Origin of the sequence: Isoptericola sp. b408, assembly GCF_030588085.1 — a bacterium.
In the GTDB taxonomy this organism is placed as follows: domain Bacteria; phylum Actinomycetota; class Actinomycetes; order Actinomycetales; family Cellulomonadaceae; genus Isoptericola; species Isoptericola sediminis.
This window is the reverse complement of sequence record NZ_JAUQYQ010000001.1, coordinates 1-115,343: the sequence shown is the minus strand read 5'-3', so window position 1 is coordinate 115,343 and position 115,343 is coordinate 1. Positions and strand designations below refer to the sequence as shown.

The window sequence follows — 115,343 nt, the reverse complement described above, 5'->3', positions numbered from 1 at the left end:
CCGCTACCTGGGCGACCTCTCGGGCGGGCAGATCGTGCAGCGGATGATGCAGCGCCACTACGGCATGGGGGCCGACGGCCTGGAGTTCTACGACTTCCCCGCGATCCCGCGGCTCAAGCCGTTCAAGGACCTGTACCGGGCCCGGCTCGACGACCTCGCACTGACCCCTGACGAGACGGCGACGGCCGTCGCGGAGGCCCAGGAGGCGTTCCGCCTCAACCGCGCCGTGTTCGTCGAGCTCGGCGACGCGCACCCGGCGCCCTGACGTCGCCCGTCCGCACCGTTAGGGTGCCCGGCATGACCGCCGTCCTCGCCCGCTACAGCGCTGCCGTGCTCGTGTGCGGGGCAGCCGTGCTCCTGTTCGCCGTCCACGTGCGCCCGCTCGGCTACGTGCCGCTACTGGCCGGGGTCGTCCTCGGGTTCGTGGTCGACCGCCTCCTCGGGCGGGACCTGGCGCTCATCGCGCTCGGCATGACGATCGTCTCGTCGATCTCGTTGCAGGCGGACCTGTCCGACGCCGGCATGGCCCGGTTCACGGTCGCGCTGTCGCTGGCGGTCCTGGTGCCCTGGGCGCTGTCCCGCTACGTGTTTCGCGACGACGACGGCAAGGGTGCGGTGCAGTTCCCCGTCCTCACCGGGCGCCGGTGGACCCGCGGGCAGTGGCTCTACCTGGTGGTCGTGGTCGTCGTCGGCTACCTCGTGCTGCCCTGGTACTTCCTGTCCTCCGGGGCGTACCTGAACTGGCCGCCGCTCGAGGAGGACGGTGCGATCGGGAGGCTGTTCGTCGGCGTCAACGCGGTCGGCATCTGGGACGAGCTGTTCTTCATCTGCACGGTGTTCGCGCTGCTGCGCCGCCACTTCCCGCTGCAGGCGGCCAACCTGCTCCAGGCCACGGTGTTCGTGTCGTTCCTGTGGGAGCTCGGCTACCGCGAGTGGGGGCCGCTGCTGACGATCCCGTTCGCGCTGGTGCAGGGCTGGATCTTCGCCCGGTACAAGTCGTTGCCGTACGTGGTCACCGTGCACCTGCTCTTCGACGCGGTCGTCTTCGCGGTGCTGGTCCACGGCCACCACCCGGAGCTGTTCGACATCTTCGTGACGGCTCCCTGACCCGCCACGAACCCGACGGAGATCGCCTGGTTCGACCGGGGCCCGCTGTCCGCCGAGCGGTTGATCCTCGGCGGGTCGTGGTCGGCGCACTACGACAACGGGTACGCCTTCTCGAACGACATCCCGCAGGGCTTCGACGGCCTGGAGATCGACGACGCGGCCGGTGTCGGCAAGCAGCAGCCGAACACCTACCGTGAGCTCAACCCGCAGGGTCAGGTCCGCTTCCACGGCTGACCCCCGGACGACGCGACCGAGCGCCCGGCGCTCGGTCGCGTCGTCGCCCGGGGTCAGCGTCGGTGCCGGAGCCGCGACTCGACGAGCGGGACGGCGACCGCCACCAGGGTCAAGGCGGCGCCGACGTACATGGCCGCACCGGGAGCCGCGGCCCCGGGGACGAGGACGTCGAGCAGGAGCGCGCCGACGACCTGCCCGGCGATGAGCCCCAGACCGAGCAGCAGCACGCCGATGCGGTGTACCACGGCTGCCTGGATCGCGATGAACACGATGCCGAGTAGCCCGCCGGAGTACAGCACGAGGTCCAGGGGCCAGCGCGTCGGCAGCGCGCCCTCCGGCCACCCGCCCACCAGCACCGACACGGCGAAGGCGACCACCAGCGCCGTCGTGCCGACGAGGAAGTTCATGAACGTCGCCGCCGCCACCCCGGGGAACGTGGACGACGGCGGTGCCCCCGGTGCGGCCGCCGGGACGGCCGCACCCCGCACCCGCCCGTTCATCGCCTGCTGCCAGGCCTGGAAGATCCCGGCGAGCAGCGGGATCACGGCCAGCCACACATCCTCGACGCGGTCCACCGACCCGGACACGGCGACCGCGACGGCGACCACGGTCAGCGCCGGGCCGACGGCGCGGCCCACGGTGACCAGCCGGACCCCGCCCGGGGCGAGCCCGAGCCGGTCCACGACCAGCGAGCTCACGGACTGCCCGGCCACGATCGCCACCATGAACAGCGCGACGCCGAGGGAGGAGACGGTCAGGCCCTGGGCCGCGACGTAGAACCCGCCGCCGAGTCCGCCCAGCACCTCCCAGGGGCGGAGCCCCCCGGTGCGCAGGGCGGTGCGGACGTGACCGAGGGCGGTGCGCGCCGCGGGCCAGCACAGCACCGCGACCGTCAGCCAGAGCAGCCCCGAGCCGAACGAGACGACGGCCGCCCCGAAACCGCTGCCGACCTCGGTGGCCAGGGTCCCGTTGACCCGGGACTGCGTGGCGGCCGCCAGACCGCCCAGCACGGCGGCCGCGACGCCGGCGACGGTGCCGACGTTGCGCACCGGGGCAGGGGTGGTCACCCGCGGAGTGTACGGCGCGGGGTGCGGAACGCCCGAGCGCGGCGTGGCAGGATGCCGGGCGTGACGACCGACATCGGCGCCCGGCACGCCCGGACCGCCGAGCTGACCACCGTGACCGGCGGTGGGCACGGGCACGGTCACGGAGGCCCGGCCCCGCCCGCCCCGCTGCGGACACGGGTCGTGCTCGCGCTCCTGGTCCTTCCGGCCCTCGTCGCCACCGCCCTGGGGCTGTGGCAGCTGTGGCCCTCGGCCGCCGACGTGCCCGACCGGGTGCCCGTGGTCGTCGAGGGCAGCGAGCTGGTGTCCGCGACCGTGGTCGGCCCGCTCGAGGGCGAGGCCGCCGGCGACGCCTCCTGGCCGACCACGGAGGACTCGACCACCGGCAACGTCGCGATCCGGCTGCCCGACGGGAGCACCTCCGGGATGCAGGCGGAACCACGGTTCGCGCTCGAACCCGGCGACGCCGTCGTGGCGCTGTACATCGGCGACTTCGCCGAGACCCCCGTCCCCTACGTCTTCATGGACTACGAGCGGGAGGTCCCGTTCGCGCTCCTGGCGGCCGCGTACGTGCTGGTCGTGCTGCTCGTGGCCCGGTGGCGGGGCCTGGCGGCGCTCGCGGGGCTCGCGGTGGCCTTCGGCGTCTTCGTGACCTTCACCTTCCCCGCGCTGCTCTCCGGGGAGAACGCGCTGGGCGTGGCGCTGGTGACCTCGTCGGCGGTGATGCTGGCCGTGCTCTACCTGGCCCACGGCCTGACGGCGCGCACCACCGTCGCGCTGCTCGGGACCCTGGCAGGTCTGGCCCTGACCGCCGGGATCGGAGCGTGGGCCACCGGCGCCGCACAGATCACGGGGGCCTCGGAGGAGGTCGCGCAGAACCTGCCCGTCATCGCCCCCGGGGTGGACCTGCGCGGCATCGCGCTCTGCGGTCTCGTGCTGGCGGGCATGGGTGTGCTCAACGACGTGACGATCACGCAGGCGTCGGCCGTCTGGGAGCTGCGGGCGCTGGCCCCGTCGGCCCCGCGACGGGCCCTGTTCGCCCGGGCGATGCGGATCGGGCGCGACCACATCGCCTCGACCGTCTACACGATCGCGTTCGCCTACGTCGGTGCCGCCCTGCCCATGCTGCTGACGGTGTGGCTGCTGGACCAGACGCCGTTGACGACGCTGACCTCGGGGGAGATCGCCGAGGAGGTCGTGCGCACCCTGGTGGGGTCGATCGGCCTGGTGCTGGCGATCCCGATCACGACGGCGATCGCCGCCGTCACGGTCCCGACCGGCCGTGCCCTGGCGACGGGTGGCGAGGTCGGCCACGATGGGTCGCACCCGACATCGGAGGGCGCCGTGCCGAGCCGACCAGATCCCGGGGCTGAGCAGCCGTGACCGGCGACGTCGACCCCGACGCGCCGCACGAGGGCTTCTTCCCGCGCCGGCCGCAGCCCGTGGCGCCCGACGACCCCCGGTTCGACCCGCACTCCCGCTGGGTCGACCGGTTCGGCCTGCTCCTCGCCCTGAGCGCCCTGACGGTCGTGCTGCTGTCGCTCGTGGACATCCGGTCGGCCCCGGGAGGCGAGCTGGGACCGGCCCTGGCGGGGCTCGCGACGACGGTGACGGTGGGAGCGACCTTCGTGCTGGCCCTGCGTGCGGCCGGCCTGCGTGCGCGGCCGCGGCGGTGGCTCTACCTGGTGCTCGGCCTGCTGTTCGTGCTGTCCCTGACGATCGTGCTGGTGCTGAACACCCCCGACACCCTGACGTCGGTGCCTCCGCTGCTGGCGATCATCGCCGCGATGGCCCCGGTGCTGGTCGTGCGTCGCCTGCTCTACCACCGGGTCGTCTCCCTGGCCACGGTGCTCGGGGCCGTCTCGGCGTACGTGCTGATCGCCGTCGCGTACTACTACGCGTTCATCACCGCCGACGCGGTCTCCTCGACGCCGTTCTTCGGGCAGGAGGAGCCGAGCACGGCGTTCATGTACTTCTCGCTGACGACGATCACGACGCTCGGGTACGGGGACCTCGCCGCGGAGAACGCGGCGGGCCGGCTGCTGGCCACCAGCGAGGCCGTCATCGGTCAGGTCTACCTGGTGGTCTTCGTGGCCATGATCGTCAGCCTCGCCGCCAACCGCGTGCAGCACCGACGCGGCTGAGGTCGCCTCGGCGGCCGGGGCCCCGCTGCCCGGCGTGCCTCCGTCGCGCGGGGGAGGCGCCCGGTCGGCGCTCCTCCGTACGCTGGACGGATGCCGCGCCTGCGCCCCGCCGAGCTGATCGCCGAGTGGTTCGGTCTCGACGCCGACTTCGAACGCACCCCGACCGACCCGGTCCTGTCGCGCCGGCACGACGTGTGGCTCGGTCTCGCCCTCGTCGTCCTGGCCGTGGGCGGCTCCGAGCTGGCGCGCTCGGCCGGGATCATCGAGGCGGGGACGCCCGCGTGGCTCGTGGCCGTGCTGTCGGCGGCCGGGGCGCTGCCCCTCGTCGTGCGCCGGCGGTACCCGCTGACGGTCCTCGTGGTCGTCTACGCGCACTTCCTGGTGGTGGGCCTCACGGTCCCGACGATCCCGATGACGGTGGTGCTCCAGGCGGTCTACTTCGTCGCGCTGTACTCGGCCGTCGCCTGGGCGCGGGACCGCCAGGCGATGGTGGTCGTCGTCGGGGTCTGCCTGCTGGCGATGTTCACCTGGCTCCTGTGGGAGATCGCCGTGGGCTCGGGACTGCAGCAGGCCGCCGAGTCGCAGGGACTCCTCGACGAGCCGCCCGGCTCCGTCGACCCGATCGTCGCCATGGTCGCCAACGTGTGGCTGATCAACATCGCGTACTTCCTCGGTGCGATCGCGATCGGCCAGGTGTCCTGGAACGCCGCGCGGCGTCGCCGCCAGCTCGGCGAGCAGACCGCCACGATCGAACGGCAGTCCGCCGAGCTGCAGCGGCGCGCCGTCGTCTCGGACCGGCTGCGCATCGCCCGGGAGCTGCACGACGTCGTCGCCCACCACGTCTCCGTCATCGGCATCCAGGCCGCGGCGGCCCGCCGCCTGTTGGCGAAGGGAGACACCGCCGCGCAGGACCCCGGGGTGCCGCTGGCGGTGATCGAGTCCGCCTCCCGGGAGGCGGTGACCCAGATGCGGGGGCTCGTGGGGACCCTGCGGGACACCGGCACCGACGCGGCCGGTGCCGACGACACCGGCGGGCGCTCGCCCGGGCCGGGGCTGCCGGACATCCCCGCGCTGGCCGCCGCCGAGGACGGGCTGGACGTCGCCTACGCGCTGGTCGCGGAACCCTCCGGGGCGGAGGCCGACGTCCCCGCCCCGCTGGCGTTGAGTCTCTACCGGACGGTCCAGGAGGGACTGGCCAACGTGCGCAAGCACTCGACGGCCCGCAGGGCGTCCGTCACGGTCCGGGTGGACCGCCGGGACGGCGGCGGGCCCGGTGCCTCGGCGGGCTTCGCGGAGGTCGAGGTGCTCGACGACGGTCGCGCACGGCCGGGGTCGTCCGGCACGGGGCTGGGGCTCGTCGGGCTCCGGGAGCGCGTCGCCGCCCACCACGGAGTGGCCGAGATCGGCCCGCGGGTGACCGGCGGCTACCGGGTGCGCGTGCGGCTCCCCCTCCCGGAGGACGCGTCGTGACCTCGGTGCTGCTCGTGGACGACCAGCGGCTGGTGCGGTCGGGATTCCGGCTCATCCTGGCCCTCGAGGACGACCTGGACGTCGTCGGGGAGGCGGGGGACGGCGTCGACGCCGTGGCGGCGGCCCGCGAGCTGCGTCCCGACGTCGTGCTCATGGACGTCCAGATGCCGGTGATGGACGGGATCGAGGCGACCCGCCGGATCGTCGCGGAGGACCTGTCCCGCGTGCTGGTGCTCACGACGTTCGACGACGACGCCTACGTCTTCGACGCCCTGGCCGCCGGTGCGTCGGGGTTCCTGCTCAAGAACGCCGACGCCGACCACCTCGTGGAGGCCGTGCGCACCGTCGCCGACGGCCACGGGCTGCTGTCGCCGCAGGTGACACGGCGGGTCGTGGAGCGGATGGTGGCCCGGGTCACCGCCGGTCCGGTGCAGGCACCGGCCGTCCGGGACGCCGTCACGCCGCCGTCGGCCCCGGGTCTGGACCGGTTGACGGCCCGGGAGCACGAGGTGCTGGTGCAGGTGGGGCGCGGGCTGTCCAACGCGGAGATCGCCGCCGAGCTGTACCTGGGCGAGGCGACCGTCAAGACCCACGTGTCCAACGTGCTGTCCAAGCTCCACCTGCGCGACCGGGTCCAGGCGGTCGTCTACGTCCACCGGCACGGTCTGCAGGACGGGCCGGATCCGGCGTAGTGGACGGTCAGCCATCAGCCGGTGATGCCTGACCTTCCGCGTCGACGCCGAGGGCCGTGCGTGGGTGACGACGTGTCTGGTCAGTGATCCGGGCGCGATGGCTGACCAGGGCCGCCGTCGACCGGCAGCTGTCCCGTCACCTCGGCAGGACGAAGCGATGGTCCGTCGGGACCCGGTGCGGGTGCCAGCCCTCCGCGGCCAGGAGTCGGGCCACTTCCCGGGCGACGGTGCCGTTCCAGGCCTCACGCCCCGTGTACCGGCGGACCAGGGACCGCCGTCCGACGATCCGGTTCTGACGGATCCGGTCGGCGACGAGGGCCTCCGGCCCGGTGTGGGCATCACGCCCGTCGATCTCGACCAGCAGCGCGCTCCCGTCGGGAAGCAGCCACGCCAGGTCGACGCGGGCCACGACCCGCCCGGACTCCCCGACCAGCCGCAGCTGCAGGGCGTCCGGCGCGACGCCGGCGTCGGCGCAGCTCAGGCGTGCCCAGGTCTCGGCCGGCGACTCGGCGCGCGGGTCGCACTCGTCCCACCAGGGCCGGCGCGCGGCCGACCCGGCGAGGTCGCCGGACTTCTCCCGGGCGCGGTCCAGGAGAGCGCGTGAGACGAGACCTCGGTGGCCCGCCGAGTCCATCATCGCGACGGCGCGGTACCTCGGCAGCGTCGGGACCGCGTGGGCCAGGGCGTCCTCCGGCAGGGCGCAGGCGATGCCGTCGACCTCCGCCCAGCGACGGAGCCGCAGCCGACGGACACGGACGGGGCCGGGGCCGCGGCGTGCGGACCCGTCCGGGACCGTGACCTCCGACCGGACCTCGACCGGTGCCCCCTGGACGCCGTGCAGGACCAGCGCGGCGACACCGGTGGCCACGGTGCCGGGGCACGCCAGCGGACCGAGCAGGGCGGCCCGTCGACGCGCGCGGTCGAGGCGGTCCCGTCCCGGCTCCCCGGGGACTCCGGTGTCGTACACGCCCCGGACCGGGCGGCGCCAGCGCCCCTGGGCGACCAGGCGCGCCGCCTGCTGACGGGTGATGCCGGACGACCTGCACTGGTCGGTCGAGAGCAGTCCCTCCTGCCGGGCCGCGATCCGTCGAGCACGCTGCGGGACGACCAGCGGGGGTGACGGCATCGCCCCAGCAGACCAGGTGGAAGGAATCGCCGGGCACGTCGTCCACAGGATGTGACCACCCCGACGTGCTCGGTCACGCATCCATCGCCGATCGATGACCGCGGACGACGTCGCCGACGACGCGGCGATCTCGCCCGCACGACGGAGGCGCGCAGGTCCTCCTCACGGCGGATCCGCGACCGGCACCGCGCCCGTAGCGTGAGTCGCATGTCCACACTCGAGGTCAGGGACCTGACCAGAACCTTCGGCGACCTGCGCGCGGTCGACGGCGTCTCCTTCGCCGCCCGTGGCGGGATGCTCACGGGGTTCGTCGGTTCGAACGGCGCCGGCAAGACGTCCACGATGCGGATGATGATGGGGGTCCTCGCCACCACCTCCGGGGAGGTGCTGTTCGACGGCGACCCCGTCACCCGGGCCGACCGCCGCACCTTCGGCTACATGCCCGAGGAACGCGGCCTCTACCCGAAGCAGCCGGCGCTGGACCAGCTCGTCTACCTCGCGCGGCTGCGCGGCATCCCGGCCGCCACGGCGCGCGCCGAGGCCGTGGAGCACCTGGACCGCCTCGGCCTGGCAGACCGCGCCAAGGACCACGTGGAGAAGCTGAGCCTCGGCAACCAGCAGCGCGTCCAGATCACGGCGGCGCTCATGGGCCGGCCGCGGGCGCTGATCCTCGACGAGCCGTTCTCCGGGCTCGACCCCACCGCCGTGGACGACATGGTCGACCTGCTGCGCGGGCACACCGCACGGGGGGTGCCGGTGCTGTTCAGCTCCCACCAGCTCGACCTCGTCGAGCGGCTGTGCGAGCGGCTCGTCATCCTGCGCGGCGGCCGGGTCGTGGCGGACGGGACCCCCGCCGAGCTGCAGGAGACGGGCACCGTGCGGCACCGGCTGGTGCTCGGCGGCGACGCCGGCTGGGTCCGGGGCGTGCCGGGTGTGCACGCCGTCGACGTGGACGGCGCGACGGCGCTGCTGGAGCTCGCCGACGAGGAGGCGGCCCGGCGTCTGCTCGCCGCGGCGGTCGAGCGGGGCACCGTGCGCGAGCTCTCCCCGGTCCGCCCGTCCCTGGCCCAGATCTACCGCGAGGTGACCTCATGACCATGTCCACGCAGCAACCGACACGCCTCGCCGCGGACTCGTCGCCCGGACGGCCGGACGAGGGCACCCGGGGCGCCTGGCGACTGGTGATGCAGCGCGAGATCGTCACCCGCGCGATGAACCGGGCCTTCGTCGTCGGCCTCGTCGTCTCGCTCGTCGTCATCGTCGCTCTCGCGGCGTTCTTCGCCTGGCAGGCCAACCGGGTCGACACCACCACCGTCGCGGTGAGCAGCGACGACACCGCCGCCGTCACGGCGGTGACGTCCGCCGGCGAGCTGGCCGCCGGCGAGGGCGGGAACGACGAGATCGACGTCCTCGAGGTGGCCGACGCGGACGCGGCACGGAGGGCGCTCGCCGCCGGTGACGCCGACGCCTGGCTGCATCCGGGCGACGACGGCTGGGTGCTCGCCGGCCAGGGTGAGCCGGGCGGGTCCGTGGAGCGGTTCGTGGCCGCCGCCGTCGAGCAGCAGGTGGTGGCGGCGAACGCCGAGGCGGCCGGCACCTCGGTGACGGAGCTGTCGGCCGGCGCCGAGCTGACCACCGAGGCCCTGGAACCCGACGCCGTCGGTGAGCAGGCGCTCTTCTTCGCGACCCTCGCGCTGTCGTTCCTGTTCTTCGCGGGGGCGATCACCTCGGGCAACATGATCGCCAGCTCCGTGGTCGAGGAGAAGCAGTCCCGACTCGTGGAGATCATCGCCACCGCGATCCCGCTGCGTCAGCTGCTGGCCGGCAAGATCCTGGGCAGCTCGGTCATCGCCGTGGGTCAGAACCTGCTGTTCGCGGGGGTCGGCCTGGTCGCGGTCTCGGCGAGCCCCGTCTCGATGGCGCTGCCGGCGCTGTCGACGTCGCTGATCTGGTTCGTCGTGTTCTTCACGGTCGGGTTCCTGGCGCTGGCGGCCCTGTACGCGGTCGCCGGGGCCCTGGCCAGCCGCGCCGAGGACCTGCAGTACACGGCCACGCCGATGACCTTCCTGGTGATGGGCGTCTACTTCGTGACGTTCTCCGCCTCGGGCGCGTTCCTCACCGTGCTGTCGTACGTGCCGATCGCGTCGGTGGTGGCGATGCCGGCCCGGGTGCTGGCGCGGGACGCGGCGTGGTGGGAACCGGTGGTCTCGCTGGTGCTCCTGGCCGGGTTCGCCGCGGCGGCGTTGCTGGTCTCCGAGCGGGCGTTCCGCGGGTCGCTGCTGCAGACGGGTGGCCGGGTGTCCTGGCGGCAGGCGCTGCGCCCGCAGAACTAGTCAAGGGGTTCTCTTGAGGCGATCGTGACGGATAGATTGCCGGGTATGTCCCCACCGCCTGACCGCGTCCGGTTCGATCTCGTCGCCGACGACGACGGCGGTCCCGGGGACGGCGGAGCGACGGCCGACGCCGGACCGGACAGCGAGCACGCCGTGCCCGGCTGGTTCGGCCGGCACGTCGGCGGTCCGGTCCGCGCACGCTGGCGGGCGACACCTCGTCGGCTGCAGGTCGGGATCGTCGGCGTGACGACCGTCGCCGTCGTCGGGGCGGCGGCCGGGATCGCAGCGTTCGACGCCCGGGCCGACGCCGCGCACGCGGAGCACATGGCCGCAATGCCGGGCGGGGTCGCGGACCTCTCCGCGCCGCTGCACGAGACGTGGCGGGTGGAGACCGACGACGGTGTCCTGGCGGTGCTCCCGGACGGTGTCGTCGCCACCCGCGACGGGGCCGACGTCCTCGGGGTCGACGTCGCCACGGGCGACGAGGTGTGGCGCCACGAGCTGGGCGCGCTCGCCGAGTGCGGCTCGAGAACGACCGGAGCCGCGGTCACGCCGTCGGAGACCCTCGTGTGCGTGCACGGCGCGGGCGAACGCACCGCGACCGTCCTGGACGCCGCGGGCGTGGTGCTCGGGGAACGCGACCTGGGTTTCGCCAACTGGAGTCGCGAGATCTGGGACCGGGACGCACCGCAGATCCTCCCGGCGCAGGACGGGACGATCGCCGTGCTCGAACGCGCGACGCACGGTCTGGCGCTCGACCCGACCGACCCCGTCGCGGAGCTGGCGCGGGCGCGCTCCGAGGGGCACTGGCAGGACCCGACGGTCCGGGTCGAGGAAGCCCTGACCGGGCAGGTCCGGGGCGAGGCGACGCTCGAGCTCCGCACCGCCGAGGACCTGGCGGGCTGTGCCACGAGCGACGGCCCGGACGGCAGCTCGACGCTCCACGTAGCGCCCACCCTCTGGGTCTGGGGCGGGGAGGTCCACCTCTCGGTGTGTCGGGAGTCCGTCGCGCTGAGCCCCGACGGCGAGCGGTCCGAGCCCGTGCGGTATCCGTCGGTCGACGGAGGGTTCCTGCAGCCCGTCGAGGGCGGGACGCGTGTGGTGGACGCCTCGGGCGACGTCGAACGCACCATCCCCGGAGCCGTCCTCGAGACGGCCGTCGTGGACGGCACGACCGAGCCGCGACTCGTCCTGGTCGAGGAGGGACGTCTGGCGGGCGTCGGCGACGGCGACCGGCTGTGGACGGCCGACGCCGAGGAGGTCCGGGTCCACAGCTACCTGGCACGTGCCGACGGGGTCGCCGTGCTGCTGTTCGACGACGGCGCGGTGTCGGCCGTCGACCTCGGGACGGGTGACGTCCGGTGGACCCGCGACGACCTGTCGCCCGGTGACCACGGCGGGGTGCACGGCGCCGCCACCGACGGCTCGATCGCGCTGCTGACCGTCACCGGCGGCCCGCAGACCGATCTCGTCGCGGTCGACCTCGACGACGGCCGGACGGTGTGGAGCACCACCGTGGACGCCCGCTACGGCAGCGTCTCCGTCGTGGCCGGGCGACCCGTCCTCGTCGACGCGACGGGCAGCGGCTTCGTCGAGACGGTCGACGGGGTGCAGGTCGAGACCGCCGACGCCGCACTGGTCGGCCTGTCGCCGTAGGGTCTGCGGGCCGGCGGCCGAGCGGCCGGCGGCGGGAGCCTGCTGCTGCGGCGGTAGATTGCAGGGTATGCCGCGACGGCCCGATCCCGTGCAGATCGACCTCGCCCCGGACGAGGGCGAGGAGGACGACGGCGGCCGCGGACCGGGTGTCGACGGGTCGACCCGGGGGGCCGCGCCGGGCGGGCCGGGCTGGTTCCGGCGGCACGTGGCCGGCCCGCTCGGGGCGCGGTGGCGGGCCGCGTCGCCCCGGCTCCGTGTCGGGGCCGTCGGCGTCACGGCGCTCGCCGTGCTCGGGACGGCGGCCGGGGTCGCGGTCACCGACAGCCGGGCCGACGCCGCGCACGCGGCGCACATGGCGACGATGCCGGGCGGTGTCGCCGACCTCTCCACCCCGCTGCGCGAGGTCTGGCGGGTCGCGACCGACGACGGTGTCCTCGCGGTGCTGCCCGACGGGGTCGTCGTCACGCGCGCGGACTCCGAGCTCCTCGCGGTCGACACGACGACCGGTGACGAGGTGTGGCGGCACGCCCTGGGCGAGCAGCCGCGGTGCGGACCGCGGCCGACGTTCCCCGTGGAGTTCGTGGAACCCGTGGACCGTCTCGTCTGCCTCGAGGGGGCGCCCGCACGCCGGGCCGTCGTCGTCGACGCCGCCGGGCAGGTGCAGGGGCGCCGCGACCTGGGCCTGGTCAACGACCGCACGCTCGAGACGTGGACCGCCGGGGCGCCGCGGGTCGAACCGGGTCCGGACGGGTCCGTGGCGGTCGGGGCGCGGTCGGCGGCCCTCCTCACGGTCGACGACGCCGACGAGGCCGCGACGCGGCTCGCCGCGATCCAGCAGTCCGAGGACTGGCAGGACCCCGTCCTGCGGCTCCAGGACGCGGCGTCCGGTGCCGAGCGGGCGCGGGTCCCCGTGGAGCTGCGCACCGCCGCCGAGCTGCGGGCCTGCGGTCTCGCGTCCGGCCCCGAGGGGCAGGACCTCATCTCGATCCACACGTCCGTCCTGACGACGTCCTCCACGGTCCGCCTCGCGGTGTGCGGCAGCAGCACGGCGATGCTCCCGGACGGGTCGACCGTGGACGGTCTGGCCCTGCCGTCGGTGGACGGGGGCTGGAACCTGTTCGAGGGCGGCGGCACCCGGCTGACGGACGCGAGCGGGCGGGGCGACGTCGTCGTCCGCGGCTACGTCTTCGAGCCGATGGCCGTCGACAGCAGGACGGGGCCGCTGTTCGCCCGCTCCCGGGGAGGTCTCACCGCCTACGACTCCACCGGCCAGGAGGTCTGGTCCGCCGACGTCGGCACGGTGCACGGCGTGCTGGCGCGGGCCGGGGGGACGGTCGTGGCCCAGGTCGGGTCGGACGCCGGCCTCGTCGGGATCGACGTCGCCACGGGTGCGGTGCGCTGGGCCCGGGACGACCTGCGCACGACCGGCGCCGGACCGCGCGGGGGAGGCGTCGTCACCGACGGCACCCTGGTGCTGCTCCCCGCCGTCGGCGCGGACGGGTCGGCGGGCCTGCTCGCCCTCGACCTCGCGGACGGCACCACCCGCTGGCACACGGACGCGGTCGGCACGGTCCGGGTCGCGGCCATCGCTGGCAGCGTCGTGCGGACGGCCGACGACGCGATCGTCGGCCTGGCGAGCTAGGGTCGCGCGCATGGGCCGTCAGCGCGGGGGCGAGGTCGTCACCTTCGACGTGTCCCACGACGCCGTGGACCCCGACGCCACCGGGCACCCGGACGGCGGCCCGGCACCCGGCCGGACCGGACGCACCGTCCGGGCGGTCGAACGGTGGCGCCGGGCGGGTCGCCGCCAGCGCCGCACCGCGCTCGGGATCGCGGCCGTCGCCGTCCTCGTGCTCGCCGGGGGCGCGGTGGCGGCCGGCGCCCTGGCCGACCACGTCGAGACCGACCGCCTGCGCACCGCACCGGGTGGTGTGCTCTCCCTGGACGGCGCGCTGACCGAGGTCTGGCACGCCGACGTCGACGGTCTCGCGACGGTGCTGCCCGACGGCGGTCTCGCCGTGGTCAGAGGTGCTGACCTGGTGGCTCTCGAGGTCGCCACCGGCGCCGAACGCTGGCGCACCACCCTCGACGACAGGCTCGAGTGCGGCCCGCGTCCCCGGCTCGGCAGCGGCGTCGAGTGGACGATCCCGGTCGGGACCGTCACGTGCGTGCACGGCAGCGACGGTGCGCGCGCCGTCACGGTGCTGGACGCCGACGGGGACGTCGTCGGGCGGCGGGACCTGGACGACGACCGCTACGGCGGGCCGCTGCGCGCGGTCGCCCCCGCGGCGCACGGCGGGCTGCTCGTCGCGGAGCACGACAGCGACCTGCCCGCCCAGGTGACGTTCGCCTCGCGGAGGCAGGTGTTTGCCGAGCTCCTCCGTCCGGGGCTCGAGCCGGGGTCGACGCAGGTCCGGCTGGAGGACGCCCTGACCGGGGAGCGGCGCCAGACCCTGGACCTGGCCGCGCTGTCCGACGTCGTCGTCAGTGACTGTTACGACCTCGGCGCCGACGGGCGCAGCGGGGACGCGGTGCCCGGGCCGGGGGGTCGGGCCGTGCTGGACCTCGGCGTCCTGCTGGGCACCCCGTCGATGGTCGCCTTCGACGGCTGCGCCGTCGACGGGGGTGCCACGTACGACGGGGTGCCGCTGGGGTACGCCACGGACCGGAGCACCTGGCCGGACGACCCCGTCCGCCAGCCCGCCCCGGGTGACCGGTTCGTCGTCCCGCAGGGGTCCGGCACGATCGTGCAGACCGACGACGGCAACCCGTTGCTGGAGCTCCCGGACCTGCGGGTGGAGGTCCCGGCGACCGACGGCAGCAGCGGGTCCGGCCAGGTCGCCGTCGGCACCGACCGGGTCGTCGCCCTCGCCGACGACGGGACCCAGCGGTGGGAGGCCGCGATGGACGACCCGCAGGTCCTGGTGCGGACCGCCGACGTCGTCGTGGCGGGCGGCTGGAACCTGCTGGCCGCGTACGACCCGGCCGACGGGTCGGAGCTGTGGAGCCTGGCACCCGACGCCGGCCCGCGGCGGTACGTGCTGTCGGCGACCACGGACGGGGAGCGGATGACCGGTGTGCTGCTGGAGTTCCCCGCCACCGGGCCGGCCACGTTCTCGCTGTTCACGATCGACCTGCGCACGGGACGCGAGGTCGCCCCGCGGGTCCCGCTCGGGGACGGGCGGCTCGGGGAGACGGGACAGCTCGTCGCGGTCGACGGCCACCTGCTGGTCCCCGAGTTCGCCGACCGCGAGGCCATGACCGCCGGGCCGGGCAGCGCGGTGGTGGGTCTCACCGTCCTCGCCCCCGAGGGGGTGTGAGCGGCATGGCGGCACGACCCGACGGCCCCGTGGTGGCGTTCGACGTGTCCGCCGACGGGGACGAGGCGGGGCGACCCCCGGGCGGCGAGCCGCGTCCGCCGGACCGGCCGGAGTGGTGGACCCGGGCGGCCGCGTGGTGGCGAGCGGCCTCGCGCCGCCGACGCCGGGCCGCGGTCGTGGCGGTCGGCGGTGCCCTGCTGGCCGTCGCGGGGGCGTCCGTCGTCGGTCTGCAGCTGGCCGAGCAGGTCCGGGCGGACCGGCTGCGGGCCGCCCCCGGCGGCGTGGTGTCCCTGCACGGTGATCTCGGCGAGGCGTGGAGCACCGAGGCCTCCGCCGTGGTCGCGGTGCTGGCCGACGGGGGTCTCGCGTTCGTCGACGGTGAGGACGTCGTCGTCCGGGACGTCGCCGACGGCACCGAACGATGGCGTGCCGATCTCGGACCGGAGCCGGAGTGCGGCCCGCGCCCCCGCCTGAGCAGCGGTGTCGAGTGGACGATGACGACCGACCTCGTGACCTGCCTGCACGGCACCGCGGGCGCGCGGACGGTCACGGTGCTCGACGCCACCGGTGCACAGGTGGGGGAGCGGACGCTCGACCCGCAGCCGAGCCCCGAGGCCGGGGTGTTCGTGGCGCCCGCAGCCGCCGGCGGGCTCGCCGTGGTCGAGCACGAGATCGACCTGCCGGAACCGCGGACGGTGGAGAACTCGTCGGCGCCACGGGTGGTCGCGGGGATCGACCCCGAGGGTCTGGGCCCGGCGACGCTGCGCGTGGAGGACGCCCTCACCGGTGCCGTGCGGGCCGAGAGCACGGCGGAACGGTGGCCGCAGTCCCTGCAGGACTGCGTCGTCCTCACGGCCGACGCCGCGGGACGACCCCGTCCGGCGACCACGCGGATCGAGCTGAAGGGAGTCCGCGAACCGATCGCGACACCGTCGGTCGTGGGATACCAGATGTGCCAGGGCGGTACGGGGATGGCCACGGACGGTACGCCGCTGGGCGTCACCGACGTGGCCGGTGTCGCGTTCGCCGACCTGCCGTCCGGGGAGCTCGTCGAGCCGTTCCCGGGGGGTGGCTTCGTGGTGTCCCGGCGTCTCGCCGGTGCCGGGTTGGTGGCCGACGACGGCGCGGGGCCGGCCCTCGACCCCGACGGCAGGGTGCAGGCACCCGCGGCGCAGGTGGGGACGGCGGACCCCGCGGTGATCGCCACCCGGGGCAGCACCGTCGTCGGGCTGGCGTCGGACGGGGAGACGCGCTGGGAGACCGAGCTCGAGGGCCGTGCCCGGGTGCTCGCCCGCGCCGCGGGGGCCACCGTGGTGTCCACCGACGTGTCCACCGACCTGGTGGCCCTGGACGACGGGGACGGCGCGGAGCGGTGGCGCATCGACATGGTCCATCCCGCACCGGACGGTCGCTGGGTGTGGCCGACGTCGGCCGTCACCGACGGCGAGCGCGTCACGGTCGCGCTGATGGAGGGCATCGACGCAGGTCCCACGTGGCCCGGCAGCCTCCTCACGGTCGATCTCACCAGCGGCGACGCGCACCGCACGGGCCTGGACCTGGACGGTCTGCCGTGGGTCACCGCCGTGGACGGGCACCTGCTGCTGCACGAGGTCCGTCAGGACGGTCCCTTCTTCCGGGCCTGGCCCGAGATCATCTCGGTCAGAGTGCTCGAACAGCGGTAACGTCGAGAGGTGGGGCGACGACGAGGTGCCCCCGAGGGGGCGTTCACGTTCGACCTCGTTCCTGACGGGTCCGAGGCCGGTCGTGAACCTGCGTTCCAGGAGGCCGCGGACCCCGGTGAGTCCGCCGGCGCAGTCCCGGGACCGGCGTCGGGAGCCCGACGGCGGTGGTCCGGCCGGGCGCGGCGGGTGCGCTGGGTCGGGGTCCTGGGCCTGGTGGGGGTGCTGGCCGCCGTGGTGCTCGTCGACGGGGCCGCGGACCGCTGGCGTGGTGACGACCTGCGTGCGGCGGCCGGCGGGGTGACGGACCTGTCGGGCCCGCCCTTCGAGGCCTGGAGCCTGAACGAGGACATCGGTGGGCTCGGGCTGAGCGGCGGGCTCGTCGCCATGCAGGGCGAGGTGGTCGCGGTGCACCGGCACGACGAGCTGGTGGGCATCGACCTGGCGACCGGGCGACCGCGGTGGACGGTCCAGCTCGACGAGGCCGACGGGAGCTGCGGACCGGGGATGGCCGTCTGGGGCGACACGATCGACGTCCGCCCCGCCGAGCTGGTGGTCTGCGTGGCCCAGGAGATCGACGGGGAGGCGCACGTCACCGTCGTCGAGGACGACGGCAGCGTGCTGGTGCGCCGCACCGTCGAGGGCGACCACGACCTCGTGGTGCCGGGTCCCCGCGGCACGGTGGTGTCGGCGACGTGGGTGGGCGACCCCGAGGACGTGGACGTGGACCTGCGCGGCGACCCGCTGACCAACCTGACCGTGATCGGGGAGATCGACGACGGCTACGACCTGGAGCTGAGCGCCGCGGATGCCGTCACCGGTGAGGAGCGCTGGGTCACGACGGTGCCGTTCGGGCAGGTGCGCGACCGGACGCAGTGCGTGTCGTGGGACGTCGGCGGGCGCAACGCCCGGGTCGACCGGCGTGCCACGCTCGACCACGCGGTCGGCCGGGAGCTCATCGGCGTCGCGGGCTGCGGGATCCTGGCCTACCTGACGCCCGAGGGCAAGCGCCTCGACGTCCCGGACGTCGCGTCCGACGACGACGACGTCGTGCGGCGGGTCCGGCCGCTCGCGGACGGGGGGTACGTCGTCTCGAGCGGGGTGTGGAACCGACCGGCCCTGGAGCACGACGTCCTGGGTGCCGACGGGGAGCACCTGTACTCGGTCGAGGGGCGGGTCCTGGACCCCCTGTCCACGGTCGGTGGTGACGCCGACGAGCTGCTGGTCGCCTACGCCGCGCGGACCATCGCGCTGGACCGCACCGGGGAGGAGCTGTGGCGGGCGGACATCAACGCCGAGCGCCTGCTGGCCCGTACCGACGACGTGGCGGTCGTGCTCGACAGCCTGGACCGCGTCGTCGGCCTGGGGCGCGAGGACGGCGCCGTGCGCTGGGTCCGGGACGACCTCGTCGTCCAGTACTCGGCGCTGGTCGGCGGTGGCCGGAGCGGCGAGCTGGAGGCCGCCTTCACCGACGGCACGGTCGTGGCCGTCGTCGTGCCGACCTACACCGGCGAACGGGTGCTGGCGCGGTGGAACGCCGTGGACGCGGCGACCGGCGAGGACCTGTGGTCCACCGAGCTCTCCTCGGACGGCTGGGGCCTGGACCTGGCCGCCGCGGGTCACCTCCTGCGGTGGTCACCCCGCGGGCTGACCGGCTACGCGACCGGGTCCTGAGCACGGCGCCGCCGGGCCGCCCGCCCGTCCGGGCGGACGGAGCGGACGGCCCGGCCGCCGTCGTGCCGGCACCCCGGCGGCCTGCGGGTCAGGTGGTCTTGACCTCCCCGCGCTGCACGCGCCAGGTGCCGAGCGCCAGGGGCAGGCCGACCCAGATCGCCGCCGACGTCGCGAGCTGCGCCCACTCGGTGCCGCCCAGCGACCCGCCCGTGATCAGCGGGACGGAGGACGTGGAGAGGTCGAGCCAGGGCCACACGTCGGACCAGGAGGTCAGGAGCATCGTGATCGCCCCGACGATGGAGGGCACCGCGAGGTACACCACGATCGCGGCCGGGGTGCTCTGCAGCGCCAGGCCGAACGCGACGCCCTGGACCATCCACAGCACGATCATCAGGGCCATGCCGGCCGTCATCGCGCCGAGTCCCCAGTCCGGCGAGGCGTCGCGCAGCATGACCACCCCGACGTGGGCGACAGCGGCGATCCCCACCGCCACGACGAAGAACGCCAGCCCGGAGCCGACGGCGGTCAGCAGCTTGGCCCCGACGACGCGTCCGCGGCGTGGCTCGAGCGTGAACGTGGTCAGCGCCGTGCGCTGCGACCACTCGGCCGTCGTGGCCAGGATGGCGACGATCGGCAGCAGCATGGCCAGGGGCGTGGAGGTGGTCGAGACGAACGTCTCGAACGACACGTCGCCGTCACCGACCAGGGCCGTCACGGTGACGACGCCGGCCGTCAGCAGCGCGATGATGACGAACAGCCACCGCACGGCCCGGGTGTCGAGCTGCTTGCGCCACTCGACCAGCGTCAGGCGGGAGAAGGGGACGGGGCGGATCTCGGCCGCGGTGCGGGCACCGGTGCGGCGGGTGGTCCGGGTCTGGTCGACGGCGGTCATGCCGACACCTCCTCTCGGGCGTCCGCGGCGGTGAGCTCGAGGAACAGCTCCTCCAGCCCGCGGGAGTCGGCGGGGCGCAGCTCGGTCACGAGGACCCCCGCGCCAGCAGCGGTCCGTGCCACGGTCTCGGCGTCCGCCGCGACGGACAGCCCGCCGTGGACGCCCGCCTCGACGTCGACGCCGGCGCGGCGCAGCTCGGCGGCCAGGGCCTGGTCGTCCAGCGAGCGGACCACCACGCCGGCCGCGCGGAGCAGCTCGTCCTTGGTGCCCTCGGCCACGACCCGGCCGCGGCCGATGACGACGAGCCGGTCGGCGACCTGCTCGATCTCGGACAGCAGGTGGCTGGACAGCAGCACGGTGCCCCCGTCGCGCGCGAAGTCGCGCAGCAGGTCACGCATCCAGCGGATGCCGGCGGGGTCGAGGCCGTTGGCGGGCTCGTCGAGGATCAGGACGTCGGGGTCCCCGAGCAGCGCGGTCGCGAGGCCGAGCCGCTGCCGCATCCCCAGGGAGTAGGTGCGTACCCGGCGTCCGGCCTCGGCGGGGGTGAGCCCCACGGTGTCGAGGACCTCGTCGACGCGCCGACGCTCCACCCCGGTCAGCAGGGCGGCCAGCACCAGCGTCTCGCGGCCGGTGCGCCCGGCGTGCTGGGCGGAGGCGTCCAGCAGGACGCCGACCCGGCGGCCAGGGTTGGCGAGCGCGGCGAAGGGCTTGCCGAGGATCCGTGTCGCCCCGCTCGTGGGCGGGGTCAGGCCCGTCATCATGCGCATGGCGGTGGACTTGCCGGCGCCGTTCGGGCCGAGGAATCCGGTCACGAGGCCCGGTTCGGCGGTGAACGACACGTCGTCCACGGCCAGGACGGGCCCGTACCTCTTGGTCAGGTGCTCCACGGTGATCATGGCCCCACCCTCGCGCGCGGCGCCGGAGCAGCACATCGCCCGTGGGGAGGGTCCGTGTCGTCCCGTGGGAGGGTTCGGGCTCATCCCTTCGGCTGATGCCCCGGCGTCCCCGGTGCGCCTAGGCTCGTAGGGTGCCCGCCCCGCCCGTCGACCCCTACCGGTACTCCTCGGCCGACCGCCCGGCACCGGGGGTCGCGGGACCGGCCCCGACCGCGCCGCCGACCGCTGCGCGGTGGCGCCGCGTGTGGGGCGAGGCCTGGCGGCTGCTGGCGGCCTTCGCGGTGAGCATGCTCGTCGCCGGCACGGTCGCGTGGGAGGTGGAGACCGGCCAGCGCGAGTCCACGCCCGACCTCCTCGCCCTGGACATCTCCGTGGGACTGCTCTGCTTCGGTCTGGTGCTGCTGCGCCGCCGGTTCCCGACGACCGTCGCGCTGCTGATCGCGGCGGCGTCGACGGTCTCGGTGTTCTCCTCGGGTCCCCTGGCGCTCGCGGTGGTCTCGCTCGCGACGCACCGGCGCTGGTGGCGCATCGGCCTGGTCGGGGCGGTGTTCGTCGTGGGTGGGTGGGTCTACGGGGTGCTGTACCCGGTCGGCGACGGCATGACCTGGGTCTTCGACGTCGGCAGCGGCATCGGTGCGTACGCGCTGATGATCTGGATCGGCGCGTACGTCGGGTTGCGGCGGGAGCACCTCGCCGAGCTGCACGAGCGGGTGGCGACGGCGGAACGTGAGCAGGCGAGCCGGGTCGCCCAGGCGCGGGCGAACGAGCGGGCGCGGATCGCGCGGGAGATGCACGACGTGCTCGCCCATCGCATGTCCCTGGTGGCGATGCACGCCGGCGCGCTCGCGTATCGCAGCGACCTGCCACCGGAGAAGGTCGCCGAGACCGCGGGACTGGTCCGGGACAGCGCCCACGAGGCGCTCGGCGAGCTGCGCGAGGTGCTCGGGGTGCTGCGCGGGCTGGACGGGCCCGGCGCTCCCGGGCAGGCCGGTGGCACCCCAGGGGTCCCGGTCGACCGGCCCGAGAGACCGCAGCCGACGCTCGCCGACGTGGCGGACCTGGCGCGGGCGACCGGGGAGGCGGGGACGGCCGTCCGGGTCGTCGACGAGACGGACGAGGCCGCCCGGTTGCCGACCACGACGTCGCGCACCGCCTACCGGATCGTGCAGGAGGCGCTGACCAACGCGCGCAAGCACGCGGCGCACATGCCGGCGACGGTCCTGCTGCGGGGTGGTCCCGGCCGGGGACTGTCCATCACGGTGTCGAACCCGACGCCGGCGACGGAACCTGCGACCGCTGCCGACATCCCGCCGTCGGGCCTCGGACTGCTCGGTCTGGTCGAGCGTGCCGAGCTCGCGGGCGGTTCCCTCACGACGCACGAGGCTGACGGCGGGTTCACGGTGCGGGCCTGGCTACCGTGGTCGTCATGACCGACACGATCTCGGTGGTGGTGGTGGACGACGACCCTCTGGTGCGAGCCGGGTTGGGGCTGATCCTCGGCGGAGCGCCCGAGGTGCGCGTCGTCGGGGACGCGGACGACGGGGACGCGGGGGTCGAGCTGGTGCGACGGGTCCGGCCCGACGTGGTGCTGATGGACATCCGCATGCCTCGCGTCGACGGGATCGAGGCGACGCGGCAGCTGGCCGCGGCCGACGCGATGCCGCGGGTGATCGTGCTGACCACGTTCGACACGGACGACATGGTGCTGCGTGCGCTGCGCGCCGGAGCGGCGGGGTTCCTGCTCAAGGACACGCCACCGGACCAGCTGGTCGCCGCGGTGCGGGCGGCTGCGGCCGGCGAGCCGACGCTGTCGCCGTCGGTGACGGCCCAGCTCATCGACCAGGTCTCGGGGGGTGCGGCCGCGGAGTCGGAGGCCGGCCGCCGGGCGGCGCGACGCCGGCTGGAGACGCTCACCGACCGGGAGCGCGAGGTCGCCGCGGAGCTGGCCCGGGGGCTGTCCAACGCCGAGATCGCCGGTGAGCTGTACCTGAGCGTGCCCACGGTGAAGACGCACGTCTCGCGGATCCTCGACAAGCTGGCGGCGGGGAACCGGGTGCAGGCAGCCATCGCCGTGCACGACGCCGGACTCGCCCCGTAGCCCGTCAGAGGTCTCGTCTCCTCGAATCCCCGGCTCGACCCGGTTCGCCGTCGCCGGCGGGTTGTCGTTCTGCGTGGTGTCAGCAGGGCCTGAGTCGTGACGTCCGCGCGGTCGCGGATCACGCATGGCGTGAGAGTCGCGCAGTGCATGATCCCGGCACGCCAAGGCGTCGGCATGCCCGCGGTGCGCACCCCCCCGAACAAGACATCCAACCGCTGGCGGCTGCCGGAGACCGGGGCCACCGGTCCGCCGAACCGACCTACCAGGCCTGGATGCCGCGGGGCCGGGGCGCCTCGGTGACCAGGTCGACGACGCGACAGCCGAAGAGCTGGGCCAGCGTCCCGATCTCGTCCAGGGACCAGGCGACCCGGCCGCGGAATCGTGCCGAGACCGCCGTCCGTGACAGTCCGACGGCGGCCGCGAGGTCCTGCTGGGACATGCCACGACGGGCCGCCTCGAGCCGGACGGCGCCGGCGGCCACCATCGCGAGCCCGTCGTGCGCGACGCGGGGCGGGAGCCGACGGCGTGGCGGACGGGCGAGCTCGAGATCACCGTCGGGTCCTGCTTCGGCGTCGTCGAGGTCGACCATCGGCTCCAGGTCAGGGGGTGGCACGGGAAGACGTCGCATCGGGTCAGGGTGGACGGGTGCCATCGCACCGGTCGTCCGTCGTCCCCGACGGCGCGGGCGGACCGTCACTGTCCACAGGTCGTGCGTCGTGCTCGGGGCCGCTCATGGAGCGCGGAGGCGCTCGTGACGCTCAGAGGCGCTCGCGCAGCCAGGTGATGTCGGTCCCGACGTCGCCCTTCGTCTCGCACACCACGGGTGCCCCGGCGGCACGGATCACCGCGAGCAGCAGCTCCTCCGGGATCTCCCCGGCCCCGAAGTTCGTGTGCCGGTCCGCCCCGGACCCGGCGGCGTCGCGGGAGTCGTTGGCGTGCACGAGGTCGACGCGGCCGGTGATCGACCGGATGTCGTCCACCACACTGGACAGGTCGAGCCCGCCGGCCCAGGCGTGGCAGGTGTCGAGCGTGAACCCCACCTCGACGTCGCTGTCGGCCTGCTGCACCGCGGCCCAGAGCTGCTCGATCCGGTCGAGCCGGCGCGCCATCGAGTGGTCGCCCCCGGCCGTGTTCTCGATCAGCACCGGCACGTCCGTCTTCAGGGACTCGATCGCCTTGCGCCAGTTGTCGAAGCCCTTGGCCGGGTCGTCCTGCGCGGTGACGTGGCCGCCGTGCACGACGACGCCCTTCGCCCCGATCTCCCCGGCCCCGGTCATGATCTGCTGCAGGAGCTTGCGGCTCGGGATCCGGATGCGGTTGTTCGTCGAGGCCACGTTGATGACGTAGGGGGCGTGCACGACGACGTCGACACCGGCCTCCGCCGTCGCGGTCCGGAAGGCCTCGGCCCCGCCCGGGTACTCCAGCGGCGGCACCTTCCACGCCTGCGGGTCGGACAGGAACACCTGCACGACGTCGGCGCCCATGGTGCGGGCCTCGGTCACGGCGTCGGCGAGGCCGACGTGGGCACCGATCTTCACGCTCATGGTCACCACCCTAGGCGGGCGGTCCGACGACGGGGTGCGATCTGGGCCCCCACCAGCATCGACGCGGGCGTCTCACGACGCTAGGTTGGCGCTGACGGTCGATCGCCACGGAGGAGTTCCGATGGATATGTCGTACGCGCTGGCCCTGCTCCTCGTGCTCGGCGCCCTGGCGGTGGTGGCCGCGGTGGTGCTGGTCATCGTCCTGGTGGCGCGGGGTGCCGACCGGTCGTCCGCGACCTCGAGCGGTCCGTCGCTCGAGGACCGGCTGGCGGAGGTGGACAGGCTCCACGAGGCCGGCCGCGTCACCGACACCGAGCGCGACGAGGTCCGCGCCCGTCTCCTCGGCACCCTGTGACCCGGCCGGCCGGGAGCGTCACCGCACCGGTCAGTACCCGCCACCGCCCTCGGTGACGGCGGACCCGTCCGGGGCCACGACCCACCAGACGTCGTTGACCCCCTGGCCGGAGACCTCGCCCGGGGCGGCGTCGTTGGCGAACAGGTACACGGGACGGCCGTCCAGGGTCACCTGGAGCTCGCCGTCGTTGCCGGTGATGGTGCCGACCTCCGCGGTCACGCCCTCGACCTCGGGCTCCTCGGACCCGGCGTGCACCGGGGGCCACGCGGCCAGGCAGTCGCCCTCGCACGCGCTCGTCCCGGAACCCGGCTCGTCGTTGTCGAAGAAGTAGACGGTCATTCCCACGCCGTCGACGACGATCTCGCCCAGCTCGCTGTCGGCGGTGCCGAGCACCGGCCCCATGGAGTCGTCGTCCATGTCCTCGGACTCCGACTCCATGTCCTCGGACTCCGTGTCCTCCGACTCCATGTCGTCGGACTCGGTCGCCTCCTCCTCGCCGGTCGTCGCCTCGGTCGCAGTCTCCTGCGCAGCGGGCTCCTCCTGCGTGGAACACGCCGTCACGGCGGCGAGCGCCGCGACGGCCGAGATCGCCACCGTGGTCGTCCTGGTGATGCGTCGCATGGTCACTCCTCGTGTCGGTCCGTCACCCCGTACGACGGGACCGACCGCTCCGGGGTTCACCGTGGGGTGAACCTCCGGGGGCCGTGTCCCGTCGTACGGGGTACGGGCGCGTCGGGGGCCGGCGGCCCGTCCAGGGCGAGACGAGGAGGTGGGCAGCGTGCGGGCAGGGGCCACGGCGGCGATCGTCGCCGGAGCGGTGGTCGTGGTGGGCGCGACGGCGGTGATCGCCGGCCCGGGACTGTACGCGGACTGGGCCAACCGGTCGGCGGCGGACGCCCCGTCGGTCACCAGCACGGCGACGGAGGTCGACCCGGCCGACCTGGACGGCGAGTGGACGGTCGCGACCGGGTCGTTCGCGGGCTACCGCGTGCACGAGGTCCTGCGCGGTGAGGACGTGACGGTCACCGGGCGTACGGACCCGGCGTCGTCGGACGTGACGGGCACGGTGACGGTCGCCGACGGCAGCGTCACGGCTGCCGAGGTGGTCGTGCGGGTCGAGGCGATCGCCACCGACCAGGCGCCGCGGGACGCGTACTTCCGCGCTAGCGTCATGGACGTGGACACGTTCCCGACGGCCACCTTCGAGCTCACGGCGCCCGTGGTGCTCGACCCGGGCGGGCGCGACGTCGAGCTGACCGGTGACCTCACGCTGCGCGACGTGACCCGGGAGGTCACCGTCCCCGCGCAGGTCGCCGCCTCCGCCGACGGTGCGCAGGTGGCGGGCAGCGTCCCGGTGACCTTCACCGACTTCGGCATCGAGGCGCCGTCGCTCGGCTTCGTGGAGGTGGACGAGGAGGGGGCCGTTGAGTTCTCCCTCGAGCTGGTCCCGGCGGGGTGACGTCCGTGGCCACCGATGACCAGCTCCTCACGGCGATCCACACCGAGCACGCCGCGGACCTCCACCGGTACGTGACCCGGCTGGTGCGCGACCCCGGCGAGGCCCAGGACGTCGTCCAGGAGGCGCTGCTGCGGCTGTGGAGGCATCCCGACGTGCTCGAGCGCCCCGAGGAGTCGGTCCGTGCCTGGTTGTTCACGGTCGCGCGGCACCTCGTCGTCGACCAGGCCCGCAGCGCGCGTCGTCGCCGCGAGCGCACGACCGACCAGGTGCCCGAGATCCCGGAGCCGGACGCGACCCAGGCGGTGCTGGACGCCTGGCTGGTCGCCGACGCGCTGTCCGGGCTCTCCGCGGACCATCGTGCCGTCGTCGTCGGCGCCTACTACGGCGGCCGCACCGTGGCGGAGCTGGCTGTCGAGCACGGCGTGCCGCCGGGCACCGTCAAGTCGCGCCTGCACTACGCGTTGCGCGCCCTGCGGCTCGCCCTGCAGGAGAGAGGAGTGACGTCATGACCGCCTCTGGCGGACGGACCGGGTCGCCGCCGGACCCCTACGTCGACTGGGACGCCGCCTACGTCCTGGGTTCCCTGGGCCCGGCGGAGCGGCGCGAGTTCGAGGCGCACCTGGCCGGCTGCGCCGACTGCCGGGCCGCCGTCGCCGAGCTCGCCGGGATGCCCGGTCTGCTGGCGGGACTCCCCGCCGGCGAGGCCGTCGCGCAGCTCGAGGACGGTGCCGCGGCCGACGGTGACGCCGTGCCGATCACGGCGCTGGCCCGCCGCGCCCGCCGGTCCCGCCTGCGTCGCCGGTCCGTCGGGGCGGTGGCGGCCGCCGCGCTCGCCGTGGCCGGGGTGCTGACCGGCCTGACCCTCGACGCGGCGCCGCCCGACGGGGGAGCGGTCGTGGAGGCGGCGGACGTCGAGGTCCGGCTCGCCCCGGTGGGCTCGGCCGACGTCACGGCCTCGGTGGCGGCCACCTCCCGGCCCTGGGGAACCCTGCTGCACTGGAGCTGCGAGTACCCGGCTGTGGCCGGGTCCTACGGGGACCTGTCCTACGAGCTCGTGCTCGTGGACAGCTCCGGGGCGCGCCAGGTCGTGGCGACGTGGGCGGCCGTCGGGGAGTCGGCCCGTGGCCTGCAGGCGTCGTCGGCGCTGCCGCTGGAGGACGTCGTGCGGGTCGAGATCGCCGTCGCCGGGCGCCCCGACCCGCTCGCCTCGGCCGACGTCTGACGACCCCCGTCCCTCGCGACCGCCTGGCGGACGCCAACTATGTCCCAAGCGAGGTTCCGCTTAGTCTGAAGCGCGTGAGCGACAACTACGGACACCAGAGCCCGACCACGGGCGCGATCGAGCGTGTGGTCGCCCGTCACGAGATGCCGGACCCGCTGCGTGACGACATCCGGCTGCTCGGCGGACTCCTCGGGGACGTCCTGCGCGAGGCGGGCGGGCAGGACCTGCTCGACGACGTCGAGCGCCTGCGCGAGCTGACGATCCGCGCCTACGGCGTGGACGACGGCGGCGCCGCGCTGGCCGAGGCCTCGGACGTCGTCGCGGGGTACTCGCTGGAGCGGGCCGAGCAGGTCGCGCGCGCCTTCACGTGCTACTTCCACCTGGCCAACCTGGCCGAGGAGTACCACCGCGTGCGCGTGCTGCGGCAGCGCGAGGCCGAGTCCGGCGCGGCGATCGAGGAGTCGCTGCCGGCGGCCTTCACCCGGCTGACCGAGGAGGTCGGACGCGAGGAGGCGCTGCGCCGCCTGTCCGAGCTCGAGTTCCGGCCGGTGCTGACCGCCCACCCGACGGAGGCCCGTCGTCGGGCCGTGTCGGGCGCGGTCCGACGGATCTCCGACCTGCTGGCCGACCGCGACACCGTCGAGCTCGGCGGGACCTCGCGCTCGGAGAACGAGCGCCGGCTGATCGCCGAGATCGACACGATGTGGCGCACCTCGCCGATCCGCGCGTCGAAGCCGACGGTCCTCGACGAGGTCAAGACCGCCATGGGCGTCTTCGACGCGACGCTGTTCGAGATCTACCCCGAGGTCTACCGGCGCCTGGACGACTGGCTGCTCGACGGCGACGCGGGACGCACCGAGCCCCTCGCCAAGCCCTTCGTCTACCTGGGTTCCTGGATCGGCGGCGACCGCGACGGCAACCCGAACGTCACCGCCGAGGTGACCCGGCAGGCGGCCACGCTGGCCGCCGAGCACGCGCTGACCGCCCTGGAGCAGGCGGCACGGGCGACCGGGCGCAAGCTCACCCTCGAGGAGGCGACCACCCCGGCCTCCGACGGGCTCAAGGCGCTGTGGCAGCGGATGCGCCAGCTCTCGGAGGGGCTGGCCGCCCAGGCCGCCGCCGAGTCCCCGAACGAGCCGCACCGCGCCGCCGTGCTCGCGATCGCCGGCCGGATCGGCGCGACCCGCGCCCGCGACGCGGACCTCGCCTACCGCGAGCCGGCCGAGCTCGAAGCGGACCTGGCGATCGTGCAGAGCTCGCTGGTCGAGGCCGGTGCCAACCGGGCCGCGTACGGCGACCTGCAGCGACTGCTGTGGCAGGTGCAGAGCTTCGGGTTCCACCTGGCCGAGATCGAGGTGCGCCAGCACTCCCAGGTACACGCCGCCGCTCTGGAGGAGATCCACGACAAGGGCGTGCACGGCGAGCTGTCGGACCGCACCCGCGAGGTGCTGGACACGTTCCGCGCCCTCGGTGCCGTGCAGAAGCGCTTCGGCCAGCGGGCCGCGCGCCGCTACATCGTGTCCTTCACCCAGGCGCCCGAGCACATGGCGGCTGTGTACGAGCTCGCCGCGCTGGCGTTCGACGGCGCCGACGACGCACCCGTCGTCGACGCGATCCCGCTGTTCGAGACCTTCGCCGACCTGGAGAACTCGGTCGACATCCTCGAAGCGATGCTCGAGATGCCGCAGGTGCAGCAGCGGCTGGCCGAGAACGGTCGCCGGGTGGAGGTCATGCTCGGCTACTCCGACTCGTCCAAGGACGTCGGTCCGGTCGCGGCGACGCTGGCGCTGCACTCGGCGCAGTCGCGCATCGCGCAGTGGGCGCAGCGCCACGACATCACCCTGACGCTGTTCCACGGCCGGGGCGGTGCCCTCGGCCGCGGCGGCGGTCCGGCGAACCGCGCGGTGCTCGCGCAGCCGCCGCACTCGGTGGACGGCCGGTTCAAGCTCACCGAGCAGGGTGAGGTCATCCTGGCCCGCTACGGCAACCCGACGATCGCGGCCCGGCACATCGAGCAGGTGGCGGCGGCGACGCTGCTCGCCTCGGCCCCGTCGACCGAGAAGCGCAACGCGGAGGCCACCGAGCGGTTCTCCGAGCTCGCGGCGGCGCTCGACGCGACGTCGCGCGCCCGGTTCCACGAGCTCGTGCAGTCCGAGGGCTTCCCGCAGTGGTTCGCCGAGGTGACGCCGCTCGAGGAGGTCGGCCTGCTGCCGATCGGGTCGCGGCCGGCCAAGCGCGGCCTGTCGGTCAACTCGCTGGACGACCTGCGAGCGATCCCGTGGGTGTTCTCGTGGTCGCAGGCGCGGATCAACCTCGCCGGCTGGTACGGCCTGGGCACGGCGCTGCGCGAGTACGGCGACCTGGACGAGCTCCGGGCCGCCTACCGCGAGTGGCCGCTGTTCACCACGCTGCTCGACAACATCGAGATGTCCCTGGCGAAGGCCGACGAGCGGATCGCCCGGATGTACCTCGACCTCGGCGACCGGGACGACCTGGCCGAGATGGTCCTGACCGAGATGCACCGCACCTACGAGTGGGTGCTCAAGGTGACCGGCAACCAGTGGCCGCTGGCCAGCCGCCGCGTGCTCGGGCGCGCCGTCCAGCTCCGCTCGCCGTACGTCGACGCGCTGTCGTTGCTGCAGGTCCGCGCGCTGCGGGCGCTGCGCACGCAGGGTGCCAGCGAGGGCCTGACGGTGGACGACGGCGAGTGGGTCGACGGCGGGTACAAGGACCGCTGGCGGCACCTGCTGCTGCTCACCGTCAACGGCGTCTCCGCGGGCCTGCAGAACACCGGCTGACCAGGCACGACACGGCTCCCGTCGGCGCTCCGGCGCCGGCGGGAGCCGTCGTGCGCCGCGGACCCGCCGGGGCCGTGCTCAGGCGGTGAGGATGCGGAAGGCCGCTCCGTCCGGGTCGGTGACCTCGGCCATGCGTCCGTAGGGCGTCACGACCGGCTCGCCGTGCACCGTCCCGCCGAGGTCGACCGCGCGCGCCGCCGCGGCGTCGACGTCGACGGCGCCGAGGTAGACCACCCAGGACGACCGGCCGTCGTCCCCGAGCGGCGCGGCGGCGTCGAAGAGCCCGGCCACGGCGGCGTCCCCCGCCCCGTGGGTCGCGTAGCGGAAGGCGTCGTCGTCGGCCATCACGTGCACGTCCCAGCCGAGGGCGTCGCGGTAGAACGGCAACGCCGCCTCGTAGTCGCTGGTCCACAGCTCGAACCAGCACGGGGCGCCGGGTTCGGCCAGGCGGGTGAAGCCGGGGTGGCCCGCGGCCTGCCAGAACCCGATCGGCCCGCCGGTCGGGTCGGTGGCGAACAGGTAGCGGCCCATCCCCGGGACGTCCTGCGGCGGGACGTCGACGGTCCCCCCGAGCGCCCCGATGCGACCCGCGACGCCGTCGGCGTCCGTCGTCCACAGGTACACGTGCCAGCCCGGCGTCTGCTCGTCGGCCTGCAGGGGTGCGACCCCGGCGACGGGCGACCCGCCGTGGATGAACTGACCGTAGTGGCCGAAGTGCTCGCCGAGGTCCCGGTGCTCCCAGCCGAAGAGGCCGGTGTAGAAGGCGACCGCCGCGTCGAGGTCGTGGGTCGCCAGGTCCATCCAGCCGGGCGCTCCCTCGGGCAGGCTCTCCACAGCGGGCATCTCGCGGGCTCCGTTCCGGCGTGGTGGTGGACGGTCACAGACGATCACGCCTGCAGGGCGCTCACCACCCGGTGCACGCTCGAGCCGATGCCCCACCGCTCCGCCAAGGTCTCGAGGGCGGCGGGGTCGGCGGGCTCGTTCGGCAGGGAGTCGTCGAAGGGCTCCAGCGGGGCGTCGTGGGCCACGCGGACGACGTCGGGGGCCACCGCGAGGTAGTCGGCCGCCGCGGCGATCTTCGTCCGCTGCGACGGCGTGACGCCCTTCTCCCCGGCGGCCGCGGCCGCGAGGATCCGGTCCAGCGTCCCGAACGTCGCGAGCAGCTTCGCGGCCGTCTTCTCCCCGATCCCGGCGACCCCGGGCAGACCGTCCGACGGGTCGCCGCGCAGCACCGCCATCTCGGCGTACGCGGTGCCGGTCGGCACGCCGTACTTCTCGGCCAGCCGGGCCTGGTCCACGACGTCCGGGTCGCGCACGCCGCGGGCCGGGTAGAGCACGGCCACCCCGGCGGCGTCGTCGACGAGCTGGAAGAGGTCACGGTCGCCGGTCACGATCCCGACCCGCGGCCCGTCGTCCTCGGGGTCCGCCGGGCGGGTGACCTCCCGGGCCACGAGCGTGCCGATGACGTCGTCGGCCTCGTAGCCGGGCGAGCCGACGCGAGCGATGCCGAGCGCGGCCAGCACGTCGACGATGACGGGGATCTGTGCGCGCAGGTCCTCGGGCATCTCCTCGACGTCAGGGCCTTCCTGGCGCAGCTCGGCGACGCGGTGCTCCTTGTAGCTGCCGATCGCCTCGACCCGGAACGCCGGACGCCAGTCGTCGTCCCAGCAGGCCACCACGCGGTCGGGCCGGTGCTCGGTGATCAGGAACGCGATCATGTCGAGCAGGCCGCGGACCGCGTTGACGGGCCGGCCGTCGGGGGAGCGCAGGGAGTCCGGCATGCCGAAGTAGGCGCGGAAGTACAGGGACGCGGTGTCGAGCAAGAGCAACTTCTCTGGTCGAGAGTCCATCTCGTCAGCGTATCCAGGCGAAGCACCGCCACCAGCGGCGGGTGTCGGCGATGATCGGCCGCCGGCGATCAGGGACCTGTTCTGAAGAGTAGGCTCTGAAGCCGTGTCCGAAGCCGCTGTGCCCCTCGCGGTGCTCGGCACGCGCTGGGAAGAGTCCGAGCGCTGGGACGTGAGGTGGAGAGGGTTTCTGTGGCGGCGCGCTGAGCCGATCCCGTTGAGCCCGGTGAGGTTCCTTGACTGGACGGTCGACGGAGCGCCACTGCGGGACCGGCTCGCCCTTTTGTACGGTGCGCCGTGCACGGACATCACCTTTCTGACCGAGGGCTCCCGAGGTGATGCGTTCGCGGTCGAGAGTCTCCGCGCGCTCGTTCTGGAGAACGAGTCCGGGGTCGAACCGTGGGTGCAGTTCACCGATGGCAGAGCGGGCGTGCTGTTCTGTCCGCAGTGCGGCGACCTGGCGTGCGGCGCTGTGAGCGCGGACGTTCGGGTCACAGCATCCGCCGTCGAGTGGCGCGACATCGCGTATCAGGACGGAATCAGTGAGGCGATTCAGATCGATGAGGTCCCCGCGTTCACGCTCCGATTCGACCGTGCCCAGTATGAGGCGACCGTGCGGGGGCTTCTGATGCAGTGGAGCAGTCCCAGCGACGCCTAGTCCGAGGCCCCGGGTACAGCGACGCGGTGTCGAGCAGGAGCAGGCGCATGGGGTCAGCCTTCCACCTCGGCGGCATCCGGGTCGTCCACAGGCCTGTGCACCGGCGAGCCGGTCATCCGAGGACGGCCGCCATGAGCCCCAGACCGCCGGCGACGGCGAGCACCGAGACCCCGAGCGTGCTCAGGGCGTGCACCACGGCCCGGGCGGGCCGGCCGCCGCGCAGCATCGTGGCGGTCTCGACGATCGAGGTCGAGAACGTGGTGAAGCCGCCGCAGACACCGACGGCGAGGAGCAGCTCCCCGGGAGACGCGTCGCCGGAGAACACGAACCAGCCCGTGACGAGGCCGATCAGGAGCGAGCCCAGGACGTTGACGATCCAGGTGCCCCAGGGGAAGCCGTCCGGCCGCCGCGCCTTGACGGTGTCCGCCAGCCAGAACCGGGCGGCGGCGCCGACGCCTCCGCCGATGCCGACGAGCAGCGCGCCCAGCAGCCCGCTCATCGGCCCTCCTCGGGGTGGAGCAGCCGTCCGAAGGTGCTGCGCGACGTCCGCAGGCCCAGGAGGATCCCGAGCAGCGCCGCGAGCGTGCCGAGGACCAGCGTCGCCGCGACATAGGCGACGGCGAGGGGCCAGGCGCCGTCACCGGTGAGCGCGGTGGCCTCCAGCGCCAGGGCGGAGTAGGTGGTGAATCCGCCCAGCAGCCCGGTGCCGAGGAACAGCCGGACCCGGCGAAGCCGGGGCGTCTCCAGCCCGCGGCGCGCGACCGCCTCCAGCAGCCAGCCGAGCAGGAACGCGCCGAGCACGTTGACCGCCAGGGTCGCCCAGGGCCAGCCGCCGGACCCGGGCGGCAGGGCCAGGCTCACGCCGTAGCGGGCGACGGACCCGACGGCTCCGCCGGCGGCGACCAGCGCGACGAGGCGGACGTCGCGGTGCGGGTGTCGGTCGGGGGCCACGGTGCCCATCCTGCGTGCCGCCCCACCCCGCGGTCCACCGGCCCCGCAGGAGAGGTCAGGCGGTCGCGGGCGGCAGACGGTCCGGCAGCCCGAACCGGGGGAACCACGTGGCCGTGTCCAGGAACGTCGTGATCCCGGTGACGCGGCCCGCGCCGTCGTCCTCCAGCACCACCAGCCCCCAGGGTGTCCAGCCGCCGTCGGGGGACGCCCGGTACTGCCCGAACGCCATGGACCCGTTGGCGTGCACCCGCAGGCACCGCGACCCCCGGCAGCCGTGCCCGGGCCCGACCATCCAGCGCACGATCTCGTGCGGACCGTGGACCCACAGGGTGTAGGGGGGCATGTTGAGCACGGCGTCGTCGTGCAGCAGCGCGACCAGGGCGTCCATGTCGTAGCGCTCGAAGGCGTCGAGGTACCGCCCGAGCAGCGCCTCGTCGACCTGCCCCCGGCCCTCGGCGTCCCGGGAGAGGTTCTTCGACCCGAGCGTGGCGCGCGCCCGCTGGAGCGCGCTGTTCACCGAGGCCACGGTGGTGTCCAGCAGGGACGCCGTCTCGGCCGCCGACCAGCGCAGCACCTCGCGCAGCACCAGCACGGCCCGCTGCCGGGGCGGCAGGTGCTGCAGCGCCGCCACGAACGCCAGCCGCACGGACTCCCGGCCCACGGCCATGTCCGCGGGGTCACCCTCGCGCGGCAGCACGGCGTCGTCCGCGACGGGTTCGACCCAGCGGTCCTCGGCCAGGGTGTCGCCGAAGTTCTCGATCTCGGCCGGCTGCGGTGCGCCGATCCCCATGGGGCGTTCCCGGCGCTTCGCCGACCCGAGGTGGTCGAAGCACACGTTGGTGGCGATCCGGTACAGCCACGAGCGCAGCGAGGAGCGCCCCTCGAACCGGTCGTAGGCGCGCCAGGCGCGCAGCATCGTCTCCTGCACGGCGTCGTCCGCGTCGGCGGCACCGCCGAGCAGCCGGTAGCAGTAGCCGGTCAGCTCGCGGCGATAGGTCTCGAACTTCTCCTCGATCGCCGACGAGGCGCCGGCCTCGGGGGAGGCCGTCTGTGTCATGCCTCACACGGTAGGTCGGCCCTCCGACACCCGCGCGCAGAGGGTCAGGTGCGCCGGCGCCGGGCCTCGTCGCGCGTCCACGGCAGCACGCGCTCGACCAGCGGGACCGAGCTCGTGCTCGGCGACTGGCGGCGGACGACGGGCACCACGCCGGTCAGCGGCCGGGCCGACCGGTCGATCTCGAACCAGACCGTCTTGCCCTCGCCCTGGGCACCGTGGCGACCGACCGCGGCGTCCGGCAGGTGCTGCTCCACGCCCCAGCGGGAGGCCAGGCGTTCCATGAACTGCACCCCGCGGCCCGACAGGTCCTGCGGCGTCGGTGCCTGCAGGACGGGCCGCCGCGTGCAGCCGTCGCGGACCGCGACCCGCAGCCGCGTCGCGTCGACCTCGACGGTGACGACGATCGGACCCCTGCCGTGCTCCAGCGCGTTGGTGAGGATCTCGCTCGAGAGCAGCATCGCGGTGCGGCGCTGCTCGGCGTCGACGCTGCACGACTCCAGCACGTCGTCCACCCACCGGCGGGCCGGCCCGAGGTCGCTGAGGTCCTCGTGCGCGACCTTGCGCTCCGCCGTGGCGGGTCCGGCGGCGGACGGCGGGCCGGACGGGGCGGGGACACGGGCGCGGGCCACGAGCACGGCGACGTCGTCGCGCTGGGCGCGGCCGACCAGCCGGCGCACCAGCGCGCGCGGGAGCGCCGCGGTGGCCTCCCCGTGCACGTCCGCCAGGGCCTTCTTCAGCTCGGCCATCCGGTCGCCGAGCGGTACGCCGCGCCGTTCCACCAGCCCGTCGGTGTAGAGCACGAGGGTGTCGCCGGGGAGCAGCCGGTCGACGTGGTCGCGGCGTCGCACCCCCGGGTCGACACCCAGGAGCATGTCCGGGCGGGCCTCGAGCTCCTCGACCGAACCGTCCCGCCGCAGCACCAGGGGCGGGGGATGACCGGCGTCGGACCAGGTCAGGGTGTAGCCGCGTTCCGGGGTCCCGTCGGGACCGGTGTCGCCGCGGGGCTCGGCGTCGTGGTCGAGCCGCACGACGACGGCGGTGGCCATCGCGTGCAGCCCGAGCTGGCTGTCCGCCCGGTCCAGCCGGGACAGCAGGGCCGCCGGTGACTCGTCGTGGCTCCAGGCCAGCACCCGCAGCATGGACCGGAGCTGGCCCATCTGCGCCGCCGCGTTGACGTCGTGCCCGGCCACGTCCCCGATCGACAGGACGGCGGCCCCGTCCTCGTGGACGACCGCGTCGTACCAGTCGCCGCCGACCTGGTCCGTGCGGGCGGCCGGGGCGTAGGTCGTGGCGATGTCGAGGTGCGCGACCGCGGGCGGGTCGGTCAGCAACGACTCCTGGAGCGTGGTGGCCACCCGTCGGCGGGCCTCGAGCAGCGCGACCCGTTCCAGGGCCATCGCCACGTACCGCGTCACCGTGGTCTCCAGGGCGGCGGTGGCGGCGTCGTGGTCACGCTCGTCGGCCCAGACGCACACGACCACGCCGACGACGTCGTCGTCGGCGATGATCGGCAGGAACGATCGGGCGCCGGTCGAGGTCAGGCCGAGGCCGGCCATGGCCGGGTAGGCGGCGATCATCTCCTGGTGGTCCCGGTAGAAGCGGGTGCGCTGCTCCCTCACGGCGGCGACGTCCGGGCGGGGCGCGTCGAGGCGCAGGTTGCGCATCTGGTCGGGGAACCCGGGCTCCTGGTGGCCGACGGTGACGTAGCGCAGGTGCCGGCGGTCGGCGTCGACGAGGGCCAGGGAGCACCACCGCGCCCCCATCCCGGCGCCGACCACCTGCGCGATGGTCTCCTCGATCTCCTCGATGGTGGTCACGCCCGCGAAGCGTTCGGACAGGCCGAGCAGGAACTGGGCGCGCTGGTGGGCACGGAAGGCCACCTGCTCGGCGCGTCGGGCCCGCTCCCGCTCGGCGCGCAGCCGCAGCTCGCCCGTGCACGAGGCCGCCAGGTCGGACAGGGTGGCCAGGTCGGCGTCGGTCCAGTCCCGGCGGTGCTCGGACAGGGCCCAGAGGGCTCCGACGACCTCGCCGCGGCTGTCCTCGACGGGGTAGCCCGCCAGGGCACGCACCCCCATCTCGGCGATCATCCCGCGACCGGCGACGAGCGGTTCGTCCGCGACGTCGGGGACGATCAGCGGCGTGCGGGTCTCGGCGACGATGCGTGTCGCCGGCCGATCGAGGCGGTAGACACGGCTCCGCTGGACCTCCTCGGGCAGGCCGACGGCCCCGGGAAGGTACTGGACGTCGTCGCCCCCGAGCACGATGAAGGACGCCGCCTGCACGTCGAGCGTGCGACGGGCGATCCGCACGATCCGGTCGAAAACCTCGTCGGCGGGGGAATCTCCGGGAGCGCCTTGGGTCAGCGAACCCAGGACCTGGGTCTCGGGCACGGTCCCAGTATGGCCCTGATCACGGCGTCGGCCGCACACCGTCCGGGCCACGTCGGTGATCCGTCCCGGGCACCGGGTGACGACTTCCCGTTGCGATCTACGTCACACCGCGCGCACACTGGAGCAAGGACCAAGACGGGGGTGGCACCGTGGTGGGAACCGCTGGAACGTTCGACGCACTGCCCATGCTGGGCCGTGGCAAGCACCGCAACCCGAAGAAGGGCGCCTGCTTCATGGAGCTGGCGTCGTTCCTCGCCGGGGAGCGCTGGAGTGATCATCCCCAGTGCACCCATCCGCTGCTGGCGATGCTGGCGCGCGCCGTCAACGACCTGACGTCCGACCATCACCGGCCCCGGCTGGCGCCGATGATCCCGTCGGTGATCGGGCTCAACAGCGACGACCCGCACTGGGACGTGCGCATCGCCCTGCGAGCCGCCCAGACCGCTCTGCCCGTCGCACCGGCCGACCGTCAGCAGACCCTCGCGGTGGCGGTCTACGGGGCCGAACGGATGCTGGACGTCCTCGACGCCCGGCCGGAGGGGACCATGTCGCCGGAGAGCGTCGCGGCGCTGGCCACCGTCCCGAAGACCGCCGAGTGGGCCCGTCGGTTCTGCGCCGGCACGCACGTGAAGCCGAAGCGGTTCGTGCGCGACGCGGCGCCGTCCGTCGTCTCCACGGCCGTCCAGGGCATCAGCGAGTCCTTCCTGCCCGACGTCGACGCCCGGCTGCGCGCCCTGCTCGCGGACACGATCGCCGACGCCCGCCGCTGGTCCGGTCTCCAGGAGGCCGGCGAGTCGCTCCGGCAGGACCAGTGGGCGGACGTCGTCCGTCCCGCCACGGTGTGAGCCACCGGGCCGCGGTGTGACCGGAGGAACTGCCGACGTCCGCGTCGTCTGCTAGACCGGGGACGTGATCGACACCAGCGTCAGCCCGCTCGACCGGCTCTCCCTCGACGACCTGCGCCGTCGTACCTCGGTGAAGTGGACCGCCTATCCCGAGGACGTGCTGCCGATGTTCGTCGCCGAGATGGACGTGCCGCAGGCGCCGTTCGTCGTCGACGCGGTGACCCGTGCCCTCGAGGTGGGTGACACCGGGTACGACCGCGGCACCACCTACGCGGACGCGCTCGTGCCGTTCGCGCAGCGCCGCTGGGGCTGGACCCCCGACGCGTCCACGAGCCGCACGCTGCCCGACGTCATGGTCGCCGTCACGGAGATCCTGCGGGTGCTCACCGCCCCGGGCGACGCCGTCGTCGTCACCCCGCCCGTCTACCCGCCGTTCTACGGGTACACGCGCAACGAGGGGCGCCGGGTCGTCGAGGCACCCCTGACCGACGCCGGCCGTCTGGACCCGACGACGCTCGAGGCCGCGTTCCGCGAGGCGACCGGTGGGGGACCCGCCAGCGGGCGACCCGGGTCGGGGCGGCGTGCCGTGCTGCTGCTGTGCAGCCCGCACAACCCGACCGGCACGGTCCACACCCGCGACGAGCTCGAGACGGTGCTCGACCTCGCCGGACGGTACGGCGTGCGCGTCGTGGCGGACGAGATCCACGCGCCGTTCACGGTCGCCGACCTGACCGACGGCGGCACGCCGTTCACGCCGCTGCTGAGCGTGCCCGGCAGCGAGAGCGCGATCGCCGTGCACTCGGCGTCCAAGGCGTTCAACCTCGCCGGTCTGCGGGCCGCGACGGCGCTGGCGGGGCCCGACGCCGTGGCCGACCTGCGCCGCGTCCCCGAGGAGGCCGGGCACGCCGTCAACCACCTCGCGGTGCTGGCGCACGCCGCCGCGTACACCGAGGGCGACGCATGGCTCGACGCCCTGCGCGCCGGGATCGTGCGCAACCGGGAGCTCGCGACGCGGCTGCTGGCGGAGCACGCCCCCGCGGTCCGGGTCCACCCGGCCGAGGGCACCTACCTGATGTGGCTGGACGTGCGCGACGCCGTCCCGGCCGGGGTCGACCCGCACCGGCACGTGCTGCGCACCGCGAAGGTGGCGCTCGGCGACGGACGGGACTTCGGTGCCGGTGGTGACGGGTTCCTGCGGCTCAACCTCGCCACCTCCGTCGACATCCTCACCGAGGCGGTGGAGCGGCTCGGCCGGGCGTTCTGATCCGGTGCCCGCCCGCCGCCGTCACGCCACGCCGAAGGCCTCCTCGAGCGTCGTGCCCGTGCGGTGCACGTAGGTGGCGAGGTCCTCGCCGACGTACCGCAGGTGCCACGGCTCGGCGTCGTAGCCGGTGATCTCCTCGCCGCCGGCCGGGTACCGCACCACGTAGCCGTAGCGCCACGCGTTCGCGGCGACCCAGTCCGACGACGGGGTCCCGCCGAACCGCGTGAAGTCGACACCCGCCTCGGTGACGTCGACCGCCCAGCCGGTCTGGTGCTCCGAGTGGCCGCTGCGGGCGGAGAACCGGTCCGCCCCCGACGTGCCGTGCTGCGCGGCGTACCGGCCGAAGAGGTCCTCCTGGTAGTCGGCGGACCGGAAGCCGGAGACGAGCACGAGCTCGCGGCCCGTGGCCGCGTCCGCGTCCGCGGCGAGCCGTTCGATCGCGCGGGCGGCCGCCGGCACCAGCCGGACGTCCCCGGCCTGGCCCGGGCCCTCGGGACGGACCAGGCGCTCCGGCTCGTAGCCCGCCGGGCGCACGGGGCGGTCCTTGGTCACCAGCACCGTCGGGAGGGTCGGGTCGTCGGTGGCCTCCCAGGTGACCGTGACCTCCTTGACCGCGCTCGTGGCCGCCGCGGCCGTGGCGGTCGCGGACGCCTGCAGCCGCCACCGCGTGGTCGGCGCGTGGCGCCAGTGCCGCGTGAGGGCGACCCGCGCGACGTCGGCGCCGCCGTGGTCCAGCGTCAGCGTGCTCCGCGTGAGCCACTCGCCGTCGACCCGTTGCTGCAGCGCGAGCCGTCGCCCCTGGGCCGGTGCGACCAGGACCCCGTCGGCGGACGGCTGGTCGGCGGTCCGGCGCGCGTCGGTGTCCCACCCGACGAACGAGGTCGTCCCGGCCCCGGAGTCCTCGCGCCCCCGCGTCGAGCGGGAGGCCGCCGTGGGGGTGGGCTGCGCCGCCGGCGCTCCGTCGGCGAGAGTGCTCGTCGTGCCTCCCGTCAGGTCGGGGGACGACGCCGTCCCGGCGACCGTCCCGGCGGCGAGCGCCGTGGCGACGAGGACCGTCCGGGCGAGACGGGACGACCGCCGAGGCGGGACGAATCGGGAGTTCACGACCGCAGCGTGCCAGACGGGACGCTACGCTCGCCACGTGCGCCGTCGGACATCGTTCGCCCTGACCGTCCTGCTGACGTCCGCCGTGCTCGCCGCGGCCGGGTGCACGGGCCCCGAGCGGCCCGCGCCCGACGACACCGCGGAGGCGCTGGCGGACGGTCTGGCGCGCCAGGACCTGTCGGCGCTGACGCTGGTGTCCGACACCAGCGCCATCCCGCAGCAGCAGCTCACGGAGGTCGTGGAACCGCTCGTCGCCGCGGCCGGCGACGGCGACGCCGTGCCGGACGTGACCGTCGCGGAGGTGGTCGAGGCCACGACCGAGGAGGACGAGCCACCCCGTGCGTCCGTGCGGCTCGCCTGGAGCTGGCCGCTCGCCGCGGGGCACACCTGGGACTACACCACCGAGACCGAGATGGTCTGGGCCCCGCCGCCGGAGGACTCCGAGGAACCCGGCACGTGGGAGGTGCGCTGGGGGCCCGACGTCATCGTGCCCGGCCTCGCCGGCGGGGAGCGTCTCGAGCTGGAGGTGCTGGCGCCCGACCGCGGCGACCTCCTGGACGTGCGCGGCGAGCCGTTGGTCACCGCGCGCGACGTGTGGCGCATCGGCATCGACAAGACCTTCCTCGAGCCGGAGGAGTACGAGCAGCAGGCGACGGAGCTGGCCGAGCTCGTCGGCCTGGATCCCGCGGCCTACGCGGCGCGGGTCGAGGGTGCCGGCGACAAGGCGTACGTCGAGGCGATCACGATCCGCCAGGACCGCAAGACCTCGGGGGTGTCGTTCACCGCACGCGACGCACGGTCGATCGCCGGCGTCAACGTGCTGGCGGACACGATGGAGCTCGCCCCGACGTCGTCCTTCGCCCGGCCGATCCTGGGCCGCGCCGGCGAGGCGACGGCCGAGATCATCGAGGAGTCCGACGGCGCCGTGCAGCGGGGGGACGTCGTCGGTCTGTCCGGTCTGCAGCGCGACTACGACGCCGTGCTCACCGGGACCGACGGTCTGGCGGTCCACGTGGTCGCGGGCGAGGACGGCGAGGTGCTGCGCGACGCCTACCGCGTGGAGGGCGTCGACGGCGCGGACGTCGCGACGACCTTCGACCCGGACCTGCAGGTCCTGGCCGAGAAGGTCCTCGCCGACGTCGAGCCGGCCAGCGCGATCGTGGCGGTCCGGCCGTCGACCGGGGAGGTCCTGGCCGCGGCCAGCGGCCCGGGCGGCGCGGGCTGGTCGACGGCCACGCTGGGGCAGTACGCGCCGGGCTCGACCTTCAAGGTGGCCACGGCGCTGTCGTTGATGCGCTCCGGCGTCTTCCCCGAGGACACGGTCCGGTGCCCGCGCCGCATCACCGTCGACGGGCGCACGTACGAGAACGTCCCGGGCTACCCGCAGGAGGCGACCGGTGAGGTGACGCTGCGCACGGCGTTCGCCCACTCGTGCAACACCGCCATGATCGGCGCGGGCGCGGAGGTCCGGCAGGCGGACCTGGCGGCCGCGGCCGTCGACCTCGGTCTCGGCGAGCCGGCGGTGGGCGCCCCGGCCTTCCTCGGCGCGGTCCCGACCGAGGCGTCGGCCACCGGGCACGCGGAGGCGCTCATCGGTCAGGGCAAGGTGCTGGCCTCGCCGCTGGGGATGGCCACGGTGGCGGCGTCGGTGGCGGCGGGCGAGCGGGTCGAACCGTTCCTGGTCCGCCCGGTCGAGGGCGAGGACGACGGCAGCGCGTCACCGTCGCCGTCGGCCGAGGACGCCACGGCGGAGCCGGCCGAGGAACCGGCCGGGACCGCCGACGGGCTCGGCGCGTCCGAGGCCGCCGACCTGCAGGACCTCATGGGTGCCGTGGTGTCCGACGGCAGCGCCTCGGAGCTGGCCGACGTCCCCGGCGTGACCGGCGCGAAGACCGGGACCGCCCAGTACGGCGACGGGTCCCAGCAGCACGCGTGGATGCTGGCGATCGCGGACGACCTCGCGGTCGCGGTGTTCGTCGAGGACGGCGAGTTCGGCTCCACGACGGCGGGACCGCTGATGGGGAGGTTCCTCACCGGCCGCTGAGTCCGGCCGTCCGGCGGGGGGCGGTCCGCGACCGCCGGGCCGTCACTCGGGGATCGTGAACCCGTCGTCCTGGCACATCGCCTCGAGCGAGGCGACGGCCTCCGCGACGTCGTCCGGGTCGGCCGGCGTGCCGGCGAGCGCCTCGTCGAACGGGGTCTTGATCGCCTTCAGCATCGCGACGGGGCCGTTGTCCGCGTAGCGGATCCGGGAGTCGAGCCGGTAGCTGATGATGGAGAACGCCTCGCGGCTCTCCTCGGTCAGCGGCTGGTCGAGCTCGGCGGCCCAGCTGTCGACGCGGTGGTCGATCGAGAGGTCGTCCCCGCCGTAGTAGCCGCTGCACGTGGTCTGGACGCGGGTGAGGGCTTCCGTCTCCGACGAGGCCTCCGGGGCGGAGGACGACCCGGACGACCCGGACGCCGGCGAGACCGTGTCGGGCCCGGCGCACGCCGTGAGCAGGAGGGCAACGGAGACGACCGCGGTCGCGGCGTGGAGGGTTCGCATGGGAACGATTCGACACGGATCGGGCCCGACCAGGCAACTTCCTCCGGGTGTTTGTCGCGTGTCTCACAGCGGGCCCGGGCGGGACGGTCCGGGACCTCCCGCCCGGGCGCTCGCGGCAGACCTCAGGCGAACCGTGCGGAGCGCTCCACGACGCGACCGGCGCCCCGCCCGCCGTCGGCGTCCCGGTCCCAGGAGTACACCGCGGTCCCGGTGACGAGGACGTGCTCGGCGCGGGCGTTGACGTCCAGCGGGTCGCCCGACCAGATCACGACGTCACCGTCGAGGCCCGGCCGCAGCGCGCCGACCCGGTCGTCCAGCCCGAGGATGCTCGCGGGGTTGACCGTCAGCGCCTCCAGGGCGACCTGTCGGTCCAGTCCCTCCTTGACGGCCAGGGAGGCCTGGTGCACCAGGAAGTTGATGGGCACCACCGGGTGGTCGGTGGTGATCGCGACGGTCACCCCGGCCTCGGCCAGCCGGGCCAGGTGGGCGATGTCGCGGTTCCGCAGCTCGACCTTGGTGCGGGTGGTGAACATCGGCCCGAAGATCACCGGGACGCCCTTCTCGGCGAGCACGTCGGCGACCGCGGCGCCGTCGGTGCCGTGGTTCACCACGAGGCGGTAGCCGAACTCGTCGGCGAGCCGCATCGCCGTGGCGATGTCGTCGGCCCGGTGCGTGTGCTGGTCCCAGGCGAGCTCGCCGTCGAGGACGCGGGCCAGCGTCTCCTTGGTCAGGTCGCGGGCGAACGGCTCGCCCTTCTCCTCGGCGGCGGCGCGGGCGGCCGCGTAGTGCTGGGCGTCGAGGAACGCCTGGCGGATCACCGAGGCCACCCCGAGCCGGGTCGACGGCGTCTTCTTCTGCTCGCCGTACACCCGCTTCGGGTTCTCGCCCAGGGCGCTCTTGACCGACACCGCCTCGCGCAGGACCTGCTCGTCGACGGTGCGTCCGCCCCAGGTCTTGATGGCGACGGTCTGCCCGCCGATGGGGTTGGCCGAGCCCGGCTTGACGACGACGGAGGTCACGCCGCCGGCCAGGGCGTCGCGGAACCCCTCCTCCTCGATGTTGATCCCGTCGAGGGCGCGGAACGCGGCCCCGTTCGGGGCCGTCTTCTCGTTGGTGTCGTCCCCGGCCCAGCCCTCGGCCTCCTCGTGGACGCCGACGTGGCCGTGGGCCTCGACGAACCCGGGCAGCACCCACCGGCCGCCCGCGTCGAGGGTCGGGACGCCGTCGGGGATCTCGACGTCGGCGCCGACGGCGGTGATGACGCCGTTCTCGATCAGCACCGTGCCGTTCTCGACGGGGTCGCCGGCCACGGGGACGACGTAGCCGTTCGTGACGGCGACGGAGCTGCGGGTGGTTCCGGGTGCGGTGGGGTAGGTGGAAGTCATGGGGGCCATCCTGCCCCCGGCACCCCGGCACCCCGACGGCCTCGACCGGGCGGGGCCGGCCGGCGGGCGACCCGCGCCGCGTCAGCGCTCCGGGACGTTCTCCTCGATCTCGCGCAGCCAGGCCGCCGCGGACGCGTCCGACGGCATCCGCCAGTCCCCGCGCGGCGACATCGTGCCGCCGGGCGACACCTTGGGGCCGTCGGGCAGCGCGGACCGCTTGAACTGGGAGGCGAAGAACCGGCGGAAGAAGACCAGCATCCAGCGGCGGATCTCGGCCAGGTCGAAGGCCGACCGGTCGTCGTGCGGGTAGTTCGGCGGCCACGCCCCGGCCTCGGCGTCCCGCCAGGCGTGCCAGGCGAGGAACGCGATCTTGGACGGCCGCATCCCGAACCGCAGCGTCCAGAACAGCGTGAAGTCCTGCAGCGCGTACGGGCCGACCGTCGCCTCGGTGGACTGCGGCGTCTCGCCCTCCCCGGACGGCACGAGCTCGGGGGAGATCTCCTGCACGACGATCTCGCGCAGCACGTCGCCCACCTCGACCGGGAAGTCGCCCGAGTCCGCCACCCAGCGGATCAGGTGCTGGATGAGGGTCTTGGGGACGCCGGTGTTCACGGCGTAGTGCGACATCTGGTCCCCGACGCCGTAGGTGCACCACCCCAGCGCCAGCTCGGACAGGTCGCCCGTGCCCAGGACGATGCCGCCGCGGTGGTTGGCGATCCGGAACAGGTAGTCGGTGCGCAGCCCGGCCTGCACGTTCTCGAAGGTGACGTCGTAGACGGCCTCGCCCTCGCCGTACGGGTGGCCGAGGTCGCGCAGCATCTGCTCCGCGGCGGGCCGGATGTCCAGCTCCTCGAACCGCACGCCCAGGGCCTTGGCCAGGCGGGTGGCACGGTCCTTGGTCTCCGCCGACGTCGCGAACCCCGGCATCGTGACCGCGTGCACGTCAGTGCGCGGCCGTCCGAGCCGGTCCATCGCGTTCGCGGCCACGATGAGCGCGTGGGTGGAGTCGAGACCGCCGGAGACGCCGACGACGACCTTCGGCCGGCCGATCGCGGTCAGCCGTCGCTCCAGGGCGGTGACCTGGATGTTGTACGCCTCGTAGCAGTCCTGGGCGAGCCGCGCCGCGTCGTCGGGCACGAACGGGAAGCGGTCCACGTGCCGGCGCAGGCCGACGTCGCCCGACGGCGGGCGCACCTGCCACTCGACGACGCGGAAGCCGCGCACCCGGTCGCCGAGGGCGCGCCGGTTGTCGTCGAACGTGCCCTGACGCAGCCGGTCCTGGCGCAGGCGGTCGAGGTCGACGTCGGCCACCGCGCGCCGGGGGCCGTCCGGGAACCGATCGGTCTCGGCCAGCTCGTCGCCGGCCTCGTAGACCATGGTCTGCCCGTCCCAGGACAGGTCGGTGGACGACTCGCCCTGCGACGCCGCGGCGTAGACGTAGGCGGCGTGGCACCGGGCCGAGGCCGAGCGCACCAGGAGCCGACGGTCCTCGGCGCGGGCGATCGTGATGGGGCTCGCCGAGGGGTTCAGCAGCACCGTCGCGCCGGCCAGCGCGGCCTCGGCCGACGGCGGGACCGGCACCCACATGTCCTCGCACACCTCGACGTGCACCGTCAGGCCCGCGACGTCGGAGGCGCGGAACAGCAGGTCCGGGCCGCACGGGACCTCCTCGGCCGCGAAGGGCAGCCGGACCGTGGACCCGCGCAGGTCGGTGCCGGAGGCGAACCAGCGCTGCTCGTAGAACTCGCGGTAGGTGGGCAGGTACGACTTCGGGGCCACACCGAGCACCCGGCCGCCGTGGACCACCACGGCGCAGTTGTGGACGCGCCCGTGGATCTCCAGCGGCGCGCCCACCACGAGCAGCGGACGCAGGTCGGCGCTGGCCTCGACGATCTGCTCGAGCGCGTCCCCGACGGCCTCGAGCAGCGGGTCGGCCAGGTGCAGGTCGCCCAGTGCGTACCCCGAGACCGACAGCTCGGGGAACAGCGCGACCGCCACCCCGTCGTCGTGGCAGGCACGGGCCTGGTCGAGGATCGCGGCGGCGTTCGCGGCGGGATCGGCCGACGTCACCGGCACGGTGCAGGCGGCCACCCGGGCGAACCCGTGAGCGTAGGCGTTGCGGAAGTCCACACCCCGAGTGTGCCCGACGACACCGGTCCGGTGTTGGCCGACGCCGCGACGGCGGGGCTATCGTCGACGTCGTGGCGCACCATCCCGAGGGCTCCCGGCCCCGATCCCGACCGTCCGCCCCGTCCGAGGGGCCGGACTGGACGCCCGTCCGCTCGCAGCGGCGGAACCGCCTGATCGCCGCGGTCGTGGCGCTCTCGATGCTGCTGACCGCCGTCGGCGGCACCGCCGTCATGCTCGTCGGTGCGCTGTCCGCCGGCGCGCACGACCAGCTGCTCTCCACCGACCCCGAGGACGGGGCCTCCCTCGAGGAGCCGGTCGAGAACCTGACGCTCACCTTCAGCTCCGACGTCATCGCCGACGGCACGCAGGTCCGCGTGACGCCGCCGTCCGGCGAGCCGGTCGACGCCGAGGTCACCGTCGACGGCCCCGAGGTCGTCGCCGCCGTGCCCGGGCAGGCCGCCGGCGGGGAGTACGAGGTCGCCTGGCGCGCCGTGTCCTCCGACGGTCACCCCATCGAGGGGTCGTTCGCCTACGAGGTCGCCGCTCCGGCGGCGGACGCGGGCGACGACCCCGCGCAGGCCGCCGAGACGGACGACCGGGCCGCGGCACCGAGCGAGCAGCCCGGCCCGTCCGCTCCGGGGCAGGACGACTCCTCGGGCGCGGGCGGGATGCCCGTGCTGTACGGCGGCGCGCTGGTCGCGATCATCGGGGTCGCCGCGCTGATGCTGGCGCGCTCGCGCCGCCGGCTCCACGACGACCACGGCCAGGGCCCGACCCAGGGGCCGCTGAGCTGACCCACCCGTCCGCACGGGGCTGGTCAGGCACGCCGAGACGGCGAAAAGTCGCAGGAACCCGCGGATGTTCCATAGTGTGTTCCCGGTCCACCGGTTCTGCCGGTCTGGCCGTGAACGTGACGACGTACGGCTCCGTACGTCGTGATCCGGAGAAGGGATTCACATGTCGCTGAACAAGTCCGAGCTGGCCTCGGCCATCGCCTCCAAGGCCGACCTGACCAAGTCGGACGCCGAGGCTGCGCTCAACGCTTTCCAGGAGGTGCTCGTCGAGTCCCTCAGCAAGGGTGAGGCCGTCAAGGTCACCGGTCTGCTGTCGGTCGAGCGTGTCGAGCGTGCCGCCCGCACCGGCCGCAACCCGCGCACCGGCGAGGAGATCCAGATCCCGGCCGGTTACGGCGTCAAGATCAGCGCCGGCTCGCTGCTGAAGAAGGCCGTCGCCAAGTGATCCTCCGCTGACCCCGGTCAGCGTCCGAGGGCCCGTCGTCCGCGGAGTCGCGGACGACGGGCCCTCGTGCGTCCGCTCCCCCTCCGGCGCGACGAGCGTGCGCACTCGGTACCCGATCCGCGGGGATGGCGTGCTGAACGAGCACGCTCGTCGCTCCCGCTCCCGCGCCCGGCCCAGCGCCCGGGGTCAGAGGTCGCCCTTGCGCTCCAGGTAGCGCATCGCGGCCCAGCCGAAGGGCACCCGGCCCCAGTAGGTGACCACCCGGAACAGGATCGTCGTGGACAGCGCGATCGAGGCCGGGATGCCTGCCGCGGTGAGCCCGGCCGTCAGCGCCGCCTCGACACCACCGAGACCACCCGGCGTCGGGACCAGTGCTCCGAGGGCGTTGCCCACGAGGTAGATGACGGCCACGTCGATGAGGTTGAGGGACTGGCCGAACGCCGCCAGCGCGGCGTCGAAGGCCAGCACGTAGCCCAGCGACATGACGACGTTGCCGCCGATCCCGAGGGCCAGCCGGGTCGGCTGGCCGAGCATCTGCGACAGCCGCGGCCACACCTGCTCCAGCGTGGGCCTGATCTTCCCCCAGATCCACCGGCGGATCGCGGGGACCAGCAGGACGGCCGCGATGACCGCGGCGATCCCGGCGATCGCCAGCAGCACCGTGATCGAGGGCAGCTCGATGAGTCCGCCGGACCCGGTGAAGATCGAGAGCACCACCAGCAGGACCACGGTGACCACGAACTGGGAGACCTGCACCAGGGCGACGGTGGCCACGGCCATCGGCAGCTCGACGCCGCGGCGGGTGAGCATCCGCAGGTTGAGGGCGGCGGGACCGATGCCCGCCGGGGCCGCGAGCGCGACGAACGACCCCGCCATCTGGGTCAGCGTCGCCCGCCACAGCGGCAGCCGCTTCGGGGAGAACGCGACGAACGTCAGCGCGGCGCCGAACCACGTGACCGCGCCCAGCACGAACGCGGCGACCACCCACCAGGGGTTGGCCCGGCTCACGGCGTCGGTGATCTCGTCGAGGTTCATGGTGGTCACCAGCGCGGTGACCACACCGATCGACAGGGCGAGCGTGATGACGGTCCGGGCACCGAACCGCGTGATGTTCTCCGGCTGGACGTCGACCTGCGGCAGCCGTTCCACGAGGGCGTCGCGCAGGTCGTCGAGCAGTCCGCGGCGCTGGCGCACGGCCACGCGGGTCGCGGCGGGCAGGGCGATGGACTGCAGCAGCGGGCCCACGGCGGCGACGTCGTCGGCGGGCAGCGCACGCACGGCCGACGCGACGGCAGGTCCGGGGCCGACCCGCAGCGCGAGCAGGGCGAGCATCTGCACCAGGTCGAGGCGTCGGCCCAGGATGGTGGAGGCGATCTCGCCCTGCTCCCACCCGGTCAGCCACACCCGGGGGCGGGTGCCGTGGGAGTCCACGAGCAGCACGTCCGGGGTGAGCGCGTGGTGGGTCAGGCCGGCCTCGTGCGCGCGCCGCAGCTGTTCCCAGACGGCGGCCAGGACGGCGTGGCCACGGTCCCCGGCGAGCGCCTCGTCGGGCAGGTCGCGCCACGGCACGGCACCGACGGCGTGCTCGGTGACCAGCACGATCGAGTCCGCGGCCTCGCCCACGCCGAGCAGCCGCGGGGTGCGCACGTGGGCGGCGTCGGCGGCGTAGGTGAGCATCGCCGTGCGTTCGGCGACGGCCTTGAGGGACACCTGGGCCCGGCCCTCCAGGCCGCGCAGGCGCAGGCCGCGCCACAGGCGCGTCAGGACGCCCACGACGTGCCGGTCGCCGTCGAGCACGACGACGTCGCGGCGGTCGCCGTCCGGCGTGAACATCGCGTAGACGCGGGCGTCCCCGGTGCGGGTCAGGGCGCGGGTCGCCGGGTCGGCGAGGGTGTCCGACGCCGGCAGCCCGGTGCGGACGTCGGCGCCGGTGCCGCGGCGGCCGCCGTAGCGGGGACGGTTGCGCAGCAGGGCGCGCAGGGTGGTGCGGCCGGTGACCGCGCCGGAGGCGTCGACGTCCGTGACGGTCTCGTCCGGTATCGGGGCGGGGGGCGTGTCGGCGTTCACGGGGGCGGTGACGTCCCGGACCCGCACGAGGGTGGTCGGGCGGAAGCCGGCACGGCGGACGGCCGTGACGAGCTCGCCGCCGTAGGCGCGTTCGGACCGCACCCCGGAGGCGTACTGCACGGTCTGGCCGGCGAGCCGGCCGAGCAGCAGGGCGACGAGCACGCTCGGCAGGGGGGCCTGCCCGGTGATCAGCGCGATGACCAGCGCCAGGTAGAGGACGTTCCACGACCAGCGGACGGTGCGCCGACGGGTGCGGGGGCCGGCGGTGGTGAGCAGCGCCGCGATGCCGACGACGTAGATGGGGACCGTGATCCGCCAGGCCCCGTCGCGGAAGATCGACAGCGACCGCAGCAGGTCGTCGCCGCCCCACCAGCCGACCATCAGCACGGTGAGGACGCCGAGCACGATGCCGAGCGTCGCGGCGACGATCGACTCCACGACCTGACGGCCGAGGCGCCGCACGCCGAGCTCGGCGAGCACGGCGACGGGCACGAACAGCGTGACGAGCCCTTCGAGCACGGCGACCGGGATGAACAGCAGCTCGCCCAGCAGGGTGTTGAACGCGCGCACGTCGGCGGTCACGCCCTCGGTGGTGCCGTGGGCGACGACGGACAGCACGAGGACCGCGGCGACGCCGACGGCGCTGCTGATGAGGCCGAGCAGGTCCGAGGGGTTGCGGACGCGCTGCTCCGGGGTGTCGACGACCCGGACCAGCCCGGCGTCGTCGTCGGGGGCGCCGCCGGCGAGGAAGAGCGCGTCGAAGGCGCCGGTGGGCGGCGGCGTGTCCGCGGCGCCGTACGACCCGACGTCGTGCACCGTGCCCGGCGGGTTTCCAGGGCCCGCGGGGCCCTCGCCGCTGCCTCGGGACATGGGGGGAGTCTAGGTCGGCGGGGCGGTCGAGGCCCGGTGGAGGGGGTGAAGGCCGGACTGATCTGCCGGACATGTCACACTGATGTGATCTGGGCGACATGATTGCCTGATAGAACTGCCGTCAACGTGGACGGCATGCGGCCGGGAGGCCGCATCGAGGAGGGAAACACACATGAGGACGATTCGCGGGACGCGACGCGCCGTCTCGACCGCTGCCGGGGCGGCTGCTGTCGCGCTGGTGCTCACCGCGTGCGGCGGTGGCGGCACGGACGAGGGCTCCGAGGCGGAGGGCGACAGCGGTGCTGGTACGTCGCTCACCATCGGCACGACGGACAAGATCACGACCATCGACCCGGCCGGCTCGTACGACAACGGGTCCTTCGCGGTGATGAACCAGGTCTACCCGTTCCTGATGAACACGCCGTACGGGAGCCCGGACGTCGAGCCGGACATCGCCGAGTCCGCCGAGTTCACGGCGCCGACCGAGTACACGGTCACCCTGAAGTCCGGGCTGAAGTGGGCCAACGGCAACGACCTGACCGCGTCGGACGTGAAGTTCAGCTTCGACCGTCAGCTGGCGATCGCCGACGAGAGCGGCCCGTCGTCGCTGCTGTACAACCTGGACAGCACCGAGGTCGTCGACGACACCACCGTCGTCTTCCACCTCAAGGAGGCGAACGACCAGGTCTTCCCGTCGATCCTGTCGTCCCCGGCGGGCCCGATCGTGGACGAGGACGTCTTCTCGGCCGACGCCCTGACCCCGGACACGGAGATCGTGGACGGCCAGGCCTTCGCCGGCCAGTACGTGATCACCAGCTACACGCTCAACGAGCTGGTGACCTACGAGGCCTTCGACGGCTACCAGGGGCTGCTCGGCGAGGCGAAGACCCCCGAGATCAACGTGTCGTACTTCGCCGACGCCTCCAACCTCAAGCTCGAGGTCCAGCAGGGCTCGGTCGACGTGGCCTTCCGGTCGCTGTCCTCGACCGACATCGAGGACCTGCAGGGCGACGACGGCGTGAAGGTCGTCGAGGGCCCGGGCGGCGAGATCCGCTACGTCGTCTTCAACTTCGACACCCAGCCGTACGGCGCCGCGCAGGACGACGCCGACGAGGACAAGGCGCTGGCCGTGCGTCAGGCCGTGGCCCACCTCATCGACCGCGAGGCGATCTCCGAGCAGGTCTACAAGGGCACCTACACCCCGCTGTACTCCTACGTCCCGGCCGGCCTGACCGGTGCGACCGAGTCCCTCAAGGAGATGTACGGCGACGGTGACGGCGGCCCCGACACCGACGCCGCCACGCAGGTGCTCGAGGACGCGGGCGTCGAGACGCCGGTCGAGCTCAGCCTGCAGTACTCCAACGACCACTACGGCCCGTCCTCGGGCGACGAGTACGCCCTGATCAAGGACCAGCTGGAGTCCTCCGGGCTGTTCAGCGTCGACCTGCAGACCACCGAGTGGGTGCAGTACAGCAAGGACCGTACCGCCGACGTCTACCCGGCCTACCAGCTCGGCTGGTTCCCGGACTACTCCGACGCGGACAACTACCTCACGCCGTTCTTCCTCGACGGCGGGTTCCTCGGCAACCACTACTCCAACCCGGAGGTCGACGAGCTGATCGTCGAGCAGGGGGTCACCGAGGACGCGGACGAGCGTGCCGGCGTCATCGAGGAGATCCAGGACACGGTGGCGCAGGACCTGTCGACCGTGCCCTACCTGCAGGGCGCGCAGGTCGCCGTGGTGGGCTCGGACGTGTCCGGCGCCGAGGAGACCCTCGACGCCTCGTTCAAGTTCCGCTACGCGGCGCTGAGCAAGGGCTGATCGAGGACCCTGTCCGTGGCTGCATCACCGACGGCAGGAAGCGCACTGGGGCGGTACGTCCTGGTGCGCTTCCTGCTCATCATCCCGACCGTCTTCATCCTGGTCACCACCGTGTTCGTGCTCATGCGCGCCACGGGTGACCCGATCACGGCCGCCCTCGGCGGTCGTCTCACCCCCGACCAGCTCGCCGAACGCATCCAGGCCGCCGGGTACGACCGGCCGATCCTCGTGCAGTACTGGGAGTACCTCTCGGGGATCCTCACCGGCGACTTCGGCACGACGATCAGCGACAACCGGCCCGTCACCGAGGTGCTCACCACCTACGGCGCGGCGACGCTCGAGCTGAGCACGTACGCCGTGCTGGTCGCGCTCGTCCTCGGCGTGCCGTTCGGCATGATCGCCGCCTACCGGCGCGACCTGCTGCCCGACGCCGTGCTGCGCGTGCTGGCGATCCTCGCCTACGCGACGCCGGTCTTCTTCGCCGGTCTGCTGCTGAAGCTGATCTTCTCCGTCTGGCTCGGCTGGTTCCCGGTCGCGGGCAGGGTCTCGACGGCCGGCGAGATCGAGATGCGCAAGGCGGGTGCCGACTCGGGCTTCATGGTCGTCGACGCCCTCGCCACCGGGGACCCCGCCGTCCTGCTCGACGTGCTCTCGCACGCCGTCCTGCCGTCGCTGGCGCTCGGCCTGCTCACGGCCGGGGTGTTCCTGCGGCTGGTGCGCACCAACATGATCAGCACGCTGGGCACCGAGTTCGTCGTCTCCGCCCGGTCGCGCGGCGTGAAGGAGCGGCGCCTGGTCACCGCGCACGCGTGGCGTCCCGCGCTCATCCCGATCATCACCGTCGCGGGCATGCAGATCGCCATGCTCCTGGTGGGCGCCGTGCTCACCGAGACCACCTTCGAGTGGCGCGGCCTCGGCTTCCAGCTCTCGGAGTACCTGCAGGCCCGCGACTTCGTGGCCGTGCAGGGGATCGTCGTGGTCATGGCCGTCATCGTCGCGGTGACGAACTTCCTGGTGGACGTGATCGCCGCCCTCGTCGACCCGAGAGTGAGGTACTGATGACCGCCCCGGAGACCCAGGGGGCCCCGCCCCCGGTGCCGGCCGCGCCCGAGCACCTGCAGGGGCGCGGCGCGTGGTTCAAGCGGCTGCCCGTCGTGCACCAGGTGCGCCAGAGCGTCGGCCTCCAGCGCGGCATGCTCGTCACGGGGCTGGTGCTGTGCGCCGTGTTCGTGGTCACCGCCGTCGGTGCCCGCTGGATCGCGCCGTACGGCTGGTCCCAGCTGCGCACCCCGGAGGGCGCCTTCGGCGCCCAGCAGCCCCCGAGCGCCGAGCACTGGTTCGGCACCACCGTCGGCGGGTACGACGTGCTCTCCCGGGTGGTGTGGGGCGCGCAGACGGCGCTGCTCGTCGTCATCGTCGCGGTGACGGCGTCCATCGTCGTCGGCGTGCTGCTCGGTCTGGTCTCGGGCTACTTCGGCGGCTGGGCGGACCGGGTGCTCGTGCTCGTCGCCGACGCCGTGTACGCCTTCCCGTCGCTGCTGCTGGCGATCCTGCTCGCCATCGTCATCTCGGGCGGCCAGTCGAGCATGTGGGGCGGCGTCCTCGCCGCCGCGCTGTCGATCACGGTGGTGTTCGTGCCGCAGTACTTCCGCGTGGTGCGGGCCGAGGTGGTCCGCATCAAGGGGGAGGCGTTCGTCGACGCCGCTCGTGTCCTGGGCACGCCGCACCGGCGGATCATGACCCGCCACGTGCTGCGCAACTCGGTGCGCACCCTGCCGCTCATCGTCACGTTGAACGCCTCCGAGGGCATCCTGACCCTGGCGGGGCTGGGCTTTCTCGGGTTCGGCATCGAACCGACGGCCGCCGCGGAGTGGGGCTACGACCTGCAGCGGGCGGTCGCGGACGTCACCTCGGGCATCTGGTGGACGGCGCTGTTCCCCGGTCTGGCGATCGTGCTGGCCGCCATGGGGATGACGCTCGTGGGCGAGTCCCTCAACGACCTGGCCGACCCGCGGCTGCGGGTGCGGTCCCGGTCGCGCAAGGTCGCCGGCGCGGTGGCCGCCACGTCGGTGGACGCCGGGTCGGACGCCGACGCCGGGACCACCGGCCCGTCGAAGGAGGAGTCATGAGCACGTCGCGCGTCGCGCACATCGAGGACCTCGCGGTCTCGTTCGCCACCGACGCCGGCCCGGTGCGGGCCGTCGACGGCGTCAGCCTCGACGTCGCCCCGGGCGAGGTGCTCGCGATCGTCGGCGAGTCCGGGTCGGGCAAGACCGTGACGGCGAAGACCATCCTCGGCCTGCTGCCGGAGACGGCCACGGCGAGCGGCGCCGTCGTGCTCAGCGGGCACGACGGCGCGCGGACCGACGTCGTGCACGTGTCCGGCGCGGAGCTGCGCCGGGTGCGCGGCCGCGACGTCGCCATGGTGTTCCAGGAGCCCTCCACGGCGCTGAACCCGGTCTACACGGTCGGCTGGCAGATCGCCGAGGGGTTGCGTGCCCACGGCAAGGTCTCGGCGAAGGAGGCGCGGCGACGGGCGGTCGAGGTACTGCGGACCGTCGGGATCCCGGACCCCGAGCAGCGCGTCGACCACTACCCGCACCAGTTCTCCGGCGGTCAGAAGCAGCGTGTTGTCATCGCCATGGCGCTGGTGCTGGACCCCGGCCTCATCGTGGCCGACGAGCCGACGACGGCGCTCGACGTCACCGTCCAGGCGGAGATCCTGGACCTGCTGCGGCGGCTGCGGGACGAGACCGGGACGGCGATCGTGCTCATCACCCACAACATGGGGGTGGTGGCGGACCTGGCCGACCGGGTCGCCGTGATGTACCAGGGCCGTGTGGTCGAGGAGGCTCCCGTGCAGGAGCTCTTCGCCGACCCGCAGGCCGAGTACACCCGGACGCTGCTCGGGGCGGTGCCACGGGTCGGCGAGGGCACCGCGCGCGCCGAGGCCCGGGCGGCGTCCCGGCCCGAGGGATGGGCCGACGGCGAGCCGGTCGTGCGGGCCGAGCACCTGACCATCACCTACCCGGGCAGGTTCCGGCGTCCGGGCTTCACCGCGGTCGACGACGTGTCCCTGACGATCCGGCCCGGTGAGGTCCTGGGGCTGGTGGGGGAGTCCGGTTCGGGCAAGACGACCATCGCCCGGGCCGTGGCCGGGCTGCAGCCCGTCACCAGCGGGTCGCTGCGGGTGCTGGGCACGGAGATGCGCGGTGCCAGGGGCCGTGCCCTCGCCGGCATGCGGCCGCGGCTCGGGTTCGTCTTCCAGGACCCGGCGACGTCGTTCAACCCGCTGCTGACGATCGCCGAGTGCGTGGCCGAGCCGCTGGTCGTGCACGGCCGGGCCGCGTCGCCCGCGGCGGCACGTGGCCGGGTGGACGAGCTGCTGGAGGCCGTCCAGCTCCCGCGCTCCTACGGCGACCGCTACCCGCACGAGCTGTCCGGCGGGCAGCGTCAGCGGGCGTCCCTGGCGCGCGGCCTGGCGCTGGACCCGGAGCTGCTGGTGGCGGACGAGCCCACCTCGGCCCTCGACGTCTCGGTGCAGGCCCGGGTCCTGGAGCTGTTCGCCGACCTGCAGGCCGAGCTCGGGTTCGCCTGTCTCTTCGTCTCGCACGACCTCGCGGTCGTGGACCTGCTCGCCGACCGGATCGCGGTGCTCTACCGCGGGCGTCTCGTCGAGTCCGGGACCGGTGCGGAGGTGCTGGGTTCGCCGCGCGAGGACTACACCCGTCGGTTGCTGGCCTCGTTGCCGGTGCCGGACCCGGCCGAGCAGGCGCGACGCCGGACGGCCCTGGCGACGGCGTGACGCCGTGACCCTCGGGTGGGGGCGGCCCCGTGCCGCTCCCACCCGGCGGTCCGCCGTCAGCCGACGCCGAGCGCGGAGAGCCAGTCGGCCGGCAGGAACGCGTACCCGACGAAGGCGACGACGTCGAGCAGGGTGTGCGCGATCACCAGGGGCAGCACGCGCTGCCGTCCCCGGCGTGAGGTGTAGAACCAGGCGAAGACGACGCCCATGACCATGTTGCCGAAGAACGGGCCGATGCCCTGGTACAGGTGGTAGGAGCCCCGCAGCAGCGAGCTGGCCACGACGAAGGTCACGCGGTGCCAGCCGAGGTCGCTCGTGCGTTCGTGCAGGTAGGCGACGGCGATCACCTCCTCCAGCAGCCCGTTCTGCAGCGCGGCCAGCATGAGGACCGGGACGGTCCACCAGTAGTCCTCGAGCGCGCTGGCCTGGATCTCGACGGTGATCCCCAGGAACCGCCCGAGGGTGTAGAACGCCAGCCCGGGGATGCCGATGGCCGCCGCGAGGGCGAAACCCCAGGCGGTGTCCCGGCCGGGCCGGGCGGCGTCGAGACCGATGCGGCGCAGGGTCCCCGGGCCGCGGGCGCTCAGCAGGTACAGGGCCAGGGCGACGGGCAGCACCGCGAACGCGATGCCGAGCAGCTGGTACGTCAGGTCGAGGTACGGGCGCGCCGACCGCGAGGCGTTGAGGGTCGCGGACTGCTCGGCCAGCGCCGTGCCGGAGGTCAGCCTGGCGACGATGTTGACCAGCGCGTAGATCGCGCTCTGGCCGAGGCTGAGGCCCAGGACGAGCCAGATCTCGGCGCCGGTCCGGCGGCGGTCCCGCGGCGTGCGGGCCGGCGCGGCAGGGGCGGGCGGTGTCCAGTCGTCCGTCACCGCGGGTCGTGGTGCGCTCACCGGCCCAGCCTAAGCGCGCCCCACCCTTCGCTGTGGGTATGAGATGTGCGGCCCCACCGCGGGTCGGAGGCGCAGATTTCATGCCCACAGCGGTCGGTGGGGTCTTGTGCGTTCCTGGAACCGGTGGCATACTGCAAAGTAGTTTGTACTGCAAACCTCATCGAGAGCACCGGAGCCATCGTGAGCACCGAACCCGACAGCCGGTCCGACCACCCCCTCGACCCCGCCGCGAGCCTGGACCTCATCGCGGAGTCCCAGCGTCGGGTCCGCCGCGGCACCGAACCGGACGGCCGCCTGATCTGTCTCGTGTGGGGGATCGCCTGGGCGGTCGGCTACCTCGTGCTGTGGACGAGTGCCCGCGCGCTCGGCGTGCCCGGCGTGGTGGCCTACGTCGTCTTCGGGACCCTGCTCGCCGTGGCCGTCGTCGTCACGATCGTGCACAGCGCGCGCCGCGCCGCCGGGACCCGCGGCCCCGGGCACCGGGCCACGGTCCTGTGGGGGGCGACGTGGTTCCTGGCGTTCGGCGTGTACCCCTTCGTCATCGCCGGACTCGGCCGCGCCGGGGCGTCCGACGACGTGACGGGCCTGGCCTCGAACGCGTTGGCCTGCGTCATCATCGGCGTCATGTACCTGACCGGGGGCGCGTCCTTCGGCGACCGCGGGCTGTCCGTCCTCGGGGCCTGGATCCTGCTCACCGGGGGCGTCGCGACGATGGCGGGGATGCCCGCCACCTACCTCGTCATGGCGACGGTCGGCGGCGGCGGGTTCCTCGCGATCACCGTGGTCTGGCAGGTGCTGCACCTGCGGCGCCGGGCAGGGGCGCGGCGATGACCGAGCTCGACACCGTCATCCACGCCCCGGCGCGGCTGCGGGTCGTGTCCACGCTCGCCGCGCTGGAGGTGGGGGAGGAGATCACCTTCGCCAAGCTCCAGAAGCTCCTGGACATGACCGCGGGCAACCTCTCGACGCACCTGCGCAAGCTCGAGGACGCCGGCTACGTGCGCCAGACCAAGGAGTTCGCCGGGCGTCGGCCCGTCACCTACCTCGCCCTGACGACGGACGGTCGACGGGCCTTCGAGGACTACACCACCACCCTGCAGGACCTCTTGAGAGGAGCCGGATCATGACCGTCATCGACGTCGACGGCGTCACCCGCCGTTTCGGGGACGTCGTCGCCCTGGACGACGTCTCCCTGGAGGTGGGCCCCGGTGAGCTCGTCGGGCTGCTCGGTCCGAACGGTGCCGGCAAGTCGACCCTGCTGTCCCTCGTGAGCGGCCAGCGGCGACCCGACACCGGCCGCGTCCGGCTGCTCGGCGGCGACCCGCGGGACGCGGCGTCGCGGATCGGGCTCGGCATCACCCCGCAGGAGACCGGCCTCCCGCCGACCCTGCGCGTCGGCGAGGTGGTCGACTTCGTCGGCGGGCACTTCCCGGACCAGGTGCCGACCGCCGAGCTGCTCGAGCAGTTCGGTCTCACGGACAAGGCGCGCAAGCAGACCGGGTCGTTGTCCGGCGGCCAGAAGCGGCGGCTCGCCGTGGCCCTGGCCCTCGTCGGCCGTCCCCGGGTGATCCTGCTGGACGAACCCACCACGGGACTGGACGTCACCGCCCGGCAGGTGCTGTGGGAGGCGATCCGGCGGTACCACGCCGGCGGCGGGACCGTGCTGCTGACCAGTCACTACCTCGAGGAGGTCCAGGCGCTGGCCGAGCGGGTGGTGGTGATCGATCACGGCGTGGTGCGCGCGGACGACTCCCTGGACGGGATCCTGCGCCGGGTGGGACTGCGCCGGGTGGTGCTGCGCGCGGCGGTCGACCTGGTCGACCGGCCGGGAGTGTCCCGCGGCGAGCACCGCGGCGACGGCACCCAGGAGCTCTACACGCCCGACGCGGACGCGCTGGTCCGTGACCTCGTGACCTCGGGCGTCGCGTTCTCGGACCTGCAGATCCGTGGCGCCAGCCTCGAGGAGGCGTTCGCCGAGATGGTCGCCTCCGGTTCCCTGGAAGGAGCGGACCGATGACCCGCGTGACACCCGCACCCGCCGTCGTCGCGCCGTCGGGCACCGTGAGCCCGGTGCGGATGACCTGGCTGCACCTGAAGTTCCAGTTCCTGGAGACGGTGCGCATCCCCATCGCGGTGCTGGGGAACATGTTCTTCCCCGCGCTGGCGATGTTCTTCTTCGTCGTGCCGCAGAGCGACGTCGCGCAGAACCCCGTGTTCGCCACGATGGCGGTCGCGGGGCTGGCCCTCTTCGCCGTCTGCTCGGCGAGCCTGTTCACCTACGGCCTCGGCGTGGCCGAGGACCGTCAGCTCCCGTTCGACCCGTTCGTGCGCTCCCTGCCGGCGGGGCCGGGACCGCGCATGGTCGCGCGGATCCTCAACGGGGCCGTCTTCGCGCTCTTCGGACTCGTGCCGCTGATCCTCATCGGCGCGTTCTTCACCGCCGCCTCGGTGACGCTCCTCGAGCTGCTCGCCGGGGTCGCGACGATCCTGGCGACGGCGGTCCCGTTCGTGCTGCTGGGGATGGCCGTCGGGTACTCGCTGACGGCCAAGGCCGCGCTGCCGGTCGTGCAGGTCGTCCTGTTCCCGCTGGCCTTCGCCGGCGGGCTGTTCCTGCCGCCGGTCGCGTTCCCCGACTGGCTGAACACGCTGTCCCAGGGGACGCCGACCCGCGCCGGCCGCGACCTGCTCGTGCAGGCGCTGACCGGCGCGGACGCCTACGCCGGCGCGTGGCCGGTGCTGATCGGCTGGACCGTGCTGTTCGCGACGCTGGCCGTGGTGGCGTACCGCCGCGACGAGGGCCGGCGCTTCCGCTGATCCTCGCCCACGACGACGATCTCAGCCGGCGCGGCGCAGGCGCAGCGAGTTGCTCACCACGATCACCGACGAGGCCGCCATCGCCGCACCCGCGATCATCGGGTTGAGCAGACCGGCCGCGGCCAGGGGGATCGCGGCGACGTTGTAGGCGAACGCCCAGAACAGGTTCTGCTGGATGATCCGCAGGGTGCGCCGGGACAGCCGGACGGCGGTGGCGGCCGCCCGCAGGTCGCCGCGCACCAGCGTGATGTCGCTGGCCTCGATCGCCACGTCGGTGCCGGTGCCCATGGCCAGGCCCAGGTCGGCGGTGGCCAGGGCGGCGGCGTCGTTCACGCCGTCACCGACCATCGCGACCGTGCGCCCCTCGGACTGCAGGCGCGCCACGGTGGCCGCCTTGTCCTGCGGCAGCACCCGGGCGATCACCTCGTCGATCCCGACCTCGGCCGCCGCGGCGCGGGCCGCGCCCTCGGCGTCCCCGGTCAGCAGCACCGGGTGCAGCCCGAGGTCGCGCAGCTCCCGCACGGCCTCGGCCGACGTCGGCTTCACCGGGTCGCGCAGCACGAGCACGGCGCGGGCCGACCCGTCCCAGGCGACGACGACGGCGGTCGCCCCGTCGTCCTCCGCCTCCGCGACGGTGTCCCGCACCTCGTCGGGGACACGGACGTCGGTCTCGTCGAGCCAGCTCAGCCGGCCGACGGTGACCCGGCGGCTGCCCAGCCCCGCGTCGCCCAGCCCGGAGTGCGCGGTCCGCACGACGGCCTCGACGCCCCCGCCGGGGACGCTGCGGAAGTCGAACACCTGCAGCGCGCCGGCCGTGACGCCGTCGGCCCCGACCTCGGCGGGCCGGCGGCCCGGGTCCGCGGCAGGATCCCCCGCGGAGTGCGGCGCGTCGTGTCCCTCGGCAGCCGCCGCGGGCGCGTGCGCGATCGCCTGGGCGATCGGGTGCTCGCTGCGTGCCTCGACGGCGGCGGCGTGCCGCAACGCCTCGTCGGCGTCGACCCCGGCCGCGGGGACGACCCGCTCCAGCGCCATCGCGCCGGCGGTGACCGTGCCGGTCTTGTCGAGCACCACGGTGTCGACCCGGCGCGTGGACTCGAGGATCTCCGGCCCCTTGATGAGGACGCCGAGCTGGGCCCCGCGCCCGGTGCCGACCAGCAGCGCCGTCGGCGTCGCCAGGCCCAGGGCGCACGGGCACGCGATGATGAGCACGGCGACCGCGGCCGTGAACGCGAACGGCAGGTCCGCACCGGCGAGCAGCCACCCGCCGAACGTCAGCACGGACAGGGTCAGCACGATCGGCACGAACACCGCCGAGATCCGGTCCGCGAGCCGCTGCACCGGGGCCTTGCCGGTCTGCGCCTGGGCGACGAGCCGCCCGATCTGCGCGAGCGTCGTCTCCTCGCCGACACGGGTGGCCCGCACCAGCAGGTGGCCGGAGGTGTTGACGGTGGCACCGGTGACGGCGTCACCGGGTGCGACGTCCACGGGCACCGGTTCGCCGGTCAGCAGGGAGGTGTCCACCGCGGAGGCGCCCTCGACGACCTCGCCGTCGGTGGCGATCGTGGACCCGGGCCGCACGGCGAACAGGTCGCCGACGCGCAGCGCGGAGACGGCCACGCGGTCGGTGACCGGCCGGCCGTCGTCACGGGTCACGGGGGTGCCGTCCGGTCGGGTGCGGACGCGCTCGGCGTCCTTGGCGCCCATCTCGAGCAGCGTGCGCAGCGCGTCGCCGGCCCGTCGCTTCGAGCGGTGCTCGGCGTACCGTCCGGCGAGCAGGAAGGTCGTGACCACCGCCGCGACCTCGAAGTAGAGCTCCGGTGCGCCGGCGTGCTCGCGGGAGGGCAGCAGCGACACGTCCATCGTCATGCCGATCTCGCCGGCCCCGCCGAGGAGCAGGGCCCACAGCGACCAGAGGGTCGCGGCGGTGACGCCGATCGACACCAGGGTGTCCATCGTGGACGACCCGTGCCGCGCCGCGCGGGCGGCCGCCGTGTGGAACGGCCACGCGCCCCAGGTGACCACGGGCAGCGCCAGGGCCGCCACGACCCACTGCCAGCCGGGGAACTGCCAGGCGGGCACCATCGACAGCGCGACGACCGGCACGGTGAGCACGGCGGACACGCGGAGCCGGCGGAGCAGGTCGGCGCCGCGGTACTCGGCGCCGCCGGCGGCGGGCGCCTCGTCCGCCGCCGGCGCGTCGGAGGACTCCTCCGGTCCGGGGACGTCCCGCCCGTCGGGTGCGAGGAGCACGTCGGTGCCCGCTCCGGGGTCGGACGACGTCTCCGCGCTGCGCGAGCGGGTGATCGTCGCGGTGTAGCCCGCGGCCTCGACGGCTCGTACGAGGGCGTCGTCGTCGTGCTCCTCGGTGAGGACCACGTGTGCGGTCTCGAGGGGAAGGTTCACGGTCGCCTCGACGCCGGGGAGCTTGCCGAGCTTCTTCTCGACGCGCGCGACGCAGCTGGCGCAGGTCATGCCCGAGACGGCGAGGTCGACCTCGCGCACGGTCGGGCTGGGGGTGGTGGTCATGGGAGGTGACTCCTGTGGTGCGTGCGTGGATGTCACCGGCGGCGGACCGGGGAGGCGGTCGGCGCGGTCGGGTGCACCGGGGTGTCCGGTGCGGCGCGGAGGGTCCGCGCCGTCCGGCAGGACGGCGGGTCGGCGGACGGTCCGCGGGAAGAAGGGGGGCGCAGGGGGCCGCTCAGCGGCCCCAGGTGTGCGCGGCGTCGTCGTGCGCCCGCTGCTTGCCGGGCGCCTGCTCAGCCTGCTGGGCCGCGAGCGCGTCCGTCTGCACGTCGAGCGAGGCGACCTCGTAGCCCGCCTCGTCGACGGCGGCGCGCAGCGCAGCCTCGTCGAGCGGCTCGTCGGAGAAGACCGTCACCTCGGACTCCGCGTCCGGGTGGAGCACGATGCTGACGTGCTCGGCGCGGTCGACGCTCTCGATGCGCTCGGTGACGCGCGCGACGGAGTCGGTGCTGGTCATGCCGGTGACGCCCAGCGTGGTGACGGTGCTCATGGTGCTCCTCGGTCTCCTCGGATCAGCTGCGGACGAGGCGTCCGATGGCATCGGTCGCCTCCTTGACCTTCGCGGCCCCTGCCTCGTCGGACTCGCGGGCGGCCCCGACGACGCAGTGGTTGAGATGGTCCTCGACCAGCGCCAGGCTCACGGACTGCAGCGCCTTCGTCACGGCCGACACCTGGGTCAGGATGTCGATGCAGTAGACGTCCTCGTCGATCATCCGGGCGATGCCGCGGACCTGGCCCTCGATGCGGCGCATGCGCTTGAGGTACGCCGCCTTGTCCGAGGCGTACCCGTGCGGGCCGTCGTGCTCGTCCACGCCGACCGCCGTGGTCGGGTCGGGCGCTGCTGTCTCGGTCATGGCTCCAGCATACCCTCCGGGGGTATGTGGTCAAGGGTGATTCCGGGCACGGTCCGCCGTCACTTCTTCTTCGACTTCTTGCTCTTCCCGGACTTCTTCGCGTCCTTGCCCGAGGCCCCCTTCGGGGCGCCCTTGGCCGACTTCTTGCCCTTGCCGGCCGTCTTGGCCTTCTTGGCCTTCTTCCCCTTCTTGTTCTTCTTGCCCGTGTCGGCCTTCGCGTCCGTGGCCGCCGTCTTCCCGGTGCCGGACGTCGCGTCCTGGTCCGACCTGGTGCCCTGCGCCGTCTTCGCGGTGTCCGTCGAGGCACCGTTCGTGGCGGGAGCGGGGTCGCCGCCCGAGACCCGCGCCTTGAACCCCGAGCCGGCCCGGAAGCGCGGGACGACGGCGGCCGGGACCTCGACCGTGTCGCCCGTGCGTGGGTTGCGGGCGGTCCGGGCGGGGCGCTCCGCGCCGGTGAAGGTCCCGAAGCCGAGCAAGGAGACGCGTTCACCGGCGGAGACGCTCTCCATGATCGAGTCGAGGACGGCGTCGACCTGCCGCCGCGCCTGGGTCGGGGTGCTCTCGGTGCGTTCCGCGACGGCCGCGGCGAGCTCGGACTTGTTCATCTCTGATCCTCTCCTGGCACCGGTCGAGGGAGCCGGGGCCCCCGAGATCCACCCAACGTACCCAAGGGTGCTGGTCGTCACCAGGATCGCGCGGACGGGTCCTCCCGCCGGGCCGCCCTGCCGTCGCGACCCGTCGGGGCGCGACGGGGTGAAAGAGGGGCATGACCTGGCCGTTCACGCCCCGGTGGCGCTATGTTGAGCCGCCGCCCGAGCGCTGTGCCGAGCGGCAGATCAGGGAGCGTCGATGAAGCGCATGATCGTGGCGTCCGTGGTGGGCGCCCTGCTGGCCGTCGGAGGGGTCGCCGCACCGGCGACCGCCGGATCCGGATCCGTCACCGACTCGGACACCGAGGGCCGGTCCGTCCGCATGACGGTGACCACACCGAAGTACGTGACCATCAACCGGGCGGGCTACACCAAGATCCCGGTGACGGCCAGGCTGGCATTCTCGGGGCCCGGCACCTTCACCGGGTGGTGGGGTGACGCCGGCTACGCGACGGCCGAGTCGATCAACGGCGACTGGCAGTTCTCCTGGGCCGACTTCACCGACACGGTCGAGACCACCAAGAAGACCACCGTCGTCTTCCGCAAGTACGACCGCCTCGCGCCGCAGCGGCTCGCCGTGGGGGCCGAGACGGCGCCCGTGTACGGCGGTTCGTTGCTCTACCCGTTCGACGACCACCTGACGACCGTGTACCTGCGCAACGCGCGCAAGATCGTGGGCACGGACGCCTACCGGAAGAGCGGCTCCCGGGCCTACGTCCAGGTCCGCGGGACGGTCAAGGAGAACGTCTGGAAGTCCTCGACGTCGTACGAGGGGACGTGGAGGGGCAGGAAGGGCGTCGAGGTCGCGATCCAGTTCAAGCCGGACGGCGCGGCGAGCTGGAGCACCGTCAAGTACGTCACGACCGGGACGGGCGGAGAGGTCGTCACCCGGATCCGCAAGGGCAAGGCGGGCACGGTGCGGATCGTCGTCGCGCCGACCAACCGCACCACGGCGGCCACCGGGACCGACGGCGTCGGCGCCCGCTGACCGTCGTCGGCGCGGGACGACCGTGCCCCGGTACCCGCCGTGGGTACCGGGGCACGGGTGCTCGGGAGCCGGGTCAGGCCGTCGCGGCCGCCGCGGCCCGCGCCGCCGCGGGCAGCGCTTCGAGGATGCGGCCGACCGCCTCCTCGTCGTGCGCCGCCGAGCAGAACCACGCCTCGAACAGCGAGGGCGGCAGGTTGACGCCCGCGTCGAGCATCGCGTGGAAGAACGGCCGGTGGCGGAAGACGTCCTGGGCCCGGGCGTCGGCGAACGACGCCACGCCGTCGCGAGCCGCGGCCTCGCCGAAGAAGACCGAGAACAGCGACCCCACGCGCTGCACGCGGTGCGGCACGCCCTCGGCGTCCAGGGCCTCCTCGAGAGCCGTCGACACGGTGTCGGCCACCTCGGACACCCGGTCGTACACGAGCTCGTCGGCCAGCCGCAGCGTCGCCAGGCCCGCGGCCACGGCGACGGGGTTCCCGGACAGCGTGCCCGCCTGGTAGACGGGGCCGGTCGGGGCGAGATGGTCCATGACCGACGCGGCGCCGGCCAGCGCGGCCACCGGCATGCCGCCGCCGACGACCTTGCCGAAGGTGAACAGGTCCGGGGTCCAGTCCTCGCCCTGCGCCCGGGCCAGACCCCAGTAGCCGGCGTCCGAGACGCGGAACCCGGTGAGCACCTCGTCCAGGACGAGCAGCGCCCCGTGCTGGGAGGTCAGGCGGCGCAGCCCGGCGTTGAAGCCCGGGGCGGGCGGCACGACACCCATGTTCGCGGGGGCCGACTCGGTGATGACGGCAGCGATGCGGTCGCCGTGCGCGGCGAACACCGCCTCGACGGCGTCCAGGTCGTTGTACGGCAGGACGAGGGTCTCGGCGGCCGCGGCCTCGGTGACCCCGGCCGACCCGGGCATGGCCAGCGTCGCGACGCCCGACCCGGCCTCGGCGAGCAGCGCGTCCACGTGCCCGTGGTAGCAGCCGGCGAACTTGACGACCAGCGGGCGTCCGGTGACGCCCCGCGCCAGCCGCACCGCCGTCATCGTCGCCTCGGTGCCGGTGGACACCAGCCGGACGTGCTCGGCGGCCGGGACCCGCCGACGGATCTCCTCGGCGAGCTCGACCTCGCCGATCGTCGGCGCGCCGAAGGACAGTCCGCGCGATGCCGCCTCCTGCACGGCGGCCACCACCTCGGGGTGGGCGTGCCCGAGCAGGGCCGGGCCCCAGGATCCGACGAGGTCGACGTACTCGCGCCCGGCGACGTCGGTGACGTAGGGGCCGCGGGCCGAGGTGAGGAACCGCGGGTCGCCGCCGACCGAGCCGTAGGCGCGCACCGGGGAGTTCACCCCGCCGGGGATGGCGTCCTGGGCACGCAGGAACGCGGAGTGGTTGTCGGCCGGGGGCGTGGCGCCCACGAGCGCCGTCTCGACCTGGCCGAAGCCTGCGGTGTCCGTCATCGTGGTCCTTCCGTTCGGTGGTGGCGGGGGCTCGGCCGGGTCAGGCGAGCCAGTCCGCGATCTCGTGCGCCCAGTAGGTGAGGATCACGTCGGCGCCGGCCCGCTTGATGGCCAGCACCGACTCCAGGACGGCACCGCGGCGGTCGATCCAGCCGTTCGCGGCCGCCGCCTCGATCATCGCGTACTCGCCGGAGACCTGGTAGGCGGCCACGGGCACGTCGGCACGGTCGGCGACGCCGCGCAGGACGTCCAGGGAGGTCCCGGCGGGTTTGACCATGACCATGTCCGCCCCCTCGGCCAGGTCCAGGTCGGCCTCGCGCAGGCCCTCGCGGGAGTTGGCGGCGTCCATCTGGTAGGTCCGTCGGTCGCCCTGCAGGGCGGAGTCGACGGCCTCGCGGAACGGGCCGTAGAAGGCGCTGGCGTACTTGGCGCTGTAGGCGAGGATCGACACGTCCTCGAAGCCCGCGTCGTCCAGCGCGTCACGGATCACGGCGACCTGGCCGTCCATCATGCCCGACGGCGAGACCACCTCGGCGCCGGCCTTCGCCTGCGCGACCGCCATCGTCGCGTAGCGCTCCAGGGTGCTGTCGTTGTCGACGACGCCCTCGGGGGTGAGCACGCCGCAGTGGCCGTGGTCGGTGAACTCGTCCAGGCAGGTGTCGGCCATGACGACGGGGCCGGGGCGCCCCGTCTCCGCCTCGACGGCGGTCACGGCCGCGCGCGCGGCCCGGATCCCGCGCTGCAGGATGCCGTCCGGGTCGTCGCCGGCGGTGCCGCGGCCGTCCCGCTTGGCGGGGATGCCGAAGAGCATCACCCCGCCGACCCCCGCGCGGGCCGCGGCGGCGACCGCGTCGGCCAGCGTGGCCTCGGTGTGCTGCACCTGGCCGGGCATCGACGAGATCGGCGCGGGCTCGGTCAGCCCCTCCTTGACGAACAGCGGCAGCACGAGGTCGGCCGCGTGCAGCCGGGTCTCGGCGGCGAGCCGGCGCATCCGCGGTGTCGTGCGCAGACGGCGGGGCCGGTAGACGATGCCGGACGTGCTCATGAGTTCTGCTCCAGGGCGGTCGTGACGGCGGCGGCGAGGCCGTCGTCGGTCGGTGCGGACGCGACGCCCGCGACGGTCAGGCCCACCTCGTGCGCGGTGTCGGCCGACGGACGGCCGATCGCGACGACGGGTGCGGCGGTGCCGAGCTGGGCGGCGATCTCTCGGGCCACGGAACCCGAGGTGACCACGACCAGGTCGTAGGGGCGGCCGACGACGTCCGCCGGCAGCGCGGTGCGCACGGTGCGGTAGGCGGTGACCACCTCGGGGTGCCAGCCGCGGGCGGCCAGACCGTCGCGCAGGGTGGGGCGGGCGCGGTCGCCGAGCGGCAGCAGCACGGGCCGCCCCTCCTCGTCGGCGTGCGGGAAGGCGGCGACGAGCCCGTCGGCCGAGGCGTCCGCGGGCACCAGCTCCGGGTCGACGTCCACGGCCCGCAGCGCGCGGACGGTGGCCGGGCCCACGGCGGCCCACCGGGTGGGTGCGGCGGCGAGCGGGCGGGCGGCGGCCCCGGCCAGGGCGTCGACCGCGTTCACGCTGGTGATCACGGTCCAGACGAACCGTCCGTCGTGCAGGTGGGCCACGGTCCCGCGCAGGGCCTCCTGGTCGTGCGCCGGCGCCCGGGTGATCACCGGGGCGACGGTGACGTCCGCCCCGGCGTCGCGCAGCAGCCCGGCCAGCCCGGCCGCCCGCTCCGGCGAGCGCGGCAGCAGCACCGACCGTCCCGTCAGCGGGGGACGTACGTCCGGGGCGGTCACGGGACCTCCGGGTCGTCCGTCCCGGTCAGCGTCCGGTCGGCGTCGCCGCGGGACGGCGGCGCCGCGGTCAGCGGTGCCAGCCGCGCGGCGCCGTCGGCGAGCAGCCGTTCGGCGACCCGGACGCCCAGCGCGCGGGCCGTCGTGTCCGCGTCGGCGTCGGACAGGTCGGGCCCGACGGCGACCCGGGCCGTGTGGGTGAGCTGCTCGGCGCCGTCGACCCGTCCGACGACGGCCGACATGACGAGCTCGCCGTCCTCCAGGCGGGCGTGGGCGCCGATCGGGGCCGAGCACCCGGCCTCGAGACGGGCCAGCACCCCGCGCTCGGCGGTCACCGCCAACCGGGTGGGCCGGTGGTCCAGGGCGGCGAACGCCTGGGCGAGCGCGCCGTCGGCGAGGTCGACGGCGCGGGCCTCGACGGCGAGGGCGCCCTGCCCGGGCGCCGGGGCGACGACCGACGGGTCGAGCACCTCGCTGACGACCTCGGTGCGGTCCAGCCGGCTCAGCCCGGCGAAGGCGAGCACGACGGCGTCCAGGTCGGCGTCCTCGCCGAGGGCCCGGGCCAGCCGGGTCTCGACGTTGCCGCGGATGTCGACGATCTCGAGGTCGGGCCGGGCCGCCTGGAGCTGGGCGGCACGGCGCGGCGAACCGGTGCCGACCCGGCCGTTGCGGGGCAGCGTCTCCAGCGTCAACCCGTCGCGGGCGCACAGCGCGTCGCGGGGGTCCTCCCGCTCCGGCGTGACGAACGTCAGGCCGGCGGGCTGGGCCGTGGGCAGGTCCTTCAGCGAGTGCACCGCGACGTCGCAGCGCTCGTCGAGCAGGGCCTCGCGCAGCGCGGCGACGAACACGCCCGTGCCGCCGAGCTGGGAGAGCGAGGTCGTGCGGTCGGCGTCCCCGGCGGTCCGGACGTGGACCAGCTCGACGGGGTGCTCGAGCAGCTCGGTCAGGCGGCGCGCCACGAAGCCGGACTGCGTGGTCGCCAGTCGGCTGGCCCGGGTGCCGAGGCGCAGGTGGGTGACGTCGAGGGTGCTCACCCGTCCAGTCTCTCGCGAACCGAGGGGTCCGGGACAACCCGGACGGCCCTGTTCCGGCGGATCTCACAGTGCCCTCGTGACAGCATGAGCACCAGGGGGCACGGGGGTGCCCCGACGGAGAGGAGCGCTCCATGGAGGCCGTCCGACACGACATCGCCCTGGTGGCGCACGACAACAAGAAGGTCGAGCTGCTGCGGTGGGCGGAGTTCAACCGCGACACCCTCGCCGGCCATCAGCTCTGGGCCACCGGCACCACCGGGACGATGCTCGAGTTCGAGCTCGGGCTCCCGGTGAACCGCCTGCTCTCCGGCCCGGTCGGGGGCGACCAGCAGATCGGCGCCAAGATCGCCGAGGGCACGATCGACATGCTGATCTTCTTCTGGGACCCCCTCGAGGCGCAGCCCCACGACCCGGACGTCAAGGCCCTGCTGCGCCTCGCGGCGGTCTGGAACGCGCCGATGGCGTGCAACGTCGCCACGGCGGACATGATGATCTCCTCGCCGTTGATGCACGAGGACTACGGCGCCCGTCGGCCGGTCATCGACCAGCGCGGCTGGGTGGGCGGCGAACCGGCCGAGTGACCGGCAGGCCGACGGGCCGGGCCTAGAGCCCGGCGACGGCCGCCTGGGCGTGCGTGACGATCGCGGCGAGGCCGGTCCCGGCGACCCAGCCCCCGGTGGTGGCGAGCCCCGGCGTCCGGCCGACGGCGGCCCCCAGGTCGGCCACCGCCGTGCGGTAGGCGGGGGTCGGCGGCGGCAGCGCGCCGTCCCAGCGCTGCAGCAGGTGGTCGACCACGCGGTCCGCGACGGGTACGCCCAGCAGCTCGGCGGCGTCGCGCGCGGCCTCCTCGGCCGTGGGCGGGACCGTGGGCTCGCCGAGCCGGCCGTAGGACAGCCGGACGACGTGCATGCCCTCGCCGGCCGCGGCGCGGACGCGCTCGGCCAGCCACGGCCACTTCGCCGTCGAGTGGGTCATGGCCTTGGCCCGCACCGGCCCGGCGTCGGGGGCGACGAGCATCCCGGAGCCGCGGGGTGCGGCGTCCAGCTCGGGGGCGTCGAGCAGCAGCGTCGCCAGCCAGACGTCCGCACCCTGCTCCGGGACGGGAACCACACCGGTCCACGGCTCCAGCATGGGTGCCACCGTGGGCGTGGCCACCACCAGGCGCTCGGCGATGGTGGTGTGCACCGAGCCGTGGCCGCCCCGGACCTGCGCGGAGGTGGCCCGCGAGCGCACGACCCAGCCGCCGTCGTCGGCCCGCTCGACCCCGACGACCTCGTGGCCCAGGCGCAGCGTGGTGTGGATGGGGCCGGTGGCGTCGGTCGTGGGGGAGTCGGTCCAGTCCTCGGCGCTCGCGGCGATCTGCCCGGCCAGCGCCTCGACCAGCCCGTGCAGGCCGCCGGCGATGCCGCGGACCGCCGAACCCGCCGGCGCGGCGGCCCGCAGGTCGGCCACGGCGCGCGTGAGCGACCCCTCGACGGCGAACCGTTCCCGCAGGCCCGGGGCGACCGCCGCGACGTCCAGGCGGTCCAGCGGGGCGGAGTGGACGCCGGTGGCCACCGGGGCGACGAGCCGGTCGGTGGCACGGGCGCCGAGCCGGGCGCGCACCAGGGTGCCGAGGTCGTCGGCCTCGGCCCCCACGAACCGGGGCAGCACGCGGTCCAGGGCGGCCCGGGCGACGCCGGGCCAGCCGATGACGCGGCGCACGTCCGACGCCCAGGGCACCGCCGGGATGCCGAGCACCCCGGCGGCGGGCAGCGGGAACGGACGACCCGCGGCGTAGCCCCAGGCGGACAGCGGCGCAGGGGCGACGACCTCGAGGCCGAGCCGGCCGGCGAGGTCGGCCACGGCCGTCCCCCGGGAGGCGAACGACTCGGCACCGAGGTCGACCGGCACCCGCGGCAGGGACTCGAAGGAGCCGCCGCGGATCGGTCCGCCGAGCCGGGGCGAGGACTCCAGGACGACGGTCCGCAGGCCGCGGTCGATGAGCGTGCTGGCCGCGACCAGGCCCCCGATCCCGCCGCCGACGACGACGGCGTCCACCTGCTGGCTCACAGCGAGTGCACGAGCTCGACGACGCGGGTGAGCACCGTCGGGTCGGTGGTCGGCGGGACGCCGTGGCCGAGGTTGACCACGTGCGCCGGTGCCGCGCGCCCGCGGTCGACGACGTCGCGGACGTGCGCCTCCAACGCGGGCCAGGGGGCGCCGAGCAGCGCCGGGTCGATGTTGCCCTGCAGGGGGACGTCGTCGCCGAGCCGGCCGGCGGCCTCGTCCAGCGGGGTGCGGTAGTCGACGCCGACGGTGCGGTGGGTCAGCCCGGCCGCGACGAGGACGTCGCGCATGGCGGGCAGCAGGTGGCCGGTCGCGGTGCCGAAGTGGATGCCCGGCACGCCCAGGTCGGCGACGTGCCGCAGGGCCCGCGTCGACGACGGCGCCACGTGCGCGACGTAGTCGGCCAGGGACAGCGAGCCCGCCCAGGAGTCGAAGAGCTGCACGGCGCTGGCGCCGGCGAGGATCTGGGCGCGCAGGAACCGGCCGGTGAGGTCCGCGGTCCAGGTGGTCAGGCGCTGCCACGTCTCCGGGTCGGCGTGCATCAGCGTGCGGGCGGCCAGGTGGTCCCGCGAGGGCCGGCCCTCGACGAGGTAGGCGGCGAGGGTGAACGGCGCACCCCCGAACCCGATGAGCGGGGTGGAGCCGGGCCCGTCGGACAGCTCGGCGACCGTGCGCGCGGCGGCCTCGGTGATCGGGGCCAGCGCGGTCTCGTCCAGGTCGCGCGAGACGAGCTCGTCGATGTCGGCGGCCGTCCGGTAGGGGCGGTCCATCACCGGGCCGACGCCGGAGGCGATCTCCACGTCGACGCCCGCGAGCTTCAGGGGCACCACGATGTCGCTGAAGAAGATCGCCGCGTCCACGCCGTGCCGGCGCACCGGCTGCAGCGTGATCTCCGCGGCGAGGTCCGGCCGCAGGCAGGACTCGAGCATCCCGATGCCCTGCCGCACCTCGCGGTACTCGGGCAGGGAGCGCCCGGCCTGGCGCATGAACCAGACGGGGGTGCGCTCCGGCCGGTCACCACGCAGGGCCCTGACCAGGGGGGACGTCGACGTGCGGCCGTCGACCAGGGGATGGGTGGACGGCAGGTTGCTGACGCTCGGCGTGGGGGATGTCACGGTTGACGATTCTGCCCCCACGCCGGGGTGAACTTAAAGTGGAGCCACTGTGGTACTCCTCTCTCTCACCGCCTCCCACCGCGAGCTGGACCTGGACGCGCTCGAGCGCCTCTCGTCCGGCTCGCACTCCGTGGGTCGTGAGGTCGTGGGCAGCTGCCGCCCGGTCCAGGGCGCGGTGGTGATCTCCACCTGCAACCGGTTCGAGCTCTACCTCGACGTGGACGCCCCGCTGGACGGCGACGCCGTGCGGCACGCGACCCACCACGTCGCCGACCTCGTCGCCGCGTCCTCCGGGGTCACGACCGACACCGCGGCCGGGTCGTTCACCGTCCGCACCGGCTCCGAGGTGGCCCAGCACCTGTTCGGGGTCGCCGCCGGGCTGGACTCCATGGTCGTGGGGGAGCGGGAGATCGCCGGTCAGGTGAAGCGCGCGCTGGTGACCGCGCGCGACGACGGGACCACCTCGAAGACCCTCGAGCTGCTCTTCCAGACGGCGTCGCGGACCTCGAAGCGGGTGGGTCACCACACGACGCTCGGCGGGGTCGGGCGGTCGCTCGTGGCGCTGGGCCTGGACCTGGCCGGGGAGACCCTGCCGCCCTACCCCGGGACCCGTGCCGTCATCATCGGCACCGGCGCCTACGCCGGTGCCTCGGTGGCGGCGCTGCGCGCCCGCGGCTGCCACGACGTGCGGGTCTACTCCCGGTCGGGACGGGCGGCGGACTTCGCGGCCTCGCACGACGTCGAGGCCGTCGCCACCGACCTGGAGGCGCTGGTCGAGGCGCTCGAGGACGCCGACGTCGTCGTGTCCTGCTCGGGCGCTCGTGGACGGGCGCTCGACCTGCCCGGCGTGGACGCCCCCGAGGCGTCCCTGGCGTACGTCCTGGACGCCGCCGCGGTGGCACGGGCACGGGAACGGGCGGCGGCGCGGGCCGAGGAGGCCCCGGAGCCGCCGGCGCTGGTGATCCTGGACCTGGCGCTGCACCGCGACGTGGACCCGCGGGTGGCCGACGTCGAGGGCGTGCTGCTGTACGACCTGTCGACCCTGAAGGCGAACGCGCCGGCCACCGACCACGCCGAGCTGGACCGCGCGCGGGACCTGGTCGCGGACGCGGCCGTGCGCTTCGAGGAGACCCGGCTGGGGCGGGCCGCCGACGCCGCGGTCGTCGAGCTGTTCGACGAGGCCGAGCGGCAGGTCGAGCACGAGGTCGCCGTGGAGTCCGCCCGGCTGGTCGAGGAGCTCGCCCCGTTCGTGCAGTCGCCGACGGAGGCCGATCTCGAGGGGATCGCCCGGACCGTGCGCCGTCGCGTGCACACCGAGCTGCACGGCCGCATCGTCGCGGTGCGCGCGACGGCCCTGGCCGACGCCCGGGCCGCCGAGGCCGCCGTGGTCGCCGGCGCGGAGCAGACCCTTCGGGCCTCTCGGGCAACACACCCCTCACGCGCATAGTGCTTTTGTCGGGCGAGTGCGGGGCGCCTCCCGTAGCGTGATCGGCGAGGCCGCAGCGAGCGGTCGACGCACCCGCGGAAGGACGTGCCGGCGATGGACAGCTTCTGGGACTACATCTGGTTCCTCCTCTGGATCTTCCTCTTCATGGCCTACCTGATCGTGCTCTTCCAGATCCTCGCGGACCTGTTCCGTGACCACACCCTCAGCGGCTGGTGGAAGGCGGTCTGGGTCCTCTTCCTGATCTTCGTCCCGCTCCTGACCGCGCTCGTCTACCTCATCGCCCGCGGACGGGGGATGGCCGAGCGCAATCTCGCCGCGGTCAAGGAGTCGAAGGCGGCCACGGACGACTACATCCGCTCGGTGGCGTCGCACCCGGCGCCGGCCGACCAGATCGCGGCCGCGAAGAAGCTCCTGGACGAGGGAGCGATCACCCCGCAGGAGTTCGAGTCGATCAAGGCCAAGGCCCTCTCCTGACGGAGGGTGCGCCGGCCTGCGCCGGTAGGTTGCCCTCATGAGGCTCGGCGTCATCGACATCGGTTCCAACACGGTCCACCTCCTGGTCATGGAGGCGCGACACGGTGCCCGGCCCGTCCCCCAGGCGAGCCACAAGACCACCGTGCGTCTCATGCGCTACCTGGAACCGGACGGGTCGATCTCCGCGGAGGGCGTGGCGGCCCTGCACGGGGCGGTCGGCGACGCCGTGGCGGTGGGGCGTGAGCACGGCATCGAGGCCACGATGGCGCTGGCGACCTCGGCGCTGCGGGACGCGACCAACGGGGCCCGGCTGATCGCCGACCTCTCCGAGCTCGCCGGCGTGCCCGTCGAGGTGCTCGGCGGCGAGGAGGAGGCGCGGCTGACGTTCCTCGCGGCGCGTCGCTGGTACGGCTGGGGCGCGGGCCGGCTGCTGCTGCTGGACATCGGCGGCGGGTCCCTCGAGATCGCCAGCGGCGTCGACGAGGCGCCCGACGTCGCGCTGTCGGTGCCGCTCGGCGCCGGCCGCACGACCCGGGAGTTCCTCTACGAGGAGGACCCGCCCGCCAAGCGCGACGTGGAGCGGCTGCGCAAGCACGCCCGCCGGGTGCTGCAGGACGCGGTCGGCCCGGTCCGGGACGCACCCGCGCCCGACCACGCCGTGGCGACGTCGAAGACGTTCCGGTCCCTGGCACGTCTCGCCGGGATGCCGCGGCAGGTGATGGGCACCGGCGAGCGGTGGCGGATGCGGCAGGAGCACCTGGCCGACTGGGAACCGCGGCTGGCGAAGCTCTCCTCGGGGGACCGCACGGTGCTGCCGGGCATCGGGCCGGGACGTGCCCGGCAGATCGTGGCGGGGGCGGTCGTCGCCGAGGAGGCGATGCGTGCCCTGGACGTGGACGAGGTGGAGATCTGCCCGTGGGCGCTGCGCGAGGGAGCGATCCTCCAGCGGCTCGACCACCTCTGACCCGGCGCCACACCCGCTGTGGGCATGAAATCTGCAGGCTCCGGGGACTCGAGCGCTGCAGATTTCATGCCCACAGCGGGGGGTCGGAGCTCCAGGGGTGCGCCGGCGCGGGGTAGTCGTCGACCGGCAGGGCCGGGCGCGCGGTCCGCACGCCGGCGTGGGTCACGGTGGTCGACGCCGGCGGCACGGCAGCGGGAGGAGGGTCCGGGTCGCGCCCCGGCGCGTCCAGCAGCCGGGCCGCCGTGCGGGCCAGCGAGACCGACACGTCGCGACCGGACCCGTCCGCAGACCGGTCGACCAGGCCGTCGAGCACCCCGGCGGCCAGCAGGTAGCCGGTGGCGTGGTCGAGTGCCTGGGCGGGCAGCGCCCCCGGCGTGACGCCGTCGGGCGACTCGACCAGAGCGATCCCGGTGGCGGCCTGCACGACGGAGTCGAAGCCCCGTCGGCCGCTCCACGGGCCGTCGGTGCCCCACGCGGAGACCCGGGCGCGAATCACCGACGCGGGCACGCGCAGCCCGAGCGCCTCCAGAGCACCCGGTCGGTACCCGGTGACGAGGACGTCGGCGGCGTCGAGCAGCTCCTGCGCACGCCGGTGGTCGGCACGGTCCCGCAGGTCGAGGACCGTCGTGCGCTTGCCCTGGCCGGTGTCGAGGTGCTGGGCGGCGATCTCGGCGGGCGCCGGCGGGTCGACGCGGAGCACGTCCGCGCCGAGCAGCGCGAGGGTCCGGGTCCCGACGGGGCCGGCGATGACGCGCGTCAGGTCGAGCACCCGCAGCCCGGCGAGAGGCGCGGGCCCGCCACGGGTGCCCGAGGACGTGGCGGCAGGACCGGGGGACCGGGGCTCGACCCGCACCAGGGGTCCGACGGCGGCGGCCCGGCCGGGCGCCGAGGCGCGCCACTCGTCCTCGGCGCGGACCCGCACGACGACCGCCCCGGTGGCGGCGGCGTCGTCCTCGACCTGACGGGCCGAGCACGTCGCGAGCCGGGCGGCCAGGTCGTCGCGCGTGGCGTCGTCGGGCAGGTCGAGCAGCCGCAGCAGCCGGGTCCGGTGGTGGGGATAGTTCGCGTGCGTGCGGACCCAGCCGTCGGACGTCGCGAAGAACCCCGAGTGCGGGGCGAAGCCGGCGACCGGGTCGCCGTCGATCCGCAGCAGCCGGTCGGAGCCGAACGCGGCGGCGACGCGGGCCGGGTCGAGGGGGTCGTCGACCAGCGGACCGGTCGCCCCGGCGCGACGCGCGGCCGAGCGCAGCACACCGAGCGCGTCCGTGGCCAGGTCGAGCACCGGCAGCGTGGCCGCGAGCCAGGTCATGGTCCGACGGTACCCACCCGCGGCCGACGATTTCACCCGGTCTGTCGTGCCGGGTCGGCGCATGCTGGAGGAGGTGGCGTCCTCATCGCACGGGCCGACGGCGGCCCCCGGGCGTCTCCGCGGCACGAGGGAGTGCGCCATGGTCACCGCTCAGCGAGGGATCGCCAGCTTCTCCGTCAAGGACGTCGGCGAGGCCCGGAGCTTCTACGAGGACGTGCTCGGACTGAAGGCGAAGATCGTCCAGGACGAGATGCTGATCCTCCACCTGCCCGGCGGCACGCCGGTCTTCGTCTACCCGAAGGGCGACGACCACACGCCGGCGTCCTTCACGGTCTTCCACCTCCTGGTCGACGACGTGGACGCGGTGGTCGACGAGCTCGGCTCCCAGGGGGTGACGCCGATCCGCTACGAGGGTTTCGACCACGACGAGCGCGGCGTCGTCCGCGGGTTCATGGAGGGCGGCGACGGCGTCTGGTACGCCGACCCGTCCGGCAACGTCATCGGGTTCGCGGACGGGGACGGAGCGCGGCTGTTCGACGAGCTCGTCGGCTGAGCCGGCTCCTGGTCCGGGGGCGGGGACGGGGCGGATCGGCCGCTTCCCGTTAGGATGCGGCACATGGCCAAGTCCACCGCTGAATTCGTGCTGCGTCCGTTCCAGGGTCTCCCCGGGGAGGCCGACTGGGTGTCGATGCGCGAGATCGTGCCGTCCGCGACCGCCCCCGCCCGGATGACCGCCGAGCACGGCGGCGAGGACGTCGTCGTCGCCACGGTGCTGCCCGGCGGCTGGGCCGCCATGCGCCGCGAGGACGGCACCGTGCTGCTCGGCGTGCAGGGCGTCCTGAACTCGGACGACCTGAGCCGCGACCTGGCGGCCGCCCTGCTGGCCGCGGTGGAGGGTGAGCCGGGGACGGGTGTCCTGCCCGAGCACCTCCAGGTCGCCGCCGACGGCCCGCGCCTCCAGGACGTCCTGGACGACTCCGTCCCGTTCGAGGTCACCGTGCACGAGGGCTACGACTACTGGATCGACTCCTCGGCCGAGATGACCGACGAGATCAAGGCCGGGCTGGACGAGGCCGCCGCCCAGTCGGTCCCCACGGTGAAGCTCGACGGTGTCGACGCCGCCTACTGGTGCCGCATGAGCCGCGAGTTCGTCCGGTGGGCCCGGACCGAGGACGAGGACCGCGTCGTGGACGCCATCGCCCGCCTGCACGCGAAGCGGGACTCCGGCCTGGCCGGGGGCAAGTTCCTCGGCATGTTCCGCGCCTGCGGCCTGGTCGTGCCCGTGTGGGAGCTGCCGCGCGGCACCGAGGCCGACGAGCTGACCGAGCCGGTGCAGGACCTGTCCCGCCGTCTCGAGGAGGCGCTGGCGGTGGAGGAGCCGCTCGACGCCACGCAGCGTCGTGCGCGGGCAGGGATTGTCTCCCGCCAGGTCACCCTGCGCTGATCCACACCGAATTTTCACCCGCTGCGCGCCGCCGCACCGGTCCTCGGTCCTCTGCCTGCCCCTACCGTGGACGTAGGATTCCGAGGGAAGTTCTTTGCACTTCCGCCCGGCCCCTCCGGCCGGGCCCACCGACGACCACGGTCGTGACCACCGCACGAGGCAGGGAGCTGTGAACGCGGAACACGGGGGAACCAGGACGGGCGACGCGAGGGTGCCGACCGGCGGCACCGGCGACGCCGACGGACGGACGCCGGCGCGGCGTCCCAGCATGCCCGTGGCGAAGACCCCTCGCCCACCCCGGACGCGTGACGGTCGCAGCACCCAGCGCGTCGCCGTGATCGTGCCCGCCAAGGACGAGGAGGAGCGCATCGCGGCGACGGTGCGCTCCGCGCGCGCCATCCCGCACGTCGACCTCGTGCTCGTGGTGGACGACGGTTCCGAGGACGACACCCAGCACGTGGCGCGGGAGGCCGGCGCCGTCGTCGTGCGGCACTCGCACAACCGCGGCAAGGCGGCCGCGATGGAGACCGGCGCGGCGGTCGTGGCCATGCGTGACGCCGACGGCCGGGCACCGCGTCTCCTGCTCTTCATCGACGGCGACCTGGGTGACACCGCGGTCAACACCGCACCCCTGGTCTCCCCGGTCCGCGAGGGTGTCGCCGACCTGGCCATCGCCCTGCTGCCCCGGCAGCAGGGCGCGGGCGGCCGGGGCATCGTCGTCGGTGCCGCGCGTCGCGCGATCCAGCGCCTCGCGGGGTGGAGCCCCACGCAGCCGCTGTCCGGCATGCGGTGCCTGACCCGGGACGCGTTCGAGGCCGCGACACCCCTGGCCCACGGCTGGGGCGTCGAGACCGGGATGACGATCGACCTCCTGCGGGCCGGCTACGTGGCCGTCGAGGTGCCCTGCGACCTGCGCCACCGGGCCTCGTCCAACGACCTGGCGGGCCAGCTCCACCGCGCCGGGCAGTACCGGGACGTCATGGCGGCCGTGGGGGCCCGGCAGGTCCGCCGGGCCGTGGACGCGATGGGACGTCGCGTCACCCGCTGATCCTCGGCGTGCTCAGGGGGTGACGATCGCGAAGTCCGGGTCGCCCGGGTCGAGCACGGCGGCCAGGCGCCTCAGCACGCCCTCGTCGCCGGTGACCTCGACACCGGCCGCCGCGAGCGCGTCCGGTGCGGGGTCGGCGGCGAGCGCCGGCAGTGCCGCCTGCGTCGTGGTGAGGCGGACGTCGGCGTCCCCGTGCCGCGCCGCGGTGCTGTGGGTGAGCACGCCGTGGGCCAGGCGCACCCGGTAGCGGCTGCCGGTGTCGGTGAGGACGACGTTGAGCGTGAGGTGCTCGTCCCAGGCGCGGGGGCCGTCCACCCGGACGGCGAGCGCGTCGAACAGCATCTCCGGGGTCAGGTGGGCGACGACGTCGGTGGCGGCCGTCGTGATCGGGGTCCCGAACGGCCCCTCGCGCAGCTCGGTGGCGCCGGAGAGGTAGAAGTTGCGCCACGTGCCGTTCTCCGCGCCGTAGCCGAGCTGCTCGTACGTGTCGGCCAGGAGCTCGCGGGCCGCGACGTGGTCCGGTTCCGCGAAGACCACGTGGTTGGCGAGCTCGGCCGCCCACCGCAGGTCGCCGTCGTCGACGGCGGCCTGTGCGGCGGCGACGACGGCGTCGGCACCGCCCCCCAGCGCGACGTAGCGCCGGGCGCGCTCGACGGGCGGGTGCTCCCACAGGTGGGCCGGGTTGCCGTCGAACCATCCCAGGTAGCGCTGGTAGATCGCCTTGACGTTGTGGTTGACCGACCCGTAGTAGCCCCGGGCGTTCCAGGCGTTCTCGAGCACGGGCGGGAGCTGGAACCGCTCGGCGATCTCGGGACCGGTGAGCCCCTGGTTCATCATCCGCACCGTCTGGTCGTGCAGGTAGGCGTACAGGTCGCGCTGGTTCTCCAGGAAGCTCACGGCACGGTCGCGTCCCCACGTGGGCCAGTGGTGCGAGGAGAAGACGACCTCGAGGTCCGCACCGAACAGGTCGATGGTCCGGGTCAGGCACTTCGCCCACGCGTTCGGGTCACGGACCAGCGCGCCGCGCAGCGTGAGCAGGTTGTGCAGGGTGTGCGTGGCGTCCTCGGCGGCGCACAGCGCGCGGTGGTCGGGGAAGTAGAACAGCATCTCCGACGGCGCCTCGGTGTCCGGGGCCATCTGGAAGACGATCCGCACGCCGTCGACGGTCTCCTCCTGGCCCGTCGTCGTGACGTCGATCGTCGGGGGGATGAGGGTGACGGTGCCGGTGGACGTCGTCTGCCCGAGCCCGGCCCCGACCTGTCCCCGCGGCCCGCGGGAGAGAGCCGCGCCGTACATGTAGCCCGCGCGACGGCTCATGGCCGTCCCGGCGTACACGTTCTCGGCGACGGCGTGCTCGACGAAACCTTCCGGGGCGAGGACCGGCACCCGGCCGGCGTCGACCTCCTCCTGGGTGGTCACGCCCTTCACGCCGCCGAAGTGGTCGACGTGGGAGTGGGAGTAGATGACGCCCGTGACCGGCCGGTCGCCCCGGTGCTCCCGGTACAGCGCGAGGGCGGCCGCCGCCGTCTCGGTGGAGATCAGCGGGTCGACGACGATCACGCCGGTCGCGCCCTCGACGAACGTGACGTTCGACAGGTCGAGACCGCGGACCTGGTAGATGCCCTCGACCACCTCGAACAGCCCCTGCTCGGCGACGAGCCGGGACTGCCGCCACAGGCTCGGGTTCACGGTGTCGGGGGCGTCCCCCTCGAGGAACGCGTACGTGTCGGTCTCCCAGACGACGGTGCCGTCGCCGGTCGTGACGGCGCTCGGCGTCCGCCGGGCGACCAGGCCGCGCCGGGCGTCCTCGAAGTCCTGGGTGTCGTCGAAGGGGAGGGTCGCGAGCAGGTGCTGCTGCTGGGCGGAGACGGTCGGGGCCGCGGGCTTCGGCGGGGTCGTCATGGACCCCAGCCTCACCCGGCCAGGACCGCCACGCCCGGCGAGGCGCGCGCCGGGCCGGGCGGTGGCACGGCCTGGCGGTCCGCCGCGGTCAGGCGGCGGTGCTGAAGTCGTGCCGCTGCCGGCGGGCAGCGCGCACGACCGTCCGTTCGGGGACGGCGGCGTCGGCCTCGACGTCGGCTCCGGGCTCCAGGACGGCGTCCTCGCCGAGCTGGGCGTAGGCGCCCACGCGGGCGTCGTCACCGACGACGCTGCGTGGTCCGACGTGGACGCACTGGCCCACGCGCGCACGGGTGCCGACGACGGCGTCGACGTCGATCCAGCTGAACCGACCGATCCGGGCACCGGCAGCGACCCGAGCACCGGCCTCGACGTAGGCACCCGCCTCGACCCGCGCCTCCGGGTGGACGGACGCGTGGGGGGAGACGTAGCCCTGGCCGTTGTCGTGTCGGACGTACCGCGTGACGTTGCCCGCGTCGTCTTCGATCTCGACCTTCCGGGGGATGCGTCGCACAACTCTCCTTGGCTGATGGTCTTGTTCCACTTTGCACAACGTTCGTGCGTCGGCCAGGATTCCTGGTCCCACCCCTCGGACGCCAACTGACGTCATGGTGGTCTACCCGGTGTTCGCCCGAGGACCCCCGCGCGGATGCACGGCGGCCCCGGTCACCCGCTGGGGTGACCGGGGCCGCCGTGGTCGACGGGCGTGCTCAGTAGCGGAAGCTGGTGAGGAACTCGAAGCTGTCCTCCGCGAACTCCGGCGTCGACGGCGCGCCGTCCCGCTCCACGACGTAGAGCTTCACCTTGCCGTGGGCGGCCCGCAGGATCGGGCCCCACTCCATGTCGCCCTCGCCGACGTCGCCGGGGATGCCCCGCTCGTCGCCGTTGAGGTCGCCGTCCTTGATGTGCAGCAGCTCGACACGGTCGCCGTGCTCCTCCAGCAGCTCGACCACGTCGGCGCCCGCGTCAGCCGCCCAGAAGGTGTCGAGCTGGAAGGTCACGTACCGCGGGTCGGTGTTCTCGACCAGGATCTCCCAGGCGCTCTTCGTCTCGCCGGTCTCCGGGTCCTCGAACGTGGTCGTGAACTCCCACTGGTGGTTGTGCCCGAAGATCTTGCCGGTGCCGTTCTTGACCGACCGTTCGCCGAGGCGGTCCATGGCGGCCGCGGTCTCGAGGACGTCCTCGTAGGTGCTGGACCCGTCCCGGGCGATGCCGGGACCGGGCCAGCCGCCCGAGCCGACGTATCGCTGCCCGAGGTCCTTGGCGTTCTCCAGTGCCGCGTCGAAGCTGGCCTCGGACACGTTGCCGTGCGTGGTCGGCGCCGACATCCCGCGCTCGCGGAGCTCGACGCGGAGCTCGGCGGCGGTGTTGCCGCCGTAGAAGACGCTGCCCGGGGAGCTGAACGGTTCGACGTTGCGGTACCCGATCTCCTCGAGCTCGTCGACGACCGTGTCGAAGCCGTCGGAGAGCGTCCAGCCGAGGTAGCTGAACAGCTGGATCGAGATCTTCTCGGCCGGGACGGTCCGGCCCTGGCCCTGGCCGGGGGCTTCGTCGCCGTGCGGGTGCTCGGGGACGGCGCTGGCGGTCCCCGCGCCGAACAGACCGGCGGTGAGCATGGCGGCGGCGGTGGTGGTCGCGAGGACGCGACGGGTCTTGTGCGTGGTCACTGCGGTTCCTCCTCGGGTGGGCAGCGTCGGTGCTGCACGGGGTGGATCGACGGGCGGCTGCTCCGCCGCCCGGGGTGGTGGGGCGGGACCGTCGCGGCCCCGCCCCACCGTGCTCGGGCGAGCAGGTCAGCCGAGCTCGGCGACGAGCGCCTCGGCGTCGCGGGTCAGCACCTCCTCGTCGGTGGCGTCGGCGAACCGCTGGTACGCGGCCGCCGCCTTGGCGTCCCGGCCGGCGTCGGCGTGCCGCTCGGCCTGGTCCAGGAAGGCCTGGAGCCGGGCCGACTCGTCGGTCGAGAGCTCGCCGGCCTCCTCGAGGCGCTCGAGGTGCGCCGCGATGTCGTCGGCCGAGGTGGTGACGGTGAAGCCGACCGTCGCCCCGGTCGTGTTGCCGGCCTCGTCGGTCGCGGTCGCGACGATCTCGTGCTCGCCGAGGTCGAGCGTCCACAGCTCGATCTCGCCGGCCTCGATCTCCTCGCCGTCGAGCGCCAGGCTCCACGAGGCGACGCCGGAGGTGGCGTCCGTGGCCTCGGCACCCAGGTCGAGGACCTGGGAGGAGCCGAGCTCGTCGCCGTCGGCCACACCGGTCACCGCGACCTCGGGGGCCGTGGTGTCGATGGACACGGTCACCTCGCCGACCTCGGAGACGTTGCCCCCGCTGTCGATGACGCGGTACTGCAGCTCGTGCACACCGTCGGAGTCGAGCGTGACGGGCTGGATGCCGAACCAGCGGTGCCGGATGGACTCCCAGGTCTCACCGCCGTCGTCGGAGACCTCGGCGTCGGCGACCTCGCCGTCGTCCGTGCCGTTGATCGACACCTCGACCTCACCGGTGTACCAGCCGTTGTCGCCGGTCGGCTCGGCCGGGTCGAGCGAGTGGTTGGCCTCGGGCGGGGTGACGTCGCTGACGCCCGGGCCGTCGAAGACCAGGGTGTCGAGCTCGACACCGCCGGTGGAGGTGACGAACAGCTCGCCGGTGCCCTCCGGGAACGCGGTCACGTCCGCGGCCACCGTGGACCAGCCGGCCGAGTCGAGGTCGGCCGTGGCGAAGGGCTCGGCGTCGGCCGCGCCCCAGCGGAGCTCGATGGTGCCGGTCCCGGCACCGGTGACGTCGACGCCGTCGATCCCGGTGAAGTTCACCGGCTCCCAGGCGAGGTGGTCACCGGCGTCGAACGAGGCGACCTTGGCCAGACCGCCCGCGGTGTCGTCGCTGACGACCTCCACGCCGGAGAGGGTGTCGGCGTGCTCGGCCTCCTGGGTGAAGGTGTTGAGCAGCAGCGAGACCTCGTCCTGGGCCGGCGGGATGTCCCCGTTGCCCTGGTCGGTGTAGTTCGCCACGACGACGGCGTAGAGCTTCTCCGTCTCACCGTGCTCCGGCGCGTCGGCCGGGGTGACCCAGGCGCCGGAGCAGCCGCTGCCGAGCACCTCGGGGTGCGCGTGGGTGTCGTGACCCAGGCCCAGCGTCCAGGACAGGTTCGAGCACACGGTCTCGTCGCCGTCCTCCGGGTCGGAGGTGGAGAACCCGTACGGCACGGCGTCGCCCCAGGCGAAGAAGCCGCCGTCGGCCGGGTAGTCGGCGGTCAGCGTGGGTGCCACGTTGCCGACCGTGACGAGCTCGGAGGTCAGGCCGATGCGGCCGCCGGGGTCGGTGACCCGCAGGCGCACGGTGTACTGGCCGAGCTCGTCGTAGGTCGTGGTGACCTGCTCGCCGTTCTCGTCGAAGGTGCCGTCACCGTCGAGGTCCCACTCGTAGGTGAGCGCCCCGCCCTCGGGGTCGCTGGACCCCGAGCCGTCGAGGGTCACCGTCAGCGGGGCCTCGGAGGAGGAGATCGGGTCGGCGTCGATGACCGCCGTGGGGGCCTTGTTGCCCTCGGCGTAGTCGACGCGGTACAGGCCCGCCTCCGGGTTCTGCCGGAAGAAGCCGTTGCCGTAGTCGAGGATGTAGAGCGAGCCGTCGGGGCCGAACTCCATGTCGATCGGGCTGTCGGTGATGGCCTGCACGTTGTCGGTCAGCGCCGCGTTGGGCAGCACGTGCTCGACGTGGGTGACGGGGCCGTCACGGTCGGGGATGGTCAGCCCGGCGATGTAGTCCTGGGAGAACTCGTAGAAGAACGCCGTGCCGTCCCAGTACTCCGGCCACTGGGTCTCGGGGCCCTCCGGGTCGAAGGCGAACGTCGGGCCGCCCATCGGGCCCTGGCCGCCCTGCGGGTCGAACTCGACGAACTCGTCGAACGGCTGGTCGCCGGGGTCGTCGCCGTAGTAGACCTGCGGCGCCGTCGCCGGCGGCAGCACGTCCAGACCCGTGTTCCAGGTGGAGTTGTTCTCCGCGCCGGCCTCGCAGTCGAACCACGGTCCCGGGGTGGCGGTCTCGAAGTCCCACTCGTTGTAGTTGGCGTTGGGCCCGTGGCAGTACGGCCACCCGCCGTTGAGCGCGGTCGTCGTGCTCTGCCACTCCACGTAGCCCATCGGGCCGCGCTCGTCGCTGGCGACGCCGGAGTCGGGGCCGTAGTCGCCCCAGCTCACCGCGCCGGTGACGTCGTCGACGTCGATCCGGAACGGGTTGCGCAGACCCATGACGAAGATCTCGGGGCGGGTGTTCTCCGTCCCGGGCGGGAAGAGGTTGCCCTCGGGGATCGTGTAGCTGCCGTCGGCCTCGGGGTGGATCCGCAGGATCGCACCGCGCAGGTCGTTGGTGCTGCCGGCGCCGCGCCGCGCGTCGAACCCGGGGTTCATGCCGGGGGCGTTGTTGTTGGGGGCGAAGCCGTTGGAGCCCGGGGTGCTCGCGGGGGTGTTGTCACCGGTGGACAGGTAGACGTTGCCCTCGGCGTCGAAGTCGATGTCACCGCCGACGTGGCAGCACTGCCCGCGCTGCACCTCGACCTGGAGCAGGTTCTGCTCGGTGGACATGTCCAGGGCGCCGGCCGCGGCGTCCCACTGCACGCGGGAGAGCTGGTTGTAGCCCTTCCACTGGTCCCAGTAGGACTCGTCCGCACCGTCGGGCAGCTGGTTGGGCGCCGACCCCGACGGGGTCGTCGTGGGGTAGTCCTCGCCCTCCATGACGCGGGGTGCGTAGTACAGGTAGACCCAGCCGGACTCGGCGAAGTCGGGGGCCAGGGCGATGCCCTGCATGCCGTCCTCGGAGTTGGCGTAGACGTCGACGGTGTTGACCACCGCGGTGACGCCCGTGCTGGGGTCGGTGTGCCGGATAGCGCCGTCGCGGGCGGTGTGCAGCACCGACCCGTCGGGCATGACCGCCATGCCGATGGGCTCACCGGTGTTCTCGGTGAGCAGGATCTTCTCGTAGTTGGACCAGTCGAGCGCCGCCTCGGCGCCCTCCTCGGAGCCGTGGTCGACGCCGTCGTGGGCCGACGCCGTCGCCGCTGCGATCGGCAGTGCCAGCGCGGCGGTCGCCACCGCCGCGAGAGCACGTGAACGCATAGAATGGGTCATCGCACTTGCCTTCCTGGATGTAGTGCGTGAGAGCCCCGTCGATGTCCCCGTCGCCGCTACGACGGACCCGGACAGGCGGGGTTTCTCATTCCGTGGTGTGGTGCGCCGGCCTCCCCTCGTGCTCGTCGCGGGGGCCGTGGCACGGCGCGGACGGCGTCAGGGACGGCGTCGGGCCTGCTCCGGGGGGCGGGTGGACCGCCCGCTGGCGCGGCTCCTGTGCCGCGCGGTCGTCAATGACCATGGCCCGAACCTAGGGGCACTTATGGCGACTGTCAACCAAAAGGTGTGAGTCAGTTGACAGACATCTGTCGAGAATCGTCGGTGCGGAGCACGAGCAGCCCGATCAGCGGCACGGCGGGGAACAGCATGATCGTCACGACACGGATGCCGTAGTCGTTCGCCAGCGCCCCGCCCACGCCCGCGATGAGCAGCGCCACCAGGACGGGGCGCAGCAACGGCCAGGAGTCCTCGGCCCGTCGGAGCCAGCCGGCGGGGAAGCGGGGGCCGGCCCACAGCGCCGCCACGACACCCAGCAGGACGGCCAGCGACAGCCACGCGGGCGGGCCGCCGTCCAGCGAGCCGACGGCGTAGCCCGCCTTGCGCCACACGGTCTCGAAGGCCGTGCCGTCCACGACGGACTGGACGAACGCGCCCAGGTGCGAGCGTTCGGCGGGCGGGCGCAGCCAGTCCAGGACACCGATGACGGCCACGAGGAGCACGCCCGCGCCTCCCGCGAGCGCCAGCCGCCGCCAGGTCAGGCGCGCCCCCAGGACGGCCAGGACCACCACGGCGAACACGGGGACGAGCACCAGCCCGCCGCCGACGTCGACGCCGAACGTCGGCCACACGGTCACCACCAGCGCCACCAGGCCCACGAGGCCCGCGACGACGGCGCCGGGGACCCGGCCCCAGCGACGAGCCACGACCGTCGCGAGCCCCGCGGCGCAGAGCACCGCCGCGACCGCGTACACCGAGTACGTCGGGTTGCCGAACCCGTAGAACCGGCCGCCGAGCGTGGGGGCCGCCCCGAGCGGGCTGCCGCGGTGCAGCGGCGTGCCGAGCACCGCGTCCAGGCTGAGCACGAGGAAGGTCACGGTCGCCAGCACGGCGGTCCCGGCCCAGGCGGGGCGGCGCGGCGCCAGCGTCCCGACCAGGGCCACCAGGACCGTGCCTCCGGCGAGGGCCAGCCACAGGCCGGTCTGCGGGTCCGGCATCCGCCACCACGACCAGGTGGTCATGAGGAACGAGGCGGCGGGCATGGCGGCGCAGACCAGCAGCACCGTCTCCAGGGTCCGGGTCCAGACCCGGACGGCGCGGGGCGAGGACCGGCGCCGGAGCTGCGGCAGGACGAGCACCACCAGGGCGAAGGCGACCACCGCGACGTACGTCGGCACCCCGGTCACGGCGCCGGTGACCTCGCGCAGGCCGTGGTCGCGCTCGGTCAGGGAGGACAGGTCGCGCACGGTGGCGCCGGTGCCGCTCGGCCGCTGCGCGCTGAGGGTGACGGGGGCGCCGGAGAAGTCGGCCGGCGGTGCCAGGTCGAAGTTCGCCACGAGGGTCGGGGGCAGGTCGAGCAGCCGCACGACGCCGACCCAGCGGGTGGCCGACGACGCCAGGTAGGACGGCGCGGCGTCGGTGTGGGTGCGGGCGACGCCGACGCCGAGCGCCGGCCGGGTGGGCGAGGGGTTGCCCATGTCGGTGACCAGCACGGTGACGTCCTGCGGTGCCGCCGCCAGCACGCGGCGCACGGTCGCGTCGACGGCTCGCAGCGCGTCGTCCCGCTCGGGCCCGGAGCCCGTGGCGCCCTCGGGCACCGGCCGCGCGTCCGACCCCTCGCCCGTCGGGTGGTACGGGGCGGAACCGGCGTCCACGACGGTGACCGGGCAGGCGAAGGCCTCCTCGGGGTCGTCGAGAGCGTCCTCCAGGGTGCGGTAGCGCTCGACGGCCCCGTCCCCGTCGGCCAGCGTCAGGGCGGCGGCGGGGCCGACCGCGGTCGCGCACACGTCCCCGGCGGCGAGGGTCTCGCCCAGCACGCCCGGGTGCGGGTTGAACTCGGAGGCGCTCTGGCGGGCCTCGAGGTCGTCCCAGCCGTCGACGACGGCCCCGGCGCCGTCGGCGGTGACACCCCAGTCGGTGCAGCGCCAGACGTCGCCCTCGGTGGCGCCGGTGACCGTGCTGCGCCCGGCCGACAGGCTCAGCCAGCCGGCGGACCGGCAGTCGCCGGAGGCGCCGGTCACCGTCGTGGTCATCCCGCCGGCGCTCGCGCCGTCACGCAGCAGCCCCCACAGGGTCGGGGTGCGGGTGGGGGAGACGTCCTGCCAGCGCAGGCCGTCGGTGCCGACGATCACGACCGGCTCGCCGTCGGCCAGCAGGACGTCGCCACCGGCGGTCACGTCGCCGGCGTGCGCCATGCCCCCGGCGGGGACCGCGGCACCCCCGAGCTGCAGCGCGACGACCACCCCCGCGGCGACGCCCAGGATCCGGCGCCCGGTCCCGCGGTCGGCGTGCTCCGGCGCGACGGGCGGGGTCAGCGCGGCCTCGAGGCGCCCGGCGAGCAGCAGCGGGGTGCCGATCAGCAGCACGTACATCGCCACCACGACGCCGGAGTCGTTGACCGCCGTGCCGACGACGCCGACCGTCACGATCGCGACCACGGCGCGACGCAGCAGCGGGTCGCGGTCGTACGCGGCGGTCAGGCCGTCGAGCCGGGCGCGACGCGGGTCCAGCACCGCCCACGCGGCGGCCGCGCAGACCACGGCGGCGAACGCGCCGGCGGGGTTCGCGACCGTCGCCCAGGCACCGGCCGCCTTGCCCGCGACCACCGACAGCGCGCTGCCGTCGAGCACGGAGTCCACGAACCCGCCCAGGTGGGTGGCGGGCGGCAGGGCCCAGTCCAGGACGGCGATCACCGCGACGACCAGCGCGGCGCCGAGCAGCACCAGGAGCGCCCGCCGCCAGGTCAGGCGGATCCCCGCGACGCCGAGCACCAGCACCGCGAAGGCGGGCACGAGCGCGAGGATGCCGCCCAGGTCCGCACCGAACGGCGGCAGCCCGTCCACCAGCACGGTGACCGTGCCGACGGCACCCGCGACCCACGCCTGCGTGCGGCGTGCCGCACCGCGGTCGCGCAGCAGCGCGGCGAGCCCGGCGGCGAGCACCAGTCCGGCCACCGCGTACACGGCGAACACCGAGTTGGAGAACCCGTAGAAGCGTGCGCCGAGAGAGGGGGCCGGACCGAGCAGCGACCCCTGCTGCAGCGTCGTGCCGGTCAGCCCGTCGATCGTCAGCACGAGCCACGTGGCCGCGGCGAGGGTCGTCGGGAGGCGCCACGGTGAGCGGGGCAGCAGCACCCGGACCCACCAGGCGCCCAGCGCCACGGCCAGCGCGGAGACGCCGACGGCCAGGCAGAGCACCGTGACGGGCACGGGCCACACCCACCAGCGGGCCAGGGTGGCCAGCGTGGCGGCCGCAGGCAGGCACGCCACCACGGTCAGCACGGCGAGGGCCGTCCGGGTGCGCCAGGGGTCCCGGGGGGTCCCGGCGCCCTCCGCACGCCGTCGGGCCAGCAGCAGGCCGGTCACCACGCCGACCACCCCGAGGGCCAGCACGCCGACCAGCACGGGGGTCATGCGGGGCAGGGTCTCGGTGAGCACCGAGAGGTACTGGCGGTTCTCGACGGTGCGGGAGACGGACGACCGGCGGTCCTCGCCCCGTTCCAGGGCGGACCCGGTGAACGCCGACCTCACCTCGGCGAGCCGGCTGTCAGGGTCCTCCTCCGCCGCGGCGAGCTCCGCGGGGTCGGCCTCGGTCAGCAGGGCGTCGGCCAGCGTGGCCGACAGGTCGCCCGAGACCACCACACCGGGCCACCGGGACGACGTCGAGGTCAACCAGGTCGCCCCGCCGCCGGGGCGGGTCCAGTCGACCACGACCTGCAGGTCCGCCGGGCCCAGCGGGGTGTCGGCCAGGCCGGCGACGACGAGCCGCCCCCCGGCCGGCAGCAGACCGGCCATCCGGCCGACCGCGGCGTCGACGGCGGACACCGCGTCCGTCCGCTCGGTCGCGGCGTCCGGGAGCTCGCCGAGGTCGACGACGGTCACCGGGCAGGCGGTCAGGTCCTCGGCCTCGAGGTCGTCGGAGCTCGACAGGAAGCGGCCGACCTGCCCCGACCGGTCCGCCGTCGCCAGCGCGGCGCCCGGGCCGACCGCCGTCGTGCAGGTCCCGACGGTGTCGGCGAGCCGGCCGAGCGTGCCGGGTCGGGCAGCGGGGGAGGCCAGGGCCTCCTCGGCGACCAGCGCGTCCCAGCCGGGGACCTGGACCGTGGTCGGGGTGTCGGCGGCGGGGAGCGTCGGCAGCGGGGGGCAGGGCTGCTCGGGCTCCTCGGCGGACTCCCCGTCGCCGTCGGCGCCGGCGTCCTCCTCGCGGGGGTCCTGTGCGGCGTCGGTGACGACCCGGCTGCCCGCGGACAGCGACAACCAGGCGTCCCGGGGACAGGTCGGGGTCAGGGTGCGCACCGACACCGAGGCCACCGACCCGCCGCCCACGAGGCGCCACAGGTTCGGGGTGCGGGCCGCGTCGATGTCCGTCCACTGCAGGCCGGCGACCCCGACCAGCACGAGCGGGGTGTCGGTCGGGGCCGTGGACTCCTCGGCCTGCGCGCTCGTCGGCAGGACGACGGCCGCGGCGGTGACCAGGAGCGCCACGGCCGCGACGACGAGTCGGACGAGGGGACGCACCCCGTCAGCCTAAGCGGCTCAGGCGGGGGCGCGGACCACCAGCGTCCCGGGCTCCACCCAGGTCTCGATCTGGATGGCCCGGCCCAGGACCTCGCCGTCGGCCTGCGCCTGCTCGCCGTCCTCCACCCGGATGGTGGCTCGCCGGGCCTTGACGTGGTCGATGCGCCCGATCTTGGCCGGCAGGTCGTTCTGCACCCCCATGCCCTGGGCGACGACCTCCCCGAACAGCTGTGCCCAGCCCGCCAGCCCGGCCCGGGTGTCGATCGCCGCGACGTCGAGCACGCCGTCGTCCAGCGAGGCGTCGGGCAGCAGGTTGATGCCACCGGGCAACCGGCCGCAGTTGCCGACCATGATGCTGCGCAGCCGCGTCTCCACCGGCTCCTCGTCGTCCACGGCGATGCGCGTGGCCATGCGTCGCCCGTGCAGGTGGCGGGCGCCCGCGAGGAAGTAGGCGACCCAGCCCATCCTGTCCTTGAGCTGGTCGTCGGCGTCGGCCACCATCGCGGCGTCGAAGCCCAGGCCGGCGATGACGAGGAACAGGTGCGCGGTGTCGTCGTCGTCCTCCTCGTCCGGCGGCCGTTCCGTGACGCGGATGCGACCGACGTCGATGGAGCGGTCGACGCCCCCGAGGATGACGGCGAGCGCCTCCTGGGTGTCCGTCAGGGGCAGGTCGAGGTTGCGGGCCAGGAGGTTCCCGGTGCCGGCGGGGAGGATCCCCATCGGGACCTCCGTGCCGAGCATGCCTTCCGCGACGGCGCGCACGGTGCCGTCGCCGCCGGCCGCGACGACGACGTCCGCCCCGTCGCGCACGGCCTCGCGGGCCTGCCCGGTGCCCGGGTCCTCGACGGTCGTCTCGTAGAAGCGGGGCGCGGGCAGCGCGGCCTCGCCGGCCAGGCGGCGCACCGTCTCGATGGCCCGCCGGGTGCTCGCCTTGGACGGGTTGACCACGACGGCGAGCTGCGGACGCTGCGGGCGGGCGTCGGCGTCGGCGTCACCCCGTGACGGAGACGGGGTGGGACGGCGGCTGCGCCGGAGCACGACCAGCGCGACCACGAGGGCGGACAGGCCGACGACCAACGCGACGACCCCGACGAGGAGTTCCCAGGGCATGACCGAAAGATAGGACTGATCCCCCAGGACTGCACGACGGCGTCCGGGGGACGGGGGCGCGTCCCGGTCCGGGACCGGCGACGGCCGACGCCCGGGAGCGGCCGCGCGCGCGGCCGTTAGGCTTGCGGGCGTGATCGACATCCGTCTCCTGCGCGACAACCCCGACGCCGTCCGCGCGAGCCAGCGAGCCCGCGGCGAGGACGAGCACCTCGTGGACACGGCACTGGCCGCCGAGGCCCGCCGCCGTTCCGCCCTGGCGGAGTTCGAGTCCCGCCGGGCCGAGCAGAAGGCGATGGGCAAGCAGGTCGCCCGGGCGAGCGGCGAGGAGAAGGCCGCGCTGATCGGGCGGACCCAGCAGCTCGCCCAGGAGGTCAAGGACCACCAGGCCGCCGCGAACGAGGCGGAGGCCGAGCTGGACGAGCTGCTGTTCCGCATCCCGAACGTCGTCGAGGGCGCCCCGGCCGGCGGCGAGGAGGACTTCGTCACCCTCTCCACGGTGGGCACCCCGCGCGACTTCGCCGCCGAGGGCTTCGAGCCGCGCGACCACCTCGACCTCGGCGAGGGCCTGGGCGCGATCGACACCCAGCGGGGCGCGAAGGTCTCCGGGTCGCGGTTCTACTTCCTCACCGGCGTCGGCGCGCGGCTCGAGCTCGCCATCCTGCAGGCGGCCATGGACAAGGCGCTCGCCGAGGGCTTCACCCCGATGATCACGCCCACCCTCGTCACCCCGGAGACGATGCGCGGCACCGGGTTCCTCGGGGAGCACTCCGACGAGGTCTACCGCCTCGAGCGCGACGACCTGTACCTCGTCGGGACCTCGGAGGTGGCGCTCGCGGGCTACCACGGCGACGAGATCATCGACCTGTCGGACGGCCCGAAGCGCTACGCCGGCTGGAGCGCCTGCTACCGCCGCGAGGCGGGTTCGCACGGCAAGGACGTGCGCGGCATCATCCGCGTCCACCAGTTCCACAAGGTGGAGATGTTCAGCTACTGCTCCGTGGACGACGCCGAGGCCGAGCACCAGCGCCTGCTCGCCTGGGAGGAGGCCATGATGGCCGCCGTCGAGCTGCCGTACCGGGTGATCGACACGGCGGCCGGCGACCTCGGCACCAGCGCGGCCCGCAAGTTCGACTGCGAGGCGTGGCTCCCCACCCAGCAGCGCTACCTCGAGCTGACCTCGACGTCGAACTGCACGACGTTCCAGGCGCGGCGCCTCAACGTGCGCGAACGCGTCGAGCACGGCACCCGGACCGTGGCCACCCTCAACGGCACGCTGGGCACCACCCGGTGGATCGTCGCGATCCTGGAGAACCACCAGCAGCCGGACGGCTCGGTGCACGTCCCCGCGGGTCTGCGTCCCTACCTGGGCGGCCTCGAGGTGCTCGAGCCGGTGCGCTGAGATGTCCCGCACCCTGCCGCCGGACGGGCCGATGCTGGTCGCCCTCGACATCGACGGCACGCTGCTGTCCTACGACGGCGACCTGACCGACGCCGTCCGCGAGGCCGTGGGCGCCGTGCGCGACGCGGGGCACGAGGTGGTGCTCGCCTCGGGCCGGTCGTTGCTGGCCATGCTGCCGGTCGCGTCCGCGCTGGGGATCGCGACCGGGTGGATGGTGTGCTCCAACGGGGCGGTCACGGTGCGGCTGGACCCGTCGGCGCCCGACGGGTGGGTCACCGAGGACGTCGTGACGTTCGACCCGGAGCCGGCGCTGCGCCTCCTGGGGGAGCAGCTCCCCGACGCCCGGTACGCGGTGGAGGACCTCGGCGTCGGCTTCCGGATGACGGAGCACTTCCCGGACGGCGAGCTGGAGGGCGAGCACGTCATCGTCCCGATGGAGGACCTGTGGTCCTCCGAGGTCACCCGCGTCATCGTGCGGCGACCCGACTCGACCTCGGGGCACTTCCACGAGCTGGTCGAGCACCTGGGCCTCGAGGACGTCACCTATGCCGTCGGGTGGAGCGCCTGGATGGACCTCGCGCCGCTCGGGGTCTCGAAGGCGACCGCGCTGGAGCAGGTGCGGCGACGGCGGCACCTGCAGCCGCACCGCACGGTGGCGGTCGGCGACGGGCACAACGACCTGGAGATGCTGCGCTGGGCGGCCCGCGGCGTGGCGATGGGGCACGCGGACGAGACGGTGCGGGCGGCCGCCGACGAGGTGACCGGCCCGATCGACGACGACGGCGCGGTCACCGTCCTGCGCTCGCTCCTCGAGGCGCCGTAGGCCCCGACCGGAGCGTCCCGGGTCGGGCCGTCGGGGGACGGTGCCGACCCGGTCGAGGGCTCAGTCGCGCGCGGTGAGGACCAGCGGGCCGTCGGCGGTGATCGCGATGGTGTGCTCGCTGTGCGCCCCGCGCGAGCCGTCCACCGACCGCAGGGTCCAGCCGTCCTCGTCCGTGTAGATCTCGTCGGTGGTCTCGAGGAACCACGGCTCGATGGCGATGACCAGGCCCGGGCGCAGCGGGAACCCGCGTCCTGCGCGGCCGTCGTTGGGCACGTGCGGGTCGCCGTGCATGGTGCGCCCGACGCCGTGGCCGCCGAAGTCGGTGTTGATCGAGTACCCGGCCTCGCGCGCGACGGCGGCGATCGCGGCGGAGATGTCGCCGATCTTCTTCCCAGGCTGCGCGGCGGCGATCCCCGCCTCGAGCGCGACCTCGGTGGTGCGGATCAGCTGCGCGTCCGCGGCGGCCCGCTCCGGGGACGGGGACTCGCCGACGACGAACGACATCGCGGAGTCGGACACCCAGCCGTCCACGGCGACCGCGAAGTCGATGCTGAGCAGGTCACCGTCCACGAGGTCGTAGTCGTGGGGGAGTCCGTGCAGCACGGCGTCGTTGACGGAGGTGCAGATCACCTTGCCGAAGGGGCTGGCACCGAAGGACGGGTGGTAGTCGATGTAGCAGGACTCGGCGCCCTTCTCCTTGATGAGCCGGTGCGCCAGCGCGTCGAGCTCGAGCAGGTTCACGCCGGGCTCGGCCGCCTCGCGCACGGCCTGCAGGGTCTCGGCGACGAAGCGACCGGCGGGACGCATCTCCTCGATCTCACGCGGCGTCCTCAGCTCGATCATGGGGGTCCTTCCGGTCCGGTCCGACGGTGTCGGCTCAAGGGTGTCACACATCCACGAGGGCATGATCGTTACGGCATCGTCATCAAGATGTGCACCGGGTGAGGTTGCACCGGGTGAAACCTTGCGGTCGACTTTCATCAGGGAAGACGTCCTGCGGTCACGTCCGCCGGACGGTCCCGACCGGAGTCGTCCGACGGTGGACGGCCGCCGGCTGACCGCACGACGGAGTGGAGAGTCTGATGACACGAAGGACCATGGCGAGCAATCGCCGACGACTGGCGGTCGTGGCCGGTGGTGCCGGCCTCGCCCTGGTGCTGGCCGCCTGTGGAGGCGGCGGGGACGACGACACCTCTGACGGCGGCGGTGACAGCGGCGGCGGGACCGCCGAGGACATCGACTGCGCCGCGTACGACGAGTTCGGCGACCTCGAGGGCACGAGCGTCAGCATCTACACCTCGATCGTCGAGCCCGAGCAGACCCAGCAGGAGATGTCCTACGACGCGTTCGAGGAGTGCACCGGCGTCACGGTGAACTACGAGGGCTCGCGCGAGTTCGAGGCGCAGCTGCTCGTCCGGATCCAGGCCGGCAACACCCCGGACATCGCCTACATGCCGCAGCCCGGCCTGCTGAACACGATCGTGTCCGACTACCCCGACGCGGTGGTGGAGGCTCCCGAGGCCACGGTGGCCAACGTCGACGAGTACTTCAGCGAGGACTGGAAGGAGTACGGCTCGGTCGACGGCACCTTCTACGCCGCCCCGTTGGGGGCGAACGCGAAGTCGTTCGTCTGGTACAACCCGGCGGCGTTCGCCGACGCCGGCTACGAGATCCCGGAGACCTGGGACGAGCTGCTGGAGCTCAGCGAGACCATCGCCACCGAGCAGGAGGTCCTGCCGTGGTGCGTGGGCTTCGAGTCCGGTGACGCCACCGGCTGGCCCGGGACCGACTGGATCGAGGACGTCGTGCTCCGCACGGCCGGCCCCGAGGTCTACGACCAGTGGTACAAGCACGAGATCCCGTTCAACGACCCGCAGATCGTCGACGCGTTCGACGAGGCCGGGCAGATCCTCAAGAACCCGGACTACGTCAACGCCGGTCTGGGCGGGGTCGACTCGATCGCCACGACGGCCTGGGACCAGGCCGGGACGGGCGTCCTGGACGGCACCTGCTGGATGTACCGCATGGCCAACTTCTACGCCACGCAGTGGCCGGAGGGCACCGAGGTCGGGTCCGACGGTGACGTCTACGCGTTCTACCTGCCCGGTGACGGCGAGAGCCAGCCGATGCTGGGTGGCGGGGAGTTCGTGCTCGCGTTCGACGACCGCCCCGAGGTCCAGGCGTTCCAGACCTACCTCGCCAGCGCGGACTGGGCGAACCAGAAGGCCATCGCCACGCCCGAGGGCGGCTGGATCAGCGCCAACAACGGCCTGGACGTGAACAACCTCGCCACGGAGTTCGACCAGGACGCCGCCGCGATCCTCGCGGACGAGGAGACGGTGTTCCGGTTCGACGGTTCGGACCTCATGCCCGGTGAGGTCGGTGCCGGGACCTTCTGGACCGGCATGGTCAACTGGGTGACCGGTTCCTCGACCCAGGAGGTCACCGACCAGATCGAGAACAGCTGGCCGTGACACCCGCGGACCGGGTCCGCCGACACCTCGTCGGCGGGCCCGGTCCGTCCTACGCCGTGAGGAGTTAATTGTCGTGGACTGGTTGCTGAATCCTGACACGGTCACCGAGAAGTTCATCGTCATGGGCATCGGCATCGCGCTGTTCGTCGCGGTGATGAGCCTGATCCTGTTCCTCGTCGACCGGCCGAAGCGCATCCCGTCGTGGGTGGTCGCCATCGGCTTCGTCGGCCCCGCCCTGCTGCTCATCGCCTACGGTCTGCTCCGACCCGGGCTGGAGACGCTGTACAACTCGTTCTTCAACCGCACCACCACGGAGTTCGTCGGCTTCGACAACTACGTCACGATGCTCACCGGAGCGCAGTTCCAGAAGGTGCTCGTGGTGACCGCGGCCTGGGTGGTCCTGGCCCCCCTGGTCAGCACGCTCATCGGGCTGATCTACGCCGTGCTCGTCGACCGGGCACGTTTCGAGAAGATCGCCAAGACGCTCATCTTCATCCCGATGGCGATCTCGATGGTCGGCGCCTCGATCATCTGGGGCTTCGTCTACGAGTTCCGGCCCGACCAGCCGGGCATCGAGCAGATCGGTCTGCTCAACCAGCTGCTGGTCTGGATCGGGCTGCCACCCCAGCAGTTCCTCATCGGCGAGCCGTGGAACACCGGGTTCCTCATCGTCGTGATGATCTGGATCCAGACCGGTTTCGCCATGACGGTGCTCGCCGCGGCCATCAAGGCCATCCCGGACGACATCGTCGAGGCAGCCCGCCTGGACGGCCTGCACGGTCTGGGGATGTTCCGCTACATCACCGTGCCGAGCATCCGCCCGGCGCTCGTCGTCGTGCTGACCACGATCGCCATGACGACGCTCAAGGCGTTCGACATCGTCCGCACCATGACCGGTGGCCAGTTCGGCACGCAGATCATCGCGAACGAGTTCTACACGCAGGCGTTCCGCCAGAACAACCAGGGTCTGGCCGCGGCGCTCGCCGTGGTGCTGTTCATCCTGGTCGTCCCGATCGTCGCCTACAACGTGCGGCAGATGCGCAGGTCGGAGGAGATTCGATGAGTACGACGCCGCCCGTCCCCACGACGAACCCCGAGACGGAGGACACCGCTCCGGTCAAGGAGCGCAAGCTCACCCGCCTCGAGAAGCGGGCCATCGCCACCAAGGGCCGCCTGACCTCGCCATGGGCGTCCCTGACCGCGGTGATCCTGGCGATCCTGTGGACCATCCCCACCGTCGGCCTGCTCGTGACGTCGTTCCGGCCGGAGATCGACATCCGCCGCAGCGGCTGGTGGACGGTCATCCCCGGCATGTTCACGGGCGAGACGGAGTTCACGCTCGACAACTACGACCAGGCGCTCTACGGCAGCGGGACCGGCCTGTCGGAGGTGTTCATCAACACCTTCGTCATCACGATCCCGGCGGTGATCATCCCGATCACCGTCGCGCTGCTGGCGGCCTACGGCTTCGCGTGGATCGACTTCCCCGGCCGCAACCTGCTGTTCGTGGCGGTCTTCGCGCTGCAGGTGGTGCCCATCCAGGTCACCCTCGTGCCGCTGCTGACCAACTACAACAACTGGGGCATGGCGGGCTCGTTCTGGGCCGTGTGGTTGTCGCACTCGATCTTCGCCCTGCCGCTGGCGGTGTTCCTGCTGCACAACTTCATGAAGGACATCCCACGGTCGCTCGTCGAGGCGGCCCGCGTCGACGGGGCGGGGCACGTGAAGATCTTCTTCCGTGTGCTGTTCCCCCTGCTGGTCCCGGCCATCGCGGCGTTCGGGATCTTCCAGTTCCTCTGGGTCTGGAACGACCTGCTCGTCGGTCTGACGTTCGCGGCGCCGGAGTACCGGCCGCTGACGGTGGCGGTGGCCGAGCTCGCGGGTACCCGCGGCGGTGACTGGCACATCCTGACCGCCGGCGCGTTCATCTCGATGATCGTGCCGCTGATCGTGTTCCTGCTGCTCCAGCGCTACTTCGTGCGCGGGATGCTGGCGGGGGCGGTGAAGGGGTAGTCCCCTCCACCCGCCGTCCTGTCCCGCGGCTCACAGCGGTGTGAGCCGCGGGACGGTGGCGGTGGTCAGGCCTGGGCGGACTCGGTCCCCGCGGCGGCCGTCGGAGCGGTGTCCGGGGCGACGGCGGCCTTCGGGTCGGGGCCGAAGCGGTTCGCGCCCGGGGTGCCGACCTGGACCGTGAAGACGAGCAGGACGATCCAGCCCACGAACGGCACGAGGCCGATGAACCACCAGAGCCCGCTGCGGTCGGTGTCGTGCAGACGTCGCACGGTCACGGCGAGGCTCGGCAGGAGGACCGCCAGGCTGAGGATGATCGAGAGCCCGTAGGTCGGGCCGTAGACGGGCAGCATCGTCTGCGGGTCGACGGAGATCCCGCCGGTCGCCAGGACGACGGAGTTGACGACGATGCTCAGCAGGACCGTGAACAGGGCCCACCACCAGAACTCGGAGCGACGGGCGCGCCCGGAGAAGGTCGCGTACTTGCTGAGGACGGTCGTGACGGCGGTGCCGAATCCCATGATGTGCCTCTCGTGATGGTGATCGTCGCCACCCTGCGCGGCGACGCGTGCCGAACCTAGGGCACCCTTCACGGGAAGACCAGACACTTCGCAGAAAAGCGGCACACCGGATGCCCGGCCTGGTCGCGGCCCCGGGGCGGCGGCGCGCTCGCCGTCGGGCGGCACCGGCGACCGGCGCCGCGTAGGCTCCCCGCGTGCCCGACGCGACCTCTCCCGCCCGGCCCGGCCCACCGCCGTCAGCCGCCCGTGGCGCCGCCGACCGTGTCCCGGCGCCGCTGCTCTTCGTCGCCTCCGGGCTGACGCTCTACCTCGGGGCGGCGGTCGCCGTCGGGCTCTTCGGCACCCTCGGGGCGCCCACCGTGAGCTGGTGGCGCATCCTGCTGGCCGCCGTCGTGCTCGTCGCCTGGCGGCGTCCCTGGCGGCGTCGTTGGACGCGGCAGGACCTGGTGGGCGCCGGGCTCTTCGGGGTGGCGCTGGCGGCGATGAACATCGTGTTCTACGTCGCGATCGACCACCTGCCGCTCGGGGTCGCCGTCGCCATCGAGTTCACCGGGCCGATCGCCGTCGCCGCGATCACCGGCCGGGGGTGGCGCGAGCGCGGCGCGATCGTCGTCGCCGCGGCCGGGGTCGTCCTGCTCGCCGGTGTCACGCTGGAGGGCGACATGGCCCGCGGGGACGCGATCGTCGGCCTGGTCGCCGTGCTCGGTGCCGCGGCCTGCTGGGCCGGCTACATCGTGCTCGGCAAGCGGGTGGCCGGCGGCGGTGCGGGCATCGACGGGCTGGCCGTCGGCATGGTCACCGGGGCTGTGGTGTTCGCGCCGTTCTTCGCGACGTCGGTGACCACCGTGGTGCCGGACCTGCGGCTCCTCGGCTTCCTGCTCGTGGTCGCGGTGTGCTCCTCGGTCGTGCCCTACGTCCTCGACCAGCTCGTGCTGCGGCGGATCGGTACGGCGACGTTCTCGGTGCTGCTCGCCCTGCTGCCCGCCACTGCCACGGTCGTGGGCGCGGTCGTGCTCGGCCAGCTCCCGAGCTGGCCCGAGATCGCCGGTCTCGTGCTCGTCTCCGGTGCCATCGCCATGACGGCGACCGGCCGGGAGTAGGTCAGAGGTACTGCCCGGGCGAGGCGGCGGCGTCGCCGTCCTCCGGGCCGCTGCCCGGCATGCCGGGCCGTGCGCCACGCGGGAGCTGACGCCGCATCTGGTCGAGGGCCTGGTGCGCCTCCATCTGCTGGGCCACCAGCGCGGTCTGGATGCCGTGGAACAGTCCCTCGAGCCACCCGACGAGCTGGGCCTGGGCCACCCGCAGCTCGGCGTCCGACGGCGGCTCGTGGTCCGTCAGCGGCAGCGTGATGCGGTGCAGCTCGGCGACCAGGTCCTCGGAGAGCCCGTCCTCGAGCTCGGTCAGCGACCGCTCGTGGATCTCGGCGAGCCGTTCCCGTGCCGCGGCGTCCAGCGGGGCCGCACGGGCCTCGTCGAGGAGCTTCTTGACCATGCTCCCGATCCGCATGACCTTCGCCGGCTCCTCGATGCGCGACCTCTCCGGCCCGGGGGGCCGCGTGCTCGCGACGTCGGGCGCGGTCTCCTCGCCGGGCTGCTCGTCCGTCATGCCCCCCAGTCTGCCGTGCCGGGCCGCTCGCGTCAGGGCAGCAGCAGCACCTTGCCGAAGGCCTCGCCGGACTCGAGCATGCCGAGGGCGCTCTCGGCCTCGTCGAAGGGGAGCCTCGCGTGGACCACGGGGCGGATCAGGCCCCGCTCCACGAGCGGCCACACGTGCTCGGTCACGGCCGCGACGATCTCGGCCTTCTCCTCGGGGGTGCGGGACCGCAGCAGCGTCCCGGTGACGACGGCCCGCTTGGCCATGAGCCGGGCGAGGTCGAGCTCTCCGGTGCGGCCCTGCTGCAGGCCGATGACGACCAGCCGGCCGCCGGGGGCGAGGGCGCGGACGTTGTCTCCCAGGGCACCGCCGCCGAGCACGTCGAGCACGACGTCGGCGCCGCGACCGTCGGTGGCGCCGCGCACGGCGTCGACCACGTCCTCCCTGCGGTGGTCGACGACGACGTCGGCGCCGAGCTCGCGGCAGCGCGCGGTGCGGTCGGGGCCGCCGGCGGTCGCCACGACGCGGGCGCCGAGCGCGCGGCCGAGCTGGATCGCGACGCTTCCCACGCCCCCCGACCCGCCGAGCACCAGGAGCGTCTCGCCGGCCCGCAGGTGGCCGGTGTCCACGAGGTTCGTCCAGGCGGTGCAGACGGCCTCGGGCAGAGCGGCCGCGTCGACGAGGTCGACGCCCTCGGGGAGGGGCAGCGTCTGGCCGGCCCGCACCACGACCTGCTCGGCATAGCCGCCGCCGTCGAGCAGCGCCACCACCTCGTCGCCGACACGCCGGTCCGACACGCCAGGCCCGAGTCGGTTCACCGTGCCGGAGATCTCGAGTCCGGGCCACGCGGGGGCCCCGGGTGGCGGCGGGTAGAGGCCGGCCCGTTGGAGGAGGTCAGCCCGGTTGACACCGGCGGCGGCGACGTCGACTACGATCTCCCCGTCGCCCGGCTCCCGGAGCTCGACCTGACTCGTGGTGAGTTTCCCTGAGGGCCCATCGCCCGATATCGTGACGGCTCGCACACCGACGAAGACTACTCGCGCGCGGCGCCGAGCGTGGGGAGATGTCCCAGCGGGCAGGCGACGAGAAGCCGGAGGATCGGGGAGGTTCGACCCCGCCGACCTCGAACGATAAGTGATGGAGAGAGGTCCACATGCTCCGCAGGTTGGGCGTTCGCGGGAAGATCCTTGCGACACTCGCCGTGCCGATCTTCGTCCTGGTCGTGGCGGCCGCCTACATCTCCTGGGGGGCCCTGCAGGACGCCGTCCGCGCGGACCAGACGTCCCAGCTCGCCGACAGCCTCCAGGTGCAGGACGCCGCGGGAACCGCGGTCGCGACCGAGCGGGCGCTGGCCATCGCCGTGCTCAACGGCGACGAGGAGCGACGGGAGCAGCTCGCCTCGGCCCAGGCCGAGAGCGACGCCGCGGTCGACGCCCGTGACGCCGAGCTGCGCAGCATCGAGACGGACGCGCTGAGCGTCAACGTCCAGAACGCGATCCAGACGACCCTCGACGACCGCCGCGTGCTCGACGAGCTGCAGCGCAAGGTTCTCGCGGGGCAGGTCACCGAGGCCGCCGCGGCCGACCAGTACACCGACATCATCGAGCGCGCGTTGGACGTCCCGCGGTCCGTCTCGGCCGCGTCGACGAACGGCGGCCTGTCCGAGCTGCTCAACGCCTACGTCGCGATGGACGAGCTCATGCTCGCCAAGACGGTCGAGCGGCCGATCGTGGCCCTGGCCCTGGCCGACGCCACCCGGGCCGCGCAGTCCGGCGGTGACCGCGACGCGGAGCTGGCGGCCCGCATGGTCAACGCCCTCGAGACGACCAACGAGCTGCACGCGGCAGCGAAGGAGCAGGCCGAGCGGCTCGGGCTCGACATCACCGTCCCGGAGTTCTCGGACGAGCTCGACGCGCTGCGCTTCCCGCTGCGGTACCAGAACTTCTCCGGCATCGACCGGTCGGCCGCCTCCCAGTGGGGCGAGCTGTCCGACGCCTGGGTCGACTCGATGCGTCCCGTGCGTGACGACGTCCGTGACGAGACCGTGAGCTACGCCTCCGACGCCTCGGACGACTCCCAGAACCAGGCGATCGGCACGATCGCCGCGACGTTCGGCATCGTGCTGATCTCGCTGATCATCGCGCTGATCATCGCGCGCCGGATCGTCAACCCGCTCCGCCGGCTGACCGCCGCGACCGCCGACGTGCGCGACCGCCTGCCGCAGATGGTCGAGCAGATGGCGGTGCCGGGTCAGGCGCCGGAGATGAACGCGGTGCAGATCCCGATCGAGTCCACGGACGAGGTCGGGCGCCTGGCGACCGCGTTCAACGAGGTCAACGCCACGACGATCGAGGTCGCCCGGGAGCAGGCCGCCCTGCGTGGCTCCATCGCCGAGATGTTCGTCAACGTCGCGCGTCGCGACCAGGTCCTGCTGAACCGCCAGCTCGCGTTCCTCGACGAGCTCGAGCGGTCCGAGGAGGACCCGGGGACGCTGTCGAACCTGTTCCGGCTCGACCACCTCGCGACCCGTATGCGCCGCAACGCCGAGTCGCTGCTGGTCCTGGCCGGCATCGACTCCGGTCGCCGCGTGCGCACACCGATGCCGGTCTCGGACGTCATCCGCACGGCCTCCTCGGAGATCGAGCTGTACGACCGGGTGCGGCTGAACCTGCAGGCCGACCCGCACATGCTGGGCCACAACGCGCTGAACGCCGCGCACCTGCTGGCCGAGCTGCTGGAGAACGCGACGATGTTCTCCGAGCCGCACACGGCGGTCGAGGTCACCGCGGCGCGCGAGGCCCACGGGGTCGTCGTGACCGTCCACGACCAGGGCCTGGGTATGTCCCCGGCGGAGATCGCCGACGCCAACGCGAAGGTCTCCTCCTCGACGCCCTCGGACGCGGTCGGTGCCCAGCGACTGGGCATGTTCGTGGTCAGCCGCCTGGCCCAGCGTCTGCAGGCCCGGGTGGAGTTCGCCACGGGCCGCGACGGCCGGGGCACGGTCGCCACCGTGACCTTCCCCGACGAGCTGTTCGTCGCGGACGAGGCGATGCCGCTGCCGCAGCCGACGGACCCGCTCGAGGCCGCGACCCAGCGCTCCGCCGCCCAGCTGACGAGCCCGCAGGCCGAGGCCCCGGTGTCGCAGAGCGAGCCCTCGACGGTTCCGGCGCCCGGCAGCGACCAGCCGACCGAGGCCCCTCCGGCCCCGTCGCCGGCGCCCGTCGAGCCCGCGCCCGCCCCGCGCGAGCCCGTCGCGTCCCACCACCTCGCCCCGGAGCCGCCGGAGGCCGAGCCCGTCGACCTCGACGCCCTGATGGACGGCACGACCCGCGCCGGGATGCCCCGTCGCCGCCGCTCGGAGACGACCACGCCTCCGACCGAGTCGATCGTGCTGCCGCCGCTGGAGACCCCGCAGCTCGACGAGACGGACTCCTCGGACGGGGAGTGGGCGCCGCCGACGGACGTCCAGCCGGCAGCGGCGTCCCTGCCGAGCCGGCGTCGGGCGGCCTCGATGCCGAGCGAGCCCGCGCCGCACTCCGGCGCGATCGCGCTGCCCCAGGCGGCCGAGCCGACCGCCGAGCCCGTCGAGCCCCAGGCACGGACGGGGCTGTTCTCGAGCTTCCGGACGATGGACAACCTCGCCGAGAGCACCCTGCAGCTCGACGCCGTCACCGACGACCCGGCGAACGTCCCGGACCTGACGGACGCGACGTCGGAGTCCGCTCCGCCCGCGCCCGCCCCGGCGGCGAACGCGGCCTCGACCGCCTCGGCGCCCGCGCCGGCACCGCGCACCGAGCCCGCTCCGGCGGCGAACGCGGCGTCGGCGGCCTCGGCCCCGGCTCCGCAGCCGGCTCCGGCTCCGGCTCCGCAGCCTGCGCCCGCTCCGACGCCGCGACGCGAGTCCGCGGCGCCGGCCCCCGCTCCGGCGGCGGACCCGGCGTCGGCGACCTCGGCTCCCTACCAGGCTCCCGCGAGCTCGGCCCCGGCCTACGAACCGATGGTCCCCGCCCCGGCAGCACCGGTGCCGCAGCGGACGCAGCAGCCGGTCGAGCGGCCGGAGCAGCCGGCCGAGCGTCCGCAGCAGCCCGTCGACCGGACGCCGGTCGAGGACGCGCCGACGCCTTCGCGCACCGCGTCCTCGGCGAACGGCACGGACCGCACCGAGGAGTCGACCTCGTTCTCGGCCCTGCCGGCGTTCGAGGAGCTCATGTCCGACCTGCCGACCCGGCGGACCGAAGGTTCCTCCGGTGCCGGGCACCGCAAGCGTGGTCTGTTCGGGCGCAAGCCCGCCGCGGCCGAGACGACCGGCGCGACCGGGACGTCCGGTCAGGACGGGGCCGTGCCGCAGCAGGTCGGGTCGGGCGACGACCCGCTCACCGCTCCGACGGCGGACTCCTCGTCCACGCCGTGGGCCGCGTCGAGCCCGTCGCGCACCCCGGCGCCGGCCGAACCCGCGGCACCGGCTAGCGGGCACGAGACCTCGGCGCCCGTGCCGGCACCTCGTCCCGACGAGCTGCCGATGCCGTCCGCCGCTCCGACCGGCCGCACGACGTGGCCGACCGGATCCTCGACGGAGGCGGGACGCTGGACGGGTCCGCAGCAGTCGACGGAGTCGACGGCGTCGTCGCAGCCCGCCCCGACGCCCGAGCCCGAGCAGGTGGCCCGGGAGGAGCGTCCGGCGCGGACCTCCTACGGCGAGTCCGTCCTTCCGCTGCGATCCACCGAGACCTCCGACGTCGACCCGTACGACTCGAGCGATGTCGCCGACACGGTCGAGGCGCGTTCGGAATGGATGGCGTCGGCCGTGCTGTACGAGGAGATGTCCACGCTGATGCAGCGCGGCATCTTCCAGGAAGAGAACGTGACGACCACGAACCAGGAGCAGAGCTATCGGCCCGCGAACATGGCACCGACTGGCAACGGCCTGACGCGCCGCACCCGGCGTGACGAGCCCGTGGAGCCTCCGGAGCGCTTCACCGCCCGCATCGAGCGCGATCCGGAGCAGCTGCGCTCCCGGTTGTCGGCCTTCCAGTCGGCGACCGCGCGTGGCCGGTCGGAGAAGACCGACGACAGGGCCTCGACGAACGGCTCCTGAGCGTGAATGATGTCCAAGGATCGGCCCCGCACCAGCGGTGACCTGCGCAGCAGAGCGCATTTGACGAGGAGGAAGCGTGACCCTCAGTACTGAAGCGACCAACTTCGGGTGGCTTCTCGACAACTTCGTCCGGACCGTGCCGGGCAGCCGCCACACGCTGGTGGTCTCGGCCGACGGTCTCCTCATGGCGATGTCGGACCAGCTCGACCGGACCAGCGGCGACCAGCTCGCGGCCATCGTGTCGGGGATGTCGAGCCTGACCCGCGGCGCCTCGCGCCAGCTCAACGGCGGGAACGTCCGCCAGGCCATCATCGAGATGGACAACGGGTACCTCTTCCTGATGAACGTCTCGAACGGGTCCGTGCTCGCCGTGGTTGCCGACGCGAACTGCGACATCGGGCTCGTGGGGTACGAGATGGCCCTGCTGGTGTCCCGGACCGAGTCGACCCTGACGCCGCAGCTCATCTCGGAGATGCGCGGCGCCCTTCCGGTCGACGGCAACCAGCGCTCCGCACAGGTGGGATGAGGTAAAGCATGACGCACGCACCGTTCGGTTCCCTGGGCGCGCAATCCGCGGACGGCTACGAGGCTGCCACGGTGCGTCCCTATGCGGTCACGGGAGGTCGTGTCCGCTCGTCGATGTCCGATCTACCGCTCGAGGCGCTTGTCGAGGTCATGCCGGGAGCAGTGAGCAGCCACGGTCTGACGCCGGAGAAGCGCGCGATCCTTCAGCACGCCGCGCACACCTACGTGTCGATCGCCGAACTGTCGGCGCTGCTCAAGCTCCCCCTCGGTGTGGTCCGCGTCCTGGTGGCGGACATGCAGGAGGAGGGGCACATCACCGTGCACACCTCGGCCCCCGTGAACGTCCACACAGGCCACGGCAGCAACCACTCGGGACTTTCCCTGAGCGTCTTGGAGAGTGTTCTCAATGGCATTTCCGCCCTCTGACAGTGCGTCGCCCGCAGGCTCGGGCGGGTTCGCTCCCAGCTGGGCGCCGATCTCGCAGCCTGCTGGTGCGATGGGCGCGTCGACAGCAGGTGCCGCACCGTCGGGCGCCGCGATGAGCGGTGGCCCGGTGCGCCAGAGCGTGCTCGGCGGTGGCGCACCGTCGGCGCGCGCGACGTCCGAGCCCCAGGCCTCGACCGCACCCCAGCCGGGTGTGGCCACCGACACTCAGGCCGCCCCGACGGCCCAGGCCCCGGCGCAGAGCTCGAGCGCCGCCCCGGCGGCCCCGCAGCAGGCTCCGGAGGCACAGGAGCAGGCCCCCGCTCCCACGGCTCCCGCCAGGGCGACCGCGCCGGACGGCAGCGCCGCCCCCACCGTCACGAAGATCGTGGTCGCGGGCGGCTTCGCGGTCGGCAAGACGACGTTCATCGGCTCGATCTCGGACGTCGAGCCGCTGAACACCGAGGCCGCGATGACCGAGCACTCCATGGGCGTCGACGACGCGGGCGGGGTCACCGACCGCAAGACGACCACCACCGTGGCGATGGACTTCGGGCGCGTGTCGCTGCCGGGCAACCTCTGGCTCTACCTCTTCGGCACCCCCGGCCAGGACCGCTTCCTCTTCATGTGGGACGACCTCGTCCGCGGCGCCATCGGTGCCGTCGTGCTGGTGGACACCGACCGTCTCGAGCAGTGCTTCCCCGCGATCGACTACTTCGAGTCGCGCGGCGTCCCGTTCGTCGTCGGCGTCAACTGCTTCGACGGTGTGGCCAAGCACCGCCTCGAGGACGTGCGCGAGGCGCTGCAGATCCCGGCGCACGTGCCGATGCTCTACACGGACGCGCGGTCGCGGGCGGCGACCAAGCAGACGCTGATCTCGCTCGTGCAGCTCGCGATGCGCCAGCTGCGCTCGGGCAGCCAGCCCGGCTGATCTCGACCGACGACGGCCGGGGACGGTGGCACACCGTCCCCGGCCGTCGTCGTCCCCGGCAGGGCCCGACTAGACTGTCGGGCCGAGGAGGGCTGACAGAGCGGCCGAATGTGACGGTCTTGAAAACCGTTGTTGCGCAAGCAACCGGGGGTTCGAATCCCCCGCCCTCCGCAGAAGCACGCGGTTCCCCCGTGGACTCCTGGCATTCGACCCGTCGCGGGCGGGCCGAGTGCCAGGGGATGGCCGGGGAAACGCCGTCTGGAGATCCCCTCGCGCCCCCGGGTGGTCGTGAGATGGCGTGGAGGCCCCGTGACTCAGGGCGCTTCGCACCGTTGGTCGAAGAGACTCCAGACCTGGCGCAGCACGCCGTACCCCGCGCGGGATGCCTCCGCGGTCCCACGATCTCTGCACCGGAACTGAACTCCGCCCTGCGGTGGGGCTCGCCGGGCCGACGCCCAGGGGACGGTTCCGTCGCGTGCTGGAAAGGGCCAGCGAGGGTGGGTGGGCCATCCCTGGGCAAGGATCGGCCTGGTCGTCGTCCGCGGGCGGTCGGAGGCTGGACCGCGTACCCACCCCGCTGAGGCTCCTGGCCTCGGCACGACGAACAGGAGCCCTCGTGACCCTCCATGACACGACCAGCCCCGCGGTACTCGAGCAGGTGCAGCGCCGGTCCCCCGACCCGAAGCGGCGCATCCTCTTCACCAACGCCACTATCGTGACCATGGACGCCGGCCACGGCGTCCAGCACGAAGCGGATCTGCTCGTCGAGGGCGACACGATCGCCGCGATCGGGCCAGGCCTGAGCCAGGACGGCGCCGTGATCGTGGATGCTGCCGACACGATCATCACCCCGGGGTTCGTCGATACCCATCGGCACGCCTGGGAGACTCAGCTGCGCCGGATCATGCCGGACGTCGATGATCTCGGCGCGTACGTGATGTCCACCCTCGCGCGCTACGCGACCGTCTTCCGGCCCCATGACATGTACGTGGGCACGCGGTTGGCTGCCCTGACCGCGATCGACAGCGGCATCACGTGCATGCTCGACTTCTCCCACAACTCCCGCACTCCCGAGCACTCCGACGCCGCGGTCGAGGCGCTCGTCGACTCCGGCATCCGTGGGGTGCACGCCTCGATGGGGCCGCACTTCGGTGACTGGGACAAGCAGTGGCCGGGCGACCTGGCCCGTCTGCAGGAGCAGTACTTCTCCTCCGGCGACCAGCTGCTGACGCTGCGCCTCGCAGCCCTGGCCACCGACGAGATCAGCGGACCTGCCCTCGCCTACGGCACCGAGCTCGCCCGCACGGCGCGCGACCTGGGTGTCGGCGTGAGCGTGGACGCCGTCTTCGGTGCCTCCTCGTCACGGGCCGTCCTCAGCTGGGCGAGGGACGGCCTCCTCGGACCGGACCTCACCCTCATCCACGCCACCGGCCTGACGTCCGCTGCGTGGAGGGCGATCGGCGAGAGCGGCACGACCATCGCCCTCGCCCCGACCTCGGACGCTCAGATCGGTCTTGAGACCGCGATTCCCGCCATCGACGAGGCGCTGGCTGTCGGCGTCCGTCCAGGTCTGAGCATCGACGTCGAGGTCGCACTGGCCAGCGACATGTTCACGCAGATGCGGGCGCTGCACGCGATTCAGCGGATGCGTGCGGTCAACGCCGCCTACGGCACCGAACAGCAGCCGGCAAGGATCACCTCGCGTGACGTGCTGGACTTCGCGACCCTCCAGGGAGCCCGCACCAACGGCCTGGCACACGTCACCGGATCGCTCACCCCTGGCAAGAAGGCCGACCTCCTGGTGATCCGCGCCGAGGACCTCAACAACATGCCGCTCAACGACCCGATCGGCACCGTCGTCCTGGGGTCCGATGCCCGCAACATCAGTGCGGTGCTCATCAACGGCGAGCCTCGCAAGTGGGACGGTCAGGTCCTGGGCGTCGATCTGTCCGCCCTGCGCGACGAGGTCCACGCCTCCCGGGAGTACGTGCTGAACACCGTCCCGACCGCCTGAGGGGCGAAGAGAAGAGCGCCGTGGTGCCGACGCGGACGCGTCAGCGTCCGGGACCGGCGTCCTGGCGACGGGTGACGTGCAGACTGCCGAGCAGAGCGAGGGCCTCGGCGCTCGGGCTCCCCGGCTCGGCGTGGTAGATCACCAGCTGCTGGCCCGTCGCTCCCCGGACGTCGAAGCTCTGGAAGGTCAGGTGGAGGCGCCCGACATCGGGGTGGAGAAGCTCCTTGCTCGTGCGGGTCTTCCCCTGAACAGCATGCGAGGACCACAGCGTGGCGAACTCGTCGCTCTCTTCGATCAGGCGACGGACCGTCTCGTGGAGACGCCGGTACTGCGGGTTGAGGCCCGTGGCATGCCTCAGCTCCGCGACCACCGCCTCGGCCGCCCGCGCCCAGTGGGCGAAGAAGCTGGGAGCGGCGGGGTCCAGAAAGGTCATGCGAGCCAGGTTGTCCATCGTCACGAACGGCGAGAAGAGCGCCGTCGCCATGGCGTTGGCCGCCAGGACGTCCGTGGCGGGGTTGAGGACGAATGCCGCGGCGTTCGGGTACCCGTCCAGCAGCTGACGCATCCCGGGGCTGATCGACTCCCGGGGCACCCCGTGTCTCCCCGGTGGGACGGTTCCCGCGAGCCGGAACAGGTGCCCACGAGCATCGTCGTCCAGCATCAGCGCTCCGCTGATCGCCTCGAGGATCTGCGGGGACGGGCTGCGCTCACGGCCCTGCTCCAGGCGGGCGTAGTAGTCGCTGTTCATCCCCGCCAGCACAGCCACTTCCTCACGCCGTAGCCCTGCGACCCGGCGGGCGCCGTACGAAGCCAGCCCGACATCGTCGGGTCGCACCCGGCCGCGGTGCGCCCTGAGGAAGTCGCCGAGATCGTTGCGTCCGCCCATGCGCGCAGGATAGACCCGGGCCCCGCCCTCGTACCTGGGTGTGCCGTACCCCGGCGCAGGCCGCCCTGGCCCTCGCCCCGACGTCCGTCCAGGCTGGGTTGCTGAAGGAGACCGACGAGACGAGAGGAAGACATCGTGCCGAAGCAGCCGGACCCGCCGCAGGAGACCCGATCCGCACCAGGGATCGAGGCGATGGACGTCACCGGGATGTGGGTGACCGCCGACGGGCACATCCGTCAGGAGCTGCGAGCCGACGGTCGCTACGACGAAGCCCGCGGGACGAGGCGTAGCGCCTACACCGGCAGCTACACCGTCACCGGCTCCCACATCGACTACGCCGACGACACCGGCTTCACTGCCACCGGTGACATCCGCGACGGAGTGCTCTTCCACGAGCACCTCGTGCTCTACCGGGAGGGACGCCCCGGGTCTGAGAGCTGACGGGTGGTGTACGAGAAGGTCGCCGGGCTCGTGCGCGACATCAGCGTCCCGTGGGCCGCCGTCGCCGCCGTGTCCGTGGAGTCCGACGGCCTCCGCGCCGCACGAGGGATCCGCGCGCCGGGACTGGGCGTGCCCGGACTGCGCAAGGTCGGCACGTGGCGCCGTCGTGAAGGCGGTCGCATGCGTCGCACCGTCGTCTCGGTGCGGCGCGGTCAGCCGGCGCTGCGGATCGAGCTGCGTGGCGCCCGCTGGGACGAGCTCCTCCTCGGCCACGAGGGCGCCCGCACCGTCGCCGGTACGCTCGCGTCACGCCGGATGACGACCGAGTCCTCGCCGCCGACAGCCATCCACGAGCACGACGTGCGCTTCACCTCCGAGGGGGCGACACTGGCGGGCACCGTCTGCCGTCCCGACAGTCCTGCGCGCGCGGCGGTGCTGCTGCTGCCGGGCTCCGGGCCGCTGGACCGTGAAGGCAGCCACCCACGGCTGCAGGTCGACGTCTCCCGCCAGCTTGCGCACGCCCTCGCGGCCCGCGGCGTGGCCAGCCTGCGCTACGACAAGCGGGGTGTCGGCGCCAGCCCCGGAGACTGGCGCGCTGCCGGCGTGTCGGACCTCGTGGCGGACGCACGTGCTGCCCGAGCCCTGCTGGCGTCACAACCCGGGGTCGACCCCGCTCGCGTCGTCGTCCTGGGCCACAGCGAGGGTGCCCTGCTCGCCGCCGCGGTCGCGGCGGGGGACACACAGCTGGCGGGCGTCGTGCTCCTCGCCGGTGCGGCACGTCCGGGTGAGGAGGTGCTCGTGCAGCAGGCCGAGAGGCTGCGAGACGGCCTCCCTGCCGTGCTGCGCGCCGTCATGCGCCTGCTGCGCATCGACCTCGTCGACAGGGTGCGGGGCAACCACCGCAGGCTCAAGGCCACGACGGCCGACGTCGCGCGTGTCAACGGGGCCCGGGTCAACGCCCGCTGGGTCCGCGAGTACATGGCCCATGACCCGGTCGAGGACATCCGCCGCATCACCGCCCCGGTCCTCGCGATCACCGGCGAGAAGGACCTCCAGGTCAGCAGCGACGACCTCGACGTGGTCCGGTCCACCGCTCCCGCCGAGGTCGCCGTCCACCGCATCCCGGACCTGTCGCACACGCTGCGCCGCCAACCGGGCACGCCCTCCCTCCGGCTGTACCGCGAGGAAGTGCGCCGCCCCGTCGATCCCGAGGTCGTCGGCATCGTCACCGAGTGGGTCGTCCGGCACACGGCGGCCTAGCGCCTCACCCGACGGCGGCCGCGCGGGCGCTCCCGGGGCGAAGGCGAGCGCGGCGGACCGCTCGCCATGAGGCGGTGGGTCGCCGCATCGGGGTGCAGCCTGTCGGGCAGCGGGAGGGCGCCGCCGGGCCATCGTCGGCCGGCCGTCATCGGAGTCTGAAGCCGTCCCAGGACCCCGCTCTCCGCCACCGGCCGGGGTGCGACGTCACGACGTCGCATCCCGGTCGCGTCGTGTGCGGACCTCGACGACGGGCAGGCGCAGGGCCCCGGGAGCCGTCTCGGGGACGAGCGGTCGGACCGGGCGCGTCGGGGTGACGGCGGTGTACGAGCCTCCGGGGGCCGGGCGCCGGTCGGGCTCCCCGCGGTTGGGCCAGAGCGCACAGGCGCGCTCGGCCATCGCCGTGATCGTCAGTGACGGGTTCACCCCGAGGTTGGCGGTGACGGCGGACCCGTCGAGGACGTGCAGGCCGTCGTGACCGTGCACCCGGTGGTAGGGGTCGATGACACCCGTGTCGGCCGACTCGCCGATCGTGCACCCGCCGAGGATGTGCGCGGTCATCGGGACGTCGAACGGGTCGCCGATGCTTCCGGCGGGCACGCCGCCCATCCGTGCGGCCATCGCGCGGACGACGTCGTGCGCGACGGGGATCCACGCGGGGTTGGGCTCACCGGTCCCTTGGCGGGAGGACAGTCTCCTGCCCAGGAGACCGCGGCGGGTGAACGTGGTCAGCGAGTTGTCCCGGTTCTGCATCACCAGGGCGATGACGGTGCGTTGTGACCACCCGCGCAGGTCGAGCAGCGACGGCAGGTGCCTGCGCTGCCTCCACAGCTCTCCCAGCCAGCGGAGCCATCGGGCACGGTCCCCGGGGCGGCGTCGACCGTCGACCAGGACGGTCTGCAGCAGCCCCATCGCGTTGGATCCTCGCCCGTAGCGCACCGGCTCCACGTGTGTCTCGTCGTCCGGCGCGAACGCCGAGGTGATCGCGACGCCGCGGGTGTAGTCGGCCTCGTGCCGGTCCCGGGCGGGGAGGCCGGCCCCGAGCAGCGCCTCCGAGTTCGTCCGGGTGAGCTCGCCGAGGCGGTCCGACAGGTGGGGCAGCGTGCCGGCGTCGCGCATCGCGTGCAGCAGTCGTTGCGTGCCGAGGGTGCCGGCGGCGAGGACGACCTGCGGGGCGCGCAGGGTCCGGCGCCGTGACCACGGTCGACCGGTGCGGTGGGTGCGGATCTCGTAGCCCCCGTCGGGGGACGGGACGACGGCGGTGGCCGTGGTGAGGGGATGCACCTGCGCGCCGCCCCGCTCCGCCAGGTAGAGGTAGTTCTTGACGAGGGTGTTCTTCGCGTTGTGCCGGCACCCGGTCATGCACTCGCCGCAGTGCAGGCAGGGGCTCCGGTCCGGGCCGATCCCGCCGAAGTACGGGTCCCGCGCCCCGGCGGCCGCCCCGGTCGCGTCGTCGTCCCCGACATAGACCCCGACGCGTGCGGTGCGGCAGGTGGACTCGACGCCCATGCTCCGGGCGACGTCACGCATGACCTCATCAGCCGGCGTCGTGCGTCCGTAGTCGACGACGCCGAGCATGCGTTCGGCCTGGTCGTAGTGGGGCTGCAGCTCGGACTCCCAGTCGGTGATGCCGGACCAGGCCGGGTCCGACCAGAACCTGCCGACCGGGCGGTACAGCGTGTTGGCGTAGACCAGCGAACCGCCGCCGACGCCGGCACCCGCGAGGACGAGGACGTCACGGAGCCGGTGGATGCGCTGGATGCCGAAGCACCCGAACGCAGGTGCCCAGAGGAAGCGCCGCAGGTCCCACGACGTGCGGGGCAGCTCGTGGTCGGCGAACCGCCGACCCGCCTCGAGGACACCGACGCGGTAGCCCCGCTCGGTGAGCCGCAGCGCCGCCACGCTGCCGCCGAACCCGGATCCGATGACGAGGACGTCGTAGTCCTCGCCGACTGTGGTGCGCGCCATGCCCTGACGATACGACGGCGCTTTGCTCCATCCGGTCCTTGGCGGTTAGTCTGGTCGCCGCGGCATGGCGACGTGCGTCGTCACCGGCCGCGAGGAGACGTCGCATAGTCTGGTCTAGTGCGCCACCCTGCTAAGGTGGTAACGGGGCAACCCGTTCGCGGGTTCAAATCCCGCCGTCTCCGCCAGGAAGGCCTCGGAGCTCGACGCCCGGGGCCTTTTCTGTGGCCTCGTTCGCCATCCCGTGGCGTGGGTCACGAACGGCCGATCCGGTTTGGGGATCGGCGTGGAGGGCGGTAGAGTTCTCGTCGGCCGGTGCGAACGCATCGGACGTACTGCGCCCGTAGCTCAACGGATAGAGCATCTGACTACGGATCAGAAGGTTGGGGGTTCGAATCCCTCCGGGCGCGCAGCACACGCGGGGCCCACCAGATCATCTGGTGGGCCCCGTCGTCGTTTCCGGACCGTCCGCCGACCACGCCGGCGATCCAGCCTCCACCTTCCCCATGCCGGTGCCCCGGGTGCACGAGCGGGGGACCGGGTGCCTCTCCTGCGGAGACGTCCTGCCCGTCACGGCGTCGCGCGCCGGACGACGCCGTGCCTGACCGGCCCGATGCTGGACCGCAGCGGGAGTGCATGCTGTGGTGCTGTCCCACGCGCTCGAGGTCGGGGAGGCGATCGGCCTCACGATGTCGATCGGTGGATCGCTCCTCGTCGTGGTCGGCGTGGTGATGATCTGGCGTGGCCGGACCGACGAGTCCTGAGGTCGGGATCGCACGGCGCGACGAGAGCCCGTCCGGACGGACTCGGCCCCGCTGCCGGCTGTCGAGCTCCGTCCCGGTCGACCACCTGCCGTTCACGGTGCCGACACGGCGGAGCCGCCTGCGGAACAGGTCGTCTCGCCGAGGTCAGCCGCTGGACCGCCGGTCGGCGAGCTGATCCGGGGTGCTCCAGCGGCAGGATTCCGGGCCTCTGCCAGGAGAGTGGCGCGCGCCACGTCGTCCGACGTTGACTCTCGGGGAGAGGCATCGGTAATGTTCTCTGACGTCAGCCCGACGGGCCGACGGACACCAGATGAACGAACCGCAGGGTTCGATTCGGTGGCCGGGCCGGAGCTGACGACCACCACCCTCCGGGACAGGTAGCATTGTGCGCCCTGAACCGGGTGGAGCAGGTCGCTTTTGTCAAAGCTGTATCCGATCGAAAAGATCGGGGCGGTTTGCAGAGAGAAAAGCGAAATGCTAAGTTAGAGGGGTTGCCCCGGACGGGGTCGGAACGAAGGGTTCCGGCTTTCGGATGGTGTGTGTCGGTTGTTTGAGAACTCAACAGTGTGCTTGATAGTCAATGCCAAATTTTGAACCTTCATTGGTTCCTTTGGATCGGACAACTAGTTTTTTGCTAGCTTGTCTGGCCAGTATCGATATGGCATCGCACGCCCTGGTGGTGTGTGGTGTTTTCTCTCTTTCACGGAGAGTTTGATCCTGGCTCAGGACGAACGCTGGCGGCGTGCTTAACACATGCAAGTCGAACGGTGAAGCCCA

99 protein-coding genes, 3 tRNA genes and 1 rRNA gene (1 of these 103 running past the window's edge) are annotated in these 115,343 nt (G+C 73.7%); 61 read left to right on the top strand and 42 right to left on the bottom strand.

Annotated features, from left to right (window positions below; genetic code table 11):
- The 3 genes in view from Q6347_RS00515 to Q6347_RS00505 are tightly spaced (at most 60 nt apart) and all read left to right on the top strand, a layout consistent with a single transcriptional unit that may run on beyond the window.
- Positions 1-265 carry the 3' end of a heme oxygenase (biliverdin-producing) gene (locus Q6347_RS00515; RefSeq protein ID WP_304606337.1) on the top strand. 389 nt of this gene lie to the left of the window's left edge, so the window shows 265 of its 654 coding nt (coding positions 390-654); its start codon lies off the left edge, out of view; it ends in the stop codon at positions 263-265.
- A 32-nt stretch (positions 266-297) separates the two neighbouring features.
- The gene (locus Q6347_RS00510; protein WP_304604722.1) at positions 298-1,107 is read left to right on the top strand and encodes a type II CAAX prenyl endopeptidase Rce1 family protein; all 810 of its coding nucleotides are present in this window, start codon (positions 298-300) and stop codon (positions 1,105-1,107) included.
- A 60-nt stretch (positions 1,108-1,167) separates the two neighbouring features.
- Positions 1,168-1,341, top strand: coding sequence for a hypothetical protein (locus Q6347_RS00505; protein ID WP_304606336.1), 174 nt, complete (start codon positions 1,168-1,170; stop codon positions 1,339-1,341).
- Positions 1,342-1,394: 53 nt separating this feature from the next.
- Here the strand turns inward: Q6347_RS00505 and Q6347_RS00500 are convergent, their stop codons facing one another.
- A complete protein-coding gene (locus Q6347_RS00500; RefSeq protein WP_304606335.1) occupies positions 1,395-2,408 on the bottom strand; it encodes a DMT family transporter in 1,014 nt (337 codons plus the stop codon).
- Between the two features lie 60 nt (positions 2,409-2,468).
- On the opposite strand from Q6347_RS00500, the gene Q6347_RS00495 reads away from it, so the two are divergent.
- From Q6347_RS00495 to Q6347_RS00480, 4 genes are all read left to right on the top strand, one after another.
- Complete coding sequence (locus Q6347_RS00495) at positions 2,469-3,788, top strand: YibE/F family protein (protein WP_304606334.1); 1,320 nt, start codon at positions 2,469-2,471, stop codon at positions 3,786-3,788.
- A complete protein-coding gene (locus Q6347_RS00490; RefSeq protein ID WP_304604719.1) occupies positions 3,785-4,549 on the top strand; it encodes a potassium channel family protein in 765 nt (254 codons plus the stop codon). The genes Q6347_RS00495 and Q6347_RS00490 overlap by 4 nt, the downstream gene beginning before the upstream one ends.
- 90 nt (positions 4,550-4,639) lie before the next feature.
- A complete protein-coding gene (locus Q6347_RS00485) occupies positions 4,640-6,019 on the top strand; it encodes a sensor histidine kinase (RefSeq protein ID WP_304606333.1) in 1,380 nt (459 codons plus the stop codon).
- The gene (locus tag Q6347_RS00480) at positions 6,016-6,711 is read left to right on the top strand and encodes a response regulator transcription factor (protein WP_304606332.1); all 696 of its coding nucleotides are present in this window, start codon (positions 6,016-6,018) and stop codon (positions 6,709-6,711) included. The genes Q6347_RS00485 and Q6347_RS00480 overlap by 4 nt, the downstream gene beginning before the upstream one ends.
- A 136-nt stretch (positions 6,712-6,847) precedes the next feature.
- On the opposite strand, the gene Q6347_RS00475 is transcribed toward Q6347_RS00480, so the two are convergent.
- Positions 6,848-7,837 (bottom strand): type IV toxin-antitoxin system AbiEi family antitoxin domain-containing protein, encoded by a 990-nt coding sequence (locus Q6347_RS00475; protein WP_304604716.1) that lies wholly within the window; start codon positions 7,835-7,837, stop codon positions 6,848-6,850.
- A 207-nt stretch (positions 7,838-8,044) separates the two neighbouring features.
- On the opposite strand from Q6347_RS00475, the gene Q6347_RS00470 reads away from it, so the two are divergent.
- The 7 genes from Q6347_RS00470 to Q6347_RS00440 all read left to right on the top strand — a co-directional run bounded on the left by Q6347_RS00470 (position 8,045) and on the right by Q6347_RS00440 (position 18,499).
- Complete coding sequence (locus Q6347_RS00470; protein WP_304606331.1) at positions 8,045-8,932, top strand: ABC transporter ATP-binding protein; 888 nt, start codon at positions 8,045-8,047, stop codon at positions 8,930-8,932.
- Positions 8,929-10,170, top strand: a complete 1,242-nt coding sequence (locus Q6347_RS00465; protein ID WP_304606330.1) for an ABC transporter permease — start codon at positions 8,929-8,931, stop codon at positions 10,168-10,170. Before Q6347_RS00470 ends, Q6347_RS00465 begins: the two co-directional genes overlap by 4 nt.
- Positions 10,171-10,215: 45 nt before the next feature.
- Entirely contained in the window at positions 10,216-11,826 is a 1,611-nt protein-coding gene (locus Q6347_RS00460) for a PQQ-binding-like beta-propeller repeat protein (RefSeq protein ID WP_304606329.1), read from the top strand.
- A gap of 67 nt (positions 11,827-11,893) precedes the next feature.
- Positions 11,894-13,468 (top strand): PQQ-binding-like beta-propeller repeat protein, encoded by a 1,575-nt coding sequence (locus tag Q6347_RS00455; RefSeq protein WP_304606328.1) that lies wholly within the window; start codon positions 11,894-11,896, stop codon positions 13,466-13,468.
- A gap of 10 nt (positions 13,469-13,478) precedes the next feature.
- The gene (locus Q6347_RS00450; protein WP_304606327.1) at positions 13,479-15,146 is read left to right on the top strand and encodes a PQQ-binding-like beta-propeller repeat protein; all 1,668 of its coding nucleotides are present in this window, start codon (positions 13,479-13,481) and stop codon (positions 15,144-15,146) included.
- A gap of 5 nt (positions 15,147-15,151) precedes the next feature.
- On the top strand, positions 15,152-16,828 hold the full coding sequence (locus Q6347_RS00445) for a PQQ-binding-like beta-propeller repeat protein (protein WP_304606326.1): 1,677 nt from the start codon (positions 15,152-15,154) through the stop codon (positions 16,826-16,828).
- A 9-nt stretch (positions 16,829-16,837) separates the two neighbouring features.
- Positions 16,838-18,499, top strand: a complete 1,662-nt coding sequence (locus Q6347_RS00440) for a PQQ-binding-like beta-propeller repeat protein (protein ID WP_304604709.1) — start codon at positions 16,838-16,840, stop codon at positions 18,497-18,499.
- 88 nt (positions 18,500-18,587) lie between these two features.
- Here the strand turns inward: Q6347_RS00440 and Q6347_RS00435 are convergent, their stop codons facing one another.
- A complete protein-coding gene (locus Q6347_RS00435; RefSeq protein WP_304604708.1) occupies positions 18,588-19,391 on the bottom strand; it encodes an ABC transporter permease in 804 nt (267 codons plus the stop codon).
- Complete coding sequence (locus tag Q6347_RS00430; protein WP_304606325.1) at positions 19,388-20,287, bottom strand: ABC transporter ATP-binding protein; 900 nt, start codon at positions 20,285-20,287, stop codon at positions 19,388-19,390. Before Q6347_RS00430 ends, Q6347_RS00435 begins: the two co-directional genes overlap by 4 nt.
- Positions 20,288-20,418: 131 nt before the next feature.
- Between Q6347_RS00430 and Q6347_RS00425 the strand changes: the two genes are divergently transcribed.
- Together Q6347_RS00425 and Q6347_RS00420 are read left to right on the top strand one after the other, a co-directional pair.
- Complete coding sequence (locus tag Q6347_RS00425) at positions 20,419-21,717, top strand: sensor histidine kinase (RefSeq protein WP_304606324.1); 1,299 nt, start codon at positions 20,419-20,421, stop codon at positions 21,715-21,717.
- Positions 21,714-22,385: a response regulator transcription factor gene (locus Q6347_RS00420; protein WP_304606323.1), complete on the top strand. Its 672-nt coding sequence runs from the start codon at positions 21,714-21,716 to the stop codon at positions 22,383-22,385. The genes Q6347_RS00425 and Q6347_RS00420 overlap by 4 nt, the downstream gene beginning before the upstream one ends.
- 259 nt (positions 22,386-22,644) lie before the next feature.
- On the opposite strand, the gene Q6347_RS00415 is transcribed toward Q6347_RS00420, so the two are convergent.
- Together Q6347_RS00415 and Q6347_RS00410 are read right to left on the bottom strand one after the other, a co-directional pair.
- Positions 22,645-23,013, bottom strand: coding sequence for a helix-turn-helix transcriptional regulator (locus Q6347_RS00415; protein ID WP_304606322.1), 369 nt, complete (start codon positions 23,011-23,013; stop codon positions 22,645-22,647).
- Positions 23,014-23,143: 130 nt separating this feature from the next.
- Positions 23,144-23,929 (bottom strand): deoxyribonuclease IV, encoded by a 786-nt coding sequence (locus Q6347_RS00410; RefSeq protein ID WP_304606321.1) that lies wholly within the window; start codon positions 23,927-23,929, stop codon positions 23,144-23,146.
- 121 nt (positions 23,930-24,050) lie between these two features.
- On the opposite strand from Q6347_RS00410, the gene Q6347_RS00405 reads away from it, so the two are divergent.
- Positions 24,051-24,284 carry a hypothetical protein gene (locus tag Q6347_RS00405; RefSeq protein WP_304606320.1) on the top strand — a complete coding sequence of 78 codons (234 nt, stop codon included), beginning with the start codon at positions 24,051-24,053 and terminating at the stop codon, positions 24,282-24,284.
- Between the two features lie 30 nt (positions 24,285-24,314).
- On the opposite strand, the gene Q6347_RS00400 is transcribed toward Q6347_RS00405, so the two are convergent.
- Positions 24,315-24,905, bottom strand: a complete 591-nt coding sequence (locus tag Q6347_RS00400; RefSeq protein WP_304604702.1) for a hypothetical protein — start codon at positions 24,903-24,905, stop codon at positions 24,315-24,317.
- Positions 24,906-25,062: 157 nt separating this feature from the next.
- On the opposite strand from Q6347_RS00400, the gene Q6347_RS00395 reads away from it, so the two are divergent.
- From Q6347_RS00395 to Q6347_RS00380, 4 genes are all read left to right on the top strand, one after another.
- Positions 25,063-25,743 carry a YceI family protein gene (locus Q6347_RS00395; RefSeq protein ID WP_304606319.1) on the top strand — a complete coding sequence of 227 codons (681 nt, stop codon included), beginning with the start codon at positions 25,063-25,065 and terminating at the stop codon, positions 25,741-25,743.
- Positions 25,744-25,748: 5 nt separating this feature from the next.
- On the top strand, positions 25,749-26,252 hold the full coding sequence (locus Q6347_RS00390; protein WP_171246200.1) for a sigma-70 family RNA polymerase sigma factor: 504 nt from the start codon (positions 25,749-25,751) through the stop codon (positions 26,250-26,252).
- Positions 26,249-26,965, top strand: coding sequence for an anti-sigma factor (locus tag Q6347_RS00385; protein WP_304606318.1), 717 nt, complete (start codon positions 26,249-26,251; stop codon positions 26,963-26,965). The genes Q6347_RS00390 and Q6347_RS00385 overlap by 4 nt, the downstream gene beginning before the upstream one ends.
- Before the next feature lie 143 nt (positions 26,966-27,108).
- A complete protein-coding gene (locus Q6347_RS00380) occupies positions 27,109-29,763 on the top strand; it encodes a phosphoenolpyruvate carboxylase (RefSeq protein WP_304604795.1) in 2,655 nt (884 codons plus the stop codon).
- 78 nt (positions 29,764-29,841) lie between these two features.
- Here the strand turns inward: Q6347_RS00380 and Q6347_RS00375 are convergent, their stop codons facing one another.
- Positions 29,842-30,606: a VOC family protein gene (locus Q6347_RS00375; RefSeq protein ID WP_304604699.1), complete on the bottom strand. Its 765-nt coding sequence runs from the start codon at positions 30,604-30,606 to the stop codon at positions 29,842-29,844.
- Between the two features lie 44 nt (positions 30,607-30,650).
- Positions 30,651-31,613 (bottom strand): 5'-3' exonuclease, encoded by a 963-nt coding sequence (locus Q6347_RS00370; protein ID WP_304606317.1) that lies wholly within the window; start codon positions 31,611-31,613, stop codon positions 30,651-30,653.
- A gap of 103 nt (positions 31,614-31,716) precedes the next feature.
- Between Q6347_RS00370 and Q6347_RS00365 the strand changes: the two genes are divergently transcribed.
- A complete protein-coding gene (locus Q6347_RS00365) occupies positions 31,717-32,268 on the top strand; it encodes a hypothetical protein (protein WP_304606316.1) in 552 nt (183 codons plus the stop codon).
- A gap of 112 nt (positions 32,269-32,380) precedes the next feature.
- On the opposite strand, the gene crcB is transcribed toward Q6347_RS00365, so the two are convergent.
- Genes crcB through Q6347_RS00345 form a run of 4 tightly spaced genes read right to left on the bottom strand, consistent with a single transcriptional unit; the run spans position 32,381 to position 36,666 of the window.
- Positions 32,381-32,767 carry a fluoride efflux transporter CrcB gene (gene crcB, locus Q6347_RS00360; protein ID WP_304606315.1) on the bottom strand — a complete coding sequence of 129 codons (387 nt, stop codon included), beginning with the start codon at positions 32,765-32,767 and terminating at the stop codon, positions 32,381-32,383.
- Positions 32,764-33,219: a CrcB family protein gene (locus tag Q6347_RS00355; protein ID WP_304606314.1), complete on the bottom strand. Its 456-nt coding sequence runs from the start codon at positions 33,217-33,219 to the stop codon at positions 32,764-32,766. Before Q6347_RS00355 ends, crcB begins: the two co-directional genes overlap by 4 nt.
- Positions 33,220-33,274: 55 nt before the next feature.
- Positions 33,275-34,276 carry a sigma-70 family RNA polymerase sigma factor gene (locus tag Q6347_RS00350; RefSeq protein ID WP_304606313.1) on the bottom strand — a complete coding sequence of 334 codons (1,002 nt, stop codon included), beginning with the start codon at positions 34,274-34,276 and terminating at the stop codon, positions 33,275-33,277.
- A gap of 44 nt (positions 34,277-34,320) precedes the next feature.
- Positions 34,321-36,666, bottom strand: coding sequence for a SpoIIE family protein phosphatase (locus Q6347_RS00345; RefSeq protein ID WP_304604693.1), 2,346 nt, complete (start codon positions 36,664-36,666; stop codon positions 34,321-34,323).
- Between the two features lie 152 nt (positions 36,667-36,818).
- Here Q6347_RS00345 and Q6347_RS00340 point away from each other — a divergent pair, with 152 nt between their 5' ends.
- Together Q6347_RS00340 and Q6347_RS00335 are read left to right on the top strand one after the other, a co-directional pair.
- A complete protein-coding gene (locus tag Q6347_RS00340) occupies positions 36,819-37,511 on the top strand; it encodes a hypothetical protein (protein WP_304606312.1) in 693 nt (230 codons plus the stop codon).
- Positions 37,512-37,575: 64 nt separating this feature from the next.
- Positions 37,576-38,775 (top strand): MalY/PatB family protein, encoded by a 1,200-nt coding sequence (locus Q6347_RS00335; RefSeq protein ID WP_304606311.1) that lies wholly within the window; start codon positions 37,576-37,578, stop codon positions 38,773-38,775.
- A 21-nt stretch (positions 38,776-38,796) separates the two neighbouring features.
- On the opposite strand, the gene Q6347_RS00330 is transcribed toward Q6347_RS00335, so the two are convergent.
- Complete coding sequence (locus Q6347_RS00330; RefSeq protein WP_304604690.1) at positions 38,797-39,879, bottom strand: M15 family metallopeptidase; 1,083 nt, start codon at positions 39,877-39,879, stop codon at positions 38,797-38,799.
- 37 nt (positions 39,880-39,916) lie between these two features.
- On the opposite strand from Q6347_RS00330, the gene Q6347_RS00325 reads away from it, so the two are divergent.
- Positions 39,917-41,923 (top strand): penicillin-binding transpeptidase domain-containing protein, encoded by a 2,007-nt coding sequence (locus Q6347_RS00325; protein ID WP_304606310.1) that lies wholly within the window; start codon positions 39,917-39,919, stop codon positions 41,921-41,923.
- Between the two features lie 42 nt (positions 41,924-41,965).
- On the opposite strand, the gene Q6347_RS00320 is transcribed toward Q6347_RS00325, so the two are convergent.
- From Q6347_RS00320 to Q6347_RS00310, 3 genes are all read right to left on the bottom strand, one after another.
- Positions 41,966-42,424: a hypothetical protein gene (locus tag Q6347_RS00320; protein WP_304604688.1), complete on the bottom strand. Its 459-nt coding sequence runs from the start codon at positions 42,422-42,424 to the stop codon at positions 41,966-41,968.
- Positions 42,425-42,546: 122 nt separating this feature from the next.
- Positions 42,547-43,809 (bottom strand): amidohydrolase, encoded by a 1,263-nt coding sequence (locus tag Q6347_RS00315; RefSeq protein WP_304604687.1) that lies wholly within the window; start codon positions 43,807-43,809, stop codon positions 42,547-42,549.
- 81 nt (positions 43,810-43,890) lie between these two features.
- Positions 43,891-45,939: an NAD(+) synthase gene (locus Q6347_RS00310; protein ID WP_304604686.1), complete on the bottom strand. Its 2,049-nt coding sequence runs from the start codon at positions 45,937-45,939 to the stop codon at positions 43,891-43,893.
- 71 nt (positions 45,940-46,010) lie between these two features.
- Between Q6347_RS00310 and Q6347_RS00305 the strand changes: the two genes are divergently transcribed.
- Together Q6347_RS00305 and Q6347_RS00300 are read left to right on the top strand one after the other, a co-directional pair.
- Entirely contained in the window at positions 46,011-46,733 is a 723-nt protein-coding gene (locus Q6347_RS00305) for a copper resistance CopC family protein (RefSeq protein ID WP_304606309.1), read from the top strand.
- 163 nt (positions 46,734-46,896) lie between these two features.
- Positions 46,897-47,178: an HU family DNA-binding protein gene (locus Q6347_RS00300; RefSeq protein WP_304604684.1), complete on the top strand. Its 282-nt coding sequence runs from the start codon at positions 46,897-46,899 to the stop codon at positions 47,176-47,178.
- A 186-nt stretch (positions 47,179-47,364) separates the two neighbouring features.
- Here Q6347_RS00300 and Q6347_RS00295 read toward each other — a convergent pair whose 3' ends face one another.
- A complete protein-coding gene (locus Q6347_RS00295) occupies positions 47,365-50,115 on the bottom strand; it encodes a flippase-like domain-containing protein (protein ID WP_304606308.1) in 2,751 nt (916 codons plus the stop codon).
- Positions 50,116-50,287: 172 nt separating this feature from the next.
- Between Q6347_RS00295 and Q6347_RS00290 the strand changes: the two genes are divergently transcribed.
- The 4 genes from Q6347_RS00290 to Q6347_RS00275 are packed head-to-tail and all read left to right on the top strand — an operon-like array spanning position 50,288 to position 55,742.
- Positions 50,288-51,937 (top strand): ABC transporter substrate-binding protein, encoded by a 1,650-nt coding sequence (locus Q6347_RS00290; protein WP_304604682.1) that lies wholly within the window; start codon positions 50,288-50,290, stop codon positions 51,935-51,937.
- A 15-nt stretch (positions 51,938-51,952) separates the two neighbouring features.
- Positions 51,953-52,996 carry an ABC transporter permease gene (locus Q6347_RS00285; protein WP_304604681.1) on the top strand — a complete coding sequence of 348 codons (1,044 nt, stop codon included), beginning with the start codon at positions 51,953-51,955 and terminating at the stop codon, positions 52,994-52,996.
- Complete coding sequence (locus Q6347_RS00280; RefSeq protein ID WP_171246183.1) at positions 52,996-54,066, top strand: ABC transporter permease; 1,071 nt, start codon at positions 52,996-52,998, stop codon at positions 54,064-54,066. Before Q6347_RS00285 ends, Q6347_RS00280 begins: the two co-directional genes overlap by 1 nt.
- A complete protein-coding gene (locus Q6347_RS00275) occupies positions 54,063-55,742 on the top strand; it encodes an ABC transporter ATP-binding protein (protein ID WP_304606307.1) in 1,680 nt (559 codons plus the stop codon). The genes Q6347_RS00280 and Q6347_RS00275 overlap by 4 nt, the downstream gene beginning before the upstream one ends.
- 56 nt (positions 55,743-55,798) lie before the next feature.
- Here Q6347_RS00275 and Q6347_RS00270 read toward each other — a convergent pair whose 3' ends face one another.
- Positions 55,799-56,614: a CPBP family intramembrane glutamic endopeptidase gene (locus tag Q6347_RS00270; RefSeq protein ID WP_304606869.1), complete on the bottom strand. Its 816-nt coding sequence runs from the start codon at positions 56,612-56,614 to the stop codon at positions 55,799-55,801.
- Between the two features lie 201 nt (positions 56,615-56,815).
- On the opposite strand from Q6347_RS00270, the gene Q6347_RS00265 reads away from it, so the two are divergent.
- The 4 genes from Q6347_RS00265 to Q6347_RS00250 are packed head-to-tail and all read left to right on the top strand — an operon-like array spanning position 56,816 to position 59,449.
- Positions 56,816-57,466, top strand: a complete 651-nt coding sequence (locus Q6347_RS00265; protein WP_304604679.1) for a hypothetical protein — start codon at positions 56,816-56,818, stop codon at positions 57,464-57,466.
- Entirely contained in the window at positions 57,463-57,762 is a 300-nt protein-coding gene (locus Q6347_RS00260; protein ID WP_304604678.1) for a transcriptional regulator, read from the top strand. The genes Q6347_RS00265 and Q6347_RS00260 overlap by 4 nt, the downstream gene beginning before the upstream one ends.
- Positions 57,759-58,652 carry an ABC transporter ATP-binding protein gene (locus Q6347_RS00255; RefSeq protein ID WP_304604677.1) on the top strand — a complete coding sequence of 298 codons (894 nt, stop codon included), beginning with the start codon at positions 57,759-57,761 and terminating at the stop codon, positions 58,650-58,652. Before Q6347_RS00260 ends, Q6347_RS00255 begins: the two co-directional genes overlap by 4 nt.
- Positions 58,649-59,449 carry an ABC transporter permease gene (locus Q6347_RS00250; RefSeq protein WP_304606306.1) on the top strand — a complete coding sequence of 267 codons (801 nt, stop codon included), beginning with the start codon at positions 58,649-58,651 and terminating at the stop codon, positions 59,447-59,449. The genes Q6347_RS00255 and Q6347_RS00250 overlap by 4 nt, the downstream gene beginning before the upstream one ends.
- 21 nt (positions 59,450-59,470) lie before the next feature.
- Here the strand turns inward: Q6347_RS00250 and Q6347_RS00245 are convergent, their stop codons facing one another.
- The 4 genes from Q6347_RS00245 to Q6347_RS00230 all read right to left on the bottom strand — a co-directional run bounded on the left by Q6347_RS00245 (position 59,471) and on the right by Q6347_RS00230 (position 63,431).
- The gene (locus Q6347_RS00245) at positions 59,471-61,975 is read right to left on the bottom strand and encodes a cation-translocating P-type ATPase (RefSeq protein WP_304604675.1); all 2,505 of its coding nucleotides are present in this window, start codon (positions 61,973-61,975) and stop codon (positions 59,471-59,473) included.
- Positions 61,976-62,147: 172 nt separating this feature from the next.
- On the bottom strand, positions 62,148-62,462 hold the full coding sequence (locus Q6347_RS00240) for a heavy-metal-associated domain-containing protein (protein ID WP_304604674.1): 315 nt from the start codon (positions 62,460-62,462) through the stop codon (positions 62,148-62,150).
- 22 nt (positions 62,463-62,484) lie between these two features.
- Entirely contained in the window at positions 62,485-62,826 is a 342-nt protein-coding gene (locus tag Q6347_RS00235) for a metal-sensitive transcriptional regulator (protein ID WP_304604673.1), read from the bottom strand.
- 59 nt (positions 62,827-62,885) lie between these two features.
- Positions 62,886-63,431: an HU family DNA-binding protein gene (locus tag Q6347_RS00230; protein WP_304604672.1), complete on the bottom strand. Its 546-nt coding sequence runs from the start codon at positions 63,429-63,431 to the stop codon at positions 62,886-62,888.
- Between the two features lie 244 nt (positions 63,432-63,675).
- Here Q6347_RS00230 and Q6347_RS00225 point away from each other — a divergent pair, with 244 nt between their 5' ends.
- Positions 63,676-64,464: a hypothetical protein gene (locus Q6347_RS00225; protein ID WP_304604671.1), complete on the top strand. Its 789-nt coding sequence runs from the start codon at positions 63,676-63,678 to the stop codon at positions 64,462-64,464.
- 73 nt (positions 64,465-64,537) lie between these two features.
- Here the strand turns inward: Q6347_RS00225 and hemL are convergent, their stop codons facing one another.
- The 4 genes from hemL to hemC are packed head-to-tail and all read right to left on the bottom strand — an operon-like array spanning position 64,538 to position 68,739.
- Complete coding sequence (hemL, locus tag Q6347_RS00220; protein WP_304604670.1) at positions 64,538-65,911, bottom strand: glutamate-1-semialdehyde 2,1-aminomutase; 1,374 nt, start codon at positions 65,909-65,911, stop codon at positions 64,538-64,540.
- 40 nt (positions 65,912-65,951) lie between these two features.
- Positions 65,952-66,956: a porphobilinogen synthase gene (gene hemB / locus Q6347_RS00215; protein WP_304606305.1), complete on the bottom strand. Its 1,005-nt coding sequence runs from the start codon at positions 66,954-66,956 to the stop codon at positions 65,952-65,954.
- Positions 66,953-67,708 (bottom strand): uroporphyrinogen-III synthase, encoded by a 756-nt coding sequence (locus Q6347_RS00210; RefSeq protein ID WP_304606304.1) that lies wholly within the window; start codon positions 67,706-67,708, stop codon positions 66,953-66,955. Before Q6347_RS00210 ends, hemB begins: the two co-directional genes overlap by 4 nt.
- Positions 67,705-68,739, bottom strand: a complete 1,035-nt coding sequence (gene hemC, locus Q6347_RS00205) for a hydroxymethylbilane synthase (protein WP_304606303.1) — start codon at positions 68,737-68,739, stop codon at positions 67,705-67,707. The genes Q6347_RS00210 and hemC overlap by 4 nt, the downstream gene beginning before the upstream one ends.
- A gap of 131 nt (positions 68,740-68,870) precedes the next feature.
- Between hemC and Q6347_RS00200 the strand changes: the two genes are divergently transcribed.
- On the top strand, positions 68,871-69,320 hold the full coding sequence (locus Q6347_RS00200) for a methylglyoxal synthase (protein WP_304604666.1): 450 nt from the start codon (positions 68,871-68,873) through the stop codon (positions 69,318-69,320).
- A 22-nt stretch (positions 69,321-69,342) separates the two neighbouring features.
- Here Q6347_RS00200 and Q6347_RS00195 read toward each other — a convergent pair whose 3' ends face one another.
- Together Q6347_RS00195 and hemE are read right to left on the bottom strand one after the other, a co-directional pair.
- Positions 69,343-70,791: an NAD(P)/FAD-dependent oxidoreductase gene (locus Q6347_RS00195; RefSeq protein WP_304606302.1), complete on the bottom strand. Its 1,449-nt coding sequence runs from the start codon at positions 70,789-70,791 to the stop codon at positions 69,343-69,345.
- On the bottom strand, positions 70,788-71,903 hold the full coding sequence (gene hemE / locus Q6347_RS00190) for a uroporphyrinogen decarboxylase (protein ID WP_304604664.1): 1,116 nt from the start codon (positions 71,901-71,903) through the stop codon (positions 70,788-70,790). The genes Q6347_RS00195 and hemE overlap by 4 nt, the downstream gene beginning before the upstream one ends.
- 49 nt (positions 71,904-71,952) lie before the next feature.
- Between hemE and Q6347_RS00185 the strand changes: the two genes are divergently transcribed.
- The 3 genes from Q6347_RS00185 to Q6347_RS00175 all read left to right on the top strand — a co-directional run bounded on the left by Q6347_RS00185 (position 71,953) and on the right by Q6347_RS00175 (position 74,788).
- The gene (locus Q6347_RS00185; RefSeq protein WP_304606301.1) at positions 71,953-73,350 is read left to right on the top strand and encodes a glutamyl-tRNA reductase; all 1,398 of its coding nucleotides are present in this window, start codon (positions 71,953-71,955) and stop codon (positions 73,348-73,350) included.
- A gap of 93 nt (positions 73,351-73,443) precedes the next feature.
- The gene (locus tag Q6347_RS00180; protein ID WP_171245917.1) at positions 73,444-73,824 is read left to right on the top strand and encodes an SHOCT domain-containing protein; all 381 of its coding nucleotides are present in this window, start codon (positions 73,444-73,446) and stop codon (positions 73,822-73,824) included.
- 37 nt (positions 73,825-73,861) lie between these two features.
- On the top strand, positions 73,862-74,788 hold the full coding sequence (locus tag Q6347_RS00175; protein WP_171245916.1) for a Ppx/GppA family phosphatase: 927 nt from the start codon (positions 73,862-73,864) through the stop codon (positions 74,786-74,788).
- A 64-nt stretch (positions 74,789-74,852) separates the two neighbouring features.
- Here Q6347_RS00175 and Q6347_RS00170 read toward each other — a convergent pair whose 3' ends face one another.
- Positions 74,853-76,097, bottom strand: coding sequence for a CoA transferase (locus Q6347_RS00170; protein ID WP_304606300.1), 1,245 nt, complete (start codon positions 76,095-76,097; stop codon positions 74,853-74,855).
- Between the two features lie 139 nt (positions 76,098-76,236).
- Between Q6347_RS00170 and Q6347_RS00165 the strand changes: the two genes are divergently transcribed.
- The 3 genes from Q6347_RS00165 to Q6347_RS00155 all read left to right on the top strand — a co-directional run bounded on the left by Q6347_RS00165 (position 76,237) and on the right by Q6347_RS00155 (position 78,589).
- Positions 76,237-76,650: a VOC family protein gene (locus Q6347_RS00165; RefSeq protein ID WP_304604661.1), complete on the top strand. Its 414-nt coding sequence runs from the start codon at positions 76,237-76,239 to the stop codon at positions 76,648-76,650.
- A gap of 63 nt (positions 76,651-76,713) precedes the next feature.
- The gene (locus Q6347_RS00160) at positions 76,714-77,541 is read left to right on the top strand and encodes a DUF5926 family protein (RefSeq protein WP_304606299.1); all 828 of its coding nucleotides are present in this window, start codon (positions 76,714-76,716) and stop codon (positions 77,539-77,541) included.
- A gap of 268 nt (positions 77,542-77,809) precedes the next feature.
- Positions 77,810-78,589: a glycosyltransferase family 2 protein gene (locus Q6347_RS00155; protein WP_304604659.1), complete on the top strand. Its 780-nt coding sequence runs from the start codon at positions 77,810-77,812 to the stop codon at positions 78,587-78,589.
- Positions 78,590-78,601: 12 nt separating this feature from the next.
- On the opposite strand, the gene Q6347_RS00150 is transcribed toward Q6347_RS00155, so the two are convergent.
- From Q6347_RS00150 to Q6347_RS00125, 6 genes are all read right to left on the bottom strand, one after another.
- The gene (locus tag Q6347_RS00150; RefSeq protein ID WP_304606298.1) at positions 78,602-80,491 is read right to left on the bottom strand and encodes an alkyl/aryl-sulfatase; all 1,890 of its coding nucleotides are present in this window, start codon (positions 80,489-80,491) and stop codon (positions 78,602-78,604) included.
- Positions 80,492-80,579: 88 nt separating this feature from the next.
- Positions 80,580-81,002, bottom strand: coding sequence for a transferase (locus Q6347_RS00145; protein WP_304604657.1), 423 nt, complete (start codon positions 81,000-81,002; stop codon positions 80,580-80,582).
- Between the two features lie 196 nt (positions 81,003-81,198).
- Positions 81,199-82,155 carry a sugar phosphate isomerase/epimerase gene (locus tag Q6347_RS00140; protein ID WP_304606297.1) on the bottom strand — a complete coding sequence of 319 codons (957 nt, stop codon included), beginning with the start codon at positions 82,153-82,155 and terminating at the stop codon, positions 81,199-81,201.
- 126 nt (positions 82,156-82,281) lie between these two features.
- Complete coding sequence (locus tag Q6347_RS00135) at positions 82,282-85,590, bottom strand: PQQ-dependent sugar dehydrogenase (protein WP_304606296.1); 3,309 nt, start codon at positions 85,588-85,590, stop codon at positions 82,282-82,284.
- A gap of 302 nt (positions 85,591-85,892) precedes the next feature.
- Positions 85,893-90,335, bottom strand: coding sequence for a hypothetical protein (locus tag Q6347_RS00130; protein WP_304606295.1), 4,443 nt, complete (start codon positions 90,333-90,335; stop codon positions 85,893-85,895).
- 18 nt (positions 90,336-90,353) lie between these two features.
- Complete coding sequence (locus Q6347_RS00125) at positions 90,354-91,445, bottom strand: diacylglycerol kinase family protein (protein ID WP_304604653.1); 1,092 nt, start codon at positions 91,443-91,445, stop codon at positions 90,354-90,356.
- A 130-nt stretch (positions 91,446-91,575) separates the two neighbouring features.
- On the opposite strand from Q6347_RS00125, the gene serS reads away from it, so the two are divergent.
- Both serS and Q6347_RS00115 read left to right on the top strand, forming a co-directional pair.
- A complete protein-coding gene (gene serS, locus Q6347_RS00120; RefSeq protein ID WP_304604652.1) occupies positions 91,576-92,844 on the top strand; it encodes a serine--tRNA ligase in 1,269 nt (422 codons plus the stop codon).
- Between the two features lies 1 nt (position 92,845).
- Positions 92,846-93,667, top strand: a complete 822-nt coding sequence (locus tag Q6347_RS00115) for an HAD family hydrolase (RefSeq protein ID WP_171245902.1) — start codon at positions 92,846-92,848, stop codon at positions 93,665-93,667.
- A 60-nt stretch (positions 93,668-93,727) separates the two neighbouring features.
- Here the strand turns inward: Q6347_RS00115 and map are convergent, their stop codons facing one another.
- Positions 93,728-94,510: a type I methionyl aminopeptidase gene (gene map, locus Q6347_RS00110; protein WP_304604651.1), complete on the bottom strand. Its 783-nt coding sequence runs from the start codon at positions 94,508-94,510 to the stop codon at positions 93,728-93,730.
- Between the two features lie 254 nt (positions 94,511-94,764).
- Here map and Q6347_RS00105 point away from each other — a divergent pair, with 254 nt between their 5' ends.
- The 3 genes from Q6347_RS00105 (at position 94,765) to Q6347_RS00095 (ending at position 98,154) form a co-directional block, all read left to right on the top strand.
- A complete protein-coding gene (locus tag Q6347_RS00105) occupies positions 94,765-96,141 on the top strand; it encodes an ABC transporter substrate-binding protein (protein WP_304604650.1) in 1,377 nt (458 codons plus the stop codon).
- A 73-nt stretch (positions 96,142-96,214) separates the two neighbouring features.
- Positions 96,215-97,204: a carbohydrate ABC transporter permease gene (locus Q6347_RS00100; RefSeq protein ID WP_304604649.1), complete on the top strand. Its 990-nt coding sequence runs from the start codon at positions 96,215-96,217 to the stop codon at positions 97,202-97,204.
- Complete coding sequence (locus Q6347_RS00095; RefSeq protein WP_304604648.1) at positions 97,201-98,154, top strand: carbohydrate ABC transporter permease; 954 nt, start codon at positions 97,201-97,203, stop codon at positions 98,152-98,154. The genes Q6347_RS00100 and Q6347_RS00095 overlap by 4 nt, the downstream gene beginning before the upstream one ends.
- A gap of 65 nt (positions 98,155-98,219) precedes the next feature.
- Here Q6347_RS00095 and Q6347_RS00090 read toward each other — a convergent pair whose 3' ends face one another.
- Positions 98,220-98,672, bottom strand: coding sequence for a DUF805 domain-containing protein (locus Q6347_RS00090; RefSeq protein WP_304606294.1), 453 nt, complete (start codon positions 98,670-98,672; stop codon positions 98,220-98,222).
- Positions 98,673-98,866: 194 nt separating this feature from the next.
- Here Q6347_RS00090 and Q6347_RS00085 point away from each other — a divergent pair, with 194 nt between their 5' ends.
- A complete protein-coding gene (locus Q6347_RS00085) occupies positions 98,867-99,772 on the top strand; it encodes a DMT family transporter (protein WP_304604646.1) in 906 nt (301 codons plus the stop codon).
- Position 99,773: 1 nt separating this feature from the next.
- Here Q6347_RS00085 and Q6347_RS00080 read toward each other — a convergent pair whose 3' ends face one another.
- Together Q6347_RS00080 and Q6347_RS00075 are read right to left on the bottom strand one after the other, a co-directional pair.
- Entirely contained in the window at positions 99,774-100,277 is a 504-nt protein-coding gene (locus tag Q6347_RS00080; RefSeq protein ID WP_304604645.1) for a proteasome activator, read from the bottom strand.
- Positions 100,278-100,309: 32 nt separating this feature from the next.
- Complete coding sequence (locus Q6347_RS00075) at positions 100,310-101,287, bottom strand: NAD(P)H-quinone oxidoreductase (RefSeq protein ID WP_304606293.1); 978 nt, start codon at positions 101,285-101,287, stop codon at positions 100,310-100,312.
- Between the two features lie 179 nt (positions 101,288-101,466).
- Here Q6347_RS00075 and Q6347_RS00070 point away from each other — a divergent pair, with 179 nt between their 5' ends.
- From Q6347_RS00070 to Q6347_RS00045, 6 genes are all read left to right on the top strand, one after another.
- The gene (locus Q6347_RS00070; protein WP_304606292.1) at positions 101,467-105,360 is read left to right on the top strand and encodes a nitrate- and nitrite sensing domain-containing protein; all 3,894 of its coding nucleotides are present in this window, start codon (positions 101,467-101,469) and stop codon (positions 105,358-105,360) included.
- Positions 105,361-105,436: 76 nt separating this feature from the next.
- Positions 105,437-105,886: a roadblock/LC7 domain-containing protein gene (locus Q6347_RS00065; RefSeq protein WP_171245893.1), complete on the top strand. Its 450-nt coding sequence runs from the start codon at positions 105,437-105,439 to the stop codon at positions 105,884-105,886.
- An 8-nt stretch (positions 105,887-105,894) separates the two neighbouring features.
- The gene (locus tag Q6347_RS00060) at positions 105,895-106,311 is read left to right on the top strand and encodes a DUF742 domain-containing protein (protein WP_171245892.1); all 417 of its coding nucleotides are present in this window, start codon (positions 105,895-105,897) and stop codon (positions 106,309-106,311) included.
- Between the two features lie 382 nt (positions 106,312-106,693).
- On the top strand, positions 106,694-107,239 hold the full coding sequence (locus tag Q6347_RS00055; protein ID WP_304604792.1) for an ATP/GTP-binding protein: 546 nt from the start codon (positions 106,694-106,696) through the stop codon (positions 107,237-107,239).
- Between the two features lie 86 nt (positions 107,240-107,325).
- A tRNA-Ser gene (locus Q6347_RS00050) sits at positions 107,326-107,410 on the top strand.
- Positions 107,411-107,855: 445 nt separating this feature from the next.
- Positions 107,856-109,253, top strand: a complete 1,398-nt coding sequence (locus Q6347_RS00045; RefSeq protein WP_304604643.1) for an amidohydrolase family protein — start codon at positions 107,856-107,858, stop codon at positions 109,251-109,253.
- 40 nt (positions 109,254-109,293) lie between these two features.
- Here Q6347_RS00045 and Q6347_RS00040 read toward each other — a convergent pair whose 3' ends face one another.
- Positions 109,294-110,139 (bottom strand): helix-turn-helix transcriptional regulator, encoded by an 846-nt coding sequence (locus tag Q6347_RS00040; RefSeq protein WP_304606291.1) that lies wholly within the window; start codon positions 110,137-110,139, stop codon positions 109,294-109,296.
- 135 nt (positions 110,140-110,274) lie between these two features.
- Here Q6347_RS00040 and Q6347_RS00035 point away from each other — a divergent pair, with 135 nt between their 5' ends.
- Both Q6347_RS00035 and Q6347_RS00030 read left to right on the top strand, forming a co-directional pair.
- A complete protein-coding gene (locus Q6347_RS00035; RefSeq protein ID WP_304604641.1) occupies positions 110,275-110,580 on the top strand; it encodes an Atu4866 domain-containing protein in 306 nt (101 codons plus the stop codon).
- A gap of 6 nt (positions 110,581-110,586) precedes the next feature.
- Positions 110,587-111,840, top strand: a complete 1,254-nt coding sequence (locus tag Q6347_RS00030) for a S9 family peptidase (RefSeq protein WP_304606290.1) — start codon at positions 110,587-110,589, stop codon at positions 111,838-111,840.
- Positions 111,841-112,044: 204 nt separating this feature from the next.
- On the opposite strand, the gene Q6347_RS00025 is transcribed toward Q6347_RS00030, so the two are convergent.
- The gene (locus Q6347_RS00025) at positions 112,045-113,805 is read right to left on the bottom strand and encodes a GMC oxidoreductase (RefSeq protein WP_304606289.1); all 1,761 of its coding nucleotides are present in this window, start codon (positions 113,803-113,805) and stop codon (positions 112,045-112,047) included.
- A gap of 93 nt (positions 113,806-113,898) precedes the next feature.
- On the opposite strand from Q6347_RS00025, the gene Q6347_RS00020 reads away from it, so the two are divergent.
- From Q6347_RS00020 to Q6347_RS00005, 4 genes are all read left to right on the top strand, one after another.
- A tRNA-Ser gene (locus Q6347_RS00020) sits at positions 113,899-113,990 on the top strand.
- Positions 113,991-114,139: 149 nt separating this feature from the next.
- A tRNA-Arg gene (locus Q6347_RS00015) sits at positions 114,140-114,212 on the top strand.
- A 231-nt stretch (positions 114,213-114,443) separates the two neighbouring features.
- Entirely contained in the window at positions 114,444-114,566 is a 123-nt protein-coding gene (locus Q6347_RS00010; protein WP_304606288.1) for a hypothetical protein, read from the top strand.
- Between the two features lie 699 nt (positions 114,567-115,265).
- Positions 115,266-115,343 (top strand): 16S ribosomal RNA (locus tag Q6347_RS00005); the annotation flags it as partial.

Coding starts and splice junctions, on each gene's coding strand:
- Q6347_RS00510 (WP_304604722.1), top strand. CDS start 298: ATGACCGCCGTCCTCGCCCGCTACAGCGCTGCCGTGCTCGTGTGCGGG.
- Q6347_RS00485 (WP_304606333.1), top strand. CDS start 4,640: ATGCCGCGCCTGCGCCCCGCCGAGCTGATCGCCGAGTGGTTCGGTCTC.
- Q6347_RS00475 (WP_304604716.1), bottom strand. CDS start 7,837: ATGCCGTCACCCCCGCTGGTCGTCCCGCAGCGTGCTCGACGGATCGCG.
- Q6347_RS00470 (WP_304606331.1), top strand. CDS start 8,045: ATGTCCACACTCGAGGTCAGGGACCTGACCAGAACCTTCGGCGACCTG.
- Q6347_RS00465 (WP_304606330.1), top strand. CDS start 8,929: ATGACCATGTCCACGCAGCAACCGACACGCCTCGCCGCGGACTCGTCG.
- Q6347_RS00460 (WP_304606329.1), top strand. CDS start 10,216: ATGTCCCCACCGCCTGACCGCGTCCGGTTCGATCTCGTCGCCGACGAC.
- Q6347_RS00455 (WP_304606328.1), top strand. CDS start 11,894: ATGCCGCGACGGCCCGATCCCGTGCAGATCGACCTCGCCCCGGACGAG.
- Q6347_RS00450 (WP_304606327.1), top strand. CDS start 13,479: ATGGGCCGTCAGCGCGGGGGCGAGGTCGTCACCTTCGACGTGTCCCAC.
- Q6347_RS00445 (WP_304606326.1), top strand. CDS start 15,152: ATGGCGGCACGACCCGACGGCCCCGTGGTGGCGTTCGACGTGTCCGCC.
- Q6347_RS00435 (WP_304604708.1), bottom strand. CDS start 19,391: ATGACCGCCGTCGACCAGACCCGGACCACCCGCCGCACCGGTGCCCGC.
- Q6347_RS00430 (WP_304606325.1), bottom strand. CDS start 20,287: ATGATCACCGTGGAGCACCTGACCAAGAGGTACGGGCCCGTCCTGGCC.
- Q6347_RS00420 (WP_304606323.1), top strand. CDS start 21,714: ATGACCGACACGATCTCGGTGGTGGTGGTGGACGACGACCCTCTGGTG.
- Q6347_RS00415 (WP_304606322.1), bottom strand. CDS start 23,013: ATGCGACGTCTTCCCGTGCCACCCCCTGACCTGGAGCCGATGGTCGAC.
- Q6347_RS00410 (WP_304606321.1), bottom strand. CDS start 23,929: ATGAGCGTGAAGATCGGTGCCCACGTCGGCCTCGCCGACGCCGTGACC.
- Q6347_RS00405 (WP_304606320.1), top strand. CDS start 24,051: ATGGATATGTCGTACGCGCTGGCCCTGCTCCTCGTGCTCGGCGCCCTG.
- Q6347_RS00400 (WP_304604702.1), bottom strand. CDS start 24,905: ATGCGACGCATCACCAGGACGACCACGGTGGCGATCTCGGCCGTCGCG.
- Q6347_RS00385 (WP_304606318.1), top strand. CDS start 26,249: ATGACCGCCTCTGGCGGACGGACCGGGTCGCCGCCGGACCCCTACGTC.
- Q6347_RS00380 (WP_304604795.1), top strand. CDS start 27,109: ATGCCGGACCCGCTGCGTGACGACATCCGGCTGCTCGGCGGACTCCTC.
- Q6347_RS00375 (WP_304604699.1), bottom strand. CDS start 30,606: ATGCCCGCTGTGGAGAGCCTGCCCGAGGGAGCGCCCGGCTGGATGGAC.
- Q6347_RS00370 (WP_304606317.1), bottom strand. CDS start 31,613: ATGGACTCTCGACCAGAGAAGTTGCTCTTGCTCGACACCGCGTCCCTG.
- crcB (WP_304606315.1), bottom strand. CDS start 32,767: ATGAGCGGGCTGCTGGGCGCGCTGCTCGTCGGCATCGGCGGAGGCGTC.
- Q6347_RS00350 (WP_304606313.1), bottom strand. CDS start 34,276: ATGACACAGACGGCCTCCCCCGAGGCCGGCGCCTCGTCGGCGATCGAG.
- Q6347_RS00320 (WP_304604688.1), bottom strand. CDS start 42,424: ATGCGAACCCTCCACGCCGCGACCGCGGTCGTCTCCGTTGCCCTCCTG.
- Q6347_RS00315 (WP_304604687.1), bottom strand. CDS start 43,809: ATGACTTCCACCTACCCCACCGCACCCGGAACCACCCGCAGCTCCGTC.
- Q6347_RS00300 (WP_304604684.1), top strand. CDS start 46,897: ATGTCGCTGAACAAGTCCGAGCTGGCCTCGGCCATCGCCTCCAAGGCC.
- Q6347_RS00295 (WP_304606308.1), bottom strand. CDS start 50,115: ATGTCCCGAGGCAGCGGCGAGGGCCCCGCGGGCCCTGGAAACCCGCCG.
- Q6347_RS00290 (WP_304604682.1), top strand. CDS start 50,288: ATGAGGACGATTCGCGGGACGCGACGCGCCGTCTCGACCGCTGCCGGG.
- Q6347_RS00280 (WP_171246183.1), top strand. CDS start 52,996: ATGACCGCCCCGGAGACCCAGGGGGCCCCGCCCCCGGTGCCGGCCGCG.
- Q6347_RS00275 (WP_304606307.1), top strand. CDS start 54,063: ATGAGCACGTCGCGCGTCGCGCACATCGAGGACCTCGCGGTCTCGTTC.
- Q6347_RS00260 (WP_304604678.1), top strand. CDS start 57,463: ATGACCGAGCTCGACACCGTCATCCACGCCCCGGCGCGGCTGCGGGTC.
- Q6347_RS00255 (WP_304604677.1), top strand. CDS start 57,759: ATGACCGTCATCGACGTCGACGGCGTCACCCGCCGTTTCGGGGACGTC.
- Q6347_RS00250 (WP_304606306.1), top strand. CDS start 58,649: ATGACCCGCGTGACACCCGCACCCGCCGTCGTCGCGCCGTCGGGCACC.
- Q6347_RS00245 (WP_304604675.1), bottom strand. CDS start 61,975: ATGACCACCACCCCCAGCCCGACCGTGCGCGAGGTCGACCTCGCCGTC.
- Q6347_RS00240 (WP_304604674.1), bottom strand. CDS start 62,462: ATGAGCACCGTCACCACGCTGGGCGTCACCGGCATGACCAGCACCGAC.
- Q6347_RS00235 (WP_304604673.1), bottom strand. CDS start 62,826: ATGACCGAGACAGCAGCGCCCGACCCGACCACGGCGGTCGGCGTGGAC.
- Q6347_RS00230 (WP_304604672.1), bottom strand. CDS start 63,431: ATGAACAAGTCCGAGCTCGCCGCGGCCGTCGCGGAACGCACCGAGAGC.
- Q6347_RS00225 (WP_304604671.1), top strand. CDS start 63,676: ATGAAGCGCATGATCGTGGCGTCCGTGGTGGGCGCCCTGCTGGCCGTC.
- hemL (WP_304604670.1), bottom strand. CDS start 65,911: ATGACGGACACCGCAGGCTTCGGCCAGGTCGAGACGGCGCTCGTGGGC.
- hemB (WP_304606305.1), bottom strand. CDS start 66,956: ATGAGCACGTCCGGCATCGTCTACCGGCCCCGCCGTCTGCGCACGACA.
- Q6347_RS00200 (WP_304604666.1), top strand. CDS start 68,871: ATGGAGGCCGTCCGACACGACATCGCCCTGGTGGCGCACGACAACAAG.
- Q6347_RS00180 (WP_171245917.1), top strand. CDS start 73,444: ATGGACAGCTTCTGGGACTACATCTGGTTCCTCCTCTGGATCTTCCTC.
- Q6347_RS00175 (WP_171245916.1), top strand. CDS start 73,862: ATGAGGCTCGGCGTCATCGACATCGGTTCCAACACGGTCCACCTCCTG.
- Q6347_RS00170 (WP_304606300.1), bottom strand. CDS start 76,097: ATGACCTGGCTCGCGGCCACGCTGCCGGTGCTCGACCTGGCCACGGAC.
- Q6347_RS00165 (WP_304604661.1), top strand. CDS start 76,237: ATGGTCACCGCTCAGCGAGGGATCGCCAGCTTCTCCGTCAAGGACGTC.
- Q6347_RS00160 (WP_304606299.1), top strand. CDS start 76,714: ATGGCCAAGTCCACCGCTGAATTCGTGCTGCGTCCGTTCCAGGGTCTC.
- Q6347_RS00155 (WP_304604659.1), top strand. CDS start 77,810: ATGCCCGTGGCGAAGACCCCTCGCCCACCCCGGACGCGTGACGGTCGC.
- Q6347_RS00150 (WP_304606298.1), bottom strand. CDS start 80,491: ATGACGACCCCGCCGAAGCCCGCGGCCCCGACCGTCTCCGCCCAGCAG.
- Q6347_RS00135 (WP_304606296.1), bottom strand. CDS start 85,590: ATGCGTTCACGTGCTCTCGCGGCGGTGGCGACCGCCGCGCTGGCACTG.
- Q6347_RS00125 (WP_304604653.1), bottom strand. CDS start 91,445: ATGCCCTGGGAACTCCTCGTCGGGGTCGTCGCGTTGGTCGTCGGCCTG.
- Q6347_RS00115 (WP_171245902.1), top strand. CDS start 92,846: ATGTCCCGCACCCTGCCGCCGGACGGGCCGATGCTGGTCGCCCTCGAC.
- map (WP_304604651.1), bottom strand. CDS start 94,510: ATGATCGAGCTGAGGACGCCGCGTGAGATCGAGGAGATGCGTCCCGCC.
- Q6347_RS00105 (WP_304604650.1), top strand. CDS start 94,765: ATGGCGAGCAATCGCCGACGACTGGCGGTCGTGGCCGGTGGTGCCGGC.
- Q6347_RS00095 (WP_304604648.1), top strand. CDS start 97,201: ATGAGTACGACGCCGCCCGTCCCCACGACGAACCCCGAGACGGAGGAC.
- Q6347_RS00090 (WP_304606294.1), bottom strand. CDS start 98,672: ATGGGATTCGGCACCGCCGTCACGACCGTCCTCAGCAAGTACGCGACC.
- Q6347_RS00080 (WP_304604645.1), bottom strand. CDS start 100,277: ATGACGGACGAGCAGCCCGGCGAGGAGACCGCGCCCGACGTCGCGAGC.
- Q6347_RS00060 (WP_171245892.1), top strand. CDS start 105,895: ATGACGCACGCACCGTTCGGTTCCCTGGGCGCGCAATCCGCGGACGGC.
- Q6347_RS00040 (WP_304606291.1), bottom strand. CDS start 110,139: ATGGGCGGACGCAACGATCTCGGCGACTTCCTCAGGGCGCACCGCGGC.
- Q6347_RS00025 (WP_304606289.1), bottom strand. CDS start 113,805: ATGGCGCGCACCACAGTCGGCGAGGACTACGACGTCCTCGTCATCGGA.